We start from the raw sequence: 114,339 nt of genomic DNA, 5'->3' as shown, positions 1-114,339 counted from the left end.
TCGAGCTGTGGGAGCGGGTCCTGCGGGTGAACCTGACCGGCACGTTCCTGGTCACCCACGCGGTGCTGCCGCACATGCTGCGCCAGGGCGCCGGCGCGATCGTCAACACCGCCTCGGAGGCCGGCATCCGCGGCGGGGCGGCCGGCGCCGCCTACACCGCGTCCAAGCACGGCGTGGTCGGCCTGACCCGCAGCGTGGCCTGGGCGCACGCCAAGGACGGCATCCGCTGCAACGCCATCCTGCCCGGCCCCACCATGACCAACATCGCCACGAACGCGTCCTTCGACCCCACCGGCGCCGCCCGGCTCGGCCCCGTGCTCGCCCTCGGCGAGCGGCTGGCCCAGCCGGAGCAGATGGCCGACGCCGCGCTCTTCCTCGCCTCGGACGCCGCCTCGTTCGTCAACGGGGCGATCGTCCCGGTTGACGGCGGCTGGTCGGCGGCCTGACCGCCCCTATCTCTGGAGGACATTTGAGCAACGCCCCGCACTACCCGTTCGCCGCCCCCAGCGCTCTGGAGCCGCCAGCCGAGTGGGCCGACCTGCGCCAGGGCTGCCCGGTCGCGCCGATCAAGCTGGCCAGCGGCGACGAGGCGCTGCTGCTCACCCGGTACGCCGACGTGAAGCAGCTGCTGTCGGACCCGCGCTTCACCCACCACCTCGTGGCCGACGACGCCGCCAACATCACCTCGACCGAGTCCGGCGGCGTGTTCGGCGACGAGGGCGGCACCAGCGTCAAGGGCGAGGCCCACCGGGAGTGGCGCAAGCTGATCGGCAAGGCCTTCACCGCCAAGCGCGTCTCGGCCATGCAGCCGGGGATCGAGGCGATGGCCGGCCGGCTGGTCGACGAGATGGTCAAGCAGGGCCCCGCGGCCGACCTGGTCACCGGCCTGGCCTTCCCGCTGCCGGTGTGGGTGATCTGCGAGCTGCTCGGGGTGCCGGAATCCGACCGCGACAAGTTCGCGTACTGGTCGGACACGCTGCTCAGCCTGACGAAGTTCACCCAGGAGGAGATCGACGCGGCCCAGGCCGAGTTCGCCGCGTACATGCGCGCCCACGTCGCCGACAAGCGCGCCGAGCCGGGCGACGACCTGATCAGCGAGCTGATCTCGCTCGTCGGCGCGCTCGACGGCCAGGTCACCGAGGAGGTCATGCTGATGACCGCCAAGGGCCTGCTGGTCGCGGGCCACGAGACCACCGCGAACATGATCGGCAAGATGGTCGCGATGCTGCTGGCCGACCGCGCCCGCTGGGAACGGCTGGTGGCCGACCCGTCGCTGATCCGCCCGGCGGTGGAGGAGTGGGCCGTACGCCTGCCTGGGCCAGTCGCTGGCCCGCACCGAGCTGCAGACCGTGCTCAAGGTGCTGCTCGACCGCCTGCCCACGCTGGAGCTGGCCGTGCCCGCTGAGGAGCTGAAGCGCCGCGAGGGGCTCATCGTCGGCGGCCTGCGGCAGGTCCCGGTGCGCTGGTAGAACCGAAAGGAACCCTCTGATGAACGTCACCGTCGACACGGACAAATGTTGCGGGGCAGGCAGCTGCGTGCTGCTCGCCCCCGAGGTGTTCGACCAGGGTGAGGACGACGGCATCGTGATCCTGCTGGACCCGTCGCCGGCCGAGCCCCTGCACGCCGCCGTACGCGAGGCCGCCGACGTCTGCCCGGCCGCCGCGATCACCCTGGACGGGCAGCCTTGACGGACGTCCTGATCGTGGGCGCCTCCGCCGGCGGCCTGGCCGTCGCGGAGGCGCTGCGCCGCAAGGGCCACCAGGGCGGCCTGACCGTCCTGGGCGCCGAGCCGCATCCGCCCTACGACCGCCCGCCGCTGTCCAAGCAGGTGCTGGCCGGCGCGTGGGAGAGCGAGCGGGCCCACCTGCGGCCCAAGACCGAGCTGGACAAGCTGGGCGCGACGTTCATCCTCGGCGACCCCGCGGTGCGGCTGGACCCCGAGGCGCGGGAGGTGTCCGCCGCGTCCGGGCGGACCCTGCGCGCGCAGGCCGTCGTGCTGGCCACCGGGCTGACCCCGTCCCGGCTGCCCGGCCAGGACGGGCTGGCGGGCGTTCACGTGCTGCGCACCCTGGACGACGCGCTCGCGCTCCGCGCCCACCTGCTCGAAGGGCCGCGCCTCGTCGTCGTGGGCGAGGGCGTGCTGGGGGCGGAGGTGGCCGCCACCGCGCGCGGCCTCGGCCTGGACGTCACCCTCGTCGGCCTCGGCCGCGCGGTCCTGGCCGACCAGCTCGGCGACCCGGCCGCCGCGCTGCTCACCAGGAAGCACGCCGAGCACGGCGTCCGGCTGCGGCTCGGCGTCGGGGTCGAGGGCCTGGCCTCCGAGAGCGGCCGGGTCACGGGGGTACGCCTGGCGTCCGGCGAGCTGCTGCCCGCCGACGCGGTGGTGGTGGCGATCGGCTCCCGCCCGGCGACCGGGTGGCTCGGCGACAGCGGGCTGGCCCTGCGCGACGGCGTGGAGTGCGACTCCCGCTGCCGCGCCGCCGACGGCGTCTACGCGGTGGGCGACGTGGCCTCCTGGCGGCACGAGGGGCTCGGCCGGCGGCTGCGGCTGGAGAACCGGACCAACGCCGTCGAGCAGGCCCAGCTCGTGGCCGCCAACATCCTCGGCGAGGACCTGTCCTACGCGCCCGTCCCGTACTTCTGGACCGACCAGTACGACGTCAAGATCCAGGTCCACGGGCTGCCCACGCCCGAGGCGGAGGTGAGCGTGGTCGAGGGCGATCCCGAACAGAACCGCTTCGTCGCCCTCTACCGGTGCGACGGAGTGGTCACGGCGGTGCTGGGCTGGAACATGGCCAAGGCCGCCCGCCTGCGGCGCAGTCAGCTGGGCACGGCGTAGAACTACTCCACCAGGGTGCCGTCACCCTGGTGGAGCAGCGGCTCAACGGGTGCGGACCTGCTGGTCGGCGTCGGCGGGCAGGCCGGCCGGCTGCGGCGCGGCGGCGCGGCGGCCGGGGATGGTCAGGACGATGAGCGCCGCCACCAGGGCGACCCCGCCGCCGATGAGGAAACCGGCGCGGAACCCGGCCTCGGACGGCAACGTCACGGACCCGAACGTGACCGTCAGGTTGGCCAGCACCGCCCCGAGCACGGCACTGGCGCAGGACGTGCCGATCGAGCGCATCAGGCTGTTGAGCCCGTTGGCGGCGGCCGTCTCGGTACGCGGCACGGCGCTCATGATGATGGACGGCATGGCCGCGTACGCGAAGCCGATCCCGGCGCTGACCACGGACGAGAAGATCAGGACGCCCCACGCGTGCCCCATCAGGGCGAGGGCCATGAGGTAGCCGGAGGCGATGACGAGCGTCCCGAGCAGCAGGGACGTCTTGGGCCCGCGAGCCCCCGACAGGCGGGCGGCCACCGGCGAGATCGCCATCATGACCAGCCCGGCCGGGGCCATCCACAAGCCGGCCTCGACCATCGACCGGCCCAGGCCGTACCCGGTGGCCTCGGGCAGTTGCAGGAGCTGAGGCGTGATCAACGACATCGCGTACATGGCGAAGCCGATCACGATGGAGGCCAGATTGGTCAGCAGCACCTGACGGCGCGCGCTGGTGCGCAGGTCGATCAGGGGGGCGGACACGCGCAGCTCCCACCAGCCCCACAGCAGCAGGATCACCGCCGAGGCGGCGAACATGCCGAGCGTGATGCCGCTCGTCCAGCCCCAGTCACCGCCCTTGGAGACCGGCAGCAGGAACAGGGCCAGGCCGGCCGCCAGGCCCACCGCTCCCACGAAGTCGAAGCGCCCCGGCGACTTGACCGGCGACTCCGGCACGACGATGAAGATCAGCACGCTCATCACCACGCCGAGGACGGCAGCCCCCCAGAACAGCGCGTGCCAGCTCACGTACTGGGCGACGAACGCGGCGGCGGGCAGGCCGAGCGCTCCGCCCACCCCGAGCGAGGAGCTCATCAGTCCGATGGCCGAGCCGAGCCGCTGCGGCGGCAGCACGTCCCGCATGATGGCGATGCCCAGCGGGATCACGCCCAGCCCGAGCCCCTGCAGGGCGCGGCCGATCACCATGGGGGTCAGCGAGTTGGCGGGCGCGCACACCAGGGAGCCGACGGCCAGCAGGACCGCGCTGACGATCATGACGCGGCGCTTGCCGTACAGGTCGCCGAGCCGCCCCGATACGGGCATGGCGACCGCGCCGGCCAGGAGGGTCGCGGTGATGGCCCAGAAGGCGTTGGCGGCCGTGGTGTGCAGGAGGATCGGCAGGGTCGCGATCAGCGGCACCATCAGCGTCTGCATCAGCGAGACCGTGATGCCCGCCGCCGCCAGCACGCTGATGATCGCTCCACTGGACGGTGCGGCACGCGTTGAACTCATGAGTTCTCCCGTATCTCGCATAATTATATGCACGATGCATATGGTATGTATCCTACACATCACCATATAGAGGGATATTCTGACCGCCGTGGGGAGGTATTCATGCGCGAGGAGATCGTTGACATCGAGCGCGAGCTCATGCTCATCGGCCGATACAAGGAGCTGGCGTCGTCGGCCGCGCCTCCCTCGGAGCGGCGGCTGGAGCGTGGCAGCAGCTACATCCTGCTCAGCCGGCTAGAGGCCGAGGGGCCGATGTCGATCGGCCAGCTCGCGCAGGCGTTCAGCCTCGACACCTCGACCGTCAACCGGCAGACCGCCGTCCTGCTCCGCGACGGGCTCGCCGAGCGCATCCCCGACCCGGAGGGCGGGATGGCCCGGCTGCTCCGCATCACCGAGGAGGGGCGGCGGCGGGTCGGCGGGGAGCGCGAGTACCGGCTCCGGGGCCTCGCCACGGTCCTGAAGGACTGGACCCCGGAGGAGCTGGCCGCGTTCGCCCGGGGCCTGGCCCACTTCAACGCCAGCATCGAACACTGACGGGACGGCGGCGTGCCCCGTCCGCTCAGGCGCTTGTGACGGCGACGATGGTCTTCAGGACGTCCCGGGGCGGGTCGGCCAGGCCGCGTCGTACGGCATCCGAAAGCGGGACGGTCTGGACGGGCAGCCGATCGACCCGGATGTGACCGGCGTGCAGGAGGGCGACGGCGGCGCGTACGTCGGTGTCCCATCGGTGCGAGGCCGACCCCACGATGCGCTTCTCCCCCAGCACCACGTCCAGCGTGGGCAGCACGGCGGGCTCCGGGGTGACGCCGAGTAGGACCGTGGTGCCGCCGCGACGGCACAGCGCCAGCGCGTCGGTCACCGCGGCGGGCGTTCCCGCGCTCTCCACCACCACGTCAGCCATACGGCCGCCGGTGAGCTCGCGGACGGCGTCCGCCGCCTCGCCGGGTGCCGCGCCGGCGAAGCCGCACGAGCCGGCCAGCGCGCGGCGGCCCGGGTCCGGGTCGACCGCGACGACGGCCGCCGCCCCGCGGCAGGCGGCCACCTGGGCGACCAGCAGCCCGATGGCGCCGGAACCGACGACCGCGACCACGGCGCCGGACACGTCACCGGCCTTGTCGAGCGCCCGTACGGCGACCGCCGCGGGCTCGGCGAAGACGGCGACCTCGGCGGGCATGCCCTCGGGCAGCGGGACGCAGCGGTCGGCCGGCGCCACCAGGTACTCCGCCAGCCCTCCGTCGTCCTGCAGCCCGAGCGCGGCCCCGCGCTCGCACAGCGGGTAGTCCCCCCGCGCGCACCACCAGCACCGGCCGCAGCCCAGCACCACGTCCGGCACGACCGGGGTGCCCGGGACGAGGTCGACGCCGGGGCCGGGGCGGGCGACCACGCCGACGACCTCGTGCCCCAGGGTGAGCGGGGCCGTCCGGCCGGTCAGCGGGTGCGGCGTGACCGGCACGACGATCGGTCCCGCCTGGTACTCCTCGACGTCGCTGCCGCAGATGCCGCAGAGCGTCACCGCGATCAGGACCTCGCCGGGACCGGGGCTGGGGATCTCGGTCTCGACCAGCCGCACATCGCCGCGCCCGTACCAGCGCAACGCCGCCATCCGCGTCATCCCCGCACCCCGCTCGGCTGGACGCAGCCGCATCCGCTCGGCCCCGACGCCCGCACCCCGCTCGGCTGGTGGGCCGGGCTCATGGGCGGGTGCCGGTGAGGCGGGTGGTGACGCCTGGGCGGGTGGTGAGGCCGTCGGTGAGCTCCACGCCCAGCCCGGGCCGGTCCTCCAGGCGCACCCGGCCGTCCTCCACGGGCGGCAGGCCGGTGGCCAGCTCCCCGTACCAGGTGTGGCGGAAGGCGCGCACGCTCTCCTGCACCAGCGCGTTGGGCTGGCTCAGCGCCAGGTGTACGCACGCCGCGAACGAGATCGGCCCGGTGCAGTCGTGCGGCGCGAACGGCAGGTCGTACGAGTCCACGAGCGCGGCGATCTTGCGGGCCTCGGTCAGCCCGCCCGTCCAGCCGATGTCGACGATGGCCACCCGGATCCCCGCGCGTTCCAGCAGCCCGCGGAACGCGCGCTGCCCGGTCAGCGTCTCGCCGGTGGCCAGCGGCACCGGCGTCGCGGCCTGCAGCGTGGCGTACGAGGCCTGGCTGTCGGCCCGCAGCGGGTCCTCGACCCAGTACGGGGTGAAGCGTTCGAGCTCCTTGACCAGGCCGAGCGCGGCATGCAGGCTCCACAGGCCGTGCAGCTCGACCATGACGTCCATCTCGGGGACGGCGTTCTTGATGTCGTCGAGCACCTTTAGACCGGCCCGCAGGTCGTCCCGCTCCAGCCGCATGCCGCCGGTGCGCTCGGCCGCCTGGTCGAACGGCCACACCTTCATGGCCCGCAGGCCCTCGTCCCACAGCTCCTTGGCCAGCTCGCCCGGCCGTTCGAGGAAGCCGCGCAGGTCCTCGTACCGTGACGTGTCGGCCAGACCCCAGTTGGAGACGGCCTGGCGCGGCTCGTCCTTGACGTAGGAGGGGCCCGCGCAGGTGTTGTAGACGGGGAGGCCGTCCTGGTAGGGGCCGCCGAGCAGGGTGGCGACGGGCTGCCCGGCGGCCTTGCCGAGCAGGTCCCACACGGCGATGTCGACGGCCCCGTTGCCCCGGGTCTCGACCCCGCTGCCCTGGAAGCCCACATGGCCGGTGAGCAGCCGGCGCAGCCGCTCGGGGCTGGGCAGCGGCGCTCCCACGAGGAGTGGCGCGACGGTCTCGTGCAGGTAGGCCTCGACCGCCTCCGCCCCGAAGAACGACTCGCCGAGGCCGGTCAGGCCGTCGTCGGCGTGCAGCCGTACCAGGAGCACGTTGGGCTGAATCGGGCATCGGATGGTCTCCAGGCCGGCGACGGCTCGGGTGCTCATGGTTCAAGAACGCTAGCTGGTTAGACCAGTAACCACAAGGACTCCAAGGAAGCCTTGACAGTGACGTTGTAGCCAGCCACGATCTAGCAATCTGGTAAGACCAACATCGGAACGGATGTTGAGAACTATGACGTTGACCACCAGTCCCTTAGCGATCACCATGTGGGACTTCTCCTGGCTCGAACGGCGCTGGGACGGCGCCGGCTACCAGGACTGGGACCGCGCACTCGACGAACTGGCCGAACGGGGCTACGACGCGGTACGCATCGACGCCTTCCCCCACCTGGTGGCGGCCGATCCGGAGCGGGCCTGGCGCCTGCTCCCCGTGTGGCACTTCGAGTCCTGGGGCGCCACCGAGCCGGTCTCCGTACGCGTGCTGCCCGACCTGCTCGACTTCATCCGGGCGTGCGCGGCCCGCGGGCTGCGCGTCGCGCTGTCCTCGTGGTTCAGGAAGGACGAGCTCGACGTCCGCTCGCGGATCAGGACCCCGGCCGACCTGGCCCGGGTCTGGGACGTCACGCTCTCGGCGATCGAGGGCGCCGGCCTCGCCGACGCCGTCTACTTCGTCGACCTGGTGAACGAGTGGCCGCTCGCGATGTGGGCGCCCTTCCTGTACGGGAACGACGCGAGCGCCGAGACCCTGTCCCGGGGCGACGAAGTCGTACGGAACTGGACCAAAGAGGCGATCTCCACCCTGCGCGCCGCCCACCCCCGCTACCGCTACACGCTGTCCATCTGCACCGAGACCACCGGCGCCCCGGGCGAGGACCTGTCCGAGCTGGACCTGCTCGAACCGCACGTGTGGATGACGCCGCAGGCCACCACCGACTTCTACACGGAGATCGGCTACGACCTGCACCACTCCCAGTTCGACCCGCGGGCCTACGAGCCGCTGTCCGGCCCGGCCGAGCGCCTGTACCGGGCCGATCCGCAGCGGTGGGCCGGCCGTCTGACCGGGCACATCGGGGAGGTCGCGGCGTGGTCGCGCGCGGTCGGCAAGCCGCTCGTGACCACCGAATGCTGGGGGATCGTGAACTACAAGGACGGCCCCGGCCGCGACTGGGGCTGGGTCAAGGAGCTGTGCGAGATCGGGGTACGCGCCGCGCTGGCCACCGGGCGCTGGGAGGCGCTGTCGACCAGCAACTTCTGCGGCCCCCAGTTCGACGGCATGTGGCGCGACATCGCCTGGCACCGGCGCATGACCGACGCCATCCACGCGGGGGTCACCGAATTCACGCCCGTCCCCTGAGAGGAACCGGACACATGAGCGATATCCCCCGTCGAGACCTCCTGCGCGGCGCCGCCCTGCTGAGCCTGGCGACCCCGCTGGCCGCCTGCGGGTCGAGCGGCGCGCCGGTCGGCTCCAAGGAGTCCGGGCCGCAGGGCACGGTCAACGTCTGGATGCACGAGGAGCAGGCGAACACCAAATACTTCAACGCCAAGATCGCCGAGTATCAGCGCCAGTTCCCGAAGGTCACCGTCAAGCCGCTGTACGTCCCCATCGCCAACCTCGACACCAAGCTCTCCACCGCGTTCACCACGGGCTCGCCACCCGACCTGATCAAGGTCGGCGCCTGGACCCTCGCCGAGCGGGCGTCCAAGGGGCAGGTCGCGCCGCTGCCGCCGGCCGAGTTCGGAGCCGGCTCCATCGACGAGCTCAAGACCAGGTTCGACACCAACGCCTTCGCTTCCCTCACCTACAAGGACCAGGTCTACGGCATCCCGATCGACTTCAACTCGGTCCACCTCTGGTACCGCCGCGACCGCTTCGAGCAGGCGGGGCTCGACCCCGACAAGCCTCCGACGACCTGGGAGGAGGTCGAGGAGTTCAACGCCAGGCTCACCACGGGCTCCCAGGTCGGGCTCCAGTGGCAGCTCGCCGACAACATCTGGGCGATGCTGAACTTCATCCCGCTGATCAACGGTCTCGGCGGGAAGATCGTGGACGAGAGCACCGGACACGGCGGGCTGAACACGCCGGCGGGCCTGCAGGCGCTCGAGTACTACGGCCGCCAGGGCAATCCCAGGCTGAGCGACCCGGTCGGCGCGTTCGGCCTGTTCGCCAAGGGCACCGCGGCCATGCTGGTGTCCGGCCGGTTCACCTCCAGCCTCATCCCGGCCCTCAATCCCAAGGCCGAGCTGGGCAAGACCTTCGACAGCGCCGTCATACCGAACTGGGCGGGCAAGGAGAAGGTGGCCTCCGGCTACTCATGGGGATGGATGGTCGCCAAAAGGGCGAAAAATCCGTACACGGCCTGGCATTTCGTGAACTGGCTGTCGACGTCCGAGCACGTCGACCAGCAGCTGGCCGCCACCGGCCTGGTCACCCCGGCGGCGGGCTGGCAGAAGCTGCCGAGCGCCCGCGACAAGGCCAGCCAGCAGCTGGAGGAGCAGCTCCCGTACACCGACTTCGGCCCGGTGCTGCCGCAGTGGACCGAGACGATCAAGGCGCTGCTCGACGCGCTGGAGTCGGTGATCCACAAGCAGCGGCCCGCCAAGGAGGCCGCGGCCGCCTTCGACGACGCGGTGGGGCGGATTCTCAAATGACCGCTGCACGCCGGGCCACCATGGCCGGGACGGAGGCCCGCGCGGGCGCGGGCCTCGCCGCCCCGGCGATCGTGTACTTCGTCCTGTTCTGGGCGCTGCCCGCGGTCGCGGCCCTCTACCTGAGCTTCACCTCGTACGACCTGTCGGGCACCCCGCAGTGGGTGGGCCTGGACAACTACCGCGAGATGGCCACCAGCGAGGAGTTCTGGAGCAGCGTGTGGGTGACCGTGCTCTACACGGTCTTCGCGGTGGGCCCGACCATCGTGATCGCGCTGGTCGTGGCCGTGCCGCTGGCCAAGCCCGGCCGGCTGCGCGCCTGGCTGCGCGGGCTGATCTTCATCCCCGCGGTGATGCCGCTGGTCGGCGCCACGGTGCTGTGGCAGGTCATCTACTCCACCGGCGGGCTCGCCGACACCCTGGCCGGCGCCCGCCCGTGGCTCACCGACTCCGACTACGCCATCTGGGCGCTGCTCGTGATGGTCATCTGGAAGTACGTCGGCCTCTACGTGATCATCTTCGTCGCCGGGCTGCAGGCCCTGCCGGCCAACGTCTTCGAGGCCGCGGCCATCGACGGCGCCCGCGCGCTGCGTACGTTCTTCCTGATCACCGTGCCGCTGCTGCGCCGCACCTTCACCTTCGTGATCGTGGTGGCCGTCACCGGGGCCATGCAGTCGTTCGTGCCCGCCTACCTGCTCACCAAGGGCGGCCCCGTCAACGCCACCCAGGTGCTGCCCCTCTACCTGTACAACAACGCGTTCTCCTTCTCCCGGTTCGGCTACGCGTCGGCGATCGCGATCGTGCTGCTCGTGGTGCTGCTGGTCTTCGCCTTCACCCAGTTCAAGCTGATCAGGAGTGACGAGGAATGAGAATCCGCCGCTCGCTCACCGTGGTCGCCCTCGTCGGCTTCGTGGCGCTGATGCTGCTGCCGCTCTACTCCATGGTCGTGCTGGCGTCGTCGCCTGACGACAGCGACCTGTCCGGGCTGCGCTTCCACGGCTTCGCGCTGTTCGACAACCTCGGCCAGATCATGACCGACGGCCGGTTCCCGCGCTACCTGCTGAACAGCGTCGTCATCGCCTCGGCGGTCTCCGTGCTGGACGTGGCGATCTCGGCGGCGGCCGGGTACGCGCTGGCCCGGCTGCGCTTCCCCGGCCGGGCCGCGCTGCTCAACCTGGTGATCATCGCGCTCTCGCTGACTCCGGCGGTCGTCATGATCCCGGTGTTCGTGGCGCTCAGCGAGCTCGGCTGGCTCAACAGCTACCAGGGCCTGATCGCGCCGTTCGTGGCCAGCGCGCTCGGCGTCTTCCTGGTCCGGCAGTTCGCGCTGGGCATCCCCGCGCAGATGCTGCACGCCGCGCGGGTGGACGGCGCCGGCGAGCTGCGCATCTTCTTCCTCATCGCCGTCCCGCTGCTGCGCCCGGCCCTGCTCACGGTCCTGCTGCTGCAGTTCCTCGCCCAGTGGGACAACCTCATCTGGCCGCTGATCGCGGCCAGCGAGCAGGAGCTGTGGACGCTGCCGCTCGCGCTGTCGTCCTTCGAGGGGGAGCACGGGATCGTCTACCACCTGCAAACCGCGGCGGCGCTGCTGTCGATCCTGCCGCCGCTCGTCCTGTTCGCCCTGCTGCAGCGCTACTACGTCTCGGGCCTCACCCTCGGAGGAGTCAAGCGATGACCGACGGCATCCGCATCGAGCGGGTCACCAAGCGGTACGGCGGTCAGGTGCTGTTCGCCGACATCGACCTGCACGTGCGCGACGGGGAGTTCCTGGTGATCGTCGGCCCGTCGGGGTGCGGGAAGTCCACGCTGATGCGCATCGTCGCCGGGATCGAGCCGGTCAGCGCCGGCCGGGTCACGGTCGGCGGGAAGGACGTCACCCACGTCCACCCCGGCGACCGCGGGATCGGCATGGTCTTCCAGGACTACGCCCTCTACCCGCATCTGAGCGTCGAGGGCAACCTGGCGTTCGGCCTGCGCGCCCATCACGTGCCGAAGGAGGTCATCCGGCAGCGGATCGAGGACACCAGCCGCGTGCTCGGGCTCGCCGACCAGCTCAGGAAGAAGCCGGGCCAGCTCTCCGGCGGCCAGCGCCAGCGGGTCGCGCTCGGGCGCGCCATGATCCGGGAGCCGGCCGCGTACCTCATGGACGAGCCGCTGTCGAACCTGGACGCCGCCCTGCGCGTGCAGATGCGGGCCGAGCTGATCGAGTTCCACCGCCGCACCAAGGGGACCGTCCTGTACGTGACCCACGACCAGGTCGAGGCCATGACCATGGGCGACAGGGTGGCGGTGCTCAACGAGGGCGAGTTCGCGCAGATCGGCACCCCGACCGAGATCTACGAGCAGCCGGCCACCGTGTTCGTCGCCACGTTCCTCGGCAGCCCGCAGATGAACCTGATCGAGGCCACCGCGCGGGCGGGCGCGGACGGGGTGGAGCTGACCAGCGGCGACCTGCGCTGGCGGCTGCCCCGGCTGCCGGACGGTCTGCCGGAGTCGGTACGCGTCGGGTTCAGGCCCGAGTCCGTACGCGTGCGCGCCGACGATGGGGCCGCGCTGCCCATCGAGGCGACGGTGTCGTACCGGGAGAACCTCGGCAACGAGAGCATCCTGCACCTGCGCGACGACACGGGGCGGGCCGTCGTCGCCCGCGTGCCGCCCCGCACCGGCCCGCGCGACGGGGAACGCGCGACCTTCCACGTGCCGCTCACCGATCTTCACCTGTTCGGCCCGGACGGGCGGGCGTGCTGGCACGGAGCGCGGCTCGGCACCGGCGGCGAGCCGCTACCGTGGTCGGCATGACCGCTGAACGCGGGAGGAAACCGTCACTTGAGAGCCCTGCGGAACCGTCACCCATGATCGGGGGGAAGCCGCCGACCAGTCCGGGAGCGCTGATCGCCGTTCTCGAGGACCGGATCCTGACCGGACACTGGGCCCCCGGCGTACGCCTGCCCTCCGAGCGCGACCTGGCGACCGAGTTCGCGGTCAGCCGTCCGGTCATCCGGGAGGTCCTCAAGGCCCTGCAGGAGCGCGGGCTGATCGAGGTGTCGCCGCAGCGGGGCAGCTTCGTCCGCCACTACACGGCGGAGAACCTGATGCGGCCGATGAACCTCGCGGCCCGCGCCGCCGGGGTGACCGCGCGCCAGCTCATGCGGGCGCGCGTCATGCTGGAGACCGAGGCCGCGGGCCTGGCCGCGGTCAACGCGACCAAGCGCGACCGTACCGACCTGCTGCGGGTCCACCAGCTCTTCGCCCGGCCGGGCGACGTGCACGCCAGGGCGCGGGTCGATCTCGCCTTCCACGAGACCATCGCCAGGGCCTCGGGCAATCCGGTCATCCACATGATGTTCACCGCGATCCAGGACCTCACCTACGGGCTGATGCTGCGCAGCCTCAGCGACCGCGAGGTCCGGGAGGCCGGCGAGCCCCTGCACACGGTGATCCTGGAGGCCATCCTCGACCGCGACCCCGACGGCGCCCGCGAGGCGATGCGCCGCCACCTCGACCTCGCCGAGGACTTCTACGGGCCCGACATGGACACCAACCTCGCCGACGTCATCGAGCACCGGCTCGCGGCGTCCGGCGACGACCTCATAGCCGACCTGAGCCGGCCCTCATGACCACCCGCAGGGCCCGGCGCTTGACGGCGTCGATCTGGTCGGGGCGCCCGGTCATGATGCCGTCCACGCCGAGGGTCATGAGGCGGCGGATGACGGCCCGCCGGTCCGTCGTCCACGTGTAGACCCGCATGCCGTGCTGGTGGACCTGCCTGACATAGGTCGCGGTGAGGCCGCTGTGCGGCACCGTGACCGCGGCGGCGAACCCGGCCAGGTCCTCGAGCCGGGAGGCGTCCGGCTTGCCGAGCAGCGCGACGGGGAGGTCGGGCATCATCTCGTGCAGGTTCCGCATCGACTCCCAGTCGAACGCCTGTACGGCCAGCCGCTTACCCCTCCACAGGCCCCGGTACTTGCGCAGCTCGGCGGCCACCCGTTCGTCGATGTCCGCGTTGGCCGGATCATGCTTGATCTCCAGCAGCAGCCCGACCCCGCTCTTGCTCGTCGCCCGCAGCCCCTGCTCCAGGGTGGGCACCTTCTCGCCCTGGAACTGGGAGGAGAACCACGAGCCGGCGTCCAGGCGCTGGATCTCCGCGAGCGTGAAGTCGGCGACCCGCCAGGGGGAGCGCCCGGGGAAGACCTGCTCGACGTTGGTGGTGCGGGCCAGCGTCTGGTCGTGCATCAGGATGAGCCGGTGGTCCTTCGTCTGCTGGACGTCGAACTCGCACATGGTGGCCCGCTGGGCCCGGGCCACTTCGCAGGCCACGATGGTGTTCTCGGGCGCGTAACCGGATCCGCCCCGATGCGCGATGTTGTCGACCTCCCACGGCGTGGCATGGGCTGCACTCGCCATGACGGCCAGTGCGGTGATGACGACGGCACCCAGCAGACGGTACATGAGCGCTCCTCCGACCCTTTCTCCCCCCGAACCCGACACGGACCTCTTATGTCGAGTTACGTCGAAAAGTGCCCACTAATGGCAGCAAAGAGCGGTTCGCTACGGCGTGTCGCGGACGTCCGCACGAACTTTTTGCCGACGACCTCAGTAGCCGCTCCCCCGGCCCAGGGGACCGAACGCCACGTCCTTCTGCTGCCCCAGCACCTGGTCCTGCGCGCCGTACGCGGTGACCGTGACCGGCGGGGAGTTCAGGATCTCGGCCGACTTGTCCTCGGGATCCGGCACCGGCTTCCCCGGCACCCGGGCGATGAAGAAGCCGCCGGCCAGCCGCGCGTCGGTGCGCCGCCCGTCCGCCCAGTCGATCTGCACCCGGCGCACGCCCGAGGTGACCCGGCCGACGACGACCCGGTACATGTCGTCGTGCTGGACCCGCTCCGGCCCCGTCGCGTACGAATGCATGTGCGAGGTGTACGCGTCCACCTGGAGATCCCCCTGGAAGCCGGCCAGGTCCCCGGGCGGCTTGAACCCCCAGTACGTGAAGACCGCCCGCTCCGCCATGTCCCGCTGCGTGGTGGGGGTGCACAGGACGAAGCCGGCGAGGCTGCCGACCAGGGCCGTCATGCCCTTCTTGTCCCGGTACTCGGCCAGCACCCGGAAGTCCTCGACCGAGCCCTGCTCGGGGAGGCGCAGGTTGCCGTCCATGTTGTGGACGGGACCGCCGTTGGGCATGCACTCGCGTACGACCCGCAGTTGCTCGGGGGTGTTCTCCGGCAGCCGGGTGACCTCCGCCGCGGTGTCCGGGCCGGAGCCGCCGGAGGGGACCGCGACGATCACCGCCGTGACCAGGGAGGCGGCCGCCGCGAGCCCGGCGAGCGACCACGCCGCGCGCCGGCGCAGCAGCGCGCCAGTGCGCGCCCGCCGGGCGTACGCGAGGGCGTCAACGGGCCTGGCCTCGGCCGCCATCCGCCGGAGCTCCTCGCCGATCCGCTGTTCGTCGATGGTCATCTCAGGCCTCCAGGGTGACGTTCTCGCCGACCAGCTCGCGCAGCCGGACGACGGCTTGGTGGGTCTGGCTGCGCACGGTGCCCACCGAGCAGCGCATGATCTTGGCGACCTCGGACTCCGGCAGGTCCTCGTAGTAGCGCAGCACCAGGACGGCCCTCTTGCGCGCCGGCAGGGCGCGCAGCGCCTGGGCCAGGGTGACGCGGGTGTCGACCTCGCCGGTCCGGTCGCCCGTGGCCCGGTCGGGGGGCGCCTGGACCACGCGTTCGCGGCCCCAGCGCGGACTTCGCCACCGTCCGACCTGTTCGTGGTACATGACGCGGCGCACGTACGCCTCCGGGTTGTCCCGGATCCGCCGCCAGTGTCCGGCGGTCTTCGCCAGCGCCGTCTGCAGCAGGTCCTCGGCCGCGTGCTGGTCGTTGGTCAGCACGTACGCGAGCCTGATCAGGCTGTCCGAGCGGGTGGCGACGAACTCGGTGAAATCTCGCTGCTGGTCGGGGTGCAAAGGCTCTCCTCTGGTCTCACCCGTCCAGATGGAGCCGGACCCGAGAATCTATGGCGTCACGGGCGGCGGCGGTTCCAGGAGTCGGTGATGTGCTTGCGCATCGCGGCCGCCGCCCCCTCCGGGTCGCCGGCCGCGATCGCGTCCTTGATGGCCTGATGCTCGGCCAGCGTCTGGCGCATCACGGCCTCGTTGTACTCACCGTGGTAGAGCATGCTCGTACGGGCCTTGTCGTGGATGCTGTTGACGATCGCCCGCCCCAGCCGGTTGCGTGACGCGGCCATGATCATGTCGTGGAAGCGCACGTCGGCGGCGGCGAAGTCGGGCGTGGAGGCAAGGTTGGCCCGCATGACCGCCAGCTCGGCGCCGATGCGCTCCTCGTCGTCGGGGGTGCGCGCCAGGGCGGCGGCCGCGGCCATCTCGGCCTCCAGCGCGGTGCGCACGGACACCAGCTCGTCCAGGAACGTCACGTTCTCGTCGTGTGCGATGACGGCGGTGAGCACGACGTCGTCGAGCAGGTTCCACTGCCGGGGGTCGGTGACCTGGGTGCCGCGGCCGTGCTCGATCCTGACCAGGCCCTTCTCCTGGATCACCTTGACCGACTCGCGGATCACCGTCCGGCTGACCCCGAACTCCTCGCAGAGGTCGGCCTCGGGCGGGAGCGCCGTGCCGGGCGGCAGCGTCCCGCGGACGATGTCGTCGACCAGCTGCTCGACCACGGTGGTGCCCAGTTTGGCCCCGCGGACCCGGCGCGGTGGCCGCTTGCCGGCCCGCTCGGGCGGCTGCGAATCCCGCGTCGAATCCCACGGCCCCGTAGTCGCGTGCTGAGTCAACGCATCCTCCCGTCCGCCTGAACGCCCTTCAGTGTAGGGCATTGTGAATACGTCACACGTATGATGTCATATCCGGAAACACGGCGTTTACGTACCTCAAGCCGCCTTGTCCGAAGGAAGCCCCATGAGACGACGCACCCACCTGGCGGTCACCGCGGCAGCGGCCCTGCTCGCCGTCGCGGCCTGCGCTCCCCCGAACGCCCCGACCGCTACGAAGCCGACCGGCTCCGCCGGATCGCAGTACGGCTTCGCCCCCGCCGAGCAGAAGGCCGGCAAGCTCCTGGTGTGGGTGGACTCCACCCGGCTCGACGCCGCGAAGGCGTACCAGAAGGCACACCCCGACGTGCAGCTGGACATCGTCACCTACGACGGCAACGCCAACGGCTCCAACACGCTCAAGACCAAGGTGCAGCTGTTCGACCGGGCCGGCGAGGGCTGGCCGGACGTCGTGTTCACCACGGACAACAACACCGCGTCGTGGGCCTCGCAGGGCGACAACGCGTTCGTCGCCCCGCTCAACAAGGGCCTGCTCGACGACGCCACGCTGAGCGGCTTCGCCAAGGGCGCGCTCGACGTGTGCACCGTGGACGGCACGGTCTACTGCCTGCGCAACGACCTGGCCCAGGTCGTGCTCTGGTACAACAAGAAGCTGCTCGACAAGTTCGGCTACACGCTGCCCACCACCTGGGAGGAGTACCAGGCGCTGGGCGAGAAGGTGGCCGCCGAGCATCCCGGCTACATCATCGGCACGGCCGGTGACGCGTGGGCGCCGGAGATCTACATGTGGGGCGGCGAGTGCCCGGCCAACCAGGTCACCGGGCCCAAGGCGGTCACCGTCAAGGCGACCGACGCCAAGTGCGTGCGCACCGCGAAGATGATGGACAAGCTCGTCGCGAACAAGACCATGTCGATGCTGTCCCTGTTCGGCCCCGAGTTCGCCAAGAGCCAGGGCGACAAGGTGCTCATGCTGCCCGGCCCGGCGTGGTATGGCGGCGCGGTCTTCCAGGGCACGCTCAAGACCCCGAAGGGCGAGCTGGCCGTGGGCGACGCCCTGCGCTGGTCCGACCAGAGCACGCCGGTGACCGGCAACGTCGGCGGCGGCACCTGGTGGCTGTCGCGGCACAGCGCGCGCCTCGACGCGGCCAAGGACTTCATCGGCTGGGTCGCCACGGCCGACGCGTACCAGGTCGAGCTCTCCCCCGGCTATCCCGCGTACGCGCCGGCCGCGACCAAGTGGATCAAGAAGCAGCAGGACAGCGGCTACTACGCCGGCGACATCGCCGGCCCGATCTCGGCCGCGGCCGGGCAGGTGTGGCCCGGCTGGGGCTCGCCCGAGTTCAGCCAGGAGGCGGTCTGGGCCAAGACCGTCATCCCGGGGCAGACCGCGGGCAAGACGATCGAGTCGCTGCTGCCGGAGTGGCAGACGGCCATCGAGCAGCAGGCCCAGATCTTCGGCTACCAGGTCACCAAGTGATCGGATCGAGACTGCGGCTCTCCGCCGGGCACGTCTTCGTCTCCGGGTACGTGGTGCTGCTGGTCGCCTTCGGCATCGTGCCCACGGTGTACGCGCTCAACCTGGCCTTCACCGACGCCCGCGGGGTCTTCACCGGTTTCACCAACTTCGTCAGGACCGCGCAGGACTTCCGGTTCGTGGCCGCCGTCGAGCACGTGGCGACGTACCTCGTGCTCTGGCTGGTCACCCTGACCGTGCTGGTCCTGCTGCTCGCGCTGCTGGTGCACCGGCTCACCGCGGGCTGGTCGCGGGCCGCGCTGCGGTTCGTCTACTACGTGCCCGGCGCGCTGGCGGGCGCGTCGAGCGTGCTGCTCTGGCTGTTCATGCTGGACCCGTCCGTGAGCCCGGTGGACGACCTCGTCCGCGCCCTCTGGGGCGAGACCTTCGTGCAGGTGATCTCGCCGGGTCACCTGCCGTGGATCTTCACCCTGATCGCGTTCTGGACCGGCGCGGGCGGCTGGATCGTGGTCATGTACGGCGCCCTGAACACGATCCCCCACCAGCTCATGGAGGCCGCCCGGGTGGACGGCGCCGGGCCGGTGAAGATCGCGCTGCGGGTGCAGCTGCCGATGCTGCGCAAGTGGATCGTCTACATGCTGATCCTGTCCCTGGCGGCGGGCACGCAGCTCTTCGTCGAGCCGCAGCTCATCTCCCAGGCCAGCTTCGGCGTGGTGGGCAACGACTACTCGATCAACCAGCTGGCGTACCTGTACGCCTTCAACCAGAACGACTTCAACGGCTCCGCGGCGATCGCCGTCGACCTGCTCATCGTGGCGCTGTGCTGCGCCGGGCTGTTCGTCGCGCGGGGAGGTCTCTTTGACACGGACTGACCCCGCGCGGGCTGTCGCGAAAGTGCTCGTCACCGCGTTCCTGCTGGTCTTCGCGGTGTTCTTCGTCGTCCCCATGCTGTGGCTGCTGCTCGCCTCGACCAAGAGCCCGGCCGACCTGATCCACGGGAACCCGCTGTCGCCCGGCTCGCTCGGCTCGCTCGTCACCAACTGGCAGCACCTCATGTCCTTCCAGGACGGCGCCGTGCTGACCTGGATGGGCAACTCCATCACGTACGCCGCGTTCTCCGTGGCGCTGACCCTGCTGGTCAGCATCCCCGCCGGTTACGCGATGGCGCTCATGCGATTCACCGGCAGGCGGCTGCTGCTGATCGTCACGCTGGTCGTGATGCTCATGCCGGGGACCGCGCTGGTGCTGCCGATCTTCCTGGAGCTCAGCTACGTCGGCCTGGTCAACCAGGCGGCCTCGGTCGTGCTGCCGATGTCGTTCTTCCCGTTCGGCGTCTATCTGACGTACATCTACTTCTCCACCAGCGTGCCCGGCGAGCTGCTCGACGCGGCGCGGCTGGACGGGTGCGGGGAGAGCGCGACGTTCCTGCGGGTGGCGCTGCCGCTGGCCAAGCCGGTGGTCGCGCTGGTCGCGTTCTTCAGCTTCGTGACGAACTGGAACAACTTCTTCCTGCCGTACGTCATGCTGCCGGACAGCGACAACTACCCCATGCAGGTCGGGCTCACGCAGATGCTGGCCGCGACCCCCACGTTCAACCCCGTCGTCGGCGCCAACGCCGAGGTGCAGCCGCCCGAGCTGATCCTGGCGACCCTGCTGTCCATCGCTCCCGTGCTGCTGGTGTTCCTCTTCTCCCAGCGCTTCCTGGTCGCCGGGCTGACCGCCGGCGCGACCAAGGGATGACCGCCTCTCCTAGGAGTTACATGACCGTCGTGAAAGCCAGCGTCCCCGTCCTCGACCCCCCGGCGTGGGCGCTGGCCCAGCGTTCCCTGCTCGACCTGCTGGACAGCGGGTGGCGGCTGTTCTCCGAGCGCTACACCAGGCCGGACGGCTCGCTGCGGTATTCCGGCCGGCTGTCCTCCCGCGACGGCGCGGACGACTTCTTCGAGCCGTTCTTCAACTGGCCGCAGCTCTACCTGCTGGGCGGCGCGGACGACCTGCTCGACAGCAGCGCCCGGCACTGGCACGGCGTCGTCGGGCAGATGACCGAGCTGGGCATGTTCGCCGACGAGTTCGAGATCGGCTACGACTGGTTCCACCAGGGCGAGAGCCTGCTGTTCACGTACTTCCTGACCGCCGCCGACCCGGCGGCCTGGGCCGGGCGGGCGACCAGGTTCGCCGACCTCTACCTCGACCCGGCCAAAGGCAACTACGACCCGGCGCACCGCGTCATCAAGGCCCCGCACAACGGCAGCCGGGGAGCGCGGGAAGGGGTGTCCGGCTCGCCCTCGTACCCGTGGACCGCGGCGGAAGCGGCACAGTACGGCTACCCGCTGGACTGGCTCGTCCCCGACGGCGCGCCCGTGCCGCCGCTCGCCGAGGACCCCCGCCTGGGCGCCGAGATGCAGCGCCGCCTCGGCCGAGGCGACGCGGTGGGCAACCTCAGCGTGGCCGGCCTGGTCTGCAACGCCTACCTCGTCTCGGGGGACGAGCGGTACGCCGCCTGGCTGCGCGAGTACGTCGGCGCCTGGCAGCGCCGGGCCGAGGAGAACGGCGGTGTCGTCCCCGACAACGTCGGCCTCGACGGCGTGGTCGGCAGCCTGCTCGACGGGCGCTGGTACGGCGGCCACTACGGCTGGACCTGGCCGCACGGCATGTACAGCATCGGCCAGGCGTCGGCCGTCGGCGCCCTCAGCGCCGCCCTGGCCACCCGCGACGACGGCTACCTCGACCTCGTCAGGTCGCTGCTGGACGCGGTCATCGCCAGGGGCGTGAAGCTGCCGTTCAGCCAGAGCGACTCGGCCAACCAGGGCCGCTGGCGCGCCCACCTCGGCTCCGACGTGGACGTGCCGACGCTGCTGGTCCCCTACCGGCACAGCGACAAGGGTTGGTTCGACTACAACCCGGTCCAGACCTCGGTGCCGCTCGCGCTCTGGCACCACACCGGCGCCCCGGAGGACCGCGCCCGCCTGGACGCGCTGCGCGCCGCGACCGGCTACGACTGGGCCACGGTGCGGCCGTTCCGCGACAAGGAGGAGGCCGGGCACGAGGAGCCCTGGTACGCGTACCTGTGCGGCGACAACCCCGGCTATCCCGAGCGGATCCTCGCCGCCGCGCACGCCCAGGCCCGCCGCCGCATCGCCCTGCTGCTCGCCAACGCCGACCGCGACCTGCCCGAATCGGACATCCATCTCTGGCAGAACGTCAACCCCGTGGTGACCGAGGCCCTCACGCAGCTCATGTGGGGCGGGCCGCAGGTCATCTACAACGGCGGCCTGCAGCAGGCCAGGGTCCGCTACTTCGACGCCGTGCGGCGCCGTCCCGGCGTTCCCGAGCAGGTGGCGGCGCTCGTCAGCTTGATCGAGCCCGAGGCCACGGTGGTCACGCTCGTCAACCTCTCCGCCACCGCCGACCGGGTGCTGGTCGTGCAGGCGGGGGCGTTCGGGGAACACGAGATCCTCGGCGTCGCGGCCACGGCCGCCGAGCCGGGCTGGACCGGCCACGACACCGAGTACGTCCACCACGAACCGGTGCGGTCGGTCACCGAGACCGCGGTGAACGGCCCGCACCTCACGGTGGAACTGCCCGCCGGCACCACCGTCACCCTCACCCTGCGCCTGCGCCTGCACGCCTACCAGCCGTCCTACCGGCACCCCTGGGACTGACACCCCCGCCCCGCTCCCCTCCGTCCTTCGGCTGAGGTCCCCCCTTCGGAGGGGAGACCGGCAGCCGCGGGAGAGCATCCCCTCCCCGAAAGGACCCCAGCCGAAGTACGGAGGGTCACACGGGTGCGGCGGGTCGCGAAACGGGGGCCCTACCGGTGCAGCAGCCGCGCGGGCACCGCGTCCGCGAGCGCCTTGTAGCCCGTCGGGTTCAGGTGCAGGTGGTCGCCCACGTCGAAGGTCGCGAGCATCCGCCGGGGATCGGCCGGGTCCCGCAGCGCCCGGTCGAAGTCGATCACCGCGTCGAACGCGCCACTCGTGCGGATCCAGTCGTTGACCGTCTGCCGGGCCGCCTCGCGATAGCCCTGGGCGTCGTCGTAGAAACTGCCGCCGAAGGGCGTGATCGTGGCCCCGTACACCCGGATGTCCTGCGCGTGGGCGCGCACGATGATCTGGTCGTAGGCGGCGATCAGCTCGTCGGCGATCCTCTTCTGCGCCTCCTGGGTGGCGTCCGCGGTGCCGATGTCGTTGACGCCCTCGAAGAGGATCAGCCACTTCACGCCGCTCTGCGCGAGCACGTCACGGTCGAGGCGGGACAGGACGTTGGGGCCCAGCCCGTCGTTGAGCACGCGGTTGCCGCCCGCCGCCTGGTTGGCGAAGGCGACGTCGGCGGTGCGGCGGTCGGCCCGCAGGCGGTCGAAGAGCTGGTCGGGCCAGCGGTTGTTCTGGTTGGTGGTGGAGCCCCTGCCGTCGGTCAGCGAGTCGCCGACCAGGGCGAGCGTCGCGGTGGCGGGCTTGGCCCAGACCTCGAGGCCACTGAGGAAGTACCAGTGGTCGACGGGGGTGGCGCCGGTGAGGTCCGCCGCGTCGGCCTGGTTGCCCCTGGCGAGGTAGGAGGTGGTCCGGGAGCCGGGGTGCGAGGTGATGTCGGTGGAAGCCTGGCCGTCGGCCAGGTAGAGGGTCACGGTCAGTACGGTGCCCGCGGCCAGCGTGAGGTCGAGCGGGTCGGACACGACCTGCGCCCCGACCGGCACGACCGCCGAGGGCCGGCCGAAGAACGTGACAGGCCGGACGGTCTCCGGCTGGATCGCGCTCACCCCGGCCTTGCCGCCGCTCGGGAGCGCCACGGTGACGCGGGTGACGGGCAGCGGCGCGCCGCCGAACGCGTTGGACAAGCGCAGCCGGAACCGCTGCCCGCCGGCCGACACCCGCAGGGTCTGCCGTACAGTGCTGTCGGCAAGGACCAGGTTCTCCTGCGTGTACGGCGCGGGCGGCATGTTGCCCGGCTCTGTGAGCTGCGGCATCGCCGTCCACGTGGTGACCCAGTGCCCACCGGGCGACGCCGCCCCGTCGGCCACCCCGGCAGTGCCCATGGCGAGTCCCAGAACCGCGACGATGGCCAACTTCAGCGCCCTACCCATAGATCTGGCCTCCCGAAATTTTCGGGCAGAAATCGAACATTTCGGTAGGGAAGGTATGACAGGTCGCCCCCGCGGTCAATGCCAGGGGCGGAACATCCTGTGCAACGTCCTGTCGAACGTCCTGGATGCGCGATCGAGATTTCGGTTCCATGGCGAGCGGACGAGCATTGTTCCCCTCGACAAGGAGTGATTCGTGCAGCGGATTGTCGGCCCCGTACCGCGTGGCCCCCGTCGAACGGCTCGCGTTCAAGGCTCTGACCGGCCTGCTGCCGGCGGCGCCTCGCCACGGCGCCCGGCCGGCGCCCGAGACCGGCCGCGAGAGCCTCCGCGGCCGGATCCGCGCCCACATCCTGGAGCACCTCGACGATCCCGATCTGACGCCCGCCACCGTCGCGGCCGCCCACTACATCTCCACCCGTTCCCTGCACAGGTTGTTCCAGGGCCAGGAGTACACGGTCGCGGAGTGGATCCGCGTCCAGCGGCTGGACCGGTGCCGGCGCGACCTGGTCGACCCCTCCCTCCGCGACCGGTCGATCCGCGCCATCGCGAACCGCTGGTGCCTCACCAGCGCCCCCCACTTCAGCCGCGCCTTCCGGGCCGCGTACGGGCTCAGCCCGGAGAACTACCGCAGAAGGCACTACAGCTCCCGCAGCCCACTCAGCCTTACCTAGCAAACTACGAAAAATATAGTACGCTTCGGCCATGGAACTAGGTATCGCCCTACCCACGTCGGGCCCGCTGGCCGGCCCGCAGAACATCGCCCGCGTCGCACGCGAGGCCGAGCGGCTCGGGTACGACTCGGTGTGGACCTACGAGAGGCTGCTGCGGCCCGTCGCGCCCGTTTCGATGGGCGGCGGGGAGCCACAGCCCGTGCCCGAGGTCTACCGGCAGACCTACGAGCCGCTGGAGACGCTGAGCTACGTGGCCGCGCTCACCGAACGCGTCAAGCTCGGCACCAGCATCATCGACGCCCTGCTGCACCCGGCCGCCGTGCTGGCCAAGCGCTTCGCCACCCTCGATCAGTTCAGCGGCGGCCGGGTCGTCGCCGGGCTCGGCCAGGGGTGGATGCCGCAGGAGTTCGAGGCGGCCGGGGTGCCGATGAGCCGGATCGGGCCCGGCATGGACGAGGTCGTCGCCGCCATGCGGGCCTGCTGGGGGCCGGACCCCGTCTCGTACGACGGCAAGTTCACCCGGATCGCCGAGTCGGAGATCAACCCCAAGCCGGTGCAGGCGCACGTGCCGATCCTGCTGGGCGCGATGACGCCGGGCGGCGTGCGGCGGGCCGCCCGCATCGCCGACGGGCTCAATCCGGTGGCCTTGTCACGTGACGCGCTGCTCGGCCTCGGCAAGGCCTTCCGCGCGGCGGTCGAGGAGTTCGGCCGCGACCCGGAGTCGGTCACCGTGGTCGCCAGGGCCAACGTGCCGCTCACCGCCGAGCCGATGGGTGACGACCGGCCGTTCCTGGGCGGCTCGCCGCGCCAGATCGCCGACGACCTGGCGGGGCTCGAGGGCACCGGCGTCGACCACGTCCTGTTCTCAACCTCCGGCCGCAGCCCCGAGAGCGAGCCGGGAATCGACGAGACGCTCGCCCTCTACGCCGAGCTCATCGACCTCGCCCGGCGGTGAAGCCCGCCGATCAGGGGGCGCACTGCTCGTGGATGTTGTTGCGGGCGGCCCAGGCGTGCAGCTCCTGGAAGGCGCCGCGCAGGTCCTCGCCGATCGGGGTGAGCCGGTAGAGGACCGCCGTGGCGGGGCCGTCGGCCAGCTGGCGCTCCACGAGCCTGGCCGCCATCAGCTCGCGCAGGCGATCGGACAGGATGCCGTCGGTGATCCCGGAGATCGACTTGGCCAGCTCGCCGAACCGCGCGGGCCGCTGCATCAGCGCGACGATGATCATGCCGTTCCAGCGCTTGCCGAGCACCTTGAACACGTCGACGAACTGCACGTCGCACGAGATGCCGTGCGGGCTCCCGTCCGTCGCGACGGTCTCGGAGACGTGTTCGGCCATGGTCACCAGCCTACCTCCCGGTACCACCCGGAACCGGGCGTGCTATTGATTCCATAGCACACTAGCTCATTGCGAGCCGAGCTCCGGATCGGCCGGGACGCGCCTTCTCAGGCACCGCCGCCGAACAGGACCCAGCCGAACACGTACATGACCGACCCGAGCACGGCCAGCGCCGCCCACAGCAGCGCGGACATCAGGCCCCTGAGGTACGGGTTGCCGCGCGGCGCCGTCCGGCCGTCGGCGATCTCGGCCCAGCGGGATTCGAGCAGGACGGTCACCCGCTCGGCGCGCGCGTTCCCGTCCGCGGTGAGGATGAAAGTCTCGCCTCGCATCTGCGGCCCCTCCCGGGAGAAGACGGATGAGCACCCCGCTCACACGGCGGGGGTCCGGTCGCCCTGCTGGGCGTCCACGGAGCAACGTTAGGCAGGCGCACTTGTCGCGGACTTCGCGACTTCTTGGACCGCCCGCCGGGCCGCGCCCAAGCCGTGGCCAAGTCGCACCCAAGCGCAACGCCCGCCGCCATGCCGTGCCCAGCCGCCCTCCGTGCCCAGCCGCCCTCCGTGCCCAGCCGCCCTCTGCGCCCAGCCGCCCTCTGCGCCCAGCCGCCCTCTGTGCCCAGCGGTCAGCCGTGGCCGGTGGTCAGCCGTGGCCGGTGGTCAGCCGTGGCCGGTGGTCAGCCGTGGCCAGGGGTCAGCGCGGGTCCGATCGCAGGGCGTCGAGGAGGCCGCAGACGGCCGTGACGAGGTCGTCGCCCAGCCGCCGCCAGGCCTCGGCGGCGGACGCGGCGGTGATGTGGCCGGCGGCCAGATCTCGTCCCAATGCGGTGGTGCCGCCTGTGGCCAGGTCGCGTCCCAATGCGGTGGTGCCGCCTGTGGCCAGGTCGCGTCCCAATGCGGTGGTGCCGCCTGTGGCCAGGTCGCGTTCCAGTTCGGCGCACATGTGCACGATGAGCACGCGGGTCATGGCCTCCCGCCGCGCGGCCCGGCCGGGGTCCGGCTCCCCCGGCTCCCGGGTGGCGTCGTACAGGCGGCGCAGGGACGGCCTCTCCAGGTGGACGCTGACGGCGTACTCGCGCAGCGCGGGCTCGACGACGACCTGGGCGAGGAAGCGGCCGTACCAGGAGGGGACGCCCAGGTCGATGTGGTGCTCGATGTGGGGCAGGACGACGCAGCGGATCCGGTCGCGCGTCGACATCCCGCCGGGCTCGCCGAACCGGCTCATCATCGCCATCCGGTGCACCTCCATGGCCTCGGCGTGCTCGGCCAGGATGGCCTTGACGAGTTCGTCACGGGAGGTGAAGTGATACTGCACCGCGGACTTGTTGCGCTGCCCGGCGGCTTCGCCGATCTGCCGGATCGACACCCCGGCGAAGCCATCGGTGGCGTACAGGCGCTCCGCCGCACGCATGATCGCGCTCCTGGCGGTCACCGCACGCGCGGAGGCCTGGACGGTCATCACGAGCTCACCAGGTGACCCACACGTCCTGGAGCCCGCCCGACAGCAGCCCGGTGCGCAGTTGCAGCGCGTCGGCGCTGTCGCGCAGGCGCAGGGTGGGCAGCCTGCGGGCGAGCGTGCCGAGCACGACCTGCAGCTCCAGCCTGGCCAGCGGCTGGCCGAGGCAGTAGTGCGGGCCCGCGCCGAACGTCAGGTGCTGATTGGCGTTGTCCCTGCGCGGGTCGAACGCGTCCGGGTCGGCGAACTTGCGCGGGTCCCGGTTCGCCGCGGGCCGGCACGGGATGACGGTGCTGCCCGCGGGCACCACGGTGCCGGCGAACTCGGAGTCCGCGGTGGCGACCCTGGGGAAGCCCACCACGCTCAGCGTGCTGTCCAGCCGCAGGACCTCCTCGACGGTGCCGGGGATCAGCTCCGGGTCGTCGATGACCGCCTGGTAGCGCTCCGGCTCGGCCAGCAGCATCGCGGCCATGATGGCGATCATGTTGGACGTGGTCTCGTGCCCGGCCAGCAGCAGCGCCATCACGGTGGTGATCAGCTCTTCGTGGCTGAGCCGTCCGTCCTCGCTGTCGGAGATCTGGGTCAGCTCGCTGAGCAGGTCGTCGCCGGGGTTCGTCCGCTTCTCCTCGACGAGGGCGGAGACGTACGCGCCGAACTCCTCGTACGTCTTCAGCACCTCCTCCTGCGTGTAGCGCGTCAGCGTCAGCATGACCTGGGACCAGTGCGCGAACTTGTCCTGGTCCTCGCTGGGGGCGCCGACGAGGGCGCAGATGACCCGCACCGGCAGCGGCAGGCCCAGCTGGAGCGACAGGTTGGCGGGCGAGCCGGACTTGAGCAGCTCGTCGATGAGCTCGTCGGTCATCTGCTGCACCCGGGGGCGCCAGGACTCCATCTTGCGGATGGTGAAGGACTTGCTGAGCAGCCGCCGCCACCGCAGGTGGTCCTCGCCCTCCCGCAGGCGCGTGGTGCTGGTGCGGGTGAAGATCCCGCCGTCCTCCGTCGTGGACACCCGCGCCGCGCCCTCGCCGCCGCGCTGGAAGCTGGTGTCGGTGAGCAGCGCGCGGACGTCGTCGTAGCGGGTCAGCAGCGTGGCGGCGTCGCCGCTGGGCAGCCGTACGTGGGCCACGGGGCAGCGGTCCTGCAGCTCGGCCCACTCCTTCGGCGGCTCCAGTGCCGTCGTGCGCGGGAAGGGGTAATCGGGCATGGTTTCGGTCATGACGCCCCCATTGTCGTTGACGAGTCGCCCTCAACCCTAAGGCGACTGCCTTAATAAGGGAAGCACCTTAAACCCGATCCCACCGCACGGGCTTGCCGTCCTTCGGAAGGAGAGGAGACGGGCCCCGCCGCACGGGTTTGCCGTCCTCCGGGGGAAAGGGGCGGCGCACCCCACGGCCCATCGCGCCCTTGGGGAAGAGGAAGCGGCCCGCCTCCACCGCCCATCACGCCCTCCGGGAGGCGAGGAGGTCACCCGCCGTCCGACGTTGCGGTCCTCCGGGGGAAGGGAGCCGCCCACCTCGCGGCCCTCCGGGGGCCGTCTCCGTGGCCCGCTTCGGGGTCCTGCGGGAAGGGTGGCGGGGTGTGGGACGTCCCTCCCGGAGGACAGCAGGCTGTGTGGTGGGTCAGTGGGTGGTGGGCTGGTAGTCGAACCAGTCGAAGCTCGCGCTCCCCTCCGTCACATACATCCCGATCACCCGCCCCGTGAACCCCGTGGCCACCTCGGTGGACAGATACCGCCCGTCCAGCTCGGCCAAAACCACACCGTCCACCGAGAAGGCGATGGTGTCCGGCCCGCGGCCGGACACCCCCACCGGCTCGTCGGTCGGTGAGATGACGGACGGCGGCAGGATGTCGCGGGTGCGGAGGTCGAGGGCGAGCGTGAGCGGCCCGGCCGGCACCGGTCGCTCGGCCAGGCACTGCCGGAGCGGGCCGATCCGGGCGACCACCCGCACCAGCCCCCCTTGGACCTCCAGGTCGTAGTGGTGGGCCTCGTCCATCCGGACCGACACCCCGGCCGTGCCCGCCCCCGCCTCCAGGAGGGCGGTGACGCGGCAGTCGTGGTGCTGCTGGCGGCGGCCGACGAAGGTGTGGCCGGGGCGGTCGAGGGTCGGGCCGGTGGCGTGCAGGGTCAGCCGGCCGGGCCGCTCGGTCAGCGACCAGGAGCCGTCCGGGCGGCTGCGCGGAGAGATCCAGCAGGGCCGTAGCGAGGGCTCGTCGAAGTCGTCGCGGGAGGGCTCGGGCGGGAGCGGGTGCCAGGCGGCGGGCGCGGGGTGGCGTTCCTCGACGGGGCCCACGACCGGCCAGCCGTCCTCCCACCGTACGGGCGTGAGGAACGTCTCCCGCCCGAGGACCTGGTACTCGGGGGTGTAGCCGCGCGGGCGGGTGCCGAGCAGGACCATCCACCAGGTCCCGTCGGCGGCCCGCACGAGGTCGGCGTGGCCGGTGCTCTGGATGGGCCGGTCGGTGCCGCGGTGCGTCAGGATCGGGTTGACCGGGCCGGGCTCGAACGGGCCGCGCGGCGAGCGGGCGCGGGCGATCGAGACGGCGTGGCCGCGCTCGGTGCCGCCTTCGGACATGAGCAGGTACCACCAGCCGTCCACCTGGTAGAGGTGCGGCGCTTCCGGATATTTCCCGCCGGTGCCGGACCAGACCTGGTACGGCCCCTCCAGCACCTTGCCCTCGGCCGGATCGACGCGCGCCACCTGCGTGCCGGAGAAGGCGCACCAGCAGGAGCCGTCCTCGTCCCAGGTCAGGTCGGGGTCGATGCCGGGCAGATCGATCCAGACCGGGTCGGACCAGGGACCTTCGGGGCGTTCGGCGGTGACGATGAAGTTGCCGCCGGCCAGCACGTTGGTGGTGATCAGGTAGAAGCGCCCGTCGTGGTGGCGGATGGTGGGCGCGTAGATGCCGCCGGAGGCGGACACGTCCGGCGGCAGGCTCAGTTGCGCGGGGCGGTCGAGGACGTTGCCGATCTGGCGCCAGTGCACGAGGTCGCGGCTGTGGAAGATCGGGACGCCCGGGAAATACTCGAAGCTGGAGCACACCAGGTAGTAGTCCTCGCCGACCCGGCACACGCTGGGGTCCGGGTGGAACCCGGCCACGACCGGGTTGTCGTACGTGCGCACGTTCAGCGCTCCCTCTTGGGATCGACGACCAGCCGGATCGACGCGCTCAGCGGCAGGTCGCCGGCCGACGGCCCGGAGGACAGCACGATCTCCCCCGGTTCGACGAGCCGCCGCCCGCCGAGCCCGGTGAACGAGAACGCCTCGGCGGGCACCTCGAAGACCACCTCGCGGCTCTCCCCCGCGTCCAGGGGCACGCGGGCGAAGCCGACCAGCCACTGGGCGGGCCGGGCGACCTGGGCCACCGGGTCGGTGGCGTAAAGCTGCACGACCTCCTCGGCACGCCGGTCGCCGTCGTTGCGCACGGTCACCCGCACGTCGACCACGCCGTCGGTGCCGTATTCCGCCTGCGACGTCCGCACGGCCCCGTACGTGATCTCCGCGTACGAGAGCCCGTGCCCGAAGGGGAAGGCCGGGGTCGGGTCGAGCACCGTGATGCCCTCCGCCTTCTGCCCCAGAGGCGGCTGCAGGTAGGTGGACGGGTTCACGGACGGCGAGTACGGGATCTGCACGGGCAGCCGCCCGGACGGGTTGACCCGCCCGCTGAGCACGCCGGCGACCGCGGCCGCGCCCTCGACACCGGGGAAGAACGCCTGGACCGCGGCGGCCACCCGGTCCTGGTAGGCGCCGAGCGCGTACGGCCGCCCCGACACCACCACCAGCACGGTCGGCGTGCCGGTCGCCAGGACCGCCTCGACCAGGTCGGCCTGGCGCCCGGGCAGACGCAGGTCGGCCGCGTCGCAGCCCTCGCCCGACGTGCCGCCGCCGAACATCCCGGCCCGGTCGCCGACGAACAGCAGCACGAGGTCGGCCTCGGCCGCGACCTCGGCGGCCCCGGGGATCCCCGACCCGTCGTCGCCCGACACCTCGGCTCCGAGCGAGTAGCGCACGTCAGCGTGGGGGAACTCGGCCGTCAGGCCCTCCAGGATCGACGCGACCGGCAGGCCCATGCCGCGCTCGGGGAAGCGGTCGAGCACGTGGTTGGGGAAGGAGTAGCAGCCCATGAGGGTACGCGGGTCGTCGGCGCACGGCCCGATGACCGCCAGCCGCCGGGTCGCGAGAGGGTCGACGGGCAGGGCCCGGCCGGTGTTGGACAGCAGCACGATGGAACGTTCCGCGACCTCGGCGGCCAGCTCCCGGTTGCGCGCGCTGTCCAGGTCCACGTCCTCGGCGCCGTCCGGGACGAGCGGGGCGTCGTCCAGCAGGCCGAGGTCGATCTTCTGCCGGAGCACGCGGCGTACCGACTCGTCCACGAGTGTCTCGTCGATAATGCCCGCTTTGACGTGCTCGACCAGGTTGCGGCCGTACCCGCGGGTCTCGGGGAGCTCCACGTCGATCCCGGCCGACAGCGCGATCGCGCCCGCCGCCGCGACGTCCTCGGCCACCCGGTGCATGGAGGCGAGGAACGGGACGGACCAGTAGTCCGACACCACCGTCCCCTCGAACCCCCACTCGTCCCGCAGCAGCCGCCGCAGCAGGTCCGCGCTGGCGGCGGCGGGGACACCGTCGAGATCGGTGTAGGAGTTCATCACCGAACGCGCCCCGCCCTCGCGCAGCGCCGTCTCGAACGGCGGGAGGATCACGTCGGCGAGCTCGCGGGGGCCGATGCTGACGGGGGCGTGGTTGCGGGCGGCCCGGGAGGCCGCGTACCCGGCGAAGTGCTTCAGGGTGGCGATGATCCCGGCGCCCTCCAGCCCGCGCACGTAGGCCGCGCCGATCTTGCCCACCAGGTGCGGGTCCTCCCCCAGGGTCTCCTCGACCCGTCCCCAGCGATAATCACGTACGACGTCCAGCACCGGCGACAGCCCCTGGTGCACGCCCGCGGCCCGCAGATCGGCGCCGATGGCCGCGGCCATGCGCTCGACGAGACCGGGGTCGAACGTCGCCGCCCAGGCCAGCGGCGTCGGGTACGCGGTCGCCCCGAACGTCGCGAACCCGGTCAGGCACTCCTCATGGGCGATAGCGGGCACGCCGAGCCGGTTCGAGGCCACTACAAGGTCCTGCAGCTCCCGCAGCCGAGCCGCGCCCTCGGCCGCGGACAGCGGCGCGGTGCCGTACACGCGGGTGAGATGCCCGACCCCGTCGCGCAGCCGCTCATCCAGCCCCTCCACCGCGGCGAAACGGTCCTGCAGGGGCGCGACGTTGCCGGGGTCGTCGGTCTGGAGCCAGATGGAGCCGAGCTGCGCGACCTTCTCCTCCAGCGTCATCTCGGCCAGCAGGGCCTCGACGCGTTCGGCGGACGGGCGGCCGCGGTCACGCCACGGCTCATTCACGAATGTCATGACTTCCTTAGAGTGAGTTCTCAGCCCTTGAAGGCGCCGTCCATGATCCCCGCCACCATCCGCCTGCCGACGAACACGAACAGCACCAGCAGCGGCAGGGTGGCCAGGAAAGAGCCCGACATGGCCAGGCCGAGGTCGACGTCGAGGCTGTTCTGCAGCGCCTTGATGGCGATCTGCGCGGTGTACATCTCGGGCGACTTCAGCACGATGAACGGCCACAGGAAGTCGTTCCACGAGGTGACGAAGCCGAGCAGCCCGAGCACGAACGCGGCCGGCCGCACCAGCGGGAACGCGATACGCCAGAAGATCTGCCAGGTGTTCGCCCCGTCGATGCGGGCCGCCTGCAGGATCTCGTCGCTGATCGTCGAGGACAGGTGCTGGCGCATCCAGAAGATGCCGAACGCGCTGGCCAGGCCGGGCACGATGAGGGCCTGCAACGTGTCCACCCAGTCCAGGGAAGAGATGATCATGTACTGGGGGATGACCGCGAGCTGCGTGGGCACGGTCATGGTGAGCACGACGATCAGGAAGAGCACGTTGCGGCCGGGGAAGCGCAGCTTGGCGAAGGCGAAGCCGGCCAGGGAGCAGAGCACCGCGTGCCCGACGCCGATCGTCCCGGCCACGATCAGGCTGTTGACGATCGAGCGCACGAACGGCACGGTCGTGAACACCAGCTCGGCCAGGTTGAAGAAGTTGCCGCCCGGCGTGATCTTCGGCGGCAGCTGGGTGGCGGTCGCCGAGTCGGTCGTGGCCACCACGAACATCCAGTACAGCGGGAAGATGCAGGCGAACGCGGCCAGCCCCAGCAGGAGGTAGGCCCACCAGCGGACCCGATTGCTCTTGGCGGTCATCATCGCTCCGGGCGGATGCGGGTGGACAGGAGGTAGTTGACCGTCGCGGCGACGATGACGAGGACGAACAGGGCCACGCCGATGGCCGCGCCGTAACCGAACTGGAACTGGCCGAAGCCCTGCTCGTACAGGAACAACGTGAGCGTCTGGCACTGCCGGATCGCCCCGCAGGTCTGCGACCGGGAGATCAGCAGCGGCTCGGTGAAGATCTGCAGCCCGCCGATCGTCGAGGTCACGACCGTGAAGACGATGACCGGCCGCAGCGACGGGATCGAGATGTGGCGGAACTGCTTCCACCCGCCGGCGCCGTCCACCGCGGCCGCCTCGTAGATCGCGCGCGGGATCGCCTGCAGGGAGGCCAGGTAGAGCAGGGTCGTGTAGCCGAACCAGCGCCAGGTCACCATCACGGCGATCAGCAGGTGGCTCCCCCAGACCGACTGCTTGAAGTCGATGGGCTCCACCCCGACGAACCCGAGCAGCCAGTTGAGCAGGCCGTAGTCGCGGTCGAACATCTGGGCGAAGACGATCGTGGTGGCCGCCACCGAGGTGATGTACGGCACCAGCATCGACATCCGGAAGAACACCGCCAGCCGCAGCCGCGCGTGGTTGAGCAGGTGGGCCAGGAGCAGCGCCAGGACCAGCTGCGGGACGGTGGACAGCACCCAGATGCTGATCGTGTTCTTGAGCGCGTTCCAGAACCGGGCGTCGGCGAGCAGGCGGCTGAAGTTGTCGAAGCCGATGAAGACGTGCTCGCCGATGGGGTTCCAGTCGAACAGCGCCACGTAGAACGTGAACAGCAGCGGGACCAGACCGAAGACCGCGAAGATCAGGAAGAATGGGGCGATGTAGAGGTACGGGGCGATGCGCTCGCCGATGCTCTGCCGCACCCGCGTCGTGAGCGCGGGCGGCGTCTCCACCGCCCGCGGCGTGCTGAGGCTCGTCGTCACGCTGGTCCTACTTGCCGATGGCCGTCTTGACGTTGGCCAGCGCCGTGTCCCAGGCCTTGGCGGGGTCGCCCTTGCCCTGCTCGACGTTGGTGATCGCGTTCTGCAGCTCCTGGCCGATGGCCGAGCTGTCCGGGCCGATGTAGAACGGCTTGAGCCCGAGCAGCGAGTTCGTGTAGATCGCGCCGATCGGCGCGCCGGAGAAGAACTCGTCCTTCAGCCCGGTGAGCTGGGCGTCCTTGTAGACCGACGGGGTGGTGGGCAGCGAGCCGGAGTCCACGAAGTGCGCCAGCTGGCCCTGCGGCGACTGGGTCTTGGTGATGTAGTCCCAGGCCGCCTTGGCGTTCTTGGCGCCCTTGGGGATCGCCAGGTAGCTGCCGCCCCAGTTGCCCGCCCCACCGGGGATCGTGGCGACGTCCCACTTGCCCTTGGTGTCGGGGGCGTTCCTGCGGATCGCGCCCAGCATCCACGACGGCGCGGAGATCACCGCGAACTGGCCCTTGCCCATGCCCGCGGTCCAGCCCTCGGTGAACGAGCCCTGCTTGGCCGTGATGCCGGCCTGCACGGCCTTGAGTGACAGGTCGAAGGCCGTCTTGACCTGCGGGCTGGTGCTGTAGACGACGTTGCCCGAGGGGTCGTAGTACTTCTGCGGCCCCTGGTTGACCGCCTGGTAGAACACGCTGGTGGCGGCGTTGTCCATGAACGCCTTGCCGGTCTTGGCGGTGTACTTCTTGCCGGTCTCGATGAAGGCGTCCCAGGTGGGCCAGAGCTTGCTCACCTCCTCGCGGTCGGTCGGCAGCCCGGCCTCCTTGAACAGGTCGGCCCGGTAGGCGACGGCCATGCCGCCCACGTCCGTCGGGATGCCGATGATCTCACCGCCCTTGGCGGTGCTCGCGCTCATCACCCAGTCGAGGTAGTCGCCCTTGATCTTGTCGGCGCCGAGCTGGCGCAGGTCGTAGAAGTTCTGGGGCTGCTGGACGAACTTGGGCAGGTCGTCGCCCTGGATGAGGACGAGGTCGGGCACCTTGCCGCCGGCCAGCGCCGTGGTGAGCGCCTGCGCCGTCTCGACCGAGCTGCCCACCTCCGTGAGCTTGATCTGCACGCCCGGGTTCTGCTTCTGGTAGTCGTCGACGGAGGCCTTCTGGTCGATCCCGGAGAACGACCAGAACTCGAATGCCTTGCTGTCGCCGCCCGACGGCTGGGACGGGGTGCCACCACCGCCGCCACCGCAGGCGGCCGTGGACAGGGCAAGGGCCGCGGCGAGCACGACCGGGGTTGCGTTGCGGAACTTCACGTCGGTCTCTTTCGGTGGGGTCCGGCGCTCAGGGGCGGAGCGCTGTGGCGATGTCGTAGTAGGCGGGCGCGGCCGTCACGCCGCGTTTGGAGACAGGTCGATGCATGCCGCGCTCCTTCGAATTGGGGGGTTCGCCAGCGCGTCGGAAAGTTTCGGTCCAAGGTCCGATCGTTAAGCCGGGACTCTAGGTCTGATTCCCGAAACCCGTCAAGAACCTCCTTGTAAGATCGCCGAAACATTCGGTCCCAGATTCCGAAACCCTCCCGTTAGACTGCGGCCATGACCGCCACCGAGGAGCCGTCCGCCGCGCCGCCCCAGCCGCTGACCATCACGCAGCTCGCCGAGCTGGCCGGCGTGTCCACCGCGACCGTCTCCAAAGTGGTCAACGGCCGCTCCGAGGTCGCCCCCGAGACCCGCGCCCTGGTCGAAGGGCTCATCCGCCGCCACGGCTACCGCCGGCAGCGCCGGCGCGTCAACGCGTCGGCCCTGGTGGAGGTGGTGTTCCACGCTCTGGACGGCGACTATCCGATCGAGATGATCAAAGGGGTCGACCAGGTCGCCCGCGAGCATCATCTGGCCGTGGTGATCTCCGACATGCACCAGCGCTCCGGCCCCGGGCACGGCTGGATCGAAGGCGTGCTGAGCCGCCGCCCGTCGGGCGTGATCGCGGTGTTCTCCGGACTGACCGAGGAGCAGCGCGACCAGCTCGTCACCCGCGACATCCCAATCGTCCTGCTCGACCCGTCGGGCGACCCCGGGCCCGGCGTCCCCTCGGTCGGTGCGGGCAACTGGAGCGGCGGCCTGTCGGCCACCCGCCACCTGATCGACCTCGGCCATCGCCGCATCGCCGTCATCACCGGCCCCGACTGGGCCCTGTCGAGCCGGGCCCGGCTCGACGGCTACCGCACCGCGCTCGACCTGGCCGGGGTGCCGGTCGACCCCGAGCTGATCGGCTCGGGCGACTTCGTCATCGAGGGCGGGCTGGCCCAGGCCCACCGGCTGCTGCGCCTGCCCGACCCGCCCACCGCGATCTTCGCCTGCAACGACGGGCAGGCCGTCGGCGTCTATCGCGCCGCCTATGAGCTGGGCCTGCGCATCCCCGGTGACCTGAGCGTCGTCGGCTTCGACGACCTACCCTCGGTGCAGTGGGCGGTCCCGCCGCTGACCACGGTGCGCCAGCCGCTCACCGAGATGGCCGCCAAGGCCACCACCATGCTCATGAAGCTCGCGCAGGGCGAGCCGCTGCCGCAGACCCGGGTCGAGCTGGGCACCGAGCTGATCGTCCGAGCCAGCACCGCGCCGCCGTCACGCTGACCGAAACTTTCTAGATTCTTGCCGTACGTATCGGCGCTACGCCACCGTCTGGAAGGAGCGCTTGGAGAAGCCGATCATGTAGCCGTCGATGACGGTCGTCACCGGCTGCTCCACCCGGCCGCTCGCCCCCAGCGTGACGAACAGCGGGATGTAGTGGTCGACGGTCGGATGGGCGTACGGCATGCCGGGCGCGCGCGTCCGGAACGCCGCCAGCTCCCCCACGTCGCCCCTGGCCAGGGCGTCGGCCGCCCAGGCGTCGAAGTCGGAGGACCAGGCGGGGACGACACCCTGGTAGAGCATGTCCGGGGTGACGAAGGGCAGCCCGTGTGTCATGAACCCCGAGCCGATCACCAGCACACCCTCCTCCCGCAGCGGAGCCAGCCGCGCCCCGAGCTCCAGCAGCCGGTCGGGATCGTGGGCCGGCATGCTGAGCTGCAGCACGGGGATGTCGCCCAGCGGGTACATGGCCATCAGCGGCACCCACGCCCCGTGGTCGAGGCCGCGGCTGGGGTGCTGGTGGACCGGCTCGCCGTCGGGCATCATCGCGGCCACCCGCCGGGCGAGCGCGCCGGCGTCGGGGGTGTCGTACGTCATGGTGTAGTAGCGCGGGTGGAAGCCGCCGAAGTCGTACACCAGCGGGGTGCCGGCGGCGGGCGCCGACAGGGCCAGCGGCGCGGCCTCCCAGTGGGCGGAGACGATGAGGACACTCCTGGGCTTGGGCAGCGACTGCGCCCAGGCGAACAGCTCGCCGATCCAGGGCCCGTCGTCGAAGAGCGGGGGCGCTCCGTGGCTGATGTACAGGGCGGGGAGCGGGCCGTCGGCGGGCGTCCAGGGGCGCTGGGCCCGCGCCCGGGGCAGCGCGCCGGGCAGGAACGCGTCGTAGGCGCCGGCGGGGATGTCCGGGTTGATGATGGACGTCATGAGGGCTCCCGGTTGGGGATGGGGTCGGGGTCGGGCTCCGGACGCGCGGTGGCCGGGTGCCGGTCGAGGCAGCTGTCGCCGGGGTCGATGGCGTGGGTGATGCGGCGGCCGATGTCGCGCAACTGCCGGATCTGCGCCTTGGTGAGAGGGTCGAAGACGAAGCCGCGTACGGCCTCGACGTGCCCGGGGGCGGTCTCGACGACCTTCTCCCAGCCCTCCTCGGTGAGGATGGCCAGGGTGTAGCGGCCGTCGGCCGGGTCCGGCGTGCGGCGCACCCAGCCGCGCTTCTCCAGCCGGTTGACGACGTGGGACAGGCGGGACAGCGACCCCTCCGAGATCATCGCCAGGTCGCTCATGCGCATGGTGCGTTCGGGGGTCATCGACAGCCCTGCCAGCACCTGGTACTCGAAGTGGCTGACTCCGGCGTCGCGCAGCAACTGCCCGTCCAGCGCGGCCGGCAACTTGATCAGCACGCTGACCAGCGCCAGCCAGCTCTCCATCTCCTCGGCGCTCAGCCAGCGCGGCTCCTGCGGGTGCTCCATGTTCTCCACTCTAACTTGATGAATCAAGTGATCACACGTCGAATCGTGCTTGACGCTTCAAGTCCGGTCTGCGTAGATTCCGGTTGAAGCTTTAAGTCATCTCGCAATCGATCGGACTCCCGATGAACGTCGTTCTGTGGATCATCGCCGGCCTCCTCGCCCTCGCCTTCCTCGGGGCCGGCCTGATGAAGCTGTCCCAGCCGAAGGAGAAGCTGGCCGCGTCCGGCCTGGCCTGGACGGAGGACTTCTCCGCCGGCGCCGTCAAGGGCATCGGCGCCCTGGAGCTGCTGGCCGGCATCGGGCTCATCCTGCCCGCGGCGCTGGGCATCGTCCCGGTGCTGACGCCGCTGGCCGCCGCCGGCCTGGTCATCGTCATGATCGGGGCCGCGGTCGTACACGCCCGCCGCAAGGAATACCAGGGGATCATCGTCAACGCGGTGCTCCTCCTTCTGGCCGCCGTGGTGGCCTGGGGCCGCTTCGGGCCGTACTCCTTCTGACGGCCCGACGTCAGGCGGGCGGCGCGGTGGAGCGGCGGGTGACCAGCGTGGGGGTGACGGAGAAGCGCACCGCGGTCGTGCGGCCCTCGATCCGCTCCAGCAGCAGCCGCCCCGCCGTCTTGCCCATGATGATCCCGTCCTGGTCCACGCTGGTCAGCGAGATGTGTGAGAGGGCCGCCGCGCGGGCGTTGTCGTAGCCGACCACGGAGACGTCGCCGGGAACGGCCAGCCCGGCCTCGTGGATGGCCGCGAGCGCGCCGAAGGCGGCCTGGTCGGCGCCGGCGAAGATCGCGGTGGGCCGGGGCGTGCGGGCCAGCAGCTCGCGCGTCCCCTGGTGACCGCCCTCCTCGGTGTAGGAGGTGGCGGCGAGCGCGACGTGCTCGGCCAGGCCGTGCTCGGCCATCACCCGCTCGTACGTCCTGGCCCTGATGGTGTGCAGCAGCGTCACGGAGCGGACGGACCCGACGTCCTTCTGCGTGATGTGCGCGATTCGGCGATGGCCGAGCGCGATGAGATGCTCGACGGCGAGCTCCGCCCCCGCCTCGTCGTCGTCGAGCACGGAGTCGTAGACCGCCGAACGGTCGTGGCGGCCGAGCACGACGGTGGGCGTGTTCCTGGCCATCTCCTCGAGGCGGGCCCTGGCGATGACGGGGGCGACGACGAGAATCCCGTCCACCTGCCGGTCCACAAGGGCGTCGATGGCGCGGACCTCGGCCTCGGCGTCCCTGCCGCTGCCCTGGACGATGATGGCCTGGTAGCCGGCGCCCGCGATCTGCTCGTCGAGGCCGTCGAGGATGTCGGCGAAGAACGGGTTTCTGATGTGCGGCAGCACCACGCCGAACGTGAACGTGCGCCCCCGCATCGCCCGGGCCGCGGCCTGCGGCCGGTAGCCGAGCTCGTCGATGGCGGCCTGCACTTTGACGCGCATCGCCTCGCTGACTCCGTAGGCGTTGCGCAATACCTTCGACACGGCGGTGGTGGAGACCCGGGCGTGGCTCGCCACATCGGTGATCGTCACCCGTCGCCGCCCGTCGCGCGTGACCATGTGACGCACCCCGTTCGACTCGACGCGACCCGATTGTACGAGCTCCAGGCCGGTGCCGCGATGAATAACGTTACCCATTCAAGAGATCGGATAACCACGAGTCCGCCCCATCCACGTGGATCACGATTGGGGACCGTTCCTCAAATCGAACCTTGACGCCTCCCCCTTGTAACGCTTACGTTAACTCGCATCGGGGGGCGTTAAAACGATTCAACGGACCCGGAGGGGCGTTGTGAAGACCTCTCACCGCGCGCTGGGAGCGGCTCTGGCCGTTCTCACGATGGCGGCCCTGACCTCCTGCGGCTCGAGCTCGGGCGCCGAGCCGGCAGCCGACGGCACGGTCACCCTGAAATACCTCGTGGACAACGGCCAGGGCTCGGTCGACACTGCCAAGGCCATGACGGAGGCCTTCATGAAGGCCAATCCCAAGATCAAGATCGAGATGGAGACGCGACCGCCCGGCAGCGAGGGCGACAACATCGTCAAGACCAGGCTCTCGACGGGCGACATGACGGATGTGTTCGCGTACAACTCCGGGTCGCTGCTGCAAGCGCTCAACCCGTCGCAGACCCTGGTGGACCTGGCCGGCGACCCGGCGATCCAGAACGTCCAAAAGGACTTCCTGCCGGTGGTGAGCCAGGGCGACCACGTGTTCGGTGTGCCCTCCGGCACCGCCTTGGGCGGCGGCATCCTCTACAACCGCAAGGTCTACGAGAAGCTCGGCCTGCAGGTCCCGAAGACCTGGGACGAGTTCATGGCCAACAACGAGAAGATCAAGGCGGCCGGGATCGCACCCGTGATCTCGACGTTCAAGGACACCTGGACCTCGCAGCTGTTCGTGCTCGGCGACTTCTACAACGTCCAGGCCGCGGTCCCCAACTTCGCCGCCGACTACACCGCGGGCAAGGCCAAGTTCGCCACCACCCCGGCGGCGCTGGCCGGGTTCCAGCACCTGGCCGACGTCAAGGCCAAGGGCTACCTCAACGAGGGCTTCGGCTCGGCGACCGCCGACCAGGGCATGAAGATGCTGGTCGAGGGCAAGGGCGCGCACTATCCGATGCTCAGCGCCCAGGTGCCGCCGCTGGTGGACTCGATGCCGCAGGCGGCCACCGACGTCGGCTTCTTCGGCGTCCCCGGCACCGACCCGGCCAAGAACGGCGCCACCCTCTGGGAGCCGGGCGGCGTCTACATCCCCAAGACCACCAAGAACCTGGACGCGGCCAAGAAGTTCCTGGCCTTCGTCGCCTCGCCCGCCGCGACCGAAGCGGTCAGCAAGGTCGTGCAGCCCTCGGGGCCGTACCGCATCACGGGCGCCAAGCTGCCGGACGACGCCGTGCAGGTGGCCAAGGACCTGCAGGCGTACATCGACAAGAGCGCCACCGCGCCCGCGCTGGAGTTCCTGTCCCCGGTCAAGGGCCCGTCGCTGGAGCAGATCACCGTCGCCGTCGGCTCCGGGCTGACGCCGGCCGCCGAGGGGGCCGCCCAGTACGACAAGGACGTCGAGAAGCAGGCCAAGCAGTTGGGGCTCGCGGGGTGGTGACCAAGCAGGACGCCGGGCCCCGCACGGGGCCCGGCCCGGCACTCACACGGCGGCCCGCCGGTCCGGCGAAGCGCAAGTCGGCCTACCCGTACGCGCTGTACCTGCCGGCCGCCGTCGTCTACCTGGTGATCTTCCTGGTGCCGACGGTGATGGCCTTCTACTTCGCGCTGACCCGCTGGACCCTGTTCGACAGCACCTTCGTCGGCCTGGACAACTTCCGCGACTTCCTGTCCGAGCAGAACCTGCGCATCGGCTTCACCAACACCCTCTTCTACGCCGTCGTCACCAGCGGCCTCAAGGTCGTCCTCGGCCTGCTCCTCGGCGTGCTGCTCACCAGCAAGCTGCGACTGCGCGGCTTCCTGCGCTCGGTGGTGTTCTTCCCCGTCCTGGTCTCCACGGTCGCCGTCGGCATCACCTTCAGCGCCCTGCTCAGACCCGACACCGGCCTGGTCAACAAGGCCCTGGCCGTGATCGGCATCGACGGCCCCGACTGGCTCGGCGACGCCAACACCGCGCTGCTGTCGGTCGCCCTGGTCGACGTGTGGAAGGGCGTCGGCATCGCCACCGTCATCTACATCGCCGGCATCCTGTCCATCCCCCGCGACTACTACCAGGCCGTGGCCGTCGACGGCGGAGGGGCCTGGCACCGCTTCCGCCACGTCACCCTCCCGCTGTCCTGGCCCGCCACGTACTCCGTCATCATCCTGTCGTTCATCGGCGGCCTGCGCTCCTTCGACCTCATCTGGACGATGACCCGCGGCGGGCCCGGCTTCACCAGCGACACCATCGCCTCGATCATCTACAAGCAGTACCAGGCCGGCTTCTTCGGCCTGTCCACCGCCGGCAACGTGCTGCTGTTCGTCGTCGTCACCGCCATCGTCGTCCCGCTCAACTACTTCCTCGGCAAAAGGCAGGTGGCCGCATGACCGCACTGAGGAGGCTCAGCGCCGAGGCCGTCGCGCTGGTGCTGGCCGGGGTGATCTTCCTCATCCCGTTCGCGCTCATGCTGCTGACCGCGGTCAAGGACGAGACGCAGGCCACCGACCTGGACTTCGCCTGGCCGGCCAACTGGCCGATCGTGCAGAACTTCGTGGACGTGATCGAGGCGCGCGACTACGTGCTGCTGCGCGCCTACGTCAACAGCACCGTGCTCACCGTCGCGTCGGTCGTGCTGATCGTCGTGTTCGCCTCCATGGCCGCGTTCGTGCTGCAGCGCCGTACGGGCAGGCTCGGCTCGGTGGCCAACTTCCTGGTGCTGACCGGGCTGATCATCCCGCCCGCGATCGTGCCCACCATCTGGCTGCTGCAGGCGCTCGGCCTGTTCAAGACCCTGCCGGGGCTGATCCTCATCGAGGTGGCCTTCCACATGGCGTACTCGGTGCTGCTCTTCCGGGCGTTCATCGCGGCCATCCCGCGCGAGCTGGACGAGGCCGCCCAGATCGACGGCTGCACCGGGCTCGCCCTGTTCTTCCGGGTGGTCTTCCCGCTGCTGCGGCCGGTCACCATCACCGTGGTCCTGACCACTTCGGTGGCCGTCTTCAACGACTTCGTCAACCCGCTGTACTTCACCCCCGGCGACGACAACGCCACCGTGCAGGTCACCCTCTACAACTTCCAGAGCCAGTACAACACCCAGTGGAACCTGCTCTTCATGGACATCGTGCTCATCACGATCCCACCGTTGCTGCTCTTCATCTTCTTCAACCGCAAGATCGTCGCCGGCATGACCGCCGGCGCCATCAAGGGCTAGGAGACCCGTGACCCTCGTGCATGTCGAAGCGCCCGTCTTCGAACACCACCACGACCCCCTCGGCATCGGCGAAAGCGCTCCGCGTCTGTCGTGGACCGTCGCCACCGAACTCCCCGGCTGGCGGCAGCAGGCGTACGAGATCGAGCTCAGCGACGGCACGGCCACCGGCCGGGTCGAGTCGGCGGAGTCGGTGCTCGTGCCCTGGCCGGGCGGCGACCTGGGCTCGCGCGAACGGCGCGGCGCCCGGGTGCGCGTGCACGGCCGCGACGGCTCGGTCAGCGACTGGAGCCCCTGGTCGTGGGCGGAGGCCGGGCTGCTGGAGCCGGCCGACTGGACGGCGGCCGCGGCGGCGCCGCCGCTGGAGCTGCTGGGCCTCCCCGACGGCCCCGCGCTGCTGCTGCGCCGCGACTTCACCGTCCGCGGCCCGATCGAGCGGGCCCGCCTGTACGTCACCGCCCACGGCGTCCACGAAACCGAGATCAACGGCAACGTCGTCGGCGACGACGTCCTGGCCCCCGGCTGGACCAGCTACAACCACCGCCTGCGCTACCGCACGCACGACGTCACCGATCTGCTGGCCGAGGGCGCCAACGCCATCGGCGCCACCCTCGCCGACGGCTGGTACCGGGGCCGGATCGGCTTCCGGGGCGGCAAGAGCGACCTGTACGGCGACCGTACCGCGCTCATCGCCCAGCTCGAGATCGCCTACGCCGACGGCACCACCGACGTGGTGGCCACCGACGGGAGCTGGCGCTGCGCGACCGGGCCCGTCACCGCCGCCGGCCTGTACGACGGCGAGAAGTACGACGCCCGCCTGCTGCCGTCCGGCTGGTCGGGCCCCGGCTTCGACGACGCGGCCTGGCAGCCCGCCGACTCCCTGCCGCACGACCCTGCCCTGCTCGTCGCGCCGACGGGCCCGCCGGTCCGGCCCGTCGAGACGCTGGCGCCGGTGGAGGTGCTGACCGGGCCGGACGGGGAGACGATCCTCGACTTCGGCCAGAACATCGCCGGCCGCCTGCGCATCCGCGTCCAGGGCCCGGCCGGGCACACCGTCACGCTCCGGCACGCCGAGGTTCTGGAGAACGGCGCGCTGGCCCTGCGCCCGCTGCGCAACGCCGCCGCGCTCGACCAGTACACGCTGCGCGGCGACGACGGCCCCGAGGAATGGGAGCCGCGCTTCACCACGCACGGCTTCCGCTACGCCCAGATCGACGGCTGGCCCGGCGAGCTGGACCCGGCCTCCGACGTCGTGGCCGTGGTCTGCCACACCGACATGCGCAGGACCGGCGACTTCACCTGCTCCGACCCGCTGCTCTCCCGGCTGCACGACAACGTCGTGTGGAGCATGCGCGGCAACTACGTCGACCTGCCCACCGACTGCCCCCAGCGCGACGAGCGGCTCGGCTGGACCGGCGACATCCAGGTCTTCGCGCCGGCCGCCGCCTTCCTGTACGACTGCTCGGGCCCGCTGTCGTCCTGGCTCGCCGACCTGGCCGTCGAGCAGGTCCAGGAGGGCACCGTGCCGCATTACGTGCCGTGGGTGCCGCTGCTGTTCGGCGTCTCGCCGACCGCCGCGTGGGGCGATGCCGCGGTGCTCGTGCCGTGGACGCTCTACCAGCGATTCGGCGACCTCGGGCTGCTGCGCCGGCAGTACCCGAGCATGAAGGCGTGGGTGGACCAGGTGGCCGGGCTCGCCGGGGAGAACCACCTCTGGGACGAGGGCTTCCAGTTCGGCGACTGGCTGGACCCGGCCGCGCCGCCGGACAACCCCGGCAAGGCCCGTACCGACCACGCGCTCGTCGCCACCGCCTACCACGCCCACACCGCCGCGGTCCTGGCCGAGACGGCGGCCCTGCTGGGTAACGACGCCGACGCCGAGCACTACACGGCCCTGGCGCGGGAGGTGCGTGCGGCGTTCCGCCGGGAGTTCGTCACCCCGTCGGGGCGGCTGGCCTGCGACACCCAGACCGCCTACGCCCTGGCCCTGACCTACGATCTGCTGGACGGGGCCGAGCAGCGGGAGCGGGCCGGGCGGCGCCTGGTCGAACTGGTCGACCAGGACGACCACCGCATCGGCACCGGGTTCGTCGGCACGCCGCTCATCTGCGACGCGCTCTGCTCGGTCGGGGCGTACGACACGGCGTACCGGCTGCTGCTCCAGCGCAACTGCCCGTCCTGGCTGTACCCGGTGACGATGGGCGCCACCACCATCTGGGAGCGCTGGGACAGCCTGCTGCCCGACGGCTCGGTCAATCCGGGTGAGATGACCTCCTTCAACCACTACGCGCTCGGCGCGGTGGCCGACTGGATGCACCGCACCGTGGCCGGACTCGCCCCGGCCGCCCCCGGCTACCGCCGCCTGCGCGTCGCACCCCGGCCGGGAGGCGATCTCACGCACGCCTCGGCCCGCCTCGACACCCCGTACGGGCTCGCGTCCGTCTCGTGGGAGCGGGACGGCGAGACTCTCACGATCACGGCGACCGTGCCCCCGGGGACGGTCGCCGAGGTGGACCTGCCGGGCGCGATCCCACAGGAGGTGGGCGCCGGGACCCACACGTTCACCACGACGATGTGACGCCTCGGCGCCGGGGGGGGGGGGGGGGGGGGCCCCCCCCCCCCCCCCCCCCCCCCCCCCCGGGGCGGGGGGGGGGGGGGGGGGCCCCCCCCCCCCCCCCGGCCAGCCGCCGCAGCAGCGCGGGTTCGTGGGTGACCAGCGCGACGCCGCCCCGAAGATGATCAAGTAGTCCCTGGTTACCCGATGCGGATCGGGAGCGTACGCGGGCCGCGGACCTGGCCCGTGGCCCAGGTGACCGCCGCCGGGTCGTCGAGGCCGAAGGCCGGGATGCGCTCCAGCCACACCTCCAGGGCGATCCGCAGCTCCATGCGGGCCAGGTGTGAGCCCACGCACCGGTGGATGCCCAGGCCGAAGGCGGCGTGCCGGTTGACCTCGCGGTCGATGACGACCTCGCCGGCCCTCTCGAACTGCTCCGGGTCGCGGTTGGCCGCCGGGAACGACAGCAGGACCCAGTCGTCGGCCTTCATGTCGACGCCGTTCCAGCGCATGTCCTCCTTGACCAGCCGCGCCATGGTGACCGGCGCGTAGGCCCGCAGGAGCTCCTCCATCGCGGTCGGCAGCAGCTCGGGCTCGGCCACCAGCCGCTCGCGGTCGCGCGGCGTCCTGGCCAGATGCCACAGCGAGGCCCCGATCGCGCTCCACGTGGTGTCGATCCCGGCGATCAGCAGCAGCGCCATCGTCCCCGCCACGTGCGAGGACTCCAGCTTCCGCCCGTACAGCTCGGCGTTGACGAGGTAGGTCGTCAGGTCGTCGCGCGGGTGGTCCACGTGGTCACGGATCTGGACGAGCAGGTAGTCGAACAGCTGCTCCATCCCCTCCATGCGCTCCTCCGGCGGCCGGTTCACGCCTTCGAGCGCGTTCTCGATGAACTCGCGGAAGCGGGGCCCGTCCTCGGGCGGGAAGCCGAGCATGTCGGCGATGACCCGCATCGGGATGTGCTGGGCGTAGTCGCGGGCCGCGTCCACGACGTCCTGGCCGGCTAACCCGTCGATGAGCTCATGGCAGAGCGCCCGCGTCGACGCCTCCCGCCTGGCCACGGCGGTCTTGGTGAACGCCGGCAGCAGCAGCCTGCGCGCGTCGTGGTGGAACGGCGGGTCGGAGGAGATCGGCGGCGAGCCGCCGATCGGCGCGGCCTCGCGGGGCGGCCGGAAGTTGCTCATGATGATCGAGCGCGAGGAGAAGCGCTCGGTGTCGTACGCGATGGCCGCCACGTCCTCGTGCCGCGTCGGCAGCCAGCCGCCGCCGAACCGGTCGGTGTGCGCGATCGGGCAGCGCTGTCGCAGCTCGTCCTGGATGGGGTACGGGTCCGCGGCCCATTCGGGCTCCAGGTGGGAGAAGTCGGTCGCCCAGTCGGACACCGGGCCGGTGACGATCTCGCTGCGCGTGCCGAGGGGCCGGTCGTCTCCCGTGTCCCGGAAGTCCTGGCTGAAACGGTCGTCGACGGTCATCTCACGCCTCCTCCACGAGGTCGATCGCCCGCTCCGGGCAGTTGGCCACCGCCAGGCGCGCCGCCGGCTCCTCGCCCGGCGGCACGACGCCGTCGCCGACGACCTGCCCGTAGCCCTCGTCGTCCTCACCGAACAGGCCCGGGGCCAGGTCGTAGCAGCGGCCGTGTCCCTGGCAGCGCCCGGGATCGATCTGTACTTTCACTGCGGGTTCTCCGCTCTGTCCGGTGGGGCGATGGCGGCCACGACGCGCGTCAGCAGCGCCGACCACTCGGCGTCGTCGACGGCGTGCAGGTCCGGCGTGATGAGCGCGCTGCCCATCGCCAGCAGCAGGCAGAAGTGGGCCAGCGCGTCCGGCGACAACCCGGGGTCCAGCTCCCCGTCGCCCTGGCCCGTGCGTACCAGCTCGGCGATCCAGCCGGCCCGCTCGCCCACGTAGTCGCGCATCGGCCGGGCGACGTCCTCGTCCCGCCTGGCCGCGACCAGCGCCTCGACGACGAGGTAACCGGCCGCCTCACGGGGGCGCGGCAGCCGCCGCCCCAGAACCAGGAGCAGCTCCGCGGCCGACCTGTCAGGGTCGGCGGCGAACAGGTTGGCCAGTATCCGCCGCCCGTGGGCGCGCAGCGCGGCGACGAGCAGCTCGGCCTTGGAGCCGAAGTGCGCGTACAGCGCGCCGTTGCTCACCCCGGCGGCGGCGGCGATGTCGGCGACGCGCGTGCCGTCGTAACCGCGTGCGGCGAACACCTCGGCGGCCGCCTTCAGCAACCGCTCCCGCGTCTCGGCGGCCGTGACGCCCGCGATGCGACCCATGAGTGAATTTAAAGATTGTTCATTTCATACGTCAAGCACGTCCCCTGCCGGACAGGGTTGTTGTCTGACGGCCTTGAAGATGACAGTCCGTCACGCCATCTGGAAGTGGACATGACAGCGGGCCATCGGAGTTGACAGTAGGGGCGTTTACGGCAGGAGGTTCGGCTCGGGAGATGGTGGCGGTCTGGCCCCGGCGGCTGGCGTTGGTGGTGTCACCGGCGTACGGCGAGTCGTTCGCGTCGTGGGTTGATCGGATGGCCCTGTGGAACGGATGCCCGTCGTGGACGATTGTCGAGGCGTTAGGGCTGGATGTACGCGCGTCGAGTGAGGTTCGTTCATTGGCGTACGGCGTCGTTGCGATGCCGGAGACGTGCAGGGCGATCGAGGCTGCTACAGGCGTGAGCGCCGAGGTCGTGCGTGGGATGCACTGCCCACTCATGGCCCTCAACCCGGCGGACTGACTCCTTATCGCCCACGCGGACGTCTGAACCTCGACCGGGCAGGGCGGGCCTTCCTCGGCACGGCTCCGCTGGTGCTCTCGACGGCCTCGGCGGCCGAGCGGCTCGGCGACCCCGTACGGGCCCTGCCCGCCTGGACGTCGGCGAGGTGGGAAACGTGCGCGTGACCGCAGTGCCGGCGCAGCACGGGCCCGACGGCACCGAGCACCTGGTCGGAGAGGTGACCGGCTTCGTGCTCGAAGGGGAAGGGCTGCCGACCGTGTACGTGAGCCGGGGACAACGCCTCGCTCGACGTCGTCCGGGTCGTGGTCGGGCGGTTCGGGCGCGTTGACGTGGCGGTCCTGTTCGCTGGCGGGGCCAGGACGCCGCTGGTCGACGGATATCTGACGCTGACCAGCGAGCAGGCGGCCGAAGCCGCTGAGATCCTCGATGCCACGTACGTGGTGCCGCTGCATTTCGAGCACTGAGCGCACTTCAGCCAAGGCAGGGAGACCGTGGAGAAGGCGTTCGCGGGGCACAGCGACCGGCTGCGGCTGCTGGCGCCCGGACAGCGCACACGGCTCGCCTGAACAGCGGGTGTAACCCCCGCGCAGGGCGGCCGACGGAACGGCGCGCACGCCGCGTCGCCGCCCTTGTGGGTCGAAGTCAGAGAGTGATGCGAACCAGCCAGCCGTCGTCGTCACGTTGGCGTAAGGAGTACGGGCCGGATGCGGTCAACGCCGGGACGGCCCTGGGCCGTGGCCGCTTGGACGACCTGGTCGACGTCGTCTTGGTCGAGTGGTTGCGCGAGCCGGTAAGGTTGCTGGCCGACCTTCTAGCAAGGGTCAGCTCAAAGAGCACGAGACGCCCGTGGGGTTGAAGGCCTCACCGCTGGAGGTCGCCGTCCTGATGACCTTGCCGTCCAGGTAGGTCTTCTTGATGATGTTGTAGCGCTTCTTAATACCGTTCGGGTAGGCCCGATACACCTGCCCGGACTTGGTGAACGGCCGGGAGTTGCACTGGGCCGTCACGGTCGCCGTGGTGGACTTGCTGAAACCGATCTGGCCGGCGACGAAGTCGCGCGACACACCGAGGTTGACCTGGATGGTGCGCTGGACGGAGAACGACCGGGAGATCGAGCAGGTGCCGCCTACGCCGGCGGAACAGCTCGCCAGCATCTTGTTGCGGTTCACGGCGCCGTTGTGGACGCTCGTCACCTTGATCGAGTACCTGATTTTGGGTATGCCGGGGATCGGCTCGGCGGTGGCGCTCTGCGCTGTGAGCGGGATGAGCGCCATGGGGAGAACGGCTAGCGCGGTGGCCCATCGTCGAGTTCTGGCCATGGGATCTCCTTGAGAGTGCCTGCTTTGTCGGGAGGTAACGCTAGAAGAGGGCGGTATATCGCCGGTATGTCGGCCCGGCCTACCGCCCGCAACCCCCGCCGGTACGCGCACGCCTCGACATGCAGCCCGAGATCATCATCATCAACCACCACCCACGACACCGACTCATCGGCGGCCACCGGTCAGTCACGGCAGGGAAGGCCTTCCACAGGTCCTGTTCTTGGCGGAATCGGTGGTACATCTGCTTCAGGAGTGCTGTGGTTGAGTGATGACAGTACGCGACGCTCCGGAGGTGCGGTCGGAGTCCTGCGGATTGGAGGAGCTGTTCTGCGCTCACGCCTTCAGTGAGCAGTCGCGGGGTTCGCTGTTGCTGGGCCCGCAGTGGCCACGCCGATGGAGTGGGCGCAACTCTTCGGCAGCCGGGCATGCCCGAAGTGCCTGGCGGCTTCGAACGGAGCGTGGCCGCTCTGGTGGAAGCTGGGCTGGGCCGCGGTCTGTCCCGCGCATCGGATGCTGCTGGTGGATCACTGCCCGAGATGCCGCGTTCACTTGCGACGGAGGCCTGGACTTGCCCGAGGCCGCGCTGCTCCTGGCCGGTGAAGGACTACGCTCCTGGGAGACCGTCACGCCCCGCCGTGCCATCCACCCGTGAGAACGGCTTACGTCTGGATACACAGCGGGCCACAACCTCGTTGACTATGTTCACGAGGTCGACGGCGGGCCTCCCATATCGGCCGTGGTTGTCACTCTGGCGGGTGACCCAAGATCAGCACCATCGCATCAAGCAATCGCTGCCAATCGGCTTCCCGAAGGTCTCGCCGGAGCGCACCGGCAACAGCCGCCAGGGCGTCGATGAGCATGGCGCGGACCGTTCGCTGGTCTTCCTCGAGCATGGCGGCAAGCTGGCCGACGTCGCGTCGAAAGCGGTGACTTTGCGAGAAGTCCACCAGTGACGGCGGCAAAGCTGCGATCGCCGGATTCGCGGCCGGGTCGGCAAGATTGATCACCAAACGGGTCCCCAGCGCGTCAGCGAGCCGGTCGAGTACGGCGACCGTTGGGTTGCCGCGGCCGTTTTCCAGATTCGCCACATAGGGCACCGACACTCCGGCCTCCGTGGCCACCGAGGCGACCGTCCGGCCGAGCGCGGCACGGCGGCTCCGCAACCGCCGGCCAAGTTCAACCGGCTGCTCTGGACCGCGCGATCAATCACCGCCCTCGGCACAGGCCTGCTTGACGTCGCGGTCCCCGCACACATCTATGCCGTCACCGGCTCGGTGCTCGCGACCGGCCTCAGCCTGGCCTTCAGATATCTGCCCGCGCTGCTCCTGGGGCCATTCGCCGGAGTCATAGCCGATCGGTGGGACCGCCCCCGCATCATGATCACCACCGACCTCATCCACGCAATGGCGATCTCCTTAGTCCTCCTGGCCCAAACACCCGAGACGATCTGGATCATCTACGCAGCGATGCTCGGCCAAGGCGCCGCTGCGGTGATCTTCCGCCCGGCCGCCCAAGCGCACACCCCCGCCGTCGTGGGCATCGGCCCGCTACTCAGCAGCGCAAACGCGCTCGGCGCCCTCACCACCGGGGTGGTCGGACTGAGCGCTCCACCGATCGGCGGCCTCATGTTCGCCACCTCCGGCATCAACGTTGTCATTGGCGCCGCAATCACTGCCAGTCTTCTGTCCGCGACAGCCATTGCCCGGACCACAACCCAGTCACGCGCACATGGCCCCGCACAGAACGTGCTCGCAGATCTCATCCAGGGATTGCGTCACCTTCGGCAAGCCGCGACAACACGGGCGCTGCTGGCCACGAACAGCGTTTACCTGCTCGCGAACGCAGCGCTCACCGCTTTGCTCATACCCTTCGCCGTGACACACCTGGGGGAAAGCGTCCAGGTCGGCTACCTGCTGTCCGCGTTGGGCCTCGGCTTTCTCCTGGGAGCACCCGTCAGCCGAAGACTCGTCGACCGCTTCTCCGCCAGAACGACTCTCGCCCCTCAGTCAAGCACTCGTTGCCGGCGCGTTCTTTCTGGTGTTCAACGCCACGTCGCTCCCAGTCGCGCTGATCGCTGCGGTTCTTCTCGGGATGCCAGGAGTCACCGTTCTGGTCGCCACCCACACCTGGCTGCAACGAGCCACTCCAAAGACGCTCCTCGGCCGTGTCAGCTCCGCCTTCCTCACCGTCGAAGCCGCGGCAAGTATGGCCGGAGCTTTCGCCGGACCCGCAATGAGCAAACTGACCAGCCTTCCCCTGGCACTCAATGCGGCTTGCACCCTCACCCTCCTATCCGCTCTACTCACTCTTTGCCTCATGCCCCGAGGCAGCCAGGTCCTCCAAGGACCAGAAGGTGACCGCAGCCCAGAACCCGCGCAAGACCAAGAGTGAAGGGCTCTTCCGAACCATGTTCGGATCGCGCTCTCACTTTGAATGTCGTTCTGCCCTATTGATTAGACGTCAATCTAAATGACAGTGCCCAGGTCACTCGCAGGCCCGGCTCCCAACTTCAGTGACGCCAGACAGTTGTCTGACGGCCGTCACCCGCCCGAAACCGTCGACGGCCTGGACCTGCCCGAGGCAGCACTGCTTTTGGCCGGCGTAGGCATTCGCCCCTGGCAGACCGCCTGACGATGAGAACGCCAGATGCACCCTGGAGACGCTTGTCGACCACGCTAGGTACGTCTGCCACGCCTCGGGGGCCGTGCGGCCTGCGATCAGCTCTGGTGCTGGGGCGTGGGGTCGGTGTTCAAGCGTCGCTCGGGCCAGGGCTCCAGCCAATGCACTGAGCCCAGGCATCGGCACGCCGAACCACGTCCCACACGAAAGAATCCTTCGCCTTGACATAGCCAAGCCGATCATGCCGAAACTCGGCTGCGTAGCGCCGTTTGACAAGCGCATACTCAGCTGCAGCAGAAGGGTGGCTCCGAAGGTAGTCACGGAACAAAAGCGGAAATTGCTGGGAAAAGCTTCCGAGCTGCCGGACGTGCACGTGTGTCCGGCGCCGGCCAGGCGTTTCCCGGAAGTATCGTTTGGTTCGTTCGGGATTGTCGGCTCGATACACCAAGCCCATACTCTCCAGCGGAGCCCGGAACGCCTCCAGCGGGTCGAAGGACCGCACCGAGATCTGCACGTCTATCACTGGCTTGGCGGCCAGTCCCGCCACCGAGGTGGAGCCGATGTGATCGATACGCACCGCGACATCGCCGAGCACCCTTCGCATGCTGGTAGCCAATTCGGCGAACATCGCCGGCCAGGCCGGCTCATAGTCGACAATGACGACTCTTTCTCTCATGGCTCCAATTGTTCCAAGAGATTGCTCATCCAGGACACTCAGCCCGCCTGGGCTGAATAACGCGCTCTGGTGTCATCTTCCGCTCTCATCGCCACCATCGCGGACATCCTTCGGTGAGCATGTCAACCACCGGTGATTCGATACGCGCCAAGGTGACAGTGCCGAGGTCAGAAGCAGCTCTCACTGTCACCTTCGCTGCGTCCGGATAGTTGCCGTTGTCTGGGTCTGGCGACGTTCGAAGGCGCGATGAACATGGCGGCCAGCGTCCAGGTCCGCCACCTGCACCCCGACGGACAAGAAGAGCGCTGTTCGCCGGATGAGGCCGCCGAGGTGACCTTCGAGAATTGCGGCGCCATCCGGCGGTTCCCGTACCGCACCACGCACGTGCACGACCGTTCCGATCTTGACAGCCGGGACGCGCCGGGAGCGGCCGCGCACCCCCGCGACACCGCCGTCACTCTGCAAGGATCACACCATGGCCAGGTAGGCAGCGAGTTCGTCGGTGGAGGAGGTGGAGATCCCGACATACCCGTCCGGCCGGATGAGGGTGTGCAGTTCGCCGCCGTAGGGCGCGGCCGGCTTGTATGCGCGGACCTCGGGACCACGCGCGACGCCAGGGGCGGGATCGGGTGACAGCAGCGTGAAGTGCGGGCCCCGCAGCAGGTCGAACATGCGTACCCGCGTCCCGTCGGCCAGCAGGAGCCGCCCGTCAGGCACCCGCTCGCCGCCGCCCCGGGCCAGTGAGGCGCCCCGGTAGCTCAGTGAGAGCTGGTAGGTATCCTCGTCACGCTTGTAGGACTTCTTGTCGTGCAGGTCAGTGCTGAGGCCGAGCACCCGGGCGGCGACGGGCCTGCGCTCCTCCTCGTACGTGTCCAGCAGCGCCTCGGGCGCGCCCGCGAGCACCCGCGCGAGCTTCCAGCCCAGGTTGTAGGCGTCCTGCACGCCGGTGTTGAGCCCCTGCCCGCCCTCTGGCGGGTGCACGTGGACGGCGTCCCCGGCCAGAAAGACGCGGCCGGAGCGGTAACGGTCGGCGAGGCGGATGTTGACCCGGTAGAGAGAGGACCACAGTAGTTCGGTCAGGCGCACCCCGCGCACCATCGACCGTTCTGCGAAGATCCGCTGATACCAGGACAGCGTCTGCTCCAACACAACGCCAGGCTTCAGCGAGGCGAGCATTTGGAAGGTGTCGGTGCCGGCCATGGGGTACAGCGCCACCATCCCCTTGCCCGGCCGCACCCAGACGTGGATGTGGTTCCGGCCGAGCCCCTCGACCCGCACGTCGCCCAGGGCCATCCGCTCCTCCTCGCGCGTCTCGCCGGTGAAGCCGATGCCGAGCGCCTTGCGTACCGGGCTCCTGCCGCCGTCCGCCGCGACCAGGTAACGCACCCGCAGGATCTCCCCCGTGCCCAGCCTGGCGGTCACCCCGTGCGCGTCCTGCTCGAAACCGGTCAGCGCGGTACCCTGCTCCACCTTCCCGCCCAGTTCCGCCAGACGCTCGCGCAGCACCGCCTCGGTGCGCCACTGTGGGTGCATCATCACCGTCGGGTACGGCACCGCGTCCGTGGCCGGGACGCGCTTGTGCATGCGGGCCTGCCACACGGGCACCCTGCCCATCCTGACCCGCAGCGGCGGGTAGGGCGTCGAGCCCGCCAGGACCTGGCCGATCACCCCGAGGTCGTCGAAGACCTCCTGCGTACGGGGCTGCAGCCCCTTGCCCTTGGAGCCGCCGACAGGCTCGGGAGCCTGGTCCACGACGCGGCAGGCGACACCCCGGCGGGCCAGATCCACGGCGAGGGTGAGCCCGGTCGGACCGGCGCCGACGATCAGTACATCCGTCTTCTCGTTCATACCCCGACCGTGCCAAGCGGCTCTGCCGGATCGCTGTCAGCGTCTGCCGGGCGCTGTCATACAGATCGAGGGCACCCGGCGGAGGACGCTGCTGACCACCGCTCCTGCATACGCCGGCTACCGGCCATAGGCTCACGGAGAAGATGGCCGCAGGGGCGTGTACGGCAGGCGCTCTCCTGGCCCCCTTCCGCCTCCCCCTCTGGGAACCAGGCGCGCCCCACCACCTGTCGCGTACTGGAGCAGTTGGGCGAGGTGCATGCCCGAATGGAACGGTTCGATGACGCCGGCCTGGCATTTCGACGCCCATCGAAGTGACAGTGCCCAGGTCGGATGCCTTGACGATGGTCGAGTCGCTGGGGCTCGGTCAACGCCCGTCTCGGGGAGCGACCGCTTCGGCGCGAGACAGAACCTGCTCCAGCTGTGCCGGATCGGCCGCGCCGCCGGCTGACAGGACGGTGCCGGCACGGTCGGTCACCACCACATACGGCGGCCACGGGATGTCGTTGCGGTCGAAGACATCCGGGTCCACGACCACGGGCAGCCCGGCACCGCCGTATCCCTCCACCGCGCTGACCAGCGCGACATCCAGGCGTTCGGCTGTCGCGACGAACTCCGGCAGCATCGCCTTGCACAGCCCGCACGCCGGCGAGACCAACGCGTACATCGTCCGGTCGCCGGCCGGCTCCGGCCTGCCGTTGAGAGCGAAGCGCGTGCCGGGACGCGGCCCGTACGAGGCTCTCTCCGCGCGTAGCAGCCGCGCGGGCAGGAAGGCCAGCCCGAGCAGGACCGCCGCCACCGGAAGCTGGACGGGCGCGAACGCGACCGGCCCGGTCAGCGCCACCGTCACCGCGAGGACCAGCAGCAGGCCGGTACGCAGCAGCGTGCCGGCCCCGACGAGGTCGCGGCCGCCGAAGCACCCGCAGTCCACGGCCATCCGGCGCCGCATCACGGAGGTCATGGCCGCCAGGAACGCGGCGAACAGGACCGCCGCCACCACGGCGCCCCACCGCCGGCCGCCTGGAGCGAGCAGCAGCCCGCCGGCGGCCAGCTCGGCCACGAGCACGCCCACCGCGGCCGGCCTGGCCAGGCTGCCCGGCAGAACCTGATAGCCCGCCACCGACCGGGCGAAGCCGGGCACGTCCCGCAGCTTGACCAGCGCCGCGACCAGCAGCGCCGCGGTCACGGCGAGGTACGCCGACTCGGCGACGATCATGGCACCGTCTGGTGGTAGGCCGAGGCCTGCAGTTCGTACAGGCCGGCGTACAGGCCGTCGCGTTCCATCAGTTCGGCGTGCGTGCCCTGTTCAGCGATCGCGCCGCCGTCCAGCACGTAGATGCGGTCGGCGTAGCGGACGCTGGCCAGCCGGTGGGTGATGAGCACGACGGTGCGGCCGGCGGCGTGGCCGCGGATCCGCTCGAACAGGGCGTGCTCGGCACGGGCGTCCAGGGCCGAGGTCGGCTCGTCGAAGATGACCAGCGCGGCATCGTCGCGGTAGAAACCGCGTGCCACGGCGATGCGCTGCCACTGGCCGCCCGACAGGTCGTGGCCGCCTCGGAAGCGGCGGTCGAGCAGCGCGTCGTAGCCGTCGGGCAGCCGTGCCACCACCTCGTCGGCGCCCGCCGCGGCGGAGGCGGCGGCAAGCCGGTCCTCCTCCAGGGGGTGCCCCATGACGATGTTCTCGCGGACGGTGAGCGGCCAGCGCGTGTGATCCTGGGCGATCACGGAGATCCGCCGCCGCAACGCGTCACCGTCGAACGCGTCGAGGGCCACGCCGTCCCAGCGGATCGTGCCCTCCTGCGGCTGGTACAGCCCGGCCAGCAGCTTGGCCAGGGTCGTCTTGCCCGAGCCGTTCTCGCCGACCAGGGCGATGACCTCGCCCTGGCCGACCGTCACGCTGACGCCCGACAGCGCGGGCCGGCCGGCTCCGGGGTAGGTGAACGTGACGTTCTCGGCCGTCAGCAGGTGGAACGGCGCCGGCTCGGCAGGGGTCGCCGGCGGCGGGGGGACGCGCTCCCGGGCAGACTCGCAGAAGGCCAGGTAGTCGCCGAAGTAGAGGCCTGCCTCGTAGAGCCGGTTCATGGTCTGGATCAGGGCGGTGAGCGACACCTGCCCGGTCCTGATCGCCAGCACGGCCGCGCCGGCCACTGACAGCGGGATCACGCCGACGGCCAGCAGCACGCCGAGCACCACGTACACGCCGGCCGTGGCCAGGCCGGTCAGCAGGTCGCCGCCCGCCTTGGTCGCGGCCCGCCGCCGTGCCACGTCGAGCTGGACGTCCTGTTCCAGGTCGGCGACCTTGGCGTACTGGCCGAGCAGGAAGTCCCGGAGCGTGAACGCCCGCACTTCGGCGGCGGGCTGCCGTTCGGCCATCAGGTCCGACAGCATGAACTTGCGCCGCCGCGCGGCGGACAGCCGGTAGAACGCCTGGTAGCCCAGCCGCGCCATGCGCACCGCGGCCCATCCCGCCGGCACGGCGGCGACCAGCAGCAACGGCATGAGGATCGGGTGCAGCAGGCCGAGCGCGACGGCCGAGGCCAGCACGCCCACCGCGCCGGTGACCGCGGCGATCGTCGTCTCCACCACGGTGGCGGTGTCGGGCACGCCGCTGTCGCGGGCCCGGCGCATCGCGTTGTGGAAGTCGTGGTCGTCGAACGCGGCCAGCTCCACCCGGGTGGTCAGCTCGAACAGGCGAGTCTCGGCCAGCCGTTCGACCAGTGGTTTGAGCCGGGCCTGCGCCCATCCGGCGCCGGCCAGCAGCGCTCCGCGCAACCCGGTGGCGGCGGCCACGAGCAGCAGCGAGGGCAGCGCGGTCCATACCCGATCGAGCGTGGGACCGGCGGCCAGCAGCGAGGCCAGCACGTCGGAGGTGGCCACCAGGCCGAAGACCGTGAAGACGCCGGCCGCGAGGTTGCCCGCCAGGGCCACGGCCGTGTCGCGAGGACTGGCCTGCCACGCCATCCGCAGCGCGGCGGCCACCAAGGACGGCAGCCTGCGGGCGATCGTACCGAGGGTGGCGGTCAGCAGGTGCTCGTCGTGGCTCTCCCAGTACTGGGCCACGAGCCCCGACCGGTCGTCCGGGACGCTCGTCCTGCGCCCGCGCCGCCAGAGCCTCACGCGCGGGCGCCGTTCCGAGACCGGCACGCCGGAGATCCCCCCATCACGCACGTCAATCTAGAAGATCAAACTCTCGGTGTAAAGGTGCATGTAAACACATTTTTGGCTGTTACGGCTACCTCTGGACAGGCTTCCGGATATATGCACATAATGCCACCGTTTGCTCGCGACGGGGGAACATCTAGCTGGTTCCCGGTCACGGGCGGGGCCCGGGAAAGGTGCCTACCGGTGCCATCCCGAGGCTCGGATCCCTACGTCGGCCGCCCATAGGTGGCCAAGGAAGGAGCCCTTATGTCGGTCCTCGCACTGGAGCCCCGCGACGCCGGAGTCCTGGAGTACGAAGACCTCGCCGTCGACTTCGAAGGCGAGCTCAACAAGCTGCTCCACGGCCCCCAGGCCTGCGTCAACACCTGCAAGCGTACGGTCTGCAGCAGCTTCCCCTGCTGCCCGTCCATTGTGTGAAGCGCCTGATCCCACGCCGTGAAGCGTGGTGACGAGATGCGCTGGGGAAAGGCCGTCGGCGATGCTCTGATGGCCTTTTTCTCATATCAGGCCGATGCGCTCTGTTATCGAGGGATGACCGTGGACTTTAATGTGCTCGACCGCCTTACCCAATTTGCAGATTCGAATGGTAGGGAAATATACGAGGACGACACGTGGATCAGCGTTCACGATCCTCGCCACGACATTCCGTTGCAGGGCTGGAAAATCCACATTTCCGCACGTCCCGGCACACTCAACGACACCCTTGACCGCGCGTTGCCGATCCTGGCCGGCACCGGCTGCGCCTTCAAGGTCGCCCGCTCCACCCACAGGCTCATGGAGCTCAACTCCGGCGACGTCGACCCGGGAGCCGTGGGCAAGGCCATGACGGTCTACCCGGAGCAGGACGCGGTGGTCGAGCTGGGCCACGCCCTCGCCGACGCCCTGTCCGGGCTGTCGGCCCCGCGCATCGTCAGCGATCGACGGGTCCGCCCCGATGCCCCGGTGTACTACAGGTACGCCCCGTTCGCCCCGCAGTACCGCGTGGACGAGAACGGCGACTTCGAGCTGATCGTGATCGGGCCGGACGGCGAGCAACTGCCGGGCGCGGCCGGCCCCGAGTTCACCTGCCCGCCCTGGGCCACCGACCCGTTCCGCCCCACGGAGCCTGCCGGGGCCCGCCCGTCGGAGCCTGATGAACGGCCGTCGCTGGGAACACTGCCGCCCGCGCAGACAACCGGGCAGACAACCGGGCAGACAACCGGGCAGGCCGCCGACGGCGGCAGCGGGCGGCTCATCGGCGGCCGGTACCGCGTGACGTCCGGCGTCGTGCGTGGACCGCGCGGAAACGTCTACCGCGCCACCGACGCCGCCGGGCGGCGGGTCGTGGTCAAGGAGGCCCGCGCGTACGTCGGGGAGAACGTCGAGGGCTGGGACCTGCGGATGTACCTCCGCAACGAGCTGCGCGTCCTGCAGGCGCTCGCGGGCGTGGCAGGCGTACCGGAGCCGATCGACCACTTCCGGCACGGCGAGGACGAGTTCCTCGTCATGACCGACGCGGGCAGCCGCGACCTCAACCGATTCGTCGCGGAGAACGGCCTGTTCACCGGGGAGCCCGCCACCGGCGAGCGCGACCTCGGCACACTCGCCGTCCGGCTGCTGGAGGTGATCGACGCGGTGCACGCGCACGGCGTCGTCATCCGCGACCTGTCGCCCAAGAACGTCGTGCTCGGCGAGGACGGCCGCTGCACCCTGATCGACTTCGGCAACAGCAGGTACGACGGGCTGCAGCTGCCGGGCTGGAGCCGCGGCTACAGCGTTCCCGACCAGCACACCGACCGTGACTCCGTGCCCGCCGACGACTACTTCTCGCTGGGCGCCACCCTGTTCTTCGCGGCCACCGGGATGAACCCGATCATGATCGGCCCGGACCCGGTCCGCAACGTCGAGCGCACGCTCATGTGCCTGGCGGGGATGTTCCCGGACGTCACGACGGGCGTCCTCGGACTGCTGCCCGGCCTGCTGAGCCTCGACCCCGCCGACCGCACCGCCGCCGCCGCCGAGCTCAGATCCGCCCACGGACCGGCTCCTGCCGACCGGCCGCACCCCGTACCGGCCGTGACCGGCTTCGGCGACGAGCGGCCCGCCGCCGAACAGCCGCAGGTGAGACGGTGGAAGCCGCCCTCCCCGCCCAGGCTCACCGGGGAGCTGCTGTCCAAGGCGCTCGACCACACCGTGCGCGAGTGCGCGGCCTTCGCCGAGCAACTGATGGCCGCGCCCGAGGATGCCCGCCGGGAGAGCCCGCCGGTGACCAACGTCTACGGCGGCAGTGCCGGAGTCGGCATGGAACTGCTGCACCACCCGGAGGCCAAGGCCGTGGCCGCCGACCTGGCCCGGTGGACGGCCCGCGTGATGCCGCCCGCCAAGCTCCCGCCCTCGCTGTACTTCGGCCGTACCGGCACCGCGCTGTTCCTGACCGCGGCCCGCATGAGCGCCGCGCCGGAACTGGCGGCGCCGGCCCCCGTCACCATCGACGGCCCGCAGCGGGCCGACCAGGCACACGGCGTGGCCGGCATCGGCTCGGGCCATTTGGCCCTGGCCGCCCTCGACCCCGGCGATGCCCGGCATCTGCGGATCGCCGCCGAGTGCGCCCGGCTGCTGATCGCCGGTGAGGTCACGCGGTCGCAGGACGCCGTGGCACCCGCCCAGCCCGGCTCCGGAGTGTCGGTCGACACGGCGTACGCCCACGGCGACGCGGGCTGCGCGGACTTCCTGCTCTCCTACCACGAGGCCACCGGCGACCGAGCGGCGGGCGAGGCGGCCCGGGAGCGGCTGGCGGCGCTGGCCGTCCAGGTCGAGGCGCTGATCGGCGAGTTGCACGGCCCTGATGCCCGGGCCATGGGGGCCTCCTGGTGCCAGGGCATGTCGGGCATCACCGGCACGCTGGCCCGCGCGGCCCGCGCGTACGGCGAGGACCGCTACCTGGAGCTGGCCGAGCGGGGCGCGCGGGCGTGCCTGGTCGTCGCCCCGCAAGCCTGGGTGGTCTCTCAGTGCTGCGGCCTGGCGGGCATCGGCGAAGCGCTGATCGACCTGGCGATGGTCACGGGCGATGACGGCTACTGGCGCCACGCCGAGGACATCGCCGAGCGGATGCTGGTACGGGCCGGCGGCGAGCCGGCGCAGCCGGTCTTCCCCGGCAACGACCTCGACAAGGCGGCCTACACCTGGAGCACCGGCACCGCGGGCGTCCTGTCGTTCCTGCGCCGCCTCGACCGCCGCTCGGGCACCCGGCTGTGGACGGCCGACTGGCAGCTGCCCGAATCGGACCGGGCAGCGCACTCAGCGGTTGGATCAGCGGCGAGCGGGAGAGGGAACTAGAGGACCACGCCGTCCTCGCCTGCGGCTTCCGGCTCAACGCCGCGGTCCCCGTGCACGCCTTCGCTTTCTCCGTACGAGATATAGTGTATCTCGTACGGAGTTAGGAGGCGTGTTGGAATCAGAGCAGAAGCTGCCGACGGTGATCGCCCAGATGTGGGGGCGTGAGCCCGGGTCGCGCCGCGGCCCCCGCCCCGGCCTCACGCTGGGCCGGATCACCGACGCGGCGATCGAGATCGCGGACGCCGAGGGCCTGTCCGGCGTGCGGATGAGCAGCGTGGCCGCCCGGCTGGGCGTGTCCACGATGGCGCTGTACGGCTACGTCCCGAGCAAGGATGATCTGCTCACCGCGATGGTGGACGCGGCAGCCCCCGACCCGCCCGAGCCCGGCACGCTCGCCTGGCGGGACTATCTGACCGACTGGACCCGCGCCTACCGCGACTTCCTGGCCGGTCACCCGTGGCTGCTGGAGGTCGCGCCCCTCACCCCGCCCACAGGGCCGCGCGCCCTGCGCTGGCTGGACCGGGCACTGATCGTGCTGACCGGCGCCGGGCTGGCGGCGGTGGAGGCCATCAACATCACCACCACCCTGTCCGCGTACGCCGCCAGCTCCGCCACCCTCCTCACCGCCATGAGCGGCACGGTCGACGAGGCGGGACCAGAGGGGCCGGCGGGCTACACCGCGCTGCTCACCCAGCTCGTCGACGCCGACACCTACGCCGGGCTGGCGGCGGCTCTCGAATCCGGCGCCTTCGGCGCCGCGCAGGACTGGGTCGAGGACGCCGACTTCACCTTCAGCCTCGCCCTGCTCCTCGACGGCATCGAGGCGCTCATCGCCAGACGGAAGGAGACCGAAGCGTGATCGAGGTCAAGCGTGCCGGCGACCTGGGCGAGAGCCACCGTGGAGCGATCGCCAGGATCTTCGTCGACGGGTTCGGTCCCGACCTGTCCTTCTTCTCCAAGGACCCCGACGAGCTCGCCGACGCCCTGGCGCACATGCTGGTGCTCGACGTGTTCCACGTCGGCCTGATCGACGGGGAGCCGGCCGGCATCGTCGCGTGCACCGACGGGCGGCAGCGGGCGGTCCGGCACGACGCGCGAGAGCTGCGCAGGCACCTCGGCGTCTTCAAGGGGACGATCGCTCACCTCTCGTTCAGCCGCGAGTTCGAGCGGCCCCTGCCGTACTTCAGGGAGAGGATGGCCTCGCTGGAGTTCGTCGCGACCGGATCGAGGTTCCGCGGGCAGGGGGTGGCTTCGGCCATCATCAAGCACCTCCTCGACCTGCCGCAGTACGACGAGTACGTGCTGGACACCATCGCCGACATCAACACCCCGGCCCTGCGCCTGTACGAGAAGCTCGGCTTCACCGAGTTCAAGCGGACCAAGGTGCGCCACGCGAAGTTCACCGGGATCGGCGCCTACGTCGGCATGCGCCTGATCCAGACAGAACCGAGCTCCCGCACGATCTGAGCAGGGTCCTGCACTGGGCGCTGCCTACGGCCTTGCCATCGTCCTCAACCTGATGTGCCTGCTCATCGGGGCCCGCTTCCTGCTCGTGCCACGCGCCGCGCCGCGGGGTACGGTGTGCCCGCCAAGGACCACGGCGCCTACCTGACGATCAAGGGCCTGCGTGACGGCACCTACGGCCTCCTTGGCCTGGCTCTGCTGATCTTCGCCGTCCGCGCGCGGAGGTGGACGTGGCCGCCGAGGGCGCGGTGCTCTTCAGCTTCTACAGCGACAGGACCTTGGACGAGTCCCAGATCTATCCCACCGTGGAGCAGGTGTCCGGCAGTGGGCCCACGCCCAGACAGTCGTCCCGGCGGAAGCCGGCGAGTCCGTCCAGAGCGATCGACTGCCAGGCGGCGGCCTTGACGGCGGAGCGTTCGTTCCCAGCGGCAGGCGCAGCACCGCGTGCGGCCCTGCGGCGACGCCGGTGGGCACGATGTGCGCAGCCCGGCACATGGCGCTGCTCACCGACCTGCTCGTGAGCGTTGATCGGCCACCATCCTCATAGAAACGGTGCGGAAACAACCGCTGCTCTACTACTGGTCCGCATGACGTACCGAACTTCACTGACGGCACTGGCCCTGGCGCTGGCGGGGTTGGTGGCGCATCCTTCCGCGGCGGGCGCCACCGCGAACCCCAGATCGAGCTCCGGCGCGTCATCCGTGCAGTGGAAATCCTGCCCGGCCTACTCCGATGAGGTGATCCGCAGCCTGGGCGTGGCGGAGGACAAGGTTGCGGCCTTCCGCTCCTTGATGAAGCGCCTGGAGTGCGGGACGGTCAGCGTCCCGCTGAACCACCGTGACCCCGCCGGACGGAAGATCGACATCGCGGTGACCCGGCTGGCCGCCACGGACGAGGCCCACCGGCTCGGCGCCGTCGCCGTCCTGCCGGGCGGCCCCGGCAACAGTGGATACCTGGACCCGGTCCTGCGGGCCGCGCTCAGGAACGAGGAGATGGCGGGGCTCAACGAACGGTACGACATCATCGGCTTCGACTCGCGCGGCGTCGGGTACAGCACCAAGGTCGCCTGCCCCCTCTCGCCGAATGGCCCGCAGGAGCCCGGCACGCTGACCGAGGAGGCGGCCAGGAAGATATACGACGCCCAGGTCGCCGCCAACCAGAAGTGCGGGCGCTCCGACCCCGCCTTCCTCGGCCAGCTCACCACCGAGAACGTGGCCAAGGACCTGGACCTGGTACGGACCGCGCTGGGTGAGAGCAAGCTCAACCTGCTCGGCTTCTCCTGGGGCACCTATCTGGGCATGGTGTACCGCAGCCTGTTCCCCGGGCACACCGGACGCGCCTTCCTGGACAGCGTGGCGCCGCCGTGGACCCGTATTGACGAGCACGCCAAGGGCGCCGCGGAGGCGGCCGAGCGCAACTTCGGGCGCATGGCCGCCTGGCTGGCCCGCCGCGACGGGACCTACGGTCTCGGTGACACCGCCCGGCAGGTGCGCGAGGAGGTGGCGAAGCTGGTCCGCGCGTACGACAAGAGCCCCAAGACCTACACCGACCTGCAGCGGCCCATCGATGGTTCGGCCGTCGCCGACCTGGCCAGGCGCAACTCGACCGAGTGGACGCGCGCGGGCAAGGCGCTGGCCGAACTGCGGACGGCCACGGGCACCACCGCCCCGCCCACCGTCAAGGAGCTGCTCGGCGCGCCGATGATGGGGGCGCCCGTTCCCGGCGCGCCCGAACCACTGAACCTGACCATGAACTTGGCCGTCGCGTGCAACGAGGACAGCAGCCGGGCCGATTTCGACACCGCCTGGCGTGACTACCAACAGCTCGTGAAGCGCCATCCGGCGACCGGCCGGTCCTGGGGGCTGCCTGTCATGTGTCCCGGCTGGCCACTGCCGGTGCAGCAGGCCACGTTGAAGCGGAGCAGCGGGTCACTGGTGCTGGCGGGGCACCTGCACGAGTTCATGTCCGTCTACGACTGGACGCTGCAGACGCGGCGCGCCATCGGCGGCACCGTCTACACCGTCGCCGACGACGTGCACGTCTCGACCACCCGGGTGCCCAAGTGCGCCGCGGACGTGGTGCGGTACTTCGAGACGGGCCGGATCGGCAGAGGCTGCGAGGGCAGCGCAATCCCGAGCTGACCACCGGTTCCCGGCCCGGCGACCCACCACAGGTCGCCGGGCCCGCTGCCCTGTCGCTCCAGGGCGTCCTATGGCTCGCCGGCGTTCTCGTCCTGGTGGCCGGCCGGGCGGTGTGGAGGGCACGCCGGAACCTGATACGCGGAATGACGACGCCCGGCCGGCGACGATCAGCGTCGCCGCCGGCCGGGCGCGTGGAGGAGGTACTAAAGGGCTTTACTGCGGAGCGTCGAAGGTCCACTCGGCGCGGGCGCCCGGACCCACGGCAAGGGTCGAACGTCCGATCCGCTCCTCGTGCCGGGCCTCCACGGGGCGGTTGAGCGACATGGCGACCGTCTTCAGGCCGGCCTGCTCACGCGCGACGGTGTCGAGCTGGATGGTGGTGCCGCCGCCGGTCGCGATGGCGCCGCCCCCGACGGTCGCGACGTCGAACCCGCCGGCTCGCAGCACGGGCAGCGTGTTGGCCAGGTCGCGCGCGGTGACACCGATGCGGATGTAGGTGATGTCCCGCATCAGGTGGTCCTGGTAGGCGTCGGGCAGGTAGCGTTCCCGGCTGACGTCGCCGGGGTAGCTCTCCGGCTCGGTCTGGCTGCGCGGGTCGGCGAAGTACTCGGGGAAGTACTCCATCGCCCACGGGTCGAAGGCTTCGTACTGGGCGGAGGTGGTGCGGATGGTGTCGAACCACGGAATCGGGACGCCATCGCCGAAGTCGCGCGTCTGGCGGTATTCGGCAGGGTCGGAGATGCCCTGGGCCTTGAGCTGCGTGGTCACCTTGGCCAGGTCTCCGGCGCGCTCGGTCGAGACGGCCAGCCCGGCGGAGCCGAAGAGGGCGTCCTGGCCGGGCAGGTCGTTCTCACCGAACAGCTCGATGTAGGTCTCGCGGCCCTTGAGGTAGCGGCCCTTCCAGGTCAGGCCGCCACCGGTCGTGGTGCGGACCTCGAAGTTGGCGAACTCGCGCAGGTAGGCCGAGTTCTCGACGGCGTCCGCTGTCTCGCGGTCCACCACGCTGTAGGCGTGGTTGTAGAACAGCAACTGCCCCTGGGATGAAACGTGGGACTCCTCGGCCTGGGCCGTCCCCACGCCCCCGGCGATCGCGACGGTGCAGGTCGCGGCCAGAGCAGTGATCATCCGTAATGTCCGGCGAATCAGCATGGAAGTGATCTTAAGGCGAGGATGATCACCCTCACTATGGTTTTGACAAGACCCAAACAGCAATTGTGGCGATCTTATAGCGGCTGTGTAGTGAGCCGTCCCGTCGTCCGCGCACCTGCGCGCGCGTGCCGCCCGCTCAGGTGCACGCCGCCGATCCCTACCCGGTGCTTCAGAACTCTATGAAGCCGTACAGCGCGAGATGGTTCGACTTCGTGCTGCTCACGGTGTGGTCGATGCTCGACGGCCGCACGGTGCCCTTGACGAAGAGGTAGTCGATCTTCCTGGAACCGGAGGTCGTCTTCGCCCCGTAGCCGGTCATGCCGAAGCCGGCGAGTGTCGAGGCGGCGATGTTCGTACGATTCGCGTCGATCCCGATCACGCGGATCGTCGACGCGTTCATGAGGCTCGTGGCGTCCGCGCCGACATGGATGCCGGTGTTCGCGATGCCCGTGTAGCCGGCGCCCGCGCAGGCGTTCGCGCCGTTCTGTTCCGGGAGGTGCATGGTCGCGGCGAAGACCGACGTCCCGGTTTCCTTGATCGTGAACTTCGCCGCGATGGCACTCGTGCGCTTCCATTTGTATTGGTTGGTGGTGCCGTCGTCGCTGTCCGGCGGCTTGTACAGCGTGCACCCGGCCCCGCCGTCGTACGAGGTCCCGGGCTTCAACCAGCCCGCGCTCCAGTACTTCGAGATGTCGCCCGCCGCGAGGCCCAACGTTCGGGTGTTGTAGAGGATCCCGTTGGTCTGCCTCTTCTTCAGGTCGCCGAGCGACTGCTGGCTGCACTTGTGCGTGCTGCCCCACTCTTCGGGGTTGTCCCAGGCCACGATCGCCTTGTACGTGCCCGCCGGATATCCGAACATGGCCGAGAGCTGGTCGGCGTAGGCCGTGGCCTGCCCGGTGCCGCGTACCTGTTGCACGATCAGGAGGTCGGGAGCCTGCACGCCGGAGGTGCCTGTCTTGCCGTCGTCGTCGACCAGCATCGACGCGAGGTGGTCGGGGCCTGAGATCCGGGTGCACGTGCCGTCGGCGTTGTTTCTGACCAGGTTCTCGATGTTGTTGTTGTAGACCCGTAAGACTCGATCCTCGGCGGCCGTGGGCGCCGCGTGCGCCTGTGCGATCGACGTCGTGGCGAGTGCGGCAGCCGCCGCGAGTGCTAACGCGCCAGGCACTCGGAAATGGGATGACATTGTCGCAGATTAGCGATCATCGTGGGCTCTGCCCAGGGCGGCGAGCCTCCTACCCGCGCCGTTCAGAGGTCGGCGAAGAAGACCCGCTCGCGTGCCTGTTCGGCCGCGATCAGCAGGGCCCCGCGCACCACGGGCCTGTCCAGGATCGCGCTCGCCGCAACCCGTGGCCGGGCCAGAGCACATGTTGGCCACGGCCTGCTGGACGCGGCCGGCGAGTGCATCGCCTCCGGCGGCACCGACGTGGCTGCCCAGCACGACGAGTTCGGGCTCGAGGACGGCGCAGATGGACGCGACCCCCAACGCGATCCGCCGAGCCAGCTCATCGAGGAAGGCCACACCCGCCGCACTCCCCGCCGCCGTCGCTGACGGCCGCGCCGGGGACGGGCATCCAGCCGAGCTCACCGGCCGCAGTCCCACGCCGCGCTCCTCCAGCCGGGACAGGACGTGGTTGGCCGTCACCTTCGACAGCCCGGTCATCTCGCTCACCTGCGCCCGGGTCAGCGCTCCCGACGAACCGAGCAGCTCCAGCGCGGCGCGATCGTTCAGCTCACGTAACAGACGCGGACGCCCGGGCTTTGCGTTCATGCGATTGTCGGTGGCGTCGGGCAGGATCTGGCACACCGGATCACGGCACGAAGGAGATCAAGGGTGCCACCCACCGACCAGCAGACAGCCGGCCACCCTTTCCTCAAGGGCATGTACGACGACGCCTACTACCCTCGCCGGCTCGTCGACAAGGGCAGGGAGATCCTGCTGCGGCTGTGCGAGCGGATCGAGGCCGAGCGGCCGTCGGATCTCCCGGCGCTGTACGTCCTCACACAGGCGGCGACGGACGAGTTCAACGAGCTCGCGGTCGAGTTCCTGGAGGCCGGCAGCCAGATGGAGACCGTGGCGCGTGAGGTGATCGCCGAGGACTTCTGGTTCGTGGCGACGGCCTACGGTTTCGCGGACGCGGACATGGAGGAGCTGATCGCGACCCGCGACTGGTGACGTGACGGAGGCGGCGGGGTTCAGGGGCAGATGAGCTGGTAGGGCTCGTCGGGCACGTAGCGTTCCCACTCGGCCTCGGTCAGCGAACGGGCGGCGACCGCGCAGATCTCGGCCCGCGGGTCGGCGGGCAGGCGGATCTCCCACAGGCGGACCCGCCCGTCCTCGTCGGCGCCGGCCAGCTTGGTGCCGTCGGGGCTGAAGGCGAGCGCGGACACGGTGCCCACGTGGTCGCCGATGGGGTCGCTGATCTGCCGCTGGGCGCCCACGTCCCACAGCCGCACGCTGTGGTCGGCGCTCGCGGTGGCGAGTGTCCTGCCGTCGGGACTGAACGCGACCTCGGACACCGGACCGGTGTGCCCCTTGAGACCGTCGCCGATCTCGCGCTGTGTCCGGGTGTCCCACAGACGTACGCTCTGGTCGACGCCGGCGGTCGCGAGCGTCCTGCCGTCAGGGCTGAAGGCGATGTCGCTCACGCTCTGCGGCGACACGTCGTCGAGGTTCGCCCCCGGATCGCCGGCGGGCAGTTCCGGCCCGGTCCTCCGCATCGTGCGCACCTCCCACAGCTGGGCCTTCCCGTCGGTGCCACCGGTGGCCAGAAGTTCGCCGTCCGGGCTGAACCGCACCTTGTCGACGCGCGGCCCATGGTCCCCCCGCTGTTCGCCCACCTGCCGTCTGGTGCGCACGTCCCACAGCCGTACCATGGCGTCCCAGCCGCCGGTGGCCAGCAGCGTGCTGTCGGGGCTGATGGCCACGGACAGGAACCGGCCCCGCGAATGCCGGATCTGAGGGCCGATCAGCCGCCTCGTCCCCACGTCCCACACCCGGGCCAGTCCGCTCCCGCCGTCGCCCACCAGTTTGATGCCGTAGGCGTCGGCGCTGACCAGCCTGGTGCCGTCCCGGTTGAAGGCGAGCTCGTAGGTGACCTGGCTGCCGCCCTCCATCGGCAGGCCGGGCGCGCGCTGGTTGAGCGTCTCCCACAGCCGCAGGTCATTGCCGGCGCTGGCCAGGGTCCTGCCGTCCGGGCTGAAGGCCACGGAGTGGGCGTCGCCGTTGTGGCCCGTCAAGGGTACGCCGATGGCGCGCCGTGTGCCGGTGTCCCACAACCGTACGGTGCCGTCCGAGCCGACACTGGCCAGCATCATGCCGTCGGGGCTGAATGTCACATCTTTGACGGTCGCCGTGTGGCCCAGCATCGGCTCGCCGATGGGCCGCCGCGAGCGCACGTCCCACAGCCGCACCGCGCCGCTGTTGACGGTGGGCGACATCGTGGGATCCCCGTGAGCGCTGGCGAGCGTCTTCCCGTCGGGGCTGAAGGCCACCGCGTAGACGAACATCAGAGGGGTGCGTAGTGGCGAGCCGATCCGCCGGCCCGAACGCACGTCCCACAGCAGCACGGTCCCATCGGGCCCGGCGCCGGCCAGCGTGCTGCCGTCGGGGCTGAAGGCGACCCTGGGCATCGAGGCGTCGTTGCCGCTGAGCGGCCCGCCGAGCTGCCGGCGCGAGCGCACATCCCAGAGCACCACCGTCCCGTCGCTGTCGGCGCTGGCCAGCATGGTGCCGTCCGGGCTGAACGCCACCCCGGAGACCGGACCCCCCATCACCCCTCGCGCGCCGGTGGCGAGCGCGGCGAGCATGCCGTAGCGGGCCTCGGCCTGCGACTGCGAGCTGCCCGCGAAGCGGGCGGCGGCGACGGCCAGCAGGCCCGCCGTGATCGGGTCGGCCCGCGAGAGCCGCTCGCTCTGGCTGCTGAGCAGCCGCGACAGCGCCTCTCTGCGCTGGCCGTCGACCCGCCCGCTCTGCTGCCGGGCCATGGCGGCCGTGATGGAGACGGTCACCAGCAGGACGGCCAGCAGCGCGACCGCCGCCTGCCCCAGCCGTCTGTTCCGGACGGCGCGACGGCGGGCCGCCGCGGCGGCCCGCGCGCAGGCGTCGAGGAAGTCGCGCATCGCGGAGGTCGGCGGTGGAAAGCGCCGCCGGTGCTCCCGCCAGTGGGCGTCCGCCCGGAGCAGGCTGTCCAGCCTGGTGCCCTGGTAGAGGAAGGCGGGGTCGCGCTCGCTGCGCAACCATTCCTCGGCGTCGCGCCGCGCCTGAGCGTACAAGGCCCGGTTGTCCAGGTCCTGCTCCAGCCAGCCGGCCAGTCTCGGCCAGGCCGAGAGCAGCAGGTCGTGCGCCGGCTCGACGCTGTCGCCGTCGGCGACCATGAGCCGCCTGTGGATGAATGCCCGCAGGACGGCCTGCGTGTCGTCGCCGCCGGGAAGTTCCTCGATGGCGACCTTGCGCCGGGCGAGGGCGCCGTCGGCGGTGATGGCGGTCAGCTGCTGGAAGATCGGCTGGACCGCCTCCCTCGCCGTCCCGCCGAGCCCGGCGTAGGCCGCCTCCGCGCTGGTCCGCACGGCGTCGGCGAGCCCGCCGGTGGCCGCGTAGCCGTGCAGGGTCAGCGTGTCGCTGTCCTGGTCGCGCCGTTCCCAGGTCAGCAGCATCGCCTGCGACAGCAGCGGCAGCGCGCCCGGAACCGATCCGGCGTGGGTGCGCAGGTCGTCGAGTATCCGGTCGGCCAGCCCGTTCTCCAGGCTCAGGCCGGCGCGCCCGGCGGGGCCGACGATGGCGCTGCGCAGCTCCGCCTGGCTCATGGCCGCGACCGTGAACGGCCCGGCGCGCAAGGCCGGAACCAGCGGCGGCAGGCCGGCGCACAGATCCCAGAAATCGCCGCGCACTCCGATGACGACCAGGCCGGCGGGGCGGCCGTCCGGCCCCGCGGGGGTGCCGGCGACGTCGGCCAGCACGTCCGCGAACGTGCCGGACGCCGCGGAGGCCAGGGTGAACACCTCCTCGAACTGGTCGACGATCAGCAGCAGCCGTCCCGGGGAGCCGGCGGCCAGCGTCGCCTGCCGGGCCATCAGATGCGCCTGGCCGGGATCACGGCTCAGCGTGCTCCTGACACCGGCGGGATCGCCTCCGGTCAGCGCGCTCAGCTGGACCGACAGCTCGGTCAGCGGGTCGGCGGTGGGCGTCATCACCAGGGCCGGCCAGCGCGCCCCGTCCGGCGCCCCCGCCAGGTGCCCGCCCTTCAGGTACGGCAGCAGCCCGGCGCGCAGCAACGAGGACTTGCCCGCCCCCGACGGCCCGGTGACCACCAGCATGCTCGGCGCGTCGAGCCGCCCGGCCAGCATCCGCGCCAACTGGGCGGTGGCCTGTTCGCGGCCGTAGAACACCTCGGCGTCCCGCTCGTCGAACGGCGCCAGCCCCCGGTACGGGCTGCCCCGCCACAGCGGTCCCGGCCGGGCGTGCGGGAAGTGCTGGTGGTACTCGTGGTAGAGCACCGGGCCGATCTTCCCGGTGACCGAGCCGTGCACGATGTTGCCGTGGATGTCGACGTGGTCGCCGCCGTAGGCGACCTCGCCGTCCTGAGGGTCGTCATCCGGAGGCGCCATCGATCTTCCCGATCACGTCACCGTGGACGACGTTGCCGGAGATCTCGATGTGGTCCCCGCCGTACGTACGCGTCGGGCCGGGCCGCGCCTCGGGCTCCGCCACGACCGGTGCCGTGCGCGCGGCGCCGCCGGATCGCCGGTCGGCGAGCAGCCCCCAGGCCGACGCCCCAGCCCGGCCACCGCGACGAACACCCCGATCACGCTGGCCAGTTTGTCCGCGTCGTCCAGCCCCACCCGAGCGAAGTAGACGCCCAGCCCCACCAGCGCCGCGACCCCGAGGCCCGCCCCGCCCCATACCAGCACACCGCTCCGCATACCGGCATCATCGGCCAGCCAGCAAGATCACACAATGTGATTGCCGGATAACCGTATGGAGACGATGAGCCTGCGCCAAGTCACCGCCAAGGAAGGTCTAAGTACGGGGGCGCACTGTGGTGGCATCCCCCGATCGAAGGAGCACCCGATGGCCCCCAACATGCTCGGATTCCGCATCACGCACCGCGCCATGCGCGGCGACGCGCGCCGCCTGGCCACGTTGATGAGCGGGCTCGCCGCCGGTGAGGAGCGGGCGGATCCGGCGCGGCTCGCCGCGATCGCGACGTTCGCCACCAAGCTGTGCGCCGGCATCCACCATCACCACCAGGCCGAGGACAACGTGCTCTGGCCCGTCATCGTGCGCTCGGCCGGCGCCGAGGTGGACCTGAGCGACCTGAGCGACGACCACGCCGAGCTCGACCCACTGCTGGAGGAGATCACCGCCGCCGCTGCCCGGCTCGGCAAGGATCAGGCGGCGGCCGGGCGGATGGCCAAGGCCCTGACCACGCTCGCCGACCTCCTCGACGAGCACATCGAGGAGGAGGAGCGGCTGCTCTTCCCCGTCATCGCGAAATACGTGTCGGAGGCGGACTGGAAGTCGGTCGAGGACGAGGTGCGCAAGGGCGGCGACATCGGCTTCGACCTGCCGCGGATCGGCCAGTACGCGCGGCCGGAGGAGCTGGCCGAGCTGCGGAAACTGGCGGGGCCGGTGCTCGCGCTCCTGCTCAGGCTGCTGAACCGCGGTCACCGGCGCCGCCAGGCGCTGATCTTCGGCTACGGCAGGTGACCGCGCCTCTCACGCGCCGCCCGGGCCCAGTGGGGCGAGCCGACCAGTTCCGCGATCTCCTCGGCCCGCGCGTAGTGCCGGTCCGGATCCCGGCCCATCAGGCGCGCCAGGTCTCCGAGCAGCAGCGCGACGGGCCCGAGCGTGACGGACCCGCTGTGCATCCCGGCCAGCTCCCCGTCCCACTGCCGCAGGTTGTGGTAGCAGCGGACGGCCACCTCGACGTCCCCCAGCGCGACGGCTGTCTGCGCGCGCAGCCCCTCCCACAGCAGCCAGTAGTAGTCGAGCGAATGGGACACCCCGGGCCGCCAGACCCGCCTGGCGGCCTCCAGCTCGCCCGCCGCGGCCAGCGCCGCCGCGTACAGCTCGGCCGTGCCGTCGTTGGGCACGTGCTCCCACAGGAAGGCGAGCTCGTCCAGCGAGTCGCGCACGTTGCCGCGGGCCAGCCGCACCACGAACCTGCCCAGCATCCCCATCGCCTCGGCGTTCGCGCCACCGCGCTCGGCCATCTGCCGGGAGACCCCGGTGTAGATGGCCTCCGCGGCGTCGAAGTCGCCCTCGACCAGCTTCCGCTGCGCGCCGAAGAGCGTCAGGATCACCAGCGACAGGCCGAGCTGGCCGCTGGTGGATACCGCCACGCCACGGTCGGCGTGGCGCGCCGCGGCCGCCACGTCGTTTCGGCCCAACGCGGCCATGAGCAGCGCGCTGTGGCCCAGCGTGAGGTAGGCGACCAGCCGGTGCGTGCCCCCCAGCTCCAGCAGCTCGCCGCCGACGGCCTCCAGCTCGTCGCGCCGGTCGGGGGAGAGCACGGCGAAGTAGCGCGCGTTGAGTGCCAGGCAGAGCAGCTCAGGGCGGCCGAGCCGGCGCGCTAGCGCCACCGCCTCGGCACCGGCGCCGTCCACCCGGACGTCGTCGTGCCCCTCCAGCGCGAAGACGAGCGCCGCCAGCAGCCGGCAGCGCGTCTCGTCGTCGGGTCCCGCGGCCAGTTCCGACCGCACCGCCGCGACGAAGTCCTCGTCGTAGCGGGAGTCCTGCTGGATCGTCCAGATCACGGGCGCGTCGTACGAGGTCAGCGCCCTGGCGACAGGTCTGCCTGCGACGCGCCCCGCGAGTGGGCGGGCCGTCTCGACGGCGGTGGTGCGGGCGGCCACGGCGCCGATGACGTCACCCGCGTGCCCGAGCGCCGACACCAGACCGCACAGCAGCTCCAGTCTGGTCTCGTCGTCCTCGGCGAACTCCAGCGCCGCCCGCCACAGCGCCGCCGCCTCCCGGTGCGCGTGCAGGCCGGACGCCTGTACGGCCGCCGCCCGCGCGTACCGGACCGCGCTCGGGGCCGCCGCCTCCAGCGCGTGATGGGCCAGCGCCGCCACGTCCCCCGGGCGGATCCGCTCCAGCGCCGCCACCACCCGCCCGTGCAGCCGGGTACGGCGGATCCTGGCGGTGTCCTCGTACAGCACCTGCCTGACCAGGACGTGCGTGAACCGCAGCCGGCCGGGCCCCGGCTCGGCCAGCAGCCCCGTCAGGACCCCGGCCTCCACCCCGTCGAAGACCGTGTCCTCGTCACCGTCGTGCAGCGCGATCAGCACGTCCACGTCCGCGTCCCTGCCGATGACGGCGGCGTTGCGCAGCACGGTCTGGGCGCTGGCGGGCAGGCGGCTGATCCTGCGCCGGATGAGGTCGCGTACCCCGGGCGGCAGCGCCTCGGCGGCGGCGGGCCCCTCGGAGGCGAGCAGCCGGGCGATCTCGCAGACGAACAGGGGGTTCCCGAGCGTGCGTTCGGCGATCGTGCGCACGGTCGCCGGCTCCAGCTCGCGCTCGCAGTGGCGGGCGAGCAGCGCGGCGACGTCGGGCTCGCCGAGTCCGGGCAGCTCCAGGTGCCTGCTCCCGGCGGCGAGGGCGGCCAGCGTGGCGGCCAGGTCGTCGGTCGCCTCGGCGGGCCGGTGGGTCGCGAGGACCAGCAGCTTGGCCGTGGGCGTGAGGTGGCGCAGGAGGTGCAGGGTCTCGCCGTCGGCGCGGTGCACGTCCTCCAGCACGACGACCAGCGGCGCGTTGGCCGCCAGGTAGTCGGCCACCGACCGGGCCAGCCGGAACTGGTTCTGGATCGCCACGCCGTCGTGCAGCAGGGGCGCCAGCCCGGCCGGGTCGTCCGGCGGGCGGGCGGCGGCCAGCCGGCGGACGACCTCGCTCCACGCCCACGCGGGCGGCGCGTCGCCGTCGATCTCCGGGCAGCGGCCGATGGCCACCCGCCACCCGCGCTCCCCCAGCTCCGCCGCGAACGCCTCGGCCAGCGCGCTCTTCCCCGCGCCCGGCTCGCCCCCGAGCCAGACCGTGCGCTGGGCGGGGTGCGCGGCCTCCTCCCGGAGGACGGCCAGCTCGCGCTCCCTGCCGACGAGCGTGGGCCCGGGAACGGGCATCGGGTCCTGAGCGGGTGCGGGTTCCGGGCTGGGTGCGGGGTGCGCGTTCAAAGAGTCCGACTGGCGGAGGATGTCCTGTTCGAGGGCGCGTAACACCGGGCCGGGATCGACTCCTAACTCGTCGGCCAGCTGTTCCCTGGCCCGGCGCAGCACCGAGAGCGCCTCCGCCTGGCCGCCGGACCGGTAGTGGGCCAGGGCCAGCAGGCGGACGGCGTTCTCGCGCAGCGGATGCCGGTCGACGTGCCGGCGCAGCTCCGGGGCCGTCTCGGCGTGGCGCCCGAGCATGAGCGCGGCCTCGGCCCGGTACTCGACGGCGATCAGCCGCAGCTCGGCCAGCCTGGTCGCCTCCGGCACCGCCCACTCCTCGGGGAACTCCCCGTACGCGGATCCCGTCCAGAGTCCCAGCGCCTCGTCGAGCAGGTCGTGCGCGGCCACCGCCGCACCCTGCTGCAGCGCCTTCCCGGCGGCGTCGATCAGGCCGGGCAGCCGCCACGCGTCCACGTTCTCCTCGGCCAGGCGGAGCCGGTACCCGGGCGGAGCGCTCACGATCACCGTGGCAGGGGCGCGCGGCGGGCGGTCGGGCTCCAGCGCGCGGCGCAGGTTCGAGACGTAGACCTGGAGGGCGGCCAGCGCCTTGGGCGGCGGCTGGCCCTGCCAGAGATCGTCGATGAACCGGTCCGCCGACACGACCTGACCGCCCGCCGCCACCAGGCGCGCGAGCACGGCCCGCTGCCTGGCCGGACCGAGGTCCACGCCGCGGCCGCGCAGACTGGCCTGGAGCGGTCCGAGGACCTGGATATGGAGCATGGCACCCCCTGATCTACGAGTCCCCCGCCCGACCCGGCGCGCCCACGCACGACAGTGCGGGAACGGTCCACAGCCGCCAATCATGAGCCACCCACACATATTTGGGCAAACACCAACACCCTTTGCGCTTCCATGGGTTCCTGCGGCACGGTCCGCGCCGAACCCCTCGCCCGGGGCGTCCGCCTCGCCCTGTCCCTCCCCCTCGCACCCCGGCCCCATGCCCCGTAGCAGGTGGCCACCAGGACCAGCAGCGCCCGCCACGGGTCGGCGCGCAGCCACGAGCGAAGCGAAGATGCCACGGGCCTCTTCCTGGCCCAGGCCACCCGGACGGGGCCGCGACCTGCCGGAGGGCTTGCCCGAAGGAATGCCCAGGCATGAGGTCTAGCCGGGCGGCACGAGGTCGCCGAGGGAGAGGGCCAGCCAGAGCTGGAGCCGATGCCCGGGGTCGGTGAGGGGCCGGCCCGAGACGCGTTCGGCGACGGCCAGGCGGCGGCGCAGGGTGTTGCGGTGCACGCCCAGCCGCCGCGCGGCCGTCTCCAGGTTCGAGCCCGCCTCCAGGTACGCGCGGAGCGAGTCGACCAGGTCGCCGCCGTGCCGCGCCTCGTACTCGCGCAGCGGGCGGAGCGCGGCGGCGGCGAAGCGGTGCGCGGCGTCGGGCACGAAGGCGTCCCTGAGCAGCGCGGTGGTCTCGAGGTCGTCGACGTGGAGGTAGCCGGCGCCCCGGGCGGCCAGGGTGGCGGCGTGCCGTACGGCCGGGGGCAGCTCGTCCAGGCCGGGCGCCCGGCAGCCGCCGCCCGGCACGCCCAGCCGCGCGCACAGCTCCGCACCCCACCGGGGCATCCGTTCCGGCAGCACGAACACCGTGCCCTCCGGCCGGGCGCACACGAGCGCCGGCTCCGCGGCGTCCGCCGCCACCTCCTCCAGCGCCTCGATCGCCGCCTCCGGCGGGACCGGCGCCGCCGTCACGACCACCTCGTACGGCGGCGCCGCGACCGGGCACAGCTCGCCGAGCTGGCGCGGCGACAGCCCGCCGTCGAGCACGGCGGCCAGCAGCGCGCCCCGCTGGGCGTGCTCCTTGGCCCGGCCGGCCCGCACGCCGAGCAGCTCCATGGCGAGCAGGCAGGCGGCCTGGTTGGCCAGCATCCTGGCGTGCCACTCCAGCGGCGAGGCCGTGCACATCGCCAGCCAGCCGGTCGGCGGCCCGGAGAAGCCGAGGCTCTGCACCTGGACGGCCTGGATGCCGTCGTCCAGCACGCCCGCGCTCAGCCGGGCCGCGCCCTCCGCCATCTCCAGGGCCCTGGCGTGCCAGGGCCGCTCCCCCGCCGGCGTGGCCGCCCTGGGCTTGCCCTGCGGGTCCAGCAGCAGTGACTCGCCGCCGGTGTGCTCGGCCAGGGCACGCAGGATGCCCGAGGTACCCGACAGCAGCGCGGCCCGCGCCATGGCCTCCTGGGCGGCGACGACCCGCCGCTCCCCGCGTACGCGCTCGTCGGCGTGCCATCGGGCGACGGCCTCGGTCACCGCGATGAACGGGGTCAGGATCTCCAGCACCGGCAGCCCCTGGAGGTCGGCGGCGGCCAGCACCTCCTCCGGGACGGCCGTCACGGCCTCGCCGAGCGCGAAGGCGAGCGCGGCGCAGCCCGCGCCCGACAGCCGCTCGACGTAGGCCTGCTGCCCAGCGGGGTCGCCCGGCAGGCCGAGGCCGATGGTCATCACCAGCTCGCCCCCGCGCAGCCACGGCACGGGGTCGGCCAGCTCCGACACGTGCGCCCAGCGCACCATGCGCGACAGGCCGGCACGCCCGGCCAGCAGCCGCATGCGCATGCCGGGCAGGGTCATGGCCTGGGCGACGGTCAACGCCATGGGTGTTCCTCAGGGCTGTGCATACCGCACTCTAATTCACCGCCGGTGGTGCGTTTCGTCCCGGCCCCCGTCCGGCTGACCTGCGCTTATCGTCGTCGCACCCCCTGAGACCCGGAGGATCCATGAATCGCGCCACCCGGGCGGCCGGCGCCGCCTTCGTCGGGACCACGATCGAGTGGTACGACTTCTACGTCTACGCCACCGCGGCCGCGCTGCTCTTCGACGACCTGTTCTTCCCCAACGCCTCCAGCCCCACGGTGGCGCTCATGGCGTCCTTCGCCACGTACGCGGTCGGTTTCTTCGCCAGGCCGCTCGGCGGCATCGTGTTCGGCCACTTCGGCGACCGGGTCGGCCGGAAGTCGGCGCTGGTGGTCACGCTGCTCATGATGGGCGGCGCGACGTTCGCCGTGGGCCTGCTGCCCACGTACGCGTCGATCGGCACGCTCGCCCCCGTGCTCCTGGTGCTGCTCCGCTTCGTGCAGGGGCTGGCGGTCGGCGGCGAGTGGGGCGGGGCCGCGCTGATGGCGGTCGAGCACGCGCCCCCGGGCAAGAAGACCTTCTACGGCGGTTTCGCCCAGCTCGGCAACCCGGCGGGCGCGCTGCTGGCCACGGGCGCGTTCAGCCTGATGACCCTGTTCGGCGACGAGGCGCTGCACTCGTGGGGCTGGCGGGCGCCGTTCATCGTCTCGGCCGTGCTGGTGCTGGTGGGCCTGTTCATCCGGCTCCGCGTCGAGGAGTCGCCCGTCTTCGAGGAGACCGACAAGACCGGGGTGCCGATCAAGGAGGTCTTCCGCACGTCGTGGCGGTCGGTCCTGTTCGGCATCGGGACGCTGCCGGTGGCCATCGGCGGCTACTACATCCTCACCACGTTCCTGCTGTCGTACGCCACGGGCCCGTCCGTCGGCGAGACCGAGCAGCTCATCCTGAACGGCCTGAGCTTCGCCGCGTTCGTGGAGCTGGTCGCCACGCTCGGCATCGCCTGGATGGGCGACAGGTTCGGCGGGCGCAAGGTCGCCATCTGGTTCCTGATCATCACGGCGGTGCTGGCGGTGCCGCAGTTCGCGGTGCTCGGCACGCACAGCACGTTCCTGATCTTCCTGATGCTCGGCCTGATGCGGCTGGCCACCTCGGGCACGTACGGGCCGATGGCCGCGATCCTGGCCGAGATGTTCCCGCCGCAGGTCCGCTACACCGGGATCTCGCTCGCCTACCAGGGCGCCGGCGCGATCTTCGGCGGCCTGTCGCCGCTGGCCGCCACCGCCCTCGTCGGCGCGTACGGCGGCGCCGCGTGGCCGGCCGTGGCGCTGCTGGTCGCCATGTGCGCGCTCAGCGTGCTCTGCCTGGCCGTGGCGCCCCGTCACCGCGACCGCGTGCCGGCCGTTCCGATCACCACCGAATAGGAGAGTGCATTGTCCACCACCGTCATCACCGGCGGGAACGTCATCACCATGGACCCCTCGAACCCGTGCGCGCGGGCCGTGGCCGTACGCGACGGCCGTGTCCTGGCCGTGGGTCGCGAGGAGGACGTCCTCGCCCAGGCGGGCCCGGGGGCCGAGGTCGTGGAGGCGGGCGGGCGGAGTGTGCTGCCCGGCTTCATCGACCCGCACAACCACCTGCTGTCCACCGCGGAGACGCTGGTGGCGGTGGACGCGCGCTACCCGGCCGTGGGCAGCGCCGCCGACCTGGTCGCCGCCATCGCCGCCGAGGCCGCCAGGACCCCGGCGGGCCAGTGGATCAGGGCGTACGGGATGGACGACGCCAAATATCCCGGCGGGCGGCCGACCCGGCGGCAGCTCGACGAGGCCACCACCGAGCACCCGGTGATCGTCTACCACGTGTCCGGGCACCAGGCGGTGGTCAACTCGGCCGCGCTGTCCTGGCGCGGCATCGGCGACGACGTGGCCGACCCGGCGGGCGGCGCGTTCGTGCGCGACGAGGGCGGGCGGCTGACCGGCATGGTGCTGGACTCGGCGATGGAGCTGATCCTGCCCGTGGCCGTGGACATCGGCTGCCACGGCCCGAACTTCCACGTCGACCTGCCCCTGGAGCAGCTGCGGTCGTGGCTGGAGCTGGCCGGGGAGACGTACCTGCGGGCCGGGGTGACGACCGTGTGCGACCCGCAGGTCTCGCGCCGCGAGCTGCTGGTCTACCGCTCCGCCTGGGAGGCGGGCACGCTGCCGGTGCGCACGGCGGTCATGCCGCTGTCGCACATGCTGGACGAGCTGTCCTCGATCGGCCTGGCCGGCCCGTTCGGCGACGACCGGCTGCGGTTCGGCGCGATGAAGTTCTACTGCGACGGCACGCTGCTGGGCGGCACGGCGATGTTCGACGAGCCGTACGGCGAGGGCTTCACCGGCTCGCTCTACCACCAGCCCGAGCAGCTCGTCGACCTCGTACGGCGGGCCGCGACGGCGGGCTGGCAGATCGGCATCCACACCCAGGGCGACCGGGCCATGGGCTACTCCCTCGAAGCGATCAAGGCCGCGGTGGCGGTGTCGGGCGACGACGCCCGGCCCAGGATCGAGCACTGCGGCCACCCGACGCCCGCGCAGGTCAGGGAGTTCGCCGGGCTCGGCGTGATCCCGGTCAACCAGCCCAACTTCCTCTACGACAGCGGCACCGACTTCGTGCGCCGGCTCGGCGAGCGGCGGGCGCACCGGTTGCAGCCGATCCGCGAGGAGCTGGACGCGGGGCTGCGCCCGGTGCTGTCCAGCGACTCGTTCGTCTCCTCGCTGCGGCCTATGGAGACGGTGTCGAACGCGGTGCGCCGCCGCACCAGGGAGGGCGGCCCCATCGGGGCAGAGCAGGCGATCACCCTGGAGGAGGCGCTGCGCGCGCACACGATCGACGCGGCGTACGCCCTGCGCATGGAGGACCGGATCGGGTCGCTCACGCCCGGCAAGCTCGCGGACGTGGTGGTCCTGGACGGCGACGTCCGGAGCCTGCCCGCGGACGCGCTGTCCGGCGTGGACGCGTGGCTCACCATGCTCGACGGGGACATCGCCTACCGCGCCCACTAGCCCCGGCGAGGTCAGGCGAACTTCTCGGCTCCGGCGAAGGGCATGTGCTCGCCCTCCACGTACGTCGGGAACGGCTGGTAGACGTTCACCCCTGGATCCCCGCGGAACAGCAGGGCCGAGACGAACGGCTGCTCCTCGCTGGTGATCCGGGTCGAGGTCGGGATGTAGCGGATGGTCAGGCCGCACCGGCGGCGCGGCGAGGTGTTGGCGTTGGAGGCGTGCAGGATGTTGGGGTGGTGGACCTCCACGTCGCCGGGCGCCAGGACGAGGTCCACGGCCTGCGACTCGTCCACCGTCACCGCGCTCTCCGAGCCGAGCACGTTGTCGATGTCGTCGCGCTGCCGCAGCTCGTGCAGGTCCTGCCGGTGCGAGCCGGGGATCACACGCAGGCAGCCGTTCTCCGTCGTGGCCTCGTCCACGGCCAGCCAGAGCGTGACCACGCGCATCGGCTCCAACGGCCAGTACGCGCCGTCCTGGTGCCACAGGACCGGCTTGCCGGAGAAGGGCGGCTTGCTGATGTAGTGCGAGGCGAACAGCGCGATGTCGGAGCCGACGAAGAACTCGGCGATGTCCAGCAGCCGGTCGTCACTGACCAGCCGCACCCAGAAGGGGTCGCGGGCGACCAGTTCGGTGCCCAGGTCCTCGCCGTGCAGGTCGGGGTGCTTGGCCTGGAGCCAGGCGACGTGGTCGCTCGCCTCGGCGATCAGGTCGCGGTCGAGGACGTCACGGAAGATCGTGTAGCCGTCGCGGTCGTAGTCCTGAAGGGTCCGTTCGACTCTCACCATGCGCTCCTTGTGAGGGTGGGGCGTCACTCGGATTCTTCGGTCTTCGCGGGACGGGTTACTAGTAATCGCCGCTCCACAAGTATTAATTTCCTGACATGCCGACCGTCCTGCGCTGGGTCGAGTTCGCGGCCGGGCTGCCGTACCACGCGGCTCTGGTGCCGGTGAAGGGCGGCCGCAGGGACCGGCCCGAGCCGCACTCCCACGCCGACTTCCACGAGCTGGTCTTCGTGACCGCGGGGGCGGGCGTGCAGCGCGTCGGCGAGGCGGAGCAGCCGCTGCGCGCCGGGGACGTGGTGCTGGTACGGCCGCACGACCGGCACGAGTTCGCCTCGGCCGACGGCATACGCTTCGTCAACATCGCCTTCCCGAGCGAGCGCTGGCGGGCCTTCGCCGACCTGGCGGGGCTGGCCGGACCGGCGGACTGGGACCGCCGGGAGCTCCCGCTGTCGGCCCGCGCCGACCTGGACGGGCCGGTGGCGGCGGAGTTCGCCCGCGTGCTGGCCGCCTACTCCGGCGTGCCCCGCGTGCTCGACCTGGTCGGGCTGCTGACGGCGGTCGTCCCGCTGCTGGAGGGCGCCGACGGGACGGCCGTGGACCGGCGGCCCGGCTGGCTGGTCTCGGCCTGCGTCGCGATGCGGCGCGAGGAGAACCTGCGCGAGGGCCTGCCCCGGCTGCAGGCCCTGGCCGCCGTCAGCCCGGGGCATCTGGCCCGCTCGATGCGCAGGCACTACGGGTGCACGCCGATCGGGTTCGTGGTCGGGCGCCGGCTGGAGCACGCCGCCCTGCTGCTGACCACGACGACGGAGGGCATCGGCCGGATCGCCCAGCGCTGCGGCTTCTCCGGCCAGTCGTATTTCGGCCGGCTCTTCCAGGAGCGGTACGGCATGGCCCCGCGATGTTACCGGGAGGTTACGCGGCGGGCCGTCGTCCCTATGGACAGCCAAGATATCAAGTGATTAGATGACTTAATCCCCCCAAGATCGAAGGAGGCCGGGCATGATCCGGTCACTTGGTGTCGCCGCCGTCATCTGCCTCGCTCTCACCGCCTGCTCCTCCGGCGGCTCCGCGCCCAAGCAGGCCGCCGGCAAGACGGAGCTGAAGCTCTACAACGACAAGGGCGCCTGGAGCAAATACTTCGAAGAGATGGGCAGCCTGTCCAAGCAGCAGATCGGCCTGTCCATGAAGCCGGTCGGCTACACCGACGAGCCGACGTACCAGGCGTTCATCAAGGCGTCGTTCCGCACGGACGTGAAGCCCGACCTGTTCACCTGGACGACGGGCGGGCGGCTGGCGGAGATCGTCGCGCAGAAGCAGGTCTCCGACACGACCGCCATCTGGCAGGAGGCGATCAAGAACGGCGACCTGTCCGCCGACCTGGCCAAGTACTACACGGTGGGCGGCAAGCAGTACTGCGTGCCGCTGAACGCGGCGTACTGGGGCATGTTCTACAACAAGAGCGTCTTCGACAAGTACCAGCTCCAGCCGCCGACGACGTGGGACGAGCTGACCAAGGTCGCCGACACCCTGAAGAAGAACGGCGTGACCGCCTTCTACCACACGTCGGTGCTGTTCTCCTTCGTCTGGTTCGAGCAGCTCCTGGCCGGCACCGACCCCGACCTCTACGACCGCCTCTCGACAGGTCAGGCGAAGTACACCGACCCCGGCGTGGTCGACGTGATGAAGCGGTGGAAGTCGATGATCGACGCCGGGTACTTCAACAACCCCGGCGACAAGACCGACCCGGGCGACGTGCTCAAGACCGGCAAGGCCGCGATGGTGTCGTTCGGCACGTGGTTCAACACGAGCATGACGCAGCGCGACATGAAGGCGGGCACCGACTACGGCTTCTTCGTCATCCCGAACGTCAACCCCGCGCTGCCCAAGACGTCGATGATCTTCGAGAGCGGCCCGCTCTGCTCGCTGGCCAAGGCGCCCGACCCCGACGCGAGCACGAAGTACCTCAAGTGGTGGGTGGGGTCGTCCGCCCAGGAGAAGTGGGCCACGGCCAGGGGCGACGTGTCGGCCAACCCCAAGGTCGCCATCGCCGACCAGGCCATCGCCGAGGTCAGCAAGGCGGCGGGCAGCGGCGAGTACCGCCTGGTCAACCGCTACTTCGAGGCCACGCCGCCCCCGGTGCTCACCGCGGCGCTGGACGGCTTCGGCGCCTTCGTCGTCAAGCCGGACACCTACCAGAAGGTCCTGACGGACATCCAGGCGGCCGCCGACGAGTACTGGAGCACCCACCCCCAGGGCAACTGAGCATGGGTCAGGGCAGGAAGCCGCGGTGGCGGGCGGCGACCACCGTCTCCATGCGGGTGTGCGTCCCCAGCTTGCGCATCGCGTTGCGCAGGTAGCTCTTGACCGTCTCTGGCCGGATCCCGAGCCTCTCCCCGGTCTCCGCGTTGCCGCAGCCCACGGCGACCAGGGCGAGGACGTCGAGCTCGCGCGGCGACAGCGGGCTCGGCCGCTCCGGGGTCCGGCCGTTCGGACGGGCCAGCCGGTCGCACACGTCCTGGAGGCGGGCCCGGATCCCGGCGTCGGCGACGTCCTGGGTGATGGCCCTGAGCTGGGCGTGCGCCTGGCGGACCGCCTCCCACTCGCCGGCGGTCGGCGACTCGCGGGCGGCCCGGGTGATCGCCGCCGTCTCCATCTCGGCCAGCCGCCGCTCCACCTCCCGCCTGACGGTCAGCTCGAAGCTCACCCGCGCGGCGACCTGGGTCATGGCGTCCACCACGCGGTCGCTGATCGACAGGGGCTCGCGGATCCCGCCGTACAGGACGCCGGACACGCCGCCGTCCACCGTGACCGGCACGGCCGCGATGGCCCGCAGCCCCTCGGCGATCACCGGTCTGTCGTACTCGTGGCTGATGCGCGGGTCGGCGGCGTAGTCGTCGACCGTGCCGGGGCGCGCGGTGGTGATCACCCGGCCGCCGAGCCCGTTGCCCGCGCTGACGACCAGGCCGCGCAGCGCGCCGGTCAGGGTGCCGCTGAACTCCGTCAGCGTCACGCCGAGCGAGCGGGGCCCCACCCCACCTCCGAACACGACCGGCAGCCCCGTTGCCCGGCGCAGCCGGCCGACGGCGGTCTGGAACGCCTCACGGTCGGTGGGCGCGTACGGTGCGGCCATAGCACCAGCATGGACGAGGCCGTGGTCGAGAGCCACCCCCGAATGGGGGTAGTACGGGGCCGGGTCCGGGGGAATTCTCCGTTCATGGCTGATGCACTGCTCTCGTACGCCTCGGGCGTGTCCGAGGTCCCCCTCCTGGGGGAGACGATCGGGGAGAACTTCGAGCGCACCGTGGCGCGGTTCGGCGAGCGCGAGGCGCTGGTGGACGTGGCGGCCGGGCGCCGCTGGACCTACGCGGAGCTCGACGCCGCCGTGAACGAGGTGGCGCTCGGCCTGCTGGCCCGCGGCATCGCCAAGGGCGACCGGGTCGGCATCTGGGCGCCCAACTGCGCCGAATGGGTGCTCGTCCAGTACGCCACCGCGAAGATCGGCGCGATCCTGGTGAACGTCAATCCCGCGTACCGGGCCCACGAGCTGGCCTACGTCGTGAAGCAGTCGGGCATGCGGCTGCTCGTCAGCGCGGTCACGCACAAGAGCAGCGACTACCGGGCGATGATCGGCGAGATCGGGTTCGCGGACGCGGTGTTCATCGGCGAGCCCGGCTGGGACGAGCTGGTCGAGAGCGGCAGGCACGCCGACCCGGCCCTGCTGGCGGAGCGGGCGGCGCGGCTGACGTTCGACGACCCGATCAACATCCAGTACACGTCGGGCACGACCGGCTTCCCCAAGGGCGCCACGCTGTCCCACCACAACATCCTCAACAACGGCTACTTCGTCGGCGAGTTGCTCGGCTACACCGAGGCCGACCGGGTGTGCCTGCCGGTGCCCCTCTACCACTGCTTCGGGATGGTCATGGGCAATCTCGGCGCGACCTCGCACGGCTCGTGCGTCGTGCTGCCCTCGCCGGGGTTCGACCCGGAGGCGACGCTGCGCGCCGTGCAGGCCGAGGGGTGCACGTCCCTGTACGGGGTGCCGACGATGTTCATCGCAGAGCTGGCCCTGCTGACCGGGTCCGGAAATTTCGATCTTTCGACGCTCAGAACGGGCATCATGGCTGGCTCCCCGTGCCCCGTCGAGGTCATGAAACGCGTCGTCAGCGAGATGAACATGACCGAGGTCGCCATCTGCTACGGCATGACCGAGACCTCACCCGTGTCCACGATGACCCGCCGGGACGACGGACTGGCCCGCCGCACCGAGACCGTCGGCCGCGTCATGCCGCACGTCGAGGTCAAGGTCGTCGACCCGGAGACCCGGCTGGCGCTCCCCCGCGGCGTGCCGGGCGAGCTGTGCACCCGCGGCTACTCGGTCATGCTCGGCTACTGGGCCCAGCCCGACGCCACGGCCGAGGCCATCGACACCGCCCGCTGGATGCACACCGGCGACCTGGCCACCATGGACGCCGACGGCTACGTCAACATCGTCGGCCGCATCAAGGACATGGTGATCCGCGGCGGCGAGAACATCTATCCGCGCGAGATCGAGGAGTTCCTCTACGGCCACCCGGACGTCGCCGACGTGCAGGTGATCGGCGTGCCCGACGAGAAGTTCGGGGAGGAGCTGATGGCCTGGGTCGTCATGCGGCCGGGCGCCGAGCCGCTGACGGCCGGGCGCGTCAGGGAGTACTGCTCGGGGCGCCTGGCCCACTACAAGATCCCCCGGTACGTGCACGTGGTGGACGCGTTCCCGATGACGGTCACCGGCAAGATCCGCAAGGTGGAGATGCGCGAGCAGGCCGCCGGCATCCTCGGCCGCTCATGAAGACCGGCCCGCGCCACCGCCGGCACAGCGGCGGCGCGGCGCCGCGGGTCAGTTCTGGTCGAGGAAGCGCTGGGCCAGCGTGCGGCCCAGGTTGACGGCCTGGGTGTGGTTCTCGATGGTCTGGACCTTGGTGCCGGAGCCGGTGAAGACGATGTACGTGACGCCGGTGTCCGTGCCGCCGTTGCTCGGGTCGGGGTTGATGCCGAGGTCGGCCGCCGTCCGGTAGGACGCCTCGCCGATGATCCCGCTCGGTCCCGTGTCACCCATCACGGCGTACTCCACCTGCCCGTTGTAGACGATCGCCACCACGGTGCCGCAGCCGATGCCCTTCGTCCGGTAGTCCCAGATGGAGCTGGGGCTCGGCACCACCATGTACGCGAGCTGCGCCGCGTTGAGCGGCGTGTCCCCGCTGGTGTGGCAGAACGTGTCGGGCTGGAAGCAGCAGTCGGTGTCCTCGTTGCACTGCGACGTGCGCACCCCGTCGCAGTCGATGTCCATGTCGCCCTTCCAGAACACCGCGCCGGTCTTCTCGCACACCGCGACCGTCGCCGAGCTCACGTCGGAGTCCGTCTTGTACTTGCCGTTGGAGATCTGGCTGCACGCGGTCACCTTCGCGAGGAGCTGGTCGGCCGTCGGCCCGGTGCCACCGCCGCCGGTCGTGCCGGTGGCCGCGGCGCTGCGCCCGGACTCGTTGCCCGCCGCGTCGATCGCGGTGACCGTGTACGTGTGCGTGGACCCGGCGGTGAGCCCGCCGATCGTGGCGCCGGCCGTCGGCGTGGTCGTGACCACAGTCGTCCCCTCGTAGACGCGGTAGCCGGTGACGGCCACGTTGTCGGTGGAGTCCGTCCAGGACAGCGTGATGCTGGAGGCCGAGGTGCCGGTGACGCGGACGTCCGCGGGCACGGTCGGCGCCTGCCCGTCGGGCCCGCCGGAGCCGCTGACCGAGAGCCGGTCCACGTTGGGGCCGCCGTTGGCGGTGGTGGCGGTCGCGCGGACGGTGTTGACCCCTGCGTTCAGCGACACCGTCAAGGCGGCGTCCGCCCAGGTGTCCCAGTTGGCGGTGCCGGGGAAGTCGCGGGTCTGGACGACGGTGCCGTTGACCGCGAGGGTCATCGGCCGGTTGACGGTCGTGCCGTTGGCGTACCTCAGCGTGAGGGTGTGCGTGCCGGCCTCGGCCACGTTGACGGACCACTCGATGTAGCCGCCCACGGCGTTGACGTAGTCGACGAAGCCGGAGCCGGTGTAGCCGGTGTGGTTGGTCGCCACCGCGGCCTGCGACAGCGTGGCGGCCTCCGCCTGGTACTCGGTCGCGGGCGCGTCTGCCACGGTCACCTCGAGGTAGTCGAGGTTGGGGTTGCCGCCCGAGCCGGTCGAGGTGATGCGGATCTTGTTGTCGCCCGCGGCGAGCGTGGCGGTCAGGGTGGAGGCGGCCCACGTGGTCCAGGCCCCGGTGGGGCCGAACGCGCGCCCGGCCGAGACGACCGTGCCGTTGACCGAGACATCGGTGGTGCGGGTCGTGGTCGTGCCGTTGGCGTAGCGGATGGCGAGGGTGGCGGTGCCGGCCGCGGGCGCGTTCACCGTCCACTCGGTGTACGGGCCCGCGGCGTTGTCGCTGTTGACGAAGCCGGTGCCGGAGAAGCCGGCGTGGTTGGACTCGACGACGCCCTGGACGTTGGTGGCGTTCTCGGCCTCGTACCGGACGGTCGCGGCCCGGGCGGGTAACGCGACCAGGCCGGTGAGGGCCAGGCAGGAGACGGCCATGACGACGAGGCGGCGTAAGCGTGGGGGGTGCACAGGCGTTCCTTCCAAGCTGAAAACGTCTCAGGAGACGTCGAGATAGTCGACGTTGGGTCCGCCGTTGGCGGTGGTGCCCGTCAGGCGGACGGTGTTGGCCCCGGCGTTCAGCGACACCGTGAGCGTGGAGTCCGCCCAGGTGTCCCAGTTGCCGGTGCCGGGGAAGTCGCGGGTCTGGACGACGGCGCCGTTGACCGCGACGGTCATCGGCCGGTTCACCGAGGTGCCGTTGGCGTACCGGATGGTGACGGTGCGCGAGCCGGCCTCGGCGGCGTTCACGGCGAACTCCACGTACGAGCCGGCCACGTTGTCGGCGTTGACGAACCCGGTGCCGGAGAAGCCGGCGTGGTTCGACTCGGCCGCGCCCTGCGAGATCGTCGCGTTCTCGGCCTCGTAACGGGTCGCGGCGGCGGCCGGCCGGGCGCGGATGAGGCGGGTCTCCCCCGGGCGCAGGGTGGCGCTGTAGGAGGAGGCGACGGTGCCCTCGGAGGCGCCCGACCACAGGTTCGTGACGGCGGCCGGACCGGTGAAACCGGCCTGCGCCCAGGTGACGCTCACCGTGGAGTTGCCCGACGTGCCGGTGTTGTAGAGCGCGACGATGTAGTCGCCGTTGGCCTCCCGCTTGCGCCACACCTGGTTGACGCCGCTGTTGACGACGCGCTGGGCGGCCACGCCGTCCTGGTTGACCACGATGAGCCGGTCGTTCTTCAGCATCGCCAGGTCAACGGAGGTGAGCGCGGTCAGGTCGGTGCCGAGCAGCAGCGGGCTCGCGGCCATCGCCCAGTGCGTCATGTGCGAGCGGCGCTGGTCGGCGGTGAGCCCGACCTGGTCGCCGTTGCCGATCTGCAGCGAGTCGTAGTCGTTCCAGCCGCCCGGACCGGCGTACTGCTGCCAGGAGGCGGCCGAGTTGAACCGGCTGACGACGTGCGACCAGTCGGTGAGCGGGTAGCCGCTGCCGTTCGGGCCGGAGCCGCAGTAGCACTCGACGTCGCCCTGGGTGCGCCAGCTGTTGGCCAGCCGCTTCCAGGTGGTGGCCTGGGCGATCGGCAGGTTGTTGGAGAGCGCGAAGTTGATCGGCCGGCCGGTCTGGCGCAGCGCCTTGTCCCACGCCTCCACGTCCGCGACCGTGGACGCGTCCACGCCGTCGATCTTGAGGTAGTCCACGCCCCACGAGGCCATCTGGTCGGCCCACGAGTCGATGAACGCCTGCGCGCCCGGGTGGGAGTACTTGAGCCGGTACATGTTCTTGCAGTTGTAGTTCTTGTGGGTCTGCGAGGTGTCCGCGATGTCCTGCGCGTGGTACGACGTGCCCTCGATCGGCTTGTTGGCGGTGACGGCGTTCTTCGCGATGCCCGGGGTGACGTAGAAGCCGAACTTCAGCCCCTTGGCGTGCACGTAGTCGGCCAGCGCCTTGATCCCGGACGGGAACTTGGCGGTGTCGACCGCCCAGCGGCCGTAGTCGTCGACGACGAAGCCGTTGGAGTCGCACTTCTGGTAGAAGTCGTCGAGGTTGACGTAGACGTAGCCCTTGTCGGCCAGGCCGCTGCTGACCAGCGCGTCCGCCTGGGCCTTCATCTTGGTCTCGTCGGGCCAGCGGCGCACGAAGCTCCAGCTGCTCCAGCCCATCGCGGGCCTGATCGACAGCCCGTTGTCGGAGGCGGCGGCCGGTGCCGCGGGCACGGTCAGGCAGGTGGCGGCCAGCGCCAGCGCCGCGAATAACGCTTTCATGAGGCGCCTCCGGTCGTGACGTCGATGTAGTCGAGGTTCGGGTTGCCGCCGTCGGTCGTCGCGGTCACCCGCAGCGTGTTGGCCCCGGCGTTGAGCGGGACGGTGAACGTGTCGGTCGCCCAGGTGGTCCAGGCGCCGGTGCCGGGGTAGTCGCGGTTCTGGGCGGCGCCGCCGTTCACGGTGACGGCCGCCGGGCGGGCGGTCGTCGTCCCGTTGGCGTGGCGCAGCGCGATCGTGGCGGTTCCGGCCGCGGGCGCGTTGATCGTCCATTCGGTGTAGGAGCCGGTGACGTTGTCGCCGTTGACGAACCCGGTACCGGAGTAGCCGGCGTGGTTGGACTCGACGGCGCCCTGGGAGATCGTCGCGTTCTCGGCCTCGTAGCGGGTACCGGTGGGGCCGCCGCCGCCCGCGTACCGGCCGCCGGCCCACGCCTCGTCCACCCGCCAGCGGGCGACGCCGTGGTGCCCGGTCTTGGAGAGGCGGACGTAGCGGGCGGTGACCGCGTTCAGGTCGATGAACTGGACGCCGCGGGCGTTCGGCACGGTCCCGGTCTTGACCGCGCTCCCCCAGGTCGAGCCATCGTTACTGACGTGCACCTGGTAGCCGGAGATCCGCGCCGACCCGGACGACGGGTAGACGGTGGAGTCCTCCCGCTGGTTGATCGCCAGGTACTGGATGGGCTTGGCGGACCCCAGGTCGAAGGTGAGCCGCGCGGGCTCGGCGGCGTCGCTGTCCCAGTAGGTCAGGTAGTTGCCGTCGCCCGCCGCCGCCGCGCCGTGGCCGCTGGTGGACGAGCTCGCCGACAGCGTGACGCCGGTGTATATGCCCTGGCGGCCGCTGGTGACGACCTTGAAGACGGTGTCGTACTGGTCCCAACCGGAGATCCCGCTGAGCGTCAGCGTGCCGCCCGACTGCGTGAACGCGACCGGCGCGCCCGTGCGCAGGTTCGTCACCGCGCTGACCCGGTAGCCGTTGTCGCGCAGCGTCAGCGTGCTGCCGGACGGCGGCGTGATCACGTGGATGTAGTGCCGGTCGGGGTCGTTCTTGGCGACGGTGGTCACGCCGTGCGCGCCGTTGTTCCAGAAGCCCGGCTTGAGCCCGCCGAACATGTAGCCGCCGCCTTCCGTGCCGCCGAGCGACTCCCAGATGGCCGACAGGTACGTGTTCGCGAAGGTGTTGAAGTCGGCCTGCTGGGCCGGGAAGCGCCCGTTGACCATGGGTGTCTCGGCCATCAGCGCCTTGACCGACGAGCCCGCGTTCGTGATGAGCCGGCCGAGCGTGAGCTTGCGGTCCACGGCCTGGTCGGAGCCGCCGTACCACCACGGGCCGGCGGTGGGCAGCTTGAAGTCGGCCTCGATCAGCCGGGGCAACGCCGTGTAGACCGCCTGCGGGTAGTCGTACGACGGCGTCATGCCGGTCTTCTGCTCGTTGCTGATCATGTCCATGATCGGCGTGTCTTCGTTGTTGTTCGAGATCGTCATGTCGGGGCGCTGCTGGTAGATCTTGGCGTAGAGGTCGTTCCGCTCCCAGTAGGCGTTGTCGTTGTCGATCCAGAACCCGGCGAGCTTGGGATAGCGCTGCATCTGCTCGAAGAACTGCAGGTAGCTGAACTCGCCGAACCCGTCGCGGGTGGTCAGGTCCACGTCGTGGCCGACGTAGCCGGAGAAGGCCGACGAGTTGAGCCACGACCCCGACGACAGGCCCTCGTTGTGCCACTGCGGGTCGTCGGTCATGTAGTGGATGACCTTCAGACCCTGGGCGTCCGCGGCGTCGATCAGCTCGCCGAGGAAGTCCCGCGTGGTGCGGCAGGAGCCCGGGATCGCCGACGGGTACGGCCGGGCGTAGCCGAGCCGGCTGTGGAAGGTGGCCAGCACGATGTACTGGGCGTGCAGCTTCTTGGCCTCGTTCACCCAGTAGGAAGCGCTCCAGCCGCCGTTGGTGACGTCGGCCTCCCACGCGCTGCAGCTGGTGTGCTGCGGCGAGGTCCGCTCGCCCCAGTGCAGGAAGAGGCCGGCGATCGAGTCGCGCAGGAACGCCTGGCGCGGGTGTTGCAGGTCGGCCCGCGCCGGGGCGGCGGTGAGCAGGCCGAGCAGGAGCGCGAAGACGGCGAGCGTCGCCGTGCGTCTCATGGTGCGCCTCCTAGGATCCGGGGTTGAACGCGGGGTCGCTGCTGATGGCCACCCGGTCCAGGCGGGCGCCGTCCTCGCGGTAGGCGAAGGTGATCGTGCGCGCTCCGGCCGCCAGGTCGTACGTGACGGGCACCTTGGCCCAGTGCCAGGAGGTGCCGATCGGGATGTTGTTCCAGTTCGTCCACGAGCCGGTGCCCGAGCGCACCCAGAACGAGTCGTCGCCGTCATTGGCGGCGATCACGCGGGCCCAGACGGCGAACGTGCCGTCGTGCTCGACCGTGAACGGGATCGTCGTCCAGCCGGTGGAGGGCGCGCTGGACTTGCTGTTGTTGCCGGCGGCGACGGTGACGTACGAGCCGCCGGACGCGGCCTGGTCGGCGGCCGCCTGCATGGGGGCGGTGACCGTGCCCGCCTCCGCCTCGGCGTACAGGCTGTCGGGGGTGCCGGGGACGGGCGTGGAGCCGGTGGCGCGCACGCGCAGCGCGCCGCCGGAGGTGTCGGCGCTGTCGCGCACGGCGTAGCCGCTGACGCCGCTGAACCCGACGTCGTAGGCGCTGCCGCTGCCGCGCTGCGCGACGACGCCGTTCAGTCGCACGTCGGAGGCGTCGTCGACGATCACGTAGGGCCGGTTGTCGTTGTCGTCGAAGCGGGTCTCGCCGTTGAGCGTGATGCCGGTGGCGTGCCTGATCCAGTAGCCGTACGAGGGGCGGGCGCCGTAGTCGCGCGGCGGGTACGTGGTGAGGAACTCGCCGGGCACCCGGCCGGCCTCCGAGGCGGGGTGGCCGCCGGGCACGGTGAGGTCCACGTTCTGGAACGTGATGCCGGGGCCGAGGTCCACGGACGGCGTGCCGGTCAGCGTGCTGGTGTAGTCGGAGGCGCCCACGGTGCTGGTGACCACGGGCGCGGTCAGGTTGGTCCCGGTCACGTTCGAGATCGTGATGTTTCGGATCCGTCCGGCGGGCGGCGAGCCGGGGCAGCGCTTCCGCTCACCGATCTTGAAGAAGAACGGCGACGTGGTCTTGGTGAGCGTCACGTTGTCGTAGTGGACGTCCTCGATGATCGCCCCGTCCATGGACACGATGCCGATCCCGGCCTTGCCCGCGCCCAGCACGGTGATGTTCTCGAACCGGAAGTCGCGGAAGCTCCCGCAGGTCTCCGACCCGAACTGCAGCGCGTTGTTCTCGTGCGAGTAGACGGTGGTGTCGCGCACGCGGACGTTCTGGCTGGTGTAGGTGTGGCCGAGCGCGTAGTCGCTCTTGAACACCAGGGCGTCGTCACTGGCCTCGATGCGGCTGTCGGTGACGGTGACGTTCCAGCTGTTGATCAGGTTGATGCCGTCGCGCACGCCGCTGCTGGAGTGGATCGTCTTGAGGTTGTCGATCGTGACGTCGTGGCAGCCGTTGATCAGGGCGGCGAAGTGGCCGCCGCGCCGGAACGTGACGCCTTCGAGGCTGATGTTCGAGCACTCGGTGAGGGTCAGCGCCTTGTCGGCCTGGCCGGAGGACGGGTTGCCGGTGATGAGGTTGCCGTCGCCGTCGATCGTGCCGGTGCCGGTGATGTGGAAGTCGGTGATGCCGCTGCCCCACATGAGCGAGTTGTGGAAGTGGCTGTGGCCGTAGTCCTGGTAGTCGTCGTTGGGGTTGGACTCGGCGGCGTCCATGCCGCTGCTCGCGGCCAGGAGTGTCGCGCCGGAGTCGAGCCTGAGCGTGACGTTGGACTTCAGGTGGATGGTGCGGGCCCGGTAGCGGCCGGAGGGGAAGACGACGGTGCCGCCCGGGGCCGCACTGGCGGCGTTGATGGCGCGGTCGATGGCGTCGTCGTCGTTGGTCGAGCCGTTCCCGGTGGCGCCGTAGTCGCGCACGTCGAACTCGGCGAGCGCGTGGGCCGGGAGGGGGGCGGCTCCGAGCAGGGCGAGGGCGCATACCAGCAGGGCTCGGGCGAGCGGTTTCATGGCTGGAGCTCCACGTAGTCGAGATTGGGCAGGCCGCCGGCGGTGGTGGCGGTGAGCCGGACGGCGTTGGCGCCGGAGACGAGGGGCACGGTGACGGAGGCGGACACCCAGGTGGTCCAGGCGCCGGTGCCGGGGGCGTTCACGGCGGATCCGGCGGCGCTCCCGTTGACGGTGACCGCGAACGGCCGGTTGGTGCTCGTGCCGTTGGCGTACCTGATCGTGAGCGCCCTGCTGGCGGCCGCCGCCGCGCTCACCGCGAACTCGACGTAGGCGCCGGCCACGTTGTCGGTGTTGACGAAGCCGGTGCCGGAGTACCCGGCGTGGTTCGACTCGACGGCGCCTTGGGAGATCGTCGCGTTCTCGGCCTCGTAGCGGGCTCCCGCCGTGTTCGAAATGTCCTTGCCGTTGACGAAGACGCCGGACAGCACGAGGTTGTCGACGTTCGACGCGGTCGGCGTGGCCGTCGTGATGCCGGTGAACGTGCTGTTGGAGATCGTGACGTTCCTGATGTGGTCGGTCGGGCGGCCGTCCAGGTTGTACGCCTGCGCCGCGCCGTCGATCGTGAGGCCGTCGGCGGTGAGGTTCTGCACGACCGGCGGCAGGGAGCCCGAGGTCTCGTAGTTGAGCGTGACGTAGAGGGCGCTGCGCTCCAGGTCGTGGCCGGTGATGCGGCGCAGGTGCACGCCGTCCACGAAGCCGCCGCGGTTGAAGCTGGTCTTGACGTAGAGGGCGTACTTGACCGGGTAGCGGCCGGGGAAGTCGGGCGCGTTGCACTCGCAGTCCTCGGCGAACACGTCGCGGACCCCGCCGGACATCTCGCTGCCGATGGTCACGCCGCCCCACCGGCCGCTGAACCTGCAGTTCTGGATCACGATGTTCTGCGAGGGGCGGTTCACCCGGCGGCCGTCGCGGTCACGTCCCGACTTGACGGGGACGCAGTCGTCGTTGGTGTCGAACTTACAGCCGGTGATCAGCACGTCGGTGCAGGAGTCGGGGTCGCAGCCGTCACCCTGCGAGTTGGTGGAGTAGAAGGTGACGTTCCGGACGGTGACGTTCGTGCAGTAGACCGGGTGCAGGGTCCACATCGCCGGGTTGCGCAGGTTGACGCCCTCGACGAGCACCGCCGTGCAGTTGTAGAGGCCGATCAGGTTGGGGCGCAGCTTGTGGCCGCTGCCGAACTGGCGCTGCGCCACCGGGTGGTCGCTCGCGCCCCAGGACCGGAGCTGGTCGCGGTCCGCGCCGCCGCTCCCCCACGACGACCAGTCGCCGGCGGGCGCGTTGCCGTCGATCGTGCCCGTGCCCGTGATGGCGACGTTGGTCTGGCCGTCGGCGTAGATGAAGGGCGAGTAGTTGAAGCACTCGATGCCCTCCCAGCGGGTGAACACCGTGGGCAGGTAGGAGCCTGGGTCCGTGCGGAACCTGATGGTGCCGTTCACCTGGAGGTTGACGTTGGACAGCAGGTGGATCTTGCCGGTGCGGAACGTTCCCGACGGCACCACCACGCGGCCGCCACCCGCCGCGTTGCATGCGGCGATGGCGTCGCGGAACGCGGCCGTGCAGTCGGTGGAGTTGTCCGGTTTGGCACCGTAATCGGTGATCGGGAACGTGCGGTCGGGGAAGGTCGGCGGGACGATCCTGGCGAGGATCTCGGGCACCCGGTCCCACGGCGACGCGGCCGTGGTGGCCGTGGTGGCGCTGCCCGTGGTGGTGGTGACTGTGGTGGAGCCGGCCGTGGTGGCGGTGGCCTTGGTGGCGGTGGCCTTGGTGGCCGAGCCCGCCGCATGGGCCGTGCCGGTGCCGGCCAGGAGGGCGCCGCCCGCGACGCCGCCGGCTTTGAGCAGGTCGCGCCGGGAGATCGTCACTGGACCACCTCCAGGTAGTCGAGGTTCGGGCAGCCGCCCGCCGTGGCGGCGGTGAGGCGGATGGTGTTGGCCCCGGCGGCGAGGTCGGCCACCACGCTCCGGGAGGCCCAGGTGGTCCAGGCGCCGGTGGCGGGGAAGGACAGGCCGGAGGCCACGACCCGGCCGTTGACGGCCAGGTCCGCGAGGCGATCGGAGCCCGTCCCGTTGGCGTACCGGACGGTCAGCGTGGCGGGGCCGGCCGCGGCGGCGGTGTGCCGCCACTCCACGTAGGCGCCCGCCACGTTGTCGGTGTTGACGAACCCGGCGCCGGAGAATCCCGCGTGGTTGGACTCGACGACGCCCTGCGAGATCGTGGCGCTCTCCGCCTCCAGCCGGGTGGCGGTGGCCTGCACCTGCTTGTACGCGCGCATGTTGCGCAGCAGCAGGTAGCAGTTCTGCAGCGAGCCGGAGGTGTCGCCGAGCGAGCGGTAGATGCCCCACTTGGGGCGGACCCGGTCGCCGAGGAAGGTGTCGCCGGTCTTGGTGGCGTCCACGAGCGTGGTGCCGCCGCTGCGCAGCACCCACCGCACCGAGCCCGAGCCGCCGTCGCCGATCTTGATCTCGTACTCGGCGTCGATCCACTTGTCGTGCAGCGGCTCGAGCTCGGTGCGCCCCACCAGGGTGTCGGATTCGAAGATCTTGTGCTCGATGGTCTGGACGCCGTTCACGCGGCGCAGCGACGTGACGGTGATCGGGCTGGTGCCGGTGCCCGGCATCTTGGTCTGGCTGATGTGGGTGAAGGTCGTGGTCGCCTTCAGCGAGCTCGGAATGTACATCGAGTACGTGACGCGCCAGGTCTCACCGGTCAGCCAGCGCAGGTAGCCGTCCGGGTTCCGGTTGCCGGTGACCTCCTGGCGCTGCCGGTCCGTCGACGTGTCGCGGTCGGCGGTGTGCATGTTGAAGCGGAAGGCGTCGCCCTCGACGTAGATGTGGGGCTGGCCGGCCGGATGCGAGTCGGCGCGGTCGTCCTCGATCGTCTCGAACGCGCGCAGCCCGACGGCCGCCGGGTCGGGCGCCCACATGAGCTTCCAGGCCGGGGCGGCGGCCGAGGCGGGCCTGGCGGGCAGGGCGGGGGCGAGGAACGCGGCCCCCACCAGGGCGCCAAGCTGGCGACGGGTCACGCTCATGGTTGTGCCTCCAGGTAGTCGAGGTTGGGGCCGCCGTTCGCGGTGGTGGCGGTCGCCCTGATGGTGTTGGCGCCGGCGGCCAGCTGGGCGGAGACCGTCGTGGACTCCCAGGTGGTCCAGGTGCCCGTGCCGTTGAAGGGTTTGGCCGCCGCCACGACCGTGCCGTTGACCGCGATGTCCATCGCCCGGTTGGCGGTGGTGCCGTTGGCGTAGCGCAGGGTGAGCGTCGCCGTCCCCGCTGCGGCGGCATTCACGGTGAACTCCACGTACGAGCCGGCCACGTTGTCGTAGTTCACGAACCCGGTGCCGGAGAAGCCGGCGTGGTTGGACTCGACCGCGCCCTGCGAGATCGTCGCGTTCTCGGCCTCGTACCGGTTGCCCGGCGGTGACCCTCCGTACAGGACGCCGTTGATGCGGACGTCGCGCAGCACGACGTTGTCTGCGTTGGAGAGCTGGGGAGCCGGGGTGTCGATTCGCGTGAAGGTGCTGTTGGCGATCGTGACGTTCCGGATGTGGCTGGCGGCGGAGCCCGACAGCTTGATCGCGAACGGCGAGTCGGCGATGTTGAGCCCGTCCACGGTGATGTTCTGGATGACCGGGTTGACGATCGGGCCGTTGCCGGGGCCGGTCAGGCTGTAGTTCATGTCGATGTAGAAGCCGCCCCGGTCGCACGGGCCACCCGTCAGGTTGCGGACGTGCACGCCGTCGACCGTCCCGCCGCGCCGGTTGTTGGTCTTCAGGTAGAGGGCGTAGAAGGAGTGATAACTGGAGCCGGCGAGGATGCGGTTGTTCTCGGCGAAGACGTTGCGGACGCCGCCGGACATCTCGCTGCCGACCGTGATCGCGCCCCAGCGGCCGTAGTAGGTGTTGTCGCGGATGACGATGTCGGTGGACGGCACGCCCACGCGGCGGCCGTCGGTGTCACGGCCCGACTTGATGACGGTGCCGTCGTCGCCGGTGTCGAACGTGCAGCCCTCGATGAGCACGTCCGAGGAGGATTCGGGGTCGACGCCGTCCACCATCGCGCCCCGGCTATAGATTTTGACCCGCCTGATCGTGATATTTCGGGATAAGACGGGGTGGATGGTCCACATCGCGGGGTTACGGATGTCCAGGTCCTCGACGAGGATGTTCCGGCAGCCGTAGAACTGGATCATGTTCGGCTTGAGGAAGTGGCCGTCGCCGAACTGCCGCTGCTCCACCGGCACGCCGTCCACGGCCTGCTGCTGCAACCGGTCCCAGTCCGGGCCGCGCTGGTCGTCGAAGCCGAACCAGGGCCCGGCCGCCGCGTTCCCGTCGATCGTGCCGGTGCCGGTCAGGGCGAGGTCGGTCTGGTTCCTGGCGTAGATGAAGGGCGAGTAGTTGTAGCACTCGATCCCCTGCCAGCGGGTGAAGACCGTCGGCAGGTACGAGCCCGCGTCCGATCTGAACCGGATCGTGCCGCCCGCCTCGACGTGCAGCCGCACGCCGGACAGCAGGTGGATCTTGCCGGTGCGGAACTTGCCGGTGCCGGGCACGAGCACCGTGCCGCCGCCCGCCGTGTTGCAGGCCGCGATGGCGGAGCGGAAGGCGGCCGTGCAGTCGGTGGAGTTGTCCGGCTTGGCACCGTAATCGGTGATCGGGAACGTGCGGTCGGGGAAGGTCGGCGGCGCGATCCTGGCCAGGATCGCGGGCACCTGGTCCCACGGGGAGTCGAGCGTCCGGGCCGTGGCGGGCGCCGGCGGCAGCACGGCGCCCGCCTGCACGGGGACGAGCAACGCTCCTTTGAGCACGGCCCTTCTGGAGGGATGCATCGGAGGCTCCGGGGGGTGGATCCGGCGACCGCGCGATGGCGCGGCCGCCGGCGATGTGGGGGGGTGACTACTGGATGTTGGAGCGGCGGATGGTGTCGGCCGAGCCGTCGCCGTTGTTGTCGGAGTTGGTGGAGCCGAACCAGATGGCGTTGGCGCCGGGCACCTTCTCGACCGCGCGGAGCCGGCCGTACGTGCCGTTGAAGTACGAGTTGACCGTCGAGACGTTCTCGCCGTTCAGCACGATGCGCCACAGCCGCTGGCCGCGCAGCGCCGCCATGAAGACCGTGTTGTTGACGATGGCGATGCCGCTCGGCGAGGCCTCGGCGACGCCCCAGGTGTACTTCGGGTTCGTCATGCCGGACGTGCTGCAGGTGCCCTCGCAGGTGGGCCAGCCGTAGTTCTTGCCCGGCTGGATGAGGTTGAGCTCGTCACGCGAGGAGTTGCCCAGCTCCGACGACCACAGCCGGCCGGCCGAGTCCCAGGCCAGGCCCTGCGGGTTGCGGTGGCCGTAGCTGTAGACGCGGGTGCCGAACGGGTTGCCGGGCGCGGCGGCGCCGGTCTTGGTGATGCGCAGGATCTTGCCGTTGAGCGAGTCGAGGTCGGGGGCGTTGCTCGACTGCTGCGCGTCGCCGGTCGTGACGTACAGGTAGCCGTCGGGGCCGAACCTGATGCGCCCGCCGTTGTGGTACCGGTTCTTGTCGATGCCCTGAAGGATGGTGGCGTAGCCGCTGAGCGCGGTGCCGTTGAAGTTCATCTTCGCGACCCGGTTGCCCTCGGAGGCGGTGTGCATGAAGAACACCTCCTGGTCGCTCGTGCCGTTCCAGGTGGGCGAGAAGTCCAGGCCCATCAGGCCGCCCTCGCCGTTGGTGGTCTGCACGTTGGGCACGGTGCCGACCTGCGTCTTGGTGCCCGACGGGGTGATCTTGAACACCTTGAACGTGTCGCGCTCGGTCACCAGCGCGTACGTGCCGTCGGGCGCCCAGGAGATGTCCCACGGCACGTCCCAGCCGCCGGCGATGCTGGTCGGCGTCTGCGGCACGGTGCCGCAGCTCCCCGTGGTGAACGACGCGGACGGCGCGCTCGGCGTGGAGAGCTGGTTGGCCGTGTCACGCGCGACCACGTGCACCTGGTACGTGCGGGCGCATTCGAGCGGCACGCCGGCCGTCGTGGCCGGCGGAGTGCCGGTCACCGTGGCGAGCACGGCGTTGGTGGCGTTGTCGCGCACGAGGTAGGCCCGCACGCCGTTGTCGTCGGTCGAGGCGCCCCAGGTCACGGTGGCGGAGGTGGACTGCACGGCGCTGACGGTGGGCTGCCCCGGCTGCGACGGCGGGTCGTCGGCGGGCGCGGGCAGCGTCTGGCAGTTCGCCTCCGGGCTGCTCAGCGACACGTTGCCGGAGGCGTCGCGGGCGAAGACCGACAGCTGGTAGGAGAAGTTCGGGTTGAGCCCGGTCAGCCGGTACGGCGGCGTGCTCGCGGTCGCGATCTGCTGGCCCTGGTGGTAGATGTCGTAGGCCACCACGCCGATGTTGTCGGTGGACGGCGGCCAGTCCAGGGTCAGGGCGTTGTGCGTGATGTCGGAGCACGTCGGCTGGCCCGGCGAGGTCGGCTTCTCGGTGTCGCCGGGGCCGGTGACCCGCAGCCGGTCGAGGTTCGGGCCGCCGTTGGCCGTGGTGGCCGTGGCCCTGACCGTGTTGCCGCCCGCGTTCAGCGGCGCGTCCACGCTGATCTCCTGCCAGGTCGTCCAGGCGCCGGTGCCGGGGAAGGACCGGGCGGTGGCGACCGCGGTGCCGTTGACGGTGACGGTCATCGGCCGGTCGGTGGTGGTGCCGTTGGCGAAACGGAAGGTCAGGCTCTGGGTGCCGGCGGCGGCCGCGCTGACGGCGAACTCGACGGAGGAGCCGGTGACGTTGTCGTAGTTGACGAAGCCCGAGCCGGTGAATCCGGCGTGGTTCGACTCGACGACGCCCTGCGAGATCGTCGCGGACTCCGCCTGGTAGTCGGTGAAGTTCGACGACTGGACCTCGGCGTCGAGGTAGTCCCAGTTCGGGTTGCCGCCCGCGCCGGTGGCGGTGGCCCTGATCGTGTTCGCGCCGGCGGTGACCTGGGCGGTCAGCGTGATCGTGGCCCAGGTGGTCCAGGCGCCGGTGGCCGGGAAGGACCGGGCGGCGGCGACGGTCGTGCCGTTGACCGCGATGTCGCTGGGCCGGTCGGCGCCGGTGCCGTTGGCGTAGCGGAAGGCCAGCGTGGCCGTGCCCGCGGCGGGCGCGTTGATCGTCCATTGTGTGAAGGAGCCGGCGACATTGTCCCCGTTGACGAAGCCGGTGCCGGAGTAGCCGGCGTGGTTGGACTCGACGACGCCTTGGGAGATCGTCGCGTTCTCGGCTTCGTACCGGGTGGGCGCCGCGTCCGCGGGAAGGGCCGAGGCCATTCCGAGGGCGAGTAAGCAGGCGATGACGCAGGCCCGGGACTTGCTGAAGTTCATCGGGCGCTCCTGGCTGAGAGTGATGCCGGGTGTAAGGAAGGGGAGCTTCCCAAACGTTTGCCATAAACCATCAGGCCCGTCAATAGTTGGAACGCTCCATTGCTTAGGAAAGTTTCCTAACTTTGCCGCATCGATACATCGGATGACATCGACCGGTAGACAGGGCGCCACGCCGGGATGTATGCCTGAGGTGCGCAAGGAGATCGGAGCCATGTGCCACCGATCGTGCAGGACCACACCGGCGGGCACGGCATCACAGCTCGTCAGACCCGGAGTGATACATGGGACGTCTTCGCGCAATCACCGCCGCAGCACTCGGCGGTCTGTTATTCCTGCAACCGGTTGCCGTCAGCTCGGCCGCGGCGGCCACCCTCTACGAGGCCGAGGACGGGACGGTCTCGCGGGGCGTCGTGGAGTCGAACCACGCCGGGTTCACCGGCTCGGGGTTCGTCAACTTCGACAACGTCGCCGGCTCCTCCGTCGAGGTCTCCGTCAGCGCGGCGGCCGCCGGCCTCCAGGGCCTGACCTTCCGCTACGCCAACGGCACCAGCGCCGACCGGCCGATGACCGTCACCGCCGGCGGCACGAGCACCACCCTGTCCTTCCCCGGCACCGGCTCCTGGACCACCTGGCGGACCGTCACCGTACGGGTCACGCTGGCGGCGGGCGCGAACGCTGTCAAGGCCACGGCCACCACCGCCGACGGCGGCCCGAACCTCGACTCGCTGAGCGTGGACTCCTCGACGGGCACCGACTGGTCCAGGGCGATGGTCGACTCGACGACGGCTCGATTCTCCCCCGGCACGCTCGGCGGCTGGAGCTACCCGCAGGGCCTCTACCTCTGGGGCCAGTACCTCGTCTACCAGCGCACGGGCGAGCCCCGCTACCTGCAGTACATCAAGGACTGGGCCGACCGGTTCGTGGACTCCTCCGGCGGCATGTCCCAGAGCTTCAACAATCTCGACAGCATGCAGGCCGGCAACGTCCTGCTCGCCCTCTACCGGGAGACCGGCCAGGCCCGCTACCGCACGGCCGCGGCCAAGATCAGGACCCGGCTGAACACGTACCCGCGCACCTCCGACGGCGGCTGGTGGCACTCCACCTCCACCTCCCGCGAGGGCCAGCTGTGGGGCGACGGCGTCTACATGGCCGACCCGTTCCTCGCCCGGTACGGTGCCTGGGTGGCGGCCGACTCCTTCACCGGCACCGAGCCGGCCAGGCAGCTCGAGATCTACTGGAGCCACCTGCGCCGCACGTCGGGCCAAACCGCCGGACTGCTGTACCACGCCTACGACGAGCCGGGCGGCCCCACCGCGTCCTGGGTCAAACCCTCACTGGGCAACACGAACGGGATCTCCTGGTGCCGGGCGATGGGCTGGTTCGGGATGGCCGTGACCGACATCCTCGAGCTGATCCCGGCCGACCATCCGCGCCGGGCGGCGCTGATCGACATCCTGCGCGAGCTCGTGCCCGCGTACGCCCGCTGGCAGGACCCGGCCACGGGCCGCTGGCGGCAGGTGGTCACCGAGCCGTCGAACCCGTCGAACTGGACGGAGACGTCGTGCTCGGCGATGTACACGTACACGATCTCGCGGGCGGTCGAGCGCGGGTACGTGGACGCCTCCTACCGCGCGAACGCCGACCGCGGCTACCAGGGGGTGCTCACCCAGGTGTCACTCGGCTCCGACGGGCGGACCAACCTCGTGGGCGTCAGCGAGGGCACCAACGCCAGCGACTCGCTCGGCTACTACTTCGGGCGTGCCCGGCCGGTCAACGACTTCCACGGGCTGGGGGCGTTCCTCATCATGAACGAACAACTGAGCCGCTGAAGTGTGTATTTTGGTCACTTCCGTATCGCCTGCAACACGGAGAGAGACCGCGTGCGTTCCGCCAGACTCGTCCTCGGCGCCGCCCTCGCCGCCTGTGTCCTGCCCGTCGCCCCGCCACCTGCCGCGGCCGCGACCGCACCGCTCCTCGCCGGGTCCGCGACCGTGCTGCGTGTCGCCGGGTCCGCGACCGTGCTGCCCCCGGTCAGGGCGCAGCTCGCCGCGCCCGCCGCGGCTTCTGCGGGGATCAAGGGGCAGGCGCAGCGGACGAGCTACTACTGCGCCCCGGCGTCCAGCGCGATCGTGCTGCGCGCGTTCGGCGTCAAGCGCAGTCAGGACCAGCTGGCCGAGGAGATGAAGACGAGCGCCGAGGCCCGCTCGACCAAGCGGGAGTACGTGGTGGCCGTGCTCAACGCGTACCTCAGGCCGAAGGGCTACCAGTTCCGGCTCACGTACGCGAAGGACGACCCCGCCGCGCTGATGGCGCAGGTCTCCCAGGCGGTCGGCGTGCACGGGAAGCCCACGATCGTCGCGGTCCTCGGCAACCGGCTGCCCTGGAGCAGGAAGAAGCGCGACTTCGGCCACGCCATCGTCGCCTACGGCTACGACACCGCGAAGGGCACGATCACCGTCTGGGACCCGAACGCGCGCCGGGGCGCCACGGGCACCCACGTGATCCCCGCCAAGGACCTGGCCGCCGTCGTCTTCGACATCCCCGGCAGAGGGATCGGCGGGGTGTTCGAGCTGTCCAAACCGCTCCTGTCGCGGTGACGGCCGCCCCCTAGGATGAGTCCGTGGGGGTCGAGTTCGGGATCCTGGGCGAGGTCAGCGCGTGGGCGGACGGCCGGCCGATCAACCTCGGGCCCGCGCGGCAGCGCTGCGTGCTGGCGGCCCTCCTCGTCGACGCCAACCATCCCGTCTCCCTCGACCAGCTCACCGACCGCGTCTGGGGAGACGCCCCGCCGCAACGGGCCGCGGGCACGCTGCACAGCTACCTGTCCCGCCTGCGCTCCGTCCTGTCCCCCTCCGACAGCATCCACCGCAGCGCCGCCGGCTACCTGCTGCGGGTGCCGGAGGAGGCGGTGGACCTCCACCGGTTCCGCGCGCTGCTGGCCCGGGCGCGGGCGAGCGACGACCAGGACGCCGCCCGGCTGTACGAGGTCGCGCTGGGCCTGTGGCGCGGCGAGCCGTTCGCCGACCTGGACACCCCGTGGCTGGCGACCCTGCGCAACACGCTCCGGACCGAGCTCCTGTCCGCCCGGCTCGACCACCACGACGTCCAGCTCCGGCTGGGCCGGCACGCCGAGCTGCTGCCCGAGCTGACCGTGCTGGCCGACCGCCACCCGCTCGACGAGCGCCTCGTCGGGCAGCTCATCCTCGCCCTCCACCGCAACGGCCGCCAGGGCGAGGCGCTCGACCGCTACGAGCGGACCCGCCACCGGCTGGCCGACGAGCTCGGCGCCGACCCCGGGCCCGATTTGCGGCGACTGCACCTGCGCCTGCTCAACGCCGAGACCACGCTCACCCCGCGCCCCGCTCCGGTGCCCCGTCGGCTTCCCCCGCCGCCGCCGTCGTTCGCGGGACGCTCGCGCGAGCTGTCGGCCCTCGACCGGATCATGGCCGCGCCCGGGAACACGGTGGTGATCTCCGTCATCGGCGGTACGGGCGGCGTCGGCAAGACCTGGCTCGCCCTGCACTGGGCACACGCCAACCTGCCCCGCTTCCCCGACGGCCAGCTGTACGTGAACCTGCACGGCTTCGCCCCCTCCCCCGCACCCATGCCACCCGAGACGGCGGTGCGCGGTTTCCTCGACGCTCTGGGCGTGGACGCCGCCGCGGTGCCCGTCGGGCTGGAGGCGCAGGCGGCGCTCTACCGCAGCCTGGTGGCGGGCAAGCGGATGCTGATCGTGCTCGACAACGCCCGCGACACCGACCAGGTGACCCCGCTGCTGCCCGGCAGCCCGTCCTGCGCGGTGCTGGTCACCAGCCGCCGCCAGCTCCCCGGCCTCATCACCGGCCACGGCGCCCGGCCGATCCAGCTCGACGCCTTCGACCCCGGCATCCCGCCGGCCGTCACACCGCCGGCCGCGCCCGCACCCGCGCCACCCCCGACGCCCGCACCCCCGCCGGCGCCCGAGCCACGTTCCGCCGCACCTTGGAGCTGCTCAGCCACCCGGAGGCCGAGTAACCCTTAGACGTTACTCGAAATGGAAAGGGCGGCTACGCAGCAGCCGGTTAGCTTGGCCGGGCATCGCCATCCATATGAAGGGAAACAGCTTTCATGGCAATATCGTTCGGCCGCATGACCCGTCCCGTCGGCCTCGGGCTCGCCGTGGCGCTCGGCGCCACGCTGTCCTTCGGGATCGCCACGCAGGCGTCCGCCGCCACGGGGTCGTCGGCCCAGAGCGTCGCCGAGCAGCGGGTGAAGGTCTACGAGCTGATGACGAAGGACGGTGGCTTCTTCTACACCAGCAACGAGGCGGAGAAGGAGACCGCGATCACCAAGCACGGCTGGTCGGTCACCCAGACCCCGATGTACTACATCTCGCGCGCCCCCTTCGCCGGCGGCAAGCCGCTCTTCCGGCTGCGCTGGGAGAACAAGGCCTCCTACATCGTCACCGGCTCCGTGGCTGAGCGGGAGTCGCTCGTGAGCTCGGGCAAGTTCCGCTACGAGGGCATCCTCGGGTACGCGCCCGCCGCGGCCTCCCCCGGTGAGACGGTGAAGATCTTCCGCCTGTCGAACAACAACAAGTGGCGCCTCGCCATCGACTCGCACACCCAGAAGATCCTGGCCAACGAGCCGGGCTGGAAGCTCGACGGCCCGCTGTTCAACCAGTTCACCAAGGCCGGCTGAGCAGCAGTTCGCTGAACGGGGGGCGCGCCGGATCGCGGGCGTACCCCCGTTTCCCTTGGGCGATTCAGCGGAGGCAAAGCTCCAGGAGCGCCCCCGCCCGGGGCGTGCGGTCGATCCACACCTCGCGGCCCCGGCGCTCGCGGGCTATGAGCCGCGCCGCGACCAGCCGGTCGCAGTGGAACGTCAGGCTGCTGGGCGGGATGTTCATGCCGCCGGCCAGCATGGCCATGGTCATGGGCCGGTCGAGCGTACGCAGCAGCTCCGCCCGTACCGGCCCCACCAGCTCCGAGAGGTCATCGCTGTCCGTACGCCACATCCTCCCGGCCGCGGGAATCGGGTACCCGATCCACACGGCCTCCGGGTCGTCCAGCCCGACGATCAGCGCGTCCTTGCCCGCCAGCATCGGCACGAGCACCAGCGACCGGTCCCCCAGCTCATGGACGCCGGCCGCGACCCCCTCGATGACCAGGCCCTTCTCGTCGCGGACGAGTCTCCCGGCGATCGAGCCGAGCAGCGCGTCCGCGCCGCCGCGCACGCTCGCGACGCCCACCCGCGCGACCTCCCTGTCGAGAAGCGGGCGCGCCCTGCTCCACAGCGGCTCGGCGACGGCCCACACGTCGGCGAGCGCGCCCGCGTACCCACCTAACCAGCGGTCGGGCCGGTCGGCGGCGGCCCGCCAGTGCGCGGGCAGCGGCCCGAACGCCTGCTCCAGGTCCTTGAGCAGGAGGTCTGGCGACATGTCATGCAAACGATCGATCTGCTCCTGAACGGAGACGTCACCGAGGGGGGCGCACGGCACGACGCTGTCCGGCACCACCGCATGGCCGGGTGCGCCCAGCGGCCGCACCGCCTCCTTCGACCGCCAGCTGGTCCGTGCCTGAACCGTCCTTCGCCACGATTGGGGCAGACCGCGATAACGGCCCGCGAGCGCATCCGTGATCATGGCGAGCACGGTCAAACTCGGGGAGAGCGACACCGAAATTCGCGGCGTCGCGGATATTCGTATTTCCGTCCGTTCGCAGGCGTTGAATATGTCCGACCGCCAATCACTCGTCCCGTACGTTCCACTGTGCCGGGGCGGTCTTGCACGGATCGTGTGGGTTCCATGAATCCCCTGCTCACGTCGGGGATGCCGGGCGCGCGGCCCCGGCCGTAAAGAAGTAAGTGCTGATGTCTAGGCGAAAGGCGGGCACCCGGATATGGTGCGATACGGGCAAGCCATAACAGTGCATCGTCTCCGGATTCCGATCGGTGGGCACCGCATGCCGGATCTGACGTTCGCCATTCAGAGATTGCCGGGCGTGAGCGTGATCTCGGTGGCCGGCGAGGTCGACGTCGCAACCGCAGGGCAGCTCGATCGACATATCCGCGACAGCAGGCGGCAGCCCGGCGAGCACGTGGTGATCGACCTCAGCGAGGCACAGTTCCTGGGCAGCGCCGGCCTTCGCGTCCTGCTCAACACCCACGCCTTCGCCCGCCAGCACGGCGGCAGCCTGCACCTGGCCGCCCCCGATCCGAAACTGGCCCGGATCATGGAACTCACGTGGGCCCACACCGTCCTGCACGTGCACGCCACCGTGGAAGAGGCCGTCCTCGCCGCCCTGAGCGACACGACCCGCGAATCACTCGGCCCCGTCGACGCCGGCGACCCCTGTTGAGCTGAGCACCTCCCTGATCGCGCCCCTACCGGCGGACCCGCACCATCGCCCCCACCCCGGTCCCGCCAGACCACCGTGCCGGCCGACGCCCGGTCAGCACCGTGACACCACCACGCCCAGCCAGCATCGCGTCACCACCGCCGCTGAAGTCCGCCCACTCAGGCCCGACCGCTCAGGCCCGACCACTCAGGCCCGACCGCTCAGGCCCGACCGTTCGGGCCCGCCCGCTCGGCCACTGCCTTCTTACCTTGCGACGTCAGCACCTCGGCCAGGTGACACGCGAGCCGGCCACTCTCGACCTGAAACGGGGCGCATGGCGGCGGCAAGCCCGGCTGCGCGATCAGTTGACCGACGGCGCGACGACCGGCACCCGCCCCTGATACGGGTCGATGCGGTTGAGCGCTCCCCTGGCGATGTCCGCCACATCGGAGTCCTTGAACTCGTCGGTCAGCGGAATCCCCAGGCGCTCGAACAGCTGACGTGTCTCGTCCACGGTGGGCCGGACGCTCAGCCGCGGCGCCCTCGCCACGTCCAGCAGTTTGGTCTGGTCGAGGCTGTTGTGCAGCTCGATGGACCACGGGTTGTAATGCGGGCTGTCCTGCGGAATAGCGAGGCCGGGAAACTCGGGACCGCGCTGGGTGATCACCAGATTGTGCTTGGTGAGATCGCAGCGGAACAGCGAGATCGTGCGGGACAGGCCGATCCGCAACTCCAGCAGCTGGCTGTTGTGCTGCCGGTACCAGCAGGCGGCGAGGATCGTCGAATACACGTCCTTGCGCGTCCCCAGAGACGTCCACCCTTTCTCCTCGGCGCCGTCGTCGGCGAGACTGCGGTGCAGCTGGGTGTACTCGGCACACAGGGGCTCGTCCGTCGGGTCGATTAATTCGAGCAGGAAACGGAGTTTGCTGCGCTTCTTCTTGGCCCGCTCAACGCATTCGGGCAGCGTCACCGCCCGGATAAACGTGCCCGTGCCCCCTTTGAACAGCCACATATCGCTGCCCGCCCGCGCCTCCTCGAGGAGTCGCGTGATAGCCGCCCCGTTGAGCGACTTGACCGAATCGCCGCTGGCCAGCAATCGCCACATTCCGTCGGTCGTACGCGCGACAGTATCAAGCTGGTCGGCCACCCGGGCCTGCCTGTTCCTGTCCCTGATCCAGACGAACGCGAGCAGGGCCAGCACCGGCAGAATCAGCTGGTCTGATTGTCCGTCTTTGAGTACATCGAGCAGATCGAGCACACTGACGGCAGCGGCGACGAGCAGCACGATGCCGAGATCCACGTTGGAGACCGCGGCACGGAGCCGCGCCTTGACGTTCGCCATGTCTGTCGTTTAGCGGTCCGAACGCTCCCCGTCAAGCCTTGATCACACTACGGGTACCCCTGCGGCGACCTGGAGCTTCCGATTGCGCCCGCGCCATTCTCCACCACGCCGTCCCGGCATTTTCCTATGGGCAAACGAGCGAAACTCCGACAAGAGGTTTCCATAAGTGAGTGTTTGAGAAGTTACGTGTAGACGGCATTGGCAAGGCAAGGTGTGCGAGTGCCGTCTCGCCGTGGGTATCCGCCCCCGCGACAAGTCGGACCTCTACGGCCGGATCGGCTGGCGATCGCGTTCGTTTGGTTAGATCGCGCGGTCGAGGTCGAAGCTTGGTTCAGCGCAGCCCGCACAGCTTGCCGTAGCGCAAAGTCGCGTAGCCGGGCAAGTCACGGAGAACGCGAAGCGACGTATCCTTCGCCCGTGGGACTGCGGTTCAAGACGCGCGAGTCGGACTCGGCGTGGGTCGACATCGTGTGGACATGCACGAGCGAGCAGGTCACTGCAATGACGTCCATCGCAGGGGTGCGTTGGGGCCTGGTGTTCTGGGAACACGCCGGCCGGGCGTACGCGGGCATCACCGGTCCCGAGACCCGGACCGGCACGGCGCCGGTGCCGGAGGGCGCGACCTTTACCGGCATCGAGTTCGCCGTGGGCACCTCGTTGCGGGCCGTGCCCACGCCGGCGCTGGTCGACGGGGGCATCGGGCTCCCCGACACCACGCGCCGGACGTTCCGGCTGGACGGCGCGCGGTGGGAGACGCCCGGCCCCGACGACGCCGAGGCTCTGGTCGAGAGGCTCGTCCGGGCCGGGATCGTGGTCCGTGACCTGCTCGTCACCGACATGGTGCGGGGTCACCGCCCGGTCGTCTCGGGGCGCACGGTCGAACGCCGGTTCCGCGCCGCGACTGGACTGACGCGGGGCGCGGTCCGGCAGATCGAGCGGGCCCGCACGGCGGCGCAGCTGCTGGCTGCCGGCGACCCGGCCGCCGACGTCGTTGCCAAGCTTGACTACTTCGACGAGCCGCACCTGGCCCGGGCATTGCGCTCCTACGTCGGACGCACCGTCAGGCAGCTGCGCGAGGGCGCCGGCGGCGCGATCGCCCTCGACCTGGATCAGCGCTTGACGTCGTAGACCAGCTTGAGGATCCCGTTCGAGTAGCTCTCCGATTCCCGCAGCGTCAGCATGTGCTTGTCTCGGTCGGCCCGGCCGAACAGGCTCTTCCCGGCACCGAGTAGCACGGGGAAGACGAGCAGGTTGTACTGGTCGATCAGGCCCGCGTCTGACAGCCGCCGGGCCAGCTCCGCGCTCCCGTGGATGAAGATCGCGCCGCCCTCACCCTCCTTGAGCGCGGCGACGTCCTCGGTCGAGCGCAGGATCGTGGTCGGCCCCCATCCGTCGACGATGGCGTCGTCGGACAGCGTGGTCGACACCACATACTTGGGCAGTTCCTTGTAGTCGGCGTGGTCCTCCGAGCCGGGCCAGACCGCCGCGAACGCCTCGTAGCTGCGGCGGCCGAACATCAGCGCCGTCGTGTCGGTGAGCTCCTCACCCTTCAGCGACCAGGCTTCGGGGACGAACTCGAGGTCCTTGACCACCCACCCGCCGCTGCGGTGTTCTTCCCCCGGCCCGCCGCCAGGCGAGTCCACGATGCCGTCGAGCGACATGAAACCGGTGTAGACCAACTTACGCACTGTGCCGTCTCCTCATGCTCGGGCGAGCTGCCGGGTCCACGGTAGATCACGGCCGCGGTAGCCGTCTTGGACGGAAACGACAGCGGGTCCAAAACGCGTATCTGAACACTGCCGCGACCGGCTCTTCCTTGGCCAGTGTGAGATGTTGATCAGGTCCAGGTGAAAGTGCGGCGGAGCTGCCGGCGGGCAGGTTGTCCGCGGTTGATCCGCCGGAGGATGCCGTTGATGGCGGCCCAGCGGATGACTGCTTCCGAGGTCTCGGGGTGTCGTTCGTAGTCGCGGGCCAGCCGGCGGTGCGGCGTGAGCCAGGCCGGCGTTCTCGCCACGACCCACCGGCGCGGGTGAACGGCGAAGCCACGTTGGTCGGCGGGTATGCGCACGATCTCGACGGTGGTCTTGAGCGTGGTGTTCGCCCAGTCGACGAACCGGCCGGCGAAGCCTTGATCAGCGAAGACGTGACGGATCGGGCTGCTCAGGCAGGCACCGAGAAGGGCGGTCTCACCGCCATCGCGGTCCTGCCACGAAGCCGCGAGCACGGCGACGGTGATCAGCAGGCCGGCGGTGTCGGCGACGATGAACCGCTTGCGTCCGTCGGTCTTCTCGCCGGCGTCGTAGCCGCGGGAGTCTTTTGCCGACGGTGTCGGCGCCCTTGACGCTCTGGGAGTCCAGGACCCCGGCCGACGGCTCGGGCTCGCGGCCCTGCGCCACGCGGGCCTTGACCCGGAGCGAGGCGAGCAGTTTCTCGGTGACGCCGGCGTCTTTCCACCGGGTGAAGTACCAGTACACGGTCTGCCATGGCGGCAGATCCGCTGGCAGGTACCGCCACGGACAGCCCGAGCGGACCAGGTAGAGGATCGCGTTGACGAGCTCGCGCCGGGGATGTTTCTCCGGTCGGCCGTCCCCGCTCGGCTCGGGAAGCAAGTCCTTGACCAGGTCCCACTGGGCGTCAGCCAGGTCAGACGGGTAGCCGCGGCGTGATGACACCCGGACACCCTGCCGGGCCTGATACCAGCCGCCATGCCGCCACGCCGTCTACATGAGAACTTCTCAAACACTCACTAAAGCCCCTGAATCCGGCCCAGCGAGTTGCCTGCATATTCGCTCAATCGGAGCCCGTATGGCAACCCCTATATGTCTTCGACGACGTGCCGGCCAGGAGCAGAGGCAGGATGGCACAGTCGCCCGGCCCCAGGACGAGGCGGCGGGGGCGCGAGCGGATCCGGCCGGATCCCAAGTCCGGCCGGATCGCGCACGGCCGGGGCACGGTCTTCGACAAGGGTCTGGCGCATGCGCGGGACACCGACGGTCGCCGTCCCGGTGCGCAATGACGGAGCAATGAACGTCGCTCCAACACTGACAGGCGGACTTATGACTGCATGACCATTCATGTCAGGAATCGCCCGACGCCCTCATGCGAGCTCGGCAAACCTGGCTATATATGGACCAATACGGACAATGGCACGGTCAAGGTGCCCGCCATCCTCGCCTCTGACCGGCGCCTGCGGCCGGCCGAGGACGGCGGCAGAAGGGCCGACCCCCCCATGCACCGCAACCGCGTGTTACCCGCCGCCCTCACCATCGCCTGCGCCGCCACTCTCACCCTCACCGCCACCACCCAACCCGCCGCCGCGATCCCCCCGAACATCCCCTCCGCCGGCACCGCCGCCGCCCGCCTCGCCGAGCTCACGGTGGCGGCCGAATCTCACAGCAGCACGTACGACCGCGACCTGTTCCCGCACTGGATCACGATCAGCGGCTCCTGCAACACCCGCGAGGAAGTGCTCAAGCGCGACGGCACCAACGTCGTGACCAACTCCTCCTGCGCCGCCACCTCCGGCTCCTGGTACAGCCCGTACGACGGCGCGACCTGGACCGCCGCCTCCGACGTGGACATCGACCACATGATCCCCCTCGCCGAAGCCTGGGCATCGGGCGCCTGGGCGTGGACCACCTCCCGCCGCCAGCAGTTCGCCAACGACCTGGGCGGCCCCCAGCTGTGGGCCGTCACGGACAACGTCAACCAGTCCAAGTCGGACCAGGACCCGGCGGAGTGGCAGCCGCCCCGCACCGCCGAACGCTGCCGGTACGCCCGCGCCTGGATCCAGGTGAAGTGGTACTGGGGGTTGAGCACTGACAGTACGGAGAAGGCGGCGCTGGGCAGCATGCTCACCTCCTGCTGACCTTCCACCGCCGTCGGACTACCGCCCACACGCCCACCTCCCGGACCTCTCCCGTGCCCGCCCCTGCGACTGGCACGCGAGAGGTCCGTCGGCGGCCGGGCAAAGCACCGCAAGGCGACCGAACACAAGGCAATGCCCCAGGAGCCGAAGGACCGAAAGGCGATAGGGGGCGGCGGGCTGGTGCTGGGGTAAGGCGGTGGGGCGAGCGGGATGAGCGGACGGGGCGAGCGGACGCGAGATGGGCGGCTATCGGGGTGGGCGGCTGTCGGGGCGGGCGCTGCGGGCGGCGCCGTGAAGAAGCGCGGACGCGAAATGGGCGGCTGTCTGGGTGGGCGCCGTGAGGATGGGTGCCGTGGGGACCAGGGACCGCGGGGGCGAGTGACCGCAGAGGTGGGTGATCTCAGGGGTGGGTGATCGTGGAAGGGAGGGCGGTAGGTTGGGGGCATGCCGCGTGACACCCTGACCCGGGATCAGATCGTCCGGGCCGCCGTCTCGGTGTTGGACGCCGAGGGTGTGGACGGGCTGAACATGCGGCGTCTGGGCACCCACCTGGGCGCGGCCGCCACGGCCATGTACTGGCACGTCAAGAGCAAGGACGAGCTGGTCGTGCTGGCCGCCGACCACGTGTGGGACGAGATCGAGCTGCCCGACCTCGCGGAGGTCGGCTGGCGGGCGGCCGCGGCGGCGCTGGCCGCAGGCGCGCACGACATGCTGGGCCGCCACTTCTGGATGCTTCCGGCCATGAGCACCCACCTCATCCACGGCCCCAACAAGGCCCGTTACGACGACCGCTGCCTGGCCGTCTACGAGGCCGCCGGGTTCAGCGGGCCGGACGCAGACCAGGCGGCGGCGACCGTGCTCATGTTCGTCATCGGCGCCGCGCAGGGCGAGGCGGCCGAGCTGGCGTGGCGGGCCCGGCTCCGCAGGGCGGGGGCGGACGAGGAGCAGCAGCTGCGCGACACCATCGCGCGCATCAGCGAGATCGCCGCGCAGTTCCCCCGGTTGCGGGCCCGTGCCACGCCGTCGGTGGAGGCCGCCCGGTCGCTGCCGGACGAGGACTCGTTCGAGTTCGGGCTGCGCACGATCCTCGACGGGCTGGAGGCGCGGCTGGCTACTGGAAGTACGCGCTCGCGGCCGGAGTCGCCAGCAGGACGATGACGGCCAGCGAGCCCGCGGTCGTCAGCACGAACCGGATCACGATCAGCGGGCGCGCGATCGCGGGGAGCGCCTCCGCCGCCGCGCGCACCACCGCTCTCCCGTCGAGCTCCCGCACCCCCGGCTCCTTGGACTTCTTGAAAGCCGCCTCGACGTAGCGGGCCGCGAAGATCTGACTGCCGGTGACGAACCCGCCCGCGGTCATGAGTAACGCGGCGGCGATCCACGACAGGATCCGGCCCACCCCGCTCCCCGCGAGGCCGAGTGAGGCCAGGGTCGCCAGGGCGGCGGAGATGGCGAGCGGAAACAGCAGCTCCACGACGCTCTCGGCGAACTTGACCCCGTGCCGGGCGAGCACGCCGGCAGGCAGGCCCTGCCGGGTCACGACCGCCTCCGCGGCGCGCTGAGCCCGCTCCCCGTGGGTGTGGACGATGACGGGCATGACGAGGAACAGCACCGCGAGCGCGTACTGCAGCGTGGACGCGATGACGACGGAAACCGGCATGGGACCCTCCTGGGGCGACGACTTGCACAATGTTCAAGTTCGACGGTAAGGGCGACTTGAACATTGTGCAAGTGCGCGTGGAAGAGGGTCAGCGGTAGGCGGCGGCCTGGAGGGTGTAGAGGTCGGCGTAGAGGCCGTTGAGGGACATCAGGGTGTGGTGGTCGCCCTGTTCGGTGAT

The 114,339-nt window shown here is 70.8% G+C and carries 94 protein-coding genes and 4 pseudogenes (1 of these 98 only partly in view); 46 read left to right on the top strand and 52 right to left on the bottom strand.

Going from position 1 to position 114,339, the window contains the following annotated elements:
* The 4 genes and pseudogenes from ACIBI9_RS47405 to ACIBI9_RS47390 all read left to right on the top strand — a co-directional run.
* Positions 1-446: the 3' portion of an SDR family NAD(P)-dependent oxidoreductase gene (locus ACIBI9_RS47405; protein ID WP_397233050.1), read on the top strand. Its footprint begins 304 nt before the window's first position; the window shows 446 of its 750 coding nt (coding positions 305-750); the start codon falls outside the window, past its left edge; the stop codon is at positions 444-446.
* Positions 447-454: 8 nt separating this feature from the next.
* Positions 455-1,469: pseudogene (locus tag ACIBI9_RS47400) on the top strand (hypothetical protein).
* Positions 1,470-1,488: 19 nt separating this feature from the next.
* The gene (locus tag ACIBI9_RS47395) at positions 1,489-1,689 is read left to right on the top strand and encodes a ferredoxin (protein ID WP_397233048.1); all 201 of its coding nucleotides are present in this window, start codon (positions 1,489-1,491) and stop codon (positions 1,687-1,689) included.
* A complete protein-coding gene (locus ACIBI9_RS47390) occupies positions 1,686-2,840 on the top strand; it encodes an NAD(P)/FAD-dependent oxidoreductase (protein WP_397233046.1) in 1,155 nt (384 codons plus the stop codon). The genes ACIBI9_RS47395 and ACIBI9_RS47390 overlap by 4 nt, the downstream gene beginning before the upstream one ends.
* Positions 2,841-2,882: 42 nt before the next feature.
* Here the strand turns inward: ACIBI9_RS47390 and ACIBI9_RS47385 are convergent, their stop codons facing one another.
* Positions 2,883-4,331 (bottom strand): MFS transporter, encoded by a 1,449-nt coding sequence (locus tag ACIBI9_RS47385; RefSeq protein ID WP_397233044.1) that lies wholly within the window; start codon positions 4,329-4,331, stop codon positions 2,883-2,885.
* A 102-nt stretch (positions 4,332-4,433) separates the two neighbouring features.
* On the opposite strand from ACIBI9_RS47385, the gene ACIBI9_RS47380 reads away from it, so the two are divergent.
* Positions 4,434-4,865 (top strand): MarR family winged helix-turn-helix transcriptional regulator, encoded by a 432-nt coding sequence (locus ACIBI9_RS47380; protein ID WP_397233042.1) that lies wholly within the window; start codon positions 4,434-4,436, stop codon positions 4,863-4,865.
* 25 nt (positions 4,866-4,890) lie between these two features.
* On the opposite strand, the gene ACIBI9_RS47375 is transcribed toward ACIBI9_RS47380, so the two are convergent.
* Positions 4,891-5,943, bottom strand: a complete 1,053-nt coding sequence (locus tag ACIBI9_RS47375; RefSeq protein ID WP_397233040.1) for an alcohol dehydrogenase catalytic domain-containing protein — start codon at positions 5,941-5,943, stop codon at positions 4,891-4,893.
* 79 nt (positions 5,944-6,022) lie between these two features.
* Complete coding sequence (locus ACIBI9_RS47370) at positions 6,023-7,228, bottom strand: mandelate racemase/muconate lactonizing enzyme family protein (protein ID WP_397233038.1); 1,206 nt, start codon at positions 7,226-7,228, stop codon at positions 6,023-6,025.
* Between the two features lie 127 nt (positions 7,229-7,355).
* On the opposite strand from ACIBI9_RS47370, the gene ACIBI9_RS47365 reads away from it, so the two are divergent.
* From ACIBI9_RS47365 to ACIBI9_RS47340, 6 genes are read left to right on the top strand one after another with little or no spacing between them, the layout of a single operon-like run.
* Positions 7,356-8,477, top strand: a complete 1,122-nt coding sequence (locus ACIBI9_RS47365) for a cellulase-like family protein (protein WP_397233036.1) — start codon at positions 7,356-7,358, stop codon at positions 8,475-8,477.
* A 14-nt stretch (positions 8,478-8,491) separates the two neighbouring features.
* Complete coding sequence (locus tag ACIBI9_RS47360) at positions 8,492-9,775, top strand: extracellular solute-binding protein (RefSeq protein ID WP_397233034.1); 1,284 nt, start codon at positions 8,492-8,494, stop codon at positions 9,773-9,775.
* On the top strand, positions 9,772-10,641 hold the full coding sequence (locus ACIBI9_RS47355) for a carbohydrate ABC transporter permease (protein WP_397233032.1): 870 nt from the start codon (positions 9,772-9,774) through the stop codon (positions 10,639-10,641). Before ACIBI9_RS47360 ends, ACIBI9_RS47355 begins: the two co-directional genes overlap by 4 nt.
* A complete protein-coding gene (locus ACIBI9_RS47350; RefSeq protein WP_397233030.1) occupies positions 10,638-11,447 on the top strand; it encodes a carbohydrate ABC transporter permease in 810 nt (269 codons plus the stop codon). Before ACIBI9_RS47355 ends, ACIBI9_RS47350 begins: the two co-directional genes overlap by 4 nt.
* Positions 11,444-12,571, top strand: coding sequence for an ABC transporter ATP-binding protein (locus ACIBI9_RS47345; RefSeq protein WP_397233028.1), 1,128 nt, complete (start codon positions 11,444-11,446; stop codon positions 12,569-12,571). Before ACIBI9_RS47350 ends, ACIBI9_RS47345 begins: the two co-directional genes overlap by 4 nt.
* 53 nt (positions 12,572-12,624) lie before the next feature.
* Positions 12,625-13,389, top strand: coding sequence for a FadR/GntR family transcriptional regulator (locus tag ACIBI9_RS47340; RefSeq protein ID WP_397233026.1), 765 nt, complete (start codon positions 12,625-12,627; stop codon positions 13,387-13,389).
* Here the strand turns inward: ACIBI9_RS47340 and ACIBI9_RS47335 are convergent.
* The 4 genes from ACIBI9_RS47335 to ACIBI9_RS47320 all read right to left on the bottom strand — a co-directional run bounded on the left by ACIBI9_RS47335 (position 13,361) and on the right by ACIBI9_RS47320 (position 16,558).
* Positions 13,361-14,221 (bottom strand): glycerophosphodiester phosphodiesterase, encoded by an 861-nt coding sequence (locus ACIBI9_RS47335; protein ID WP_397233024.1) that lies wholly within the window; start codon positions 14,219-14,221, stop codon positions 13,361-13,363. The genes ACIBI9_RS47340 and ACIBI9_RS47335 overlap by 29 nt on opposite strands.
* 144 nt (positions 14,222-14,365) lie before the next feature.
* Complete coding sequence (locus tag ACIBI9_RS47330; protein WP_397233022.1) at positions 14,366-15,226, bottom strand: hypothetical protein; 861 nt, start codon at positions 15,224-15,226, stop codon at positions 14,366-14,368.
* Between the two features lies 1 nt (position 15,227).
* Positions 15,228-15,728 carry a SigE family RNA polymerase sigma factor gene (locus tag ACIBI9_RS47325; RefSeq protein ID WP_397233020.1) on the bottom strand — a complete coding sequence of 167 codons (501 nt, stop codon included), beginning with the start codon at positions 15,726-15,728 and terminating at the stop codon, positions 15,228-15,230.
* A 56-nt stretch (positions 15,729-15,784) separates the two neighbouring features.
* Positions 15,785-16,558, bottom strand: a complete 774-nt coding sequence (locus ACIBI9_RS47320; RefSeq protein ID WP_397233018.1) for a FadR/GntR family transcriptional regulator — start codon at positions 16,556-16,558, stop codon at positions 15,785-15,787.
* A 124-nt stretch (positions 16,559-16,682) separates the two neighbouring features.
* Between ACIBI9_RS47320 and ACIBI9_RS47315 the strand changes: the two genes are divergently transcribed.
* The 4 genes from ACIBI9_RS47315 to ACIBI9_RS47300 are packed head-to-tail and all read left to right on the top strand — an operon-like array spanning position 16,683 to position 21,691.
* The gene (locus tag ACIBI9_RS47315) at positions 16,683-18,032 is read left to right on the top strand and encodes an ABC transporter substrate-binding protein (protein WP_397233016.1); all 1,350 of its coding nucleotides are present in this window, start codon (positions 16,683-16,685) and stop codon (positions 18,030-18,032) included.
* Positions 18,029-18,901 carry a carbohydrate ABC transporter permease gene (locus ACIBI9_RS47310; protein ID WP_397233014.1) on the top strand — a complete coding sequence of 291 codons (873 nt, stop codon included), beginning with the start codon at positions 18,029-18,031 and terminating at the stop codon, positions 18,899-18,901. Before ACIBI9_RS47315 ends, ACIBI9_RS47310 begins: the two co-directional genes overlap by 4 nt.
* Positions 18,888-19,769 carry a carbohydrate ABC transporter permease gene (locus ACIBI9_RS47305; protein ID WP_397233012.1) on the top strand — a complete coding sequence of 294 codons (882 nt, stop codon included), beginning with the start codon at positions 18,888-18,890 and terminating at the stop codon, positions 19,767-19,769. The genes ACIBI9_RS47310 and ACIBI9_RS47305 overlap by 14 nt, the downstream gene beginning before the upstream one ends.
* Positions 19,770-19,789: 20 nt before the next feature.
* Positions 19,790-21,691 carry a hypothetical protein gene (locus ACIBI9_RS47300; RefSeq protein ID WP_397233010.1) on the top strand — a complete coding sequence of 634 codons (1,902 nt, stop codon included), beginning with the start codon at positions 19,790-19,792 and terminating at the stop codon, positions 21,689-21,691.
* 149 nt (positions 21,692-21,840) lie between these two features.
* On the opposite strand, the gene ACIBI9_RS47295 is transcribed toward ACIBI9_RS47300, so the two are convergent.
* The gene (locus tag ACIBI9_RS47295; RefSeq protein ID WP_397233008.1) at positions 21,841-23,109 is read right to left on the bottom strand and encodes an SGNH/GDSL hydrolase family protein; all 1,269 of its coding nucleotides are present in this window, start codon (positions 23,107-23,109) and stop codon (positions 21,841-21,843) included.
* Between the two features lie 221 nt (positions 23,110-23,330).
* Between ACIBI9_RS47295 and ACIBI9_RS47290 the strand changes: the two genes are divergently transcribed.
* Both ACIBI9_RS47290 and ACIBI9_RS47285 read left to right on the top strand, forming a co-directional pair.
* Entirely contained in the window at positions 23,331-23,780 is a 450-nt protein-coding gene (locus ACIBI9_RS47290; RefSeq protein WP_397233006.1) for a helix-turn-helix domain-containing protein, read from the top strand.
* Positions 23,781-23,811: 31 nt separating this feature from the next.
* Positions 23,812-24,735 (top strand): TIGR03619 family F420-dependent LLM class oxidoreductase, encoded by a 924-nt coding sequence (locus ACIBI9_RS47285; protein WP_397233004.1) that lies wholly within the window; start codon positions 23,812-23,814, stop codon positions 24,733-24,735.
* A gap of 10 nt (positions 24,736-24,745) precedes the next feature.
* Here the strand turns inward: ACIBI9_RS47285 and ACIBI9_RS47280 are convergent, their stop codons facing one another.
* The 9 genes from ACIBI9_RS47280 to ACIBI9_RS47240 all read right to left on the bottom strand — a co-directional run bounded on the left by ACIBI9_RS47280 (position 24,746) and on the right by ACIBI9_RS47240 (position 35,059).
* Positions 24,746-25,117, bottom strand: coding sequence for a winged helix-turn-helix transcriptional regulator (locus ACIBI9_RS47280; protein WP_397233002.1), 372 nt, complete (start codon positions 25,115-25,117; stop codon positions 24,746-24,748).
* A 107-nt stretch (positions 25,118-25,224) separates the two neighbouring features.
* The gene (locus tag ACIBI9_RS47275) at positions 25,225-25,449 is read right to left on the bottom strand and encodes a hypothetical protein (RefSeq protein WP_397233000.1); all 225 of its coding nucleotides are present in this window, start codon (positions 25,447-25,449) and stop codon (positions 25,225-25,227) included.
* Positions 25,450-25,807: 358 nt separating this feature from the next.
* Positions 25,808-26,572 (bottom strand): TetR/AcrR family transcriptional regulator, encoded by a 765-nt coding sequence (locus ACIBI9_RS47270; protein WP_397232998.1) that lies wholly within the window; start codon positions 26,570-26,572, stop codon positions 25,808-25,810.
* A 7-nt stretch (positions 26,573-26,579) separates the two neighbouring features.
* Positions 26,580-27,785, bottom strand: coding sequence for a cytochrome P450 (locus ACIBI9_RS47265; RefSeq protein WP_397232996.1), 1,206 nt, complete (start codon positions 27,783-27,785; stop codon positions 26,580-26,582).
* Positions 27,786-28,188: 403 nt separating this feature from the next.
* Positions 28,189-29,691: a glycoside hydrolase family 43 protein gene (locus tag ACIBI9_RS47260; protein WP_397232994.1), complete on the bottom strand. Its 1,503-nt coding sequence runs from the start codon at positions 29,689-29,691 to the stop codon at positions 28,189-28,191.
* Positions 29,692-29,693: 2 nt separating this feature from the next.
* Entirely contained in the window at positions 29,694-31,970 is a 2,277-nt protein-coding gene (locus ACIBI9_RS47255; RefSeq protein ID WP_397232992.1) for a glycoside hydrolase family 3 N-terminal domain-containing protein, read from the bottom strand.
* A 20-nt stretch (positions 31,971-31,990) separates the two neighbouring features.
* On the bottom strand, positions 31,991-32,824 hold the full coding sequence (locus ACIBI9_RS47250) for a carbohydrate ABC transporter permease (RefSeq protein ID WP_397232990.1): 834 nt from the start codon (positions 32,822-32,824) through the stop codon (positions 31,991-31,993).
* Positions 32,821-33,768, bottom strand: a complete 948-nt coding sequence (locus tag ACIBI9_RS47245; RefSeq protein WP_397232988.1) for a carbohydrate ABC transporter permease — start codon at positions 33,766-33,768, stop codon at positions 32,821-32,823. The genes ACIBI9_RS47250 and ACIBI9_RS47245 overlap by 4 nt, the downstream gene beginning before the upstream one ends.
* A gap of 7 nt (positions 33,769-33,775) precedes the next feature.
* Entirely contained in the window at positions 33,776-35,059 is a 1,284-nt protein-coding gene (locus tag ACIBI9_RS47240; RefSeq protein ID WP_397232986.1) for an ABC transporter substrate-binding protein, read from the bottom strand.
* Positions 35,060-35,338: 279 nt separating this feature from the next.
* Here ACIBI9_RS47240 and ACIBI9_RS47235 point away from each other — a divergent pair, with 279 nt between their 5' ends.
* Positions 35,339-36,373 (top strand): LacI family DNA-binding transcriptional regulator, encoded by a 1,035-nt coding sequence (locus tag ACIBI9_RS47235; RefSeq protein WP_397232984.1) that lies wholly within the window; start codon positions 35,339-35,341, stop codon positions 36,371-36,373.
* Between the two features lie 36 nt (positions 36,374-36,409).
* Here the strand turns inward: ACIBI9_RS47235 and ACIBI9_RS47230 are convergent, their stop codons facing one another.
* Positions 36,410-37,294 carry a dioxygenase gene (locus tag ACIBI9_RS47230; protein ID WP_397232982.1) on the bottom strand — a complete coding sequence of 295 codons (885 nt, stop codon included), beginning with the start codon at positions 37,292-37,294 and terminating at the stop codon, positions 36,410-36,412.
* On the bottom strand, positions 37,291-37,836 hold the full coding sequence (locus tag ACIBI9_RS47225; protein ID WP_397232980.1) for a MarR family winged helix-turn-helix transcriptional regulator: 546 nt from the start codon (positions 37,834-37,836) through the stop codon (positions 37,291-37,293). Before ACIBI9_RS47225 ends, ACIBI9_RS47230 begins: the two co-directional genes overlap by 4 nt.
* A gap of 122 nt (positions 37,837-37,958) precedes the next feature.
* Between ACIBI9_RS47225 and ACIBI9_RS47220 the strand changes: the two genes are divergently transcribed.
* A complete protein-coding gene (locus tag ACIBI9_RS47220; protein ID WP_397232978.1) occupies positions 37,959-38,333 on the top strand; it encodes a DoxX family protein in 375 nt (124 codons plus the stop codon).
* A 10-nt stretch (positions 38,334-38,343) separates the two neighbouring features.
* On the opposite strand, the gene ACIBI9_RS47215 is transcribed toward ACIBI9_RS47220, so the two are convergent.
* Positions 38,344-39,378, bottom strand: a complete 1,035-nt coding sequence (locus ACIBI9_RS47215) for a LacI family DNA-binding transcriptional regulator (protein WP_397232976.1) — start codon at positions 39,376-39,378, stop codon at positions 38,344-38,346.
* Between the two features lie 232 nt (positions 39,379-39,610).
* On the opposite strand from ACIBI9_RS47215, the gene ACIBI9_RS47210 reads away from it, so the two are divergent.
* From ACIBI9_RS47210 to ACIBI9_RS47195, 4 genes are read left to right on the top strand one after another with little or no spacing between them, the layout of a single operon-like run.
* A complete protein-coding gene (locus ACIBI9_RS47210) occupies positions 39,611-40,918 on the top strand; it encodes an ABC transporter substrate-binding protein (RefSeq protein WP_397232974.1) in 1,308 nt (435 codons plus the stop codon).
* Entirely contained in the window at positions 40,915-41,844 is a 930-nt protein-coding gene (locus ACIBI9_RS47205; RefSeq protein WP_397232972.1) for a carbohydrate ABC transporter permease, read from the top strand. The genes ACIBI9_RS47210 and ACIBI9_RS47205 overlap by 4 nt, the downstream gene beginning before the upstream one ends.
* Positions 41,841-42,668 (top strand): carbohydrate ABC transporter permease, encoded by an 828-nt coding sequence (locus ACIBI9_RS47200; protein ID WP_397232970.1) that lies wholly within the window; start codon positions 41,841-41,843, stop codon positions 42,666-42,668. The genes ACIBI9_RS47205 and ACIBI9_RS47200 overlap by 4 nt, the downstream gene beginning before the upstream one ends.
* 7 nt (positions 42,669-42,675) lie before the next feature.
* Positions 42,676-45,243: a family 78 glycoside hydrolase catalytic domain gene (locus ACIBI9_RS47195; RefSeq protein WP_397232968.1), complete on the top strand. Its 2,568-nt coding sequence runs from the start codon at positions 42,676-42,678 to the stop codon at positions 45,241-45,243.
* Positions 45,244-45,419: 176 nt separating this feature from the next.
* Here the strand turns inward: ACIBI9_RS47195 and ACIBI9_RS47190 are convergent, their stop codons facing one another.
* From ACIBI9_RS47190 to ACIBI9_RS47180, 3 genes are read right to left on the bottom strand one after another with little or no spacing between them, the layout of a single operon-like run.
* Positions 45,420-46,691 (bottom strand): cytochrome P450, encoded by a 1,272-nt coding sequence (locus ACIBI9_RS47190; RefSeq protein ID WP_397232966.1) that lies wholly within the window; start codon positions 46,689-46,691, stop codon positions 45,420-45,422.
* 1 nt (position 46,692) lies between these two features.
* On the bottom strand, positions 46,693-46,893 hold the full coding sequence (locus ACIBI9_RS47185; protein WP_397232964.1) for a ferredoxin: 201 nt from the start codon (positions 46,891-46,893) through the stop codon (positions 46,693-46,695).
* The gene (locus ACIBI9_RS47180) at positions 46,890-47,498 is read right to left on the bottom strand and encodes a TetR family transcriptional regulator (RefSeq protein ID WP_397232962.1); all 609 of its coding nucleotides are present in this window, start codon (positions 47,496-47,498) and stop codon (positions 46,890-46,892) included. The genes ACIBI9_RS47185 and ACIBI9_RS47180 overlap by 4 nt, the downstream gene beginning before the upstream one ends.
* Positions 47,499-48,261: 763 nt before the next feature.
* Between ACIBI9_RS47180 and ACIBI9_RS47175 the strand changes: the two genes are divergently transcribed.
* Positions 48,262-48,423 (top strand): hypothetical protein, encoded by a 162-nt coding sequence (locus ACIBI9_RS47175; RefSeq protein WP_397232960.1) that lies wholly within the window; start codon positions 48,262-48,264, stop codon positions 48,421-48,423.
* Positions 48,424-48,780: 357 nt separating this feature from the next.
* Here ACIBI9_RS47175 and ACIBI9_RS47170 read toward each other — a convergent pair whose 3' ends face one another.
* Complete coding sequence (locus ACIBI9_RS47170) at positions 48,781-49,278, bottom strand: hypothetical protein (RefSeq protein ID WP_397232958.1); 498 nt, start codon at positions 49,276-49,278, stop codon at positions 48,781-48,783.
* Positions 49,279-49,671: 393 nt separating this feature from the next.
* On the opposite strand from ACIBI9_RS47170, the gene ACIBI9_RS47165 reads away from it, so the two are divergent.
* A complete protein-coding gene (locus tag ACIBI9_RS47165) occupies positions 49,672-49,878 on the top strand; it encodes a TniQ family protein (RefSeq protein ID WP_397233189.1) in 207 nt (68 codons plus the stop codon).
* A gap of 143 nt (positions 49,879-50,021) precedes the next feature.
* On the opposite strand, the pseudogene ACIBI9_RS47160 reads toward ACIBI9_RS47165, so the two are convergent.
* Positions 50,022-50,444 (bottom strand): annotated as a pseudogene (locus tag ACIBI9_RS47160) (helix-turn-helix domain-containing protein); the annotation flags it as partial.
* On the opposite strand from ACIBI9_RS47160, the gene ACIBI9_RS47155 reads away from it, so the two are divergent.
* A complete protein-coding gene (locus ACIBI9_RS47155) occupies positions 50,358-51,635 on the top strand; it encodes an MFS transporter (protein WP_397233187.1) in 1,278 nt (425 codons plus the stop codon). The pseudogene ACIBI9_RS47160 and the gene ACIBI9_RS47155 sit on opposite strands and share 87 nt — an antisense overlap.
* Positions 51,636-52,027: 392 nt before the next feature.
* Here the strand turns inward: ACIBI9_RS47155 and ACIBI9_RS47150 are convergent, their stop codons facing one another.
* The 4 genes from ACIBI9_RS47150 to ACIBI9_RS47135 form a co-directional block, all read right to left on the bottom strand.
* Complete coding sequence (locus ACIBI9_RS47150) at positions 52,028-52,573, bottom strand: GrpB family protein (protein WP_397232956.1); 546 nt, start codon at positions 52,571-52,573, stop codon at positions 52,028-52,030.
* A 468-nt stretch (positions 52,574-53,041) separates the two neighbouring features.
* Entirely contained in the window at positions 53,042-54,421 is a 1,380-nt protein-coding gene (locus ACIBI9_RS47145; protein ID WP_397232954.1) for an FAD-dependent monooxygenase, read from the bottom strand.
* Between the two features lie 364 nt (positions 54,422-54,785).
* The gene (locus ACIBI9_RS47140) at positions 54,786-55,634 is read right to left on the bottom strand and encodes a TlpA family protein disulfide reductase (RefSeq protein WP_397232952.1); all 849 of its coding nucleotides are present in this window, start codon (positions 55,632-55,634) and stop codon (positions 54,786-54,788) included.
* Positions 55,631-57,535, bottom strand: coding sequence for an ABC transporter ATP-binding protein (locus ACIBI9_RS47135; protein WP_397232950.1), 1,905 nt, complete (start codon positions 57,533-57,535; stop codon positions 55,631-55,633). The genes ACIBI9_RS47140 and ACIBI9_RS47135 overlap by 4 nt, the downstream gene beginning before the upstream one ends.
* 291 nt (positions 57,536-57,826) lie before the next feature.
* Between ACIBI9_RS47135 and ACIBI9_RS47130 the strand changes: the two genes are divergently transcribed.
* The 5 genes from ACIBI9_RS47130 (at position 57,827) to ACIBI9_RS47110 (ending at position 64,500) form a co-directional block, all read left to right on the top strand.
* The gene (locus ACIBI9_RS47130) at positions 57,827-57,997 is read left to right on the top strand and encodes an SflA family class IV lanthipeptide (RefSeq protein ID WP_165974944.1); all 171 of its coding nucleotides are present in this window, start codon (positions 57,827-57,829) and stop codon (positions 57,995-57,997) included.
* Between the two features lie 36 nt (positions 57,998-58,033).
* Complete coding sequence (lanL, locus tag ACIBI9_RS47125) at positions 58,034-60,895, top strand: class IV lanthionine synthetase LanL (RefSeq protein WP_397233185.1); 2,862 nt, start codon at positions 58,034-58,036, stop codon at positions 60,893-60,895.
* Between the two features lie 109 nt (positions 60,896-61,004).
* Positions 61,005-61,754, top strand: coding sequence for a TetR/AcrR family transcriptional regulator (locus tag ACIBI9_RS47120; protein ID WP_397232948.1), 750 nt, complete (start codon positions 61,005-61,007; stop codon positions 61,752-61,754).
* The gene (locus tag ACIBI9_RS47115) at positions 61,751-62,362 is read left to right on the top strand and encodes a GNAT family N-acetyltransferase (protein WP_397232946.1); all 612 of its coding nucleotides are present in this window, start codon (positions 61,751-61,753) and stop codon (positions 62,360-62,362) included. The genes ACIBI9_RS47120 and ACIBI9_RS47115 overlap by 4 nt, the downstream gene beginning before the upstream one ends.
* 584 nt (positions 62,363-62,946) lie before the next feature.
* Complete coding sequence (locus ACIBI9_RS47110) at positions 62,947-64,500, top strand: alpha/beta fold hydrolase (protein WP_397232944.1); 1,554 nt, start codon at positions 62,947-62,949, stop codon at positions 64,498-64,500.
* Positions 64,501-64,713: 213 nt separating this feature from the next.
* Here ACIBI9_RS47110 and ACIBI9_RS47105 read toward each other — a convergent pair whose 3' ends face one another.
* The 3 genes from ACIBI9_RS47105 to ACIBI9_RS47095 form a co-directional block, all read right to left on the bottom strand.
* Positions 64,714-65,649 carry a DUF5829 family protein gene (locus ACIBI9_RS47105; protein WP_397232942.1) on the bottom strand — a complete coding sequence of 312 codons (936 nt, stop codon included), beginning with the start codon at positions 65,647-65,649 and terminating at the stop codon, positions 64,714-64,716.
* Between the two features lie 169 nt (positions 65,650-65,818).
* A complete protein-coding gene (locus ACIBI9_RS47100; protein ID WP_397232940.1) occupies positions 65,819-66,817 on the bottom strand; it encodes a hypothetical protein in 999 nt (332 codons plus the stop codon).
* Positions 66,818-66,844: 27 nt separating this feature from the next.
* Positions 66,845-67,456, bottom strand: coding sequence for a winged helix-turn-helix transcriptional regulator (locus ACIBI9_RS47095; RefSeq protein WP_397232938.1), 612 nt, complete (start codon positions 67,454-67,456; stop codon positions 66,845-66,847).
* Between the two features lie 27 nt (positions 67,457-67,483).
* On the opposite strand from ACIBI9_RS47095, the gene ACIBI9_RS47090 reads away from it, so the two are divergent.
* Positions 67,484-67,825: a DUF5713 family protein gene (locus ACIBI9_RS47090; protein WP_397232935.1), complete on the top strand. Its 342-nt coding sequence runs from the start codon at positions 67,484-67,486 to the stop codon at positions 67,823-67,825.
* Positions 67,826-67,845: 20 nt separating this feature from the next.
* On the opposite strand, the gene ACIBI9_RS47085 is transcribed toward ACIBI9_RS47090, so the two are convergent.
* Both ACIBI9_RS47085 and ACIBI9_RS47080 read right to left on the bottom strand, forming a co-directional pair.
* Positions 67,846-71,256, bottom strand: coding sequence for an AAA family ATPase (locus ACIBI9_RS47085; RefSeq protein ID WP_397232933.1), 3,411 nt, complete (start codon positions 71,254-71,256; stop codon positions 67,846-67,848).
* Positions 71,257-71,268: 12 nt separating this feature from the next.
* Positions 71,269-71,571 (bottom strand): hypothetical protein, encoded by a 303-nt coding sequence (locus tag ACIBI9_RS47080; protein ID WP_397232930.1) that lies wholly within the window; start codon positions 71,569-71,571, stop codon positions 71,269-71,271.
* Positions 71,572-71,719: 148 nt separating this feature from the next.
* Between ACIBI9_RS47080 and ACIBI9_RS47075 the strand changes: the two genes are divergently transcribed.
* A complete protein-coding gene (locus tag ACIBI9_RS47075) occupies positions 71,720-72,358 on the top strand; it encodes a hemerythrin domain-containing protein (protein ID WP_397232928.1) in 639 nt (212 codons plus the stop codon).
* Here the strand turns inward: ACIBI9_RS47075 and ACIBI9_RS47070 are convergent.
* Both ACIBI9_RS47070 and ACIBI9_RS47065 read right to left on the bottom strand, forming a co-directional pair.
* Positions 72,346-75,576 carry a BTAD domain-containing putative transcriptional regulator gene (locus ACIBI9_RS47070; protein WP_397232926.1) on the bottom strand — a complete coding sequence of 1,077 codons (3,231 nt, stop codon included), beginning with the start codon at positions 75,574-75,576 and terminating at the stop codon, positions 72,346-72,348. The two genes, ACIBI9_RS47075 and ACIBI9_RS47070, sit on opposite strands and share 13 nt — an antisense overlap.
* Positions 75,577-75,957: 381 nt before the next feature.
* On the bottom strand, positions 75,958-77,436 hold the full coding sequence (locus ACIBI9_RS47065) for a PucR family transcriptional regulator (protein WP_397232924.1): 1,479 nt from the start codon (positions 77,434-77,436) through the stop codon (positions 75,958-75,960).
* 122 nt (positions 77,437-77,558) lie between these two features.
* Here ACIBI9_RS47065 and ACIBI9_RS47060 point away from each other — a divergent pair, with 122 nt between their 5' ends.
* Both ACIBI9_RS47060 and ACIBI9_RS47055 read left to right on the top strand, forming a co-directional pair.
* Positions 77,559-78,836 carry an MFS transporter gene (locus ACIBI9_RS47060; protein WP_397232922.1) on the top strand — a complete coding sequence of 426 codons (1,278 nt, stop codon included), beginning with the start codon at positions 77,559-77,561 and terminating at the stop codon, positions 78,834-78,836.
* 48 nt (positions 78,837-78,884) lie between these two features.
* Complete coding sequence (locus tag ACIBI9_RS47055) at positions 78,885-80,456, top strand: amidohydrolase (RefSeq protein WP_397233183.1); 1,572 nt, start codon at positions 78,885-78,887, stop codon at positions 80,454-80,456.
* 11 nt (positions 80,457-80,467) lie between these two features.
* Here ACIBI9_RS47055 and ACIBI9_RS47050 read toward each other — a convergent pair whose 3' ends face one another.
* The gene (locus ACIBI9_RS47050) at positions 80,468-81,241 is read right to left on the bottom strand and encodes a phytanoyl-CoA dioxygenase family protein (RefSeq protein WP_397232920.1); all 774 of its coding nucleotides are present in this window, start codon (positions 81,239-81,241) and stop codon (positions 80,468-80,470) included.
* Between the two features lie 95 nt (positions 81,242-81,336).
* Between ACIBI9_RS47050 and ACIBI9_RS47045 the strand changes: the two genes are divergently transcribed.
* Both ACIBI9_RS47045 and ACIBI9_RS47040 read left to right on the top strand, forming a co-directional pair.
* Positions 81,337-82,197, top strand: coding sequence for an AraC family transcriptional regulator (locus ACIBI9_RS47045; RefSeq protein WP_397232918.1), 861 nt, complete (start codon positions 81,337-81,339; stop codon positions 82,195-82,197).
* Positions 82,198-82,237: 40 nt separating this feature from the next.
* Complete coding sequence (locus ACIBI9_RS47040) at positions 82,238-83,500, top strand: ABC transporter substrate-binding protein (RefSeq protein WP_397232916.1); 1,263 nt, start codon at positions 82,238-82,240, stop codon at positions 83,498-83,500.
* A gap of 7 nt (positions 83,501-83,507) precedes the next feature.
* On the opposite strand, the gene ACIBI9_RS47035 is transcribed toward ACIBI9_RS47040, so the two are convergent.
* Positions 83,508-84,368 carry a LuxR C-terminal-related transcriptional regulator gene (locus ACIBI9_RS47035; RefSeq protein WP_397232914.1) on the bottom strand — a complete coding sequence of 287 codons (861 nt, stop codon included), beginning with the start codon at positions 84,366-84,368 and terminating at the stop codon, positions 83,508-83,510.
* A gap of 84 nt (positions 84,369-84,452) precedes the next feature.
* Between ACIBI9_RS47035 and ACIBI9_RS47030 the strand changes: the two genes are divergently transcribed.
* Positions 84,453-86,069, top strand: coding sequence for an AMP-binding protein (locus tag ACIBI9_RS47030; protein WP_397232912.1), 1,617 nt, complete (start codon positions 84,453-84,455; stop codon positions 86,067-86,069).
* Positions 86,070-86,117: 48 nt separating this feature from the next.
* On the opposite strand, the gene ACIBI9_RS47025 is transcribed toward ACIBI9_RS47030, so the two are convergent.
* The 8 genes from ACIBI9_RS47025 to ACIBI9_RS46990 all read right to left on the bottom strand — a co-directional run bounded on the left by ACIBI9_RS47025 (position 86,118) and on the right by ACIBI9_RS46990 (position 100,974).
* On the bottom strand, positions 86,118-87,863 hold the full coding sequence (locus ACIBI9_RS47025; protein ID WP_397232910.1) for a CBM35 domain-containing protein: 1,746 nt from the start codon (positions 87,861-87,863) through the stop codon (positions 86,118-86,120).
* 27 nt (positions 87,864-87,890) lie between these two features.
* Positions 87,891-89,591 (bottom strand): CBM35 domain-containing protein, encoded by a 1,701-nt coding sequence (locus tag ACIBI9_RS47020; protein ID WP_397232908.1) that lies wholly within the window; start codon positions 89,589-89,591, stop codon positions 87,891-87,893.
* Positions 89,588-91,720 carry a discoidin domain-containing protein gene (locus tag ACIBI9_RS47015; protein ID WP_397232906.1) on the bottom strand — a complete coding sequence of 711 codons (2,133 nt, stop codon included), beginning with the start codon at positions 91,718-91,720 and terminating at the stop codon, positions 89,588-89,590. The genes ACIBI9_RS47020 and ACIBI9_RS47015 overlap by 4 nt, the downstream gene beginning before the upstream one ends.
* Before the next feature lie 10 nt (positions 91,721-91,730).
* A complete protein-coding gene (locus tag ACIBI9_RS47010) occupies positions 91,731-93,671 on the bottom strand; it encodes a glycoside hydrolase family 28 protein (protein WP_397232904.1) in 1,941 nt (646 codons plus the stop codon).
* Positions 93,668-95,533 (bottom strand): glycosyl hydrolase family 28 protein, encoded by a 1,866-nt coding sequence (locus ACIBI9_RS47005; protein WP_397232902.1) that lies wholly within the window; start codon positions 95,531-95,533, stop codon positions 93,668-93,670. The genes ACIBI9_RS47010 and ACIBI9_RS47005 overlap by 4 nt, the downstream gene beginning before the upstream one ends.
* Positions 95,530-96,699, bottom strand: a complete 1,170-nt coding sequence (locus ACIBI9_RS47000; RefSeq protein WP_397232900.1) for a CBM35 domain-containing protein — start codon at positions 96,697-96,699, stop codon at positions 95,530-95,532. The genes ACIBI9_RS47005 and ACIBI9_RS47000 overlap by 4 nt, the downstream gene beginning before the upstream one ends.
* A complete protein-coding gene (locus tag ACIBI9_RS46995; protein ID WP_397232898.1) occupies positions 96,696-98,492 on the bottom strand; it encodes a glycosyl hydrolase family 28 protein in 1,797 nt (598 codons plus the stop codon). Before ACIBI9_RS46995 ends, ACIBI9_RS47000 begins: the two co-directional genes overlap by 4 nt.
* Before the next feature lie 67 nt (positions 98,493-98,559).
* On the bottom strand, positions 98,560-100,974 hold the full coding sequence (locus tag ACIBI9_RS46990) for a PQQ-dependent sugar dehydrogenase (RefSeq protein ID WP_397232896.1): 2,415 nt from the start codon (positions 100,972-100,974) through the stop codon (positions 98,560-98,562).
* A gap of 281 nt (positions 100,975-101,255) precedes the next feature.
* Between ACIBI9_RS46990 and ACIBI9_RS46985 the strand changes: the two genes are divergently transcribed.
* From ACIBI9_RS46985 to ACIBI9_RS46970, 4 genes are all read left to right on the top strand, one after another.
* Positions 101,256-102,803 (top strand): glycoside hydrolase family 88 protein, encoded by a 1,548-nt coding sequence (locus tag ACIBI9_RS46985; protein ID WP_397232894.1) that lies wholly within the window; start codon positions 101,256-101,258, stop codon positions 102,801-102,803.
* A 51-nt stretch (positions 102,804-102,854) separates the two neighbouring features.
* Positions 102,855-103,571, top strand: coding sequence for a C39 family peptidase (locus tag ACIBI9_RS46980; RefSeq protein WP_397232892.1), 717 nt, complete (start codon positions 102,855-102,857; stop codon positions 103,569-103,571).
* A gap of 23 nt (positions 103,572-103,594) precedes the next feature.
* Positions 103,595-104,995, top strand: a complete 1,401-nt coding sequence (locus tag ACIBI9_RS46975) for a BTAD domain-containing putative transcriptional regulator (RefSeq protein ID WP_397232890.1) — start codon at positions 103,595-103,597, stop codon at positions 104,993-104,995.
* A 107-nt stretch (positions 104,996-105,102) separates the two neighbouring features.
* On the top strand, positions 105,103-105,654 hold the full coding sequence (locus tag ACIBI9_RS46970; protein WP_397232888.1) for a hypothetical protein: 552 nt from the start codon (positions 105,103-105,105) through the stop codon (positions 105,652-105,654).
* A 64-nt stretch (positions 105,655-105,718) separates the two neighbouring features.
* On the opposite strand, the gene ACIBI9_RS46965 is transcribed toward ACIBI9_RS46970, so the two are convergent.
* Positions 105,719-106,393, bottom strand: coding sequence for an ArsR/SmtB family transcription factor (locus tag ACIBI9_RS46965; RefSeq protein WP_397232886.1), 675 nt, complete (start codon positions 106,391-106,393; stop codon positions 105,719-105,721).
* Between the two features lie 460 nt (positions 106,394-106,853).
* Between ACIBI9_RS46965 and ACIBI9_RS46960 the strand changes: the two genes are divergently transcribed.
* Positions 106,854-107,312 (top strand): STAS domain-containing protein, encoded by a 459-nt coding sequence (locus tag ACIBI9_RS46960; protein WP_397232884.1) that lies wholly within the window; start codon positions 106,854-106,856, stop codon positions 107,310-107,312.
* 340 nt (positions 107,313-107,652) lie between these two features.
* Here ACIBI9_RS46960 and ACIBI9_RS46955 read toward each other — a convergent pair whose 3' ends face one another.
* On the bottom strand, positions 107,653-108,633 hold the full coding sequence (locus ACIBI9_RS46955; protein WP_397232882.1) for a hypothetical protein: 981 nt from the start codon (positions 108,631-108,633) through the stop codon (positions 107,653-107,655).
* A gap of 417 nt (positions 108,634-109,050) precedes the next feature.
* Between ACIBI9_RS46955 and ACIBI9_RS46950 the strand changes: the two genes are divergently transcribed.
* Positions 109,051-109,761: a helix-turn-helix domain-containing protein gene (locus ACIBI9_RS46950; RefSeq protein WP_397232880.1), complete on the top strand. Its 711-nt coding sequence runs from the start codon at positions 109,051-109,053 to the stop codon at positions 109,759-109,761.
* Here the strand turns inward: ACIBI9_RS46950 and ACIBI9_RS46945 are convergent.
* The 3 genes and pseudogenes from ACIBI9_RS46945 to ACIBI9_RS46935 all read right to left on the bottom strand — a co-directional run.
* The gene (locus ACIBI9_RS46945; RefSeq protein ID WP_397232878.1) at positions 109,743-110,321 is read right to left on the bottom strand and encodes a dihydrofolate reductase family protein; all 579 of its coding nucleotides are present in this window, start codon (positions 110,319-110,321) and stop codon (positions 109,743-109,745) included. The two genes, ACIBI9_RS46950 and ACIBI9_RS46945, sit on opposite strands and share 19 nt — an antisense overlap.
* 149 nt (positions 110,322-110,470) lie before the next feature.
* Positions 110,471-110,959: pseudogene (locus ACIBI9_RS46940) on the bottom strand (transposase); the annotation flags it as partial.
* Positions 110,898-111,305 (bottom strand): annotated as a pseudogene (locus ACIBI9_RS46935) (IS5 family transposase); the annotation flags it as partial. The pseudogenes ACIBI9_RS46940 and ACIBI9_RS46935, both read right to left, overlap by 62 nt.
* 557 nt (positions 111,306-111,862) lie before the next feature.
* Between ACIBI9_RS46935 and ACIBI9_RS46930 the strand changes: the two are divergent.
* Both ACIBI9_RS46930 and ACIBI9_RS46925 read left to right on the top strand, forming a co-directional pair.
* Positions 111,863-112,501, top strand: a complete 639-nt coding sequence (locus ACIBI9_RS46930) for an HNH endonuclease family protein (RefSeq protein ID WP_397232876.1) — start codon at positions 111,863-111,865, stop codon at positions 112,499-112,501.
* Positions 112,502-112,945: 444 nt separating this feature from the next.
* On the top strand, positions 112,946-113,659 hold the full coding sequence (locus tag ACIBI9_RS46925; protein WP_397232874.1) for a TetR/AcrR family transcriptional regulator: 714 nt from the start codon (positions 112,946-112,948) through the stop codon (positions 113,657-113,659).
* Here ACIBI9_RS46925 and ACIBI9_RS46920 read toward each other — a convergent pair.
* Complete coding sequence (locus ACIBI9_RS46920; protein ID WP_397232872.1) at positions 113,613-114,161, bottom strand: hypothetical protein; 549 nt, start codon at positions 114,159-114,161, stop codon at positions 113,613-113,615. The two genes, ACIBI9_RS46925 and ACIBI9_RS46920, sit on opposite strands and share 47 nt — an antisense overlap.
* Positions 114,162-114,339 lie beyond the last annotated feature (178 nt).

Source organism: Nonomuraea sp. NPDC050451, assembly GCF_044458585.1.
The sequence above is the reverse complement of the archived record's forward strand: the minus strand, read 5'-3'. Positions and strand labels throughout refer to the sequence as shown.

Excerpts from the sequence above, each read along its gene's own strand:
- ACIBI9_RS47395 (WP_397233048.1), top strand. The coding sequence starts at position 1,489 with ATGAACGTCACCGTCGACACGGACAAATGTTGCGGGGCAGGCAGCTGC.
- ACIBI9_RS47385 (WP_397233044.1), bottom strand. The coding sequence starts at position 4,331 with ATGAGTTCAACGCGTGCCGCACCGTCCAGTGGAGCGATCATCAGCGTG.
- ACIBI9_RS47380 (WP_397233042.1), top strand. The coding sequence starts at position 4,434 with ATGCGCGAGGAGATCGTTGACATCGAGCGCGAGCTCATGCTCATCGGC.
- ACIBI9_RS47375 (WP_397233040.1), bottom strand. The coding sequence starts at position 5,943 with ATGACGCGGATGGCGGCGTTGCGCTGGTACGGGCGCGGCGATGTGCGG.
- ACIBI9_RS47370 (WP_397233038.1), bottom strand. The coding sequence starts at position 7,228 with ATGAGCACCCGAGCCGTCGCCGGCCTGGAGACCATCCGATGCCCGATT.
- ACIBI9_RS47365 (WP_397233036.1), top strand. The coding sequence starts at position 7,356 with ATGACGTTGACCACCAGTCCCTTAGCGATCACCATGTGGGACTTCTCC.
- ACIBI9_RS47360 (WP_397233034.1), top strand. The coding sequence starts at position 8,492 with ATGAGCGATATCCCCCGTCGAGACCTCCTGCGCGGCGCCGCCCTGCTG.
- ACIBI9_RS47355 (WP_397233032.1), top strand. The coding sequence starts at position 9,772 with ATGACCGCTGCACGCCGGGCCACCATGGCCGGGACGGAGGCCCGCGCG.
- ACIBI9_RS47350 (WP_397233030.1), top strand. The coding sequence starts at position 10,638 with ATGAGAATCCGCCGCTCGCTCACCGTGGTCGCCCTCGTCGGCTTCGTG.
- ACIBI9_RS47345 (WP_397233028.1), top strand. The coding sequence starts at position 11,444 with ATGACCGACGGCATCCGCATCGAGCGGGTCACCAAGCGGTACGGCGGT.
- ACIBI9_RS47340 (WP_397233026.1), top strand. The coding sequence starts at position 12,625 with ATGATCGGGGGGAAGCCGCCGACCAGTCCGGGAGCGCTGATCGCCGTT.
- ACIBI9_RS47335 (WP_397233024.1), bottom strand. The coding sequence starts at position 14,221 with ATGTACCGTCTGCTGGGTGCCGTCGTCATCACCGCACTGGCCGTCATG.
- ACIBI9_RS47330 (WP_397233022.1), bottom strand. The coding sequence starts at position 15,226 with ATGACCATCGACGAACAGCGGATCGGCGAGGAGCTCCGGCGGATGGCG.
- ACIBI9_RS47315 (WP_397233016.1), top strand. The coding sequence starts at position 16,683 with ATGAGACGACGCACCCACCTGGCGGTCACCGCGGCAGCGGCCCTGCTC.
- ACIBI9_RS47300 (WP_397233010.1), top strand. The coding sequence starts at position 19,790 with ATGACCGTCGTGAAAGCCAGCGTCCCCGTCCTCGACCCCCCGGCGTGG.
- ACIBI9_RS47295 (WP_397233008.1), bottom strand. The coding sequence starts at position 23,109 with ATGGGTAGGGCGCTGAAGTTGGCCATCGTCGCGGTTCTGGGACTCGCC.
- ACIBI9_RS47285 (WP_397233004.1), top strand. The coding sequence starts at position 23,812 with ATGGAACTAGGTATCGCCCTACCCACGTCGGGCCCGCTGGCCGGCCCG.
- ACIBI9_RS47280 (WP_397233002.1), bottom strand. The coding sequence starts at position 25,117 with ATGGCCGAACACGTCTCCGAGACCGTCGCGACGGACGGGAGCCCGCAC.
- ACIBI9_RS47275 (WP_397233000.1), bottom strand. The coding sequence starts at position 25,449 with ATGCGAGGCGAGACTTTCATCCTCACCGCGGACGGGAACGCGCGCGCC.
- ACIBI9_RS47270 (WP_397232998.1), bottom strand. The coding sequence starts at position 26,572 with ATGACCGTCCAGGCCTCCGCGCGTGCGGTGACCGCCAGGAGCGCGATC.
- ACIBI9_RS47265 (WP_397232996.1), bottom strand. The coding sequence starts at position 27,785 with ATGACCGAAACCATGCCCGATTACCCCTTCCCGCGCACGACGGCACTG.
- ACIBI9_RS47255 (WP_397232992.1), bottom strand. The coding sequence starts at position 31,970 with ATGACATTCGTGAATGAGCCGTGGCGTGACCGCGGCCGCCCGTCCGCC.
- ACIBI9_RS47250 (WP_397232990.1), bottom strand. The coding sequence starts at position 32,824 with ATGATGACCGCCAAGAGCAATCGGGTCCGCTGGTGGGCCTACCTCCTG.
- ACIBI9_RS47235 (WP_397232984.1), top strand. The coding sequence starts at position 35,339 with ATGACCGCCACCGAGGAGCCGTCCGCCGCGCCGCCCCAGCCGCTGACC.
- ACIBI9_RS47230 (WP_397232982.1), bottom strand. The coding sequence starts at position 37,294 with ATGACGTCCATCATCAACCCGGACATCCCCGCCGGCGCCTACGACGCG.
- ACIBI9_RS47225 (WP_397232980.1), bottom strand. The coding sequence starts at position 37,836 with ATGGAGCACCCGCAGGAGCCGCGCTGGCTGAGCGCCGAGGAGATGGAG.
- ACIBI9_RS47220 (WP_397232978.1), top strand. The coding sequence starts at position 37,959 with ATGAACGTCGTTCTGTGGATCATCGCCGGCCTCCTCGCCCTCGCCTTC.
- ACIBI9_RS47215 (WP_397232976.1), bottom strand. The coding sequence starts at position 39,378 with ATGGTCACGCGCGACGGGCGGCGACGGGTGACGATCACCGATGTGGCG.
- ACIBI9_RS47200 (WP_397232970.1), top strand. The coding sequence starts at position 41,841 with ATGACCGCACTGAGGAGGCTCAGCGCCGAGGCCGTCGCGCTGGTGCTG.
- ACIBI9_RS47190 (WP_397232966.1), bottom strand. The coding sequence starts at position 46,691 with ATGACCGTCGACGACCGTTTCAGCCAGGACTTCCGGGACACGGGAGAC.
- ACIBI9_RS47180 (WP_397232962.1), bottom strand. The coding sequence starts at position 47,498 with ATGGGTCGCATCGCGGGCGTCACGGCCGCCGAGACGCGGGAGCGGTTG.
- ACIBI9_RS47170 (WP_397232958.1), bottom strand. The coding sequence starts at position 49,278 with ATGGCCAGAACTCGACGATGGGCCACCGCGCTAGCCGTTCTCCCCATG.
- ACIBI9_RS47165 (WP_397233189.1), top strand. The coding sequence starts at position 49,672 with ATGGAGTGGGCGCAACTCTTCGGCAGCCGGGCATGCCCGAAGTGCCTG.
- ACIBI9_RS47150 (WP_397232956.1), bottom strand. The coding sequence starts at position 52,573 with ATGAGAGAAAGAGTCGTCATTGTCGACTATGAGCCGGCCTGGCCGGCG.
- ACIBI9_RS47145 (WP_397232954.1), bottom strand. The coding sequence starts at position 54,421 with ATGAACGAGAAGACGGATGTACTGATCGTCGGCGCCGGTCCGACCGGG.
- ACIBI9_RS47140 (WP_397232952.1), bottom strand. The coding sequence starts at position 55,634 with ATGATCGTCGCCGAGTCGGCGTACCTCGCCGTGACCGCGGCGCTGCTG.
- ACIBI9_RS47130 (WP_165974944.1), top strand. The coding sequence starts at position 57,827 with ATGTCGGTCCTCGCACTGGAGCCCCGCGACGCCGGAGTCCTGGAGTAC.
- lanL (WP_397233185.1), top strand. The coding sequence starts at position 58,034 with ATGCGCTGGGGAAAGGCCGTCGGCGATGCTCTGATGGCCTTTTTCTCA.
- ACIBI9_RS47110 (WP_397232944.1), top strand. The coding sequence starts at position 62,947 with ATGACGTACCGAACTTCACTGACGGCACTGGCCCTGGCGCTGGCGGGG.
- ACIBI9_RS47105 (WP_397232942.1), bottom strand. The coding sequence starts at position 65,649 with ATGCTGATTCGCCGGACATTACGGATGATCACTGCTCTGGCCGCGACC.
- ACIBI9_RS47085 (WP_397232933.1), bottom strand. The coding sequence starts at position 71,256 with ATGGCGCCTCCGGATGACGACCCTCAGGACGGCGAGGTCGCCTACGGC.
- ACIBI9_RS47080 (WP_397232930.1), bottom strand. The coding sequence starts at position 71,571 with ATGCGGAGCGGTGTGCTGGTATGGGGCGGGGCGGGCCTCGGGGTCGCG.
- ACIBI9_RS47075 (WP_397232928.1), top strand. The coding sequence starts at position 71,720 with ATGGCCCCCAACATGCTCGGATTCCGCATCACGCACCGCGCCATGCGC.
- ACIBI9_RS47070 (WP_397232926.1), bottom strand. The coding sequence starts at position 75,576 with ATGCTCCATATCCAGGTCCTCGGACCGCTCCAGGCCAGTCTGCGCGGC.
- ACIBI9_RS47065 (WP_397232924.1), bottom strand. The coding sequence starts at position 77,436 with ATGGCGTTGACCGTCGCCCAGGCCATGACCCTGCCCGGCATGCGCATG.
- ACIBI9_RS47060 (WP_397232922.1), top strand. The coding sequence starts at position 77,559 with ATGAATCGCGCCACCCGGGCGGCCGGCGCCGCCTTCGTCGGGACCACG.
- ACIBI9_RS47055 (WP_397233183.1), top strand. The coding sequence starts at position 78,885 with ATGGACCCCTCGAACCCGTGCGCGCGGGCCGTGGCCGTACGCGACGGC.
- ACIBI9_RS47050 (WP_397232920.1), bottom strand. The coding sequence starts at position 81,241 with ATGGTGAGAGTCGAACGGACCCTTCAGGACTACGACCGCGACGGCTAC.
- ACIBI9_RS47045 (WP_397232918.1), top strand. The coding sequence starts at position 81,337 with ATGCCGACCGTCCTGCGCTGGGTCGAGTTCGCGGCCGGGCTGCCGTAC.
- ACIBI9_RS47040 (WP_397232916.1), top strand. The coding sequence starts at position 82,238 with ATGATCCGGTCACTTGGTGTCGCCGCCGTCATCTGCCTCGCTCTCACC.
- ACIBI9_RS47035 (WP_397232914.1), bottom strand. The coding sequence starts at position 84,368 with ATGGCCGCACCGTACGCGCCCACCGACCGTGAGGCGTTCCAGACCGCC.
- ACIBI9_RS47030 (WP_397232912.1), top strand. The coding sequence starts at position 84,453 with ATGGCTGATGCACTGCTCTCGTACGCCTCGGGCGTGTCCGAGGTCCCC.
- ACIBI9_RS47020 (WP_397232908.1), bottom strand. The coding sequence starts at position 89,591 with ATGAAAGCGTTATTCGCGGCGCTGGCGCTGGCCGCCACCTGCCTGACC.
- ACIBI9_RS47015 (WP_397232906.1), bottom strand. The coding sequence starts at position 91,720 with ATGAGACGCACGGCGACGCTCGCCGTCTTCGCGCTCCTGCTCGGCCTG.
- ACIBI9_RS47010 (WP_397232904.1), bottom strand. The coding sequence starts at position 93,671 with ATGAAACCGCTCGCCCGAGCCCTGCTGGTATGCGCCCTCGCCCTGCTC.
- ACIBI9_RS47000 (WP_397232900.1), bottom strand. The coding sequence starts at position 96,699 with ATGAGCGTGACCCGTCGCCAGCTTGGCGCCCTGGTGGGGGCCGCGTTC.
- ACIBI9_RS46995 (WP_397232898.1), bottom strand. The coding sequence starts at position 98,492 with ATGCATCCCTCCAGAAGGGCCGTGCTCAAAGGAGCGTTGCTCGTCCCC.
- ACIBI9_RS46990 (WP_397232896.1), bottom strand. The coding sequence starts at position 100,974 with ATGAACTTCAGCAAGTCCCGGGCCTGCGTCATCGCCTGCTTACTCGCC.
- ACIBI9_RS46985 (WP_397232894.1), top strand. The coding sequence starts at position 101,256 with ATGGGACGTCTTCGCGCAATCACCGCCGCAGCACTCGGCGGTCTGTTA.
- ACIBI9_RS46970 (WP_397232888.1), top strand. The coding sequence starts at position 105,103 with ATGACCCGTCCCGTCGGCCTCGGGCTCGCCGTGGCGCTCGGCGCCACG.
- ACIBI9_RS46965 (WP_397232886.1), bottom strand. The coding sequence starts at position 106,393 with ATGTCGCCAGACCTCCTGCTCAAGGACCTGGAGCAGGCGTTCGGGCCG.
- ACIBI9_RS46960 (WP_397232884.1), top strand. The coding sequence starts at position 106,854 with ATGGTGCGATACGGGCAAGCCATAACAGTGCATCGTCTCCGGATTCCG.
- ACIBI9_RS46955 (WP_397232882.1), bottom strand. The coding sequence starts at position 108,633 with ATGGCGAACGTCAAGGCGCGGCTCCGTGCCGCGGTCTCCAACGTGGAT.
- ACIBI9_RS46930 (WP_397232876.1), top strand. The coding sequence starts at position 111,863 with ATGCACCGCAACCGCGTGTTACCCGCCGCCCTCACCATCGCCTGCGCC.
- ACIBI9_RS46925 (WP_397232874.1), top strand. The coding sequence starts at position 112,946 with ATGCCGCGTGACACCCTGACCCGGGATCAGATCGTCCGGGCCGCCGTC.
- ACIBI9_RS46920 (WP_397232872.1), bottom strand. The coding sequence starts at position 114,161 with ATGCCGGTTTCCGTCGTCATCGCGTCCACGCTGCAGTACGCGCTCGCG.